114 protein-coding genes and 1 tRNA gene (2 of these 115 cut by a window edge) are annotated in these 115,343 nt (G+C 49.0%); 87 read left to right on the top strand and 28 right to left on the bottom strand.

The window, feature by feature from the left end:
* From A10D4_RS04535 to A10D4_RS04520, 4 genes are all read left to right on the top strand, one after another.
* On the top strand, nt 1-585 hold the 3' portion of the coding sequence (locus A10D4_RS04535; protein WP_008488027.1) for a SecY-interacting protein Syd. It extends 36 nt beyond the left edge of the window; only the last 585 of its 621 coding nucleotides appear in the window; its start codon lies off the left edge, out of view; it ends in the stop codon at nt 583-585.
* Between the two features lie 188 nt (nt 586-773).
* Nucleotides 774-1,145 (top strand): DUF3192 domain-containing protein, encoded by a 372-nt coding sequence (locus tag A10D4_RS04530; protein WP_008488026.1) that lies wholly within the window; start codon nt 774-776, stop codon nt 1,143-1,145.
* 140 nt (nt 1,146-1,285) lie between these two features.
* Nucleotides 1,286-1,936, top strand: coding sequence for a GNAT family N-acetyltransferase (locus A10D4_RS04525; RefSeq protein ID WP_008488025.1), 651 nt, complete (start codon nt 1,286-1,288; stop codon nt 1,934-1,936).
* Nucleotides 1,933-2,271 (top strand): Mpo1-like protein, encoded by a 339-nt coding sequence (locus A10D4_RS04520; protein ID WP_008488024.1) that lies wholly within the window; start codon nt 1,933-1,935, stop codon nt 2,269-2,271. The genes A10D4_RS04525 and A10D4_RS04520 overlap by 4 nt, the downstream gene beginning before the upstream one ends.
* 276 nt (nt 2,272-2,547) lie before the next feature.
* On the opposite strand, the gene A10D4_RS04515 is transcribed toward A10D4_RS04520, so the two are convergent.
* Nucleotides 2,548-2,856: a DUF3301 domain-containing protein gene (locus A10D4_RS04515; RefSeq protein ID WP_008488023.1), complete on the bottom strand. Its 309-nt coding sequence runs from the start codon at nt 2,854-2,856 to the stop codon at nt 2,548-2,550.
* On the bottom strand, nt 2,853-3,905 hold the full coding sequence (locus A10D4_RS04510) for a DUF3549 family protein (protein WP_008488022.1): 1,053 nt from the start codon (nt 3,903-3,905) through the stop codon (nt 2,853-2,855). Before A10D4_RS04510 ends, A10D4_RS04515 begins: the two co-directional genes overlap by 4 nt.
* 204 nt (nt 3,906-4,109) lie before the next feature.
* On the opposite strand from A10D4_RS04510, the gene A10D4_RS04505 reads away from it, so the two are divergent.
* Nucleotides 4,110-4,478 (top strand): YqcC family protein, encoded by a 369-nt coding sequence (locus A10D4_RS04505; protein ID WP_008488021.1) that lies wholly within the window; start codon nt 4,110-4,112, stop codon nt 4,476-4,478.
* Between the two features lie 6 nt (nt 4,479-4,484).
* Nucleotides 4,485-5,240 (top strand): tRNA pseudouridine(65) synthase TruC, encoded by a 756-nt coding sequence (gene truC, locus A10D4_RS04500; protein WP_008488020.1) that lies wholly within the window; start codon nt 4,485-4,487, stop codon nt 5,238-5,240.
* Nucleotides 5,241-5,258: 18 nt separating this feature from the next.
* On the opposite strand, the gene dapD is transcribed toward truC, so the two are convergent.
* From dapD to map, 3 genes are read right to left on the bottom strand one after another with little or no spacing between them, the layout of a single operon-like run.
* Nucleotides 5,259-6,083, bottom strand: coding sequence for a 2,3,4,5-tetrahydropyridine-2,6-dicarboxylate N-succinyltransferase (dapD, locus tag A10D4_RS04495; RefSeq protein ID WP_008488018.1), 825 nt, complete (start codon nt 6,081-6,083; stop codon nt 5,259-5,261).
* Nucleotides 6,084-6,125: 42 nt separating this feature from the next.
* Nucleotides 6,126-8,759: a [protein-PII] uridylyltransferase gene (gene glnD / locus A10D4_RS04490; protein WP_008488017.1), complete on the bottom strand. Its 2,634-nt coding sequence runs from the start codon at nt 8,757-8,759 to the stop codon at nt 6,126-6,128.
* A gap of 27 nt (nt 8,760-8,786) precedes the next feature.
* Nucleotides 8,787-9,569, bottom strand: coding sequence for a type I methionyl aminopeptidase (gene map, locus A10D4_RS04485; protein ID WP_008488016.1), 783 nt, complete (start codon nt 9,567-9,569; stop codon nt 8,787-8,789).
* Nucleotides 9,570-9,951: 382 nt separating this feature from the next.
* Here map and rpsB point away from each other — a divergent pair, with 382 nt between their 5' ends.
* The 14 genes from rpsB (at nt 9,952) to lpxB (ending at nt 23,799) form a co-directional block, all read left to right on the top strand.
* A complete protein-coding gene (gene rpsB / locus A10D4_RS04475; RefSeq protein WP_008488014.1) occupies nt 9,952-10,680 on the top strand; it encodes a 30S ribosomal protein S2 in 729 nt (242 codons plus the stop codon).
* Between the two features lie 13 nt (nt 10,681-10,693).
* Complete coding sequence (gene tsf / locus A10D4_RS04470) at nt 10,694-11,572, top strand: translation elongation factor Ts (RefSeq protein WP_008488013.1); 879 nt, start codon at nt 10,694-10,696, stop codon at nt 11,570-11,572.
* A 101-nt stretch (nt 11,573-11,673) separates the two neighbouring features.
* Nucleotides 11,674-12,414 carry a UMP kinase gene (gene pyrH, locus A10D4_RS04465; RefSeq protein ID WP_008488012.1) on the top strand — a complete coding sequence of 247 codons (741 nt, stop codon included), beginning with the start codon at nt 11,674-11,676 and terminating at the stop codon, nt 12,412-12,414.
* Nucleotides 12,415-12,474: 60 nt separating this feature from the next.
* Nucleotides 12,475-12,996: a ribosome recycling factor gene (gene frr / locus A10D4_RS04460; protein ID WP_420196181.1), complete on the top strand. Its 522-nt coding sequence runs from the start codon at nt 12,475-12,477 to the stop codon at nt 12,994-12,996.
* Nucleotides 12,997-13,060: 64 nt separating this feature from the next.
* Nucleotides 13,061-13,849 (top strand): polyprenyl diphosphate synthase, encoded by a 789-nt coding sequence (gene uppS / locus A10D4_RS04455; RefSeq protein ID WP_202801431.1) that lies wholly within the window; start codon nt 13,061-13,063, stop codon nt 13,847-13,849.
* Between the two features lie 4 nt (nt 13,850-13,853).
* On the top strand, nt 13,854-14,717 hold the full coding sequence (locus A10D4_RS04450) for a phosphatidate cytidylyltransferase (protein ID WP_008488008.1): 864 nt from the start codon (nt 13,854-13,856) through the stop codon (nt 14,715-14,717).
* Nucleotides 14,718-14,719: 2 nt separating this feature from the next.
* Nucleotides 14,720-15,937: a 1-deoxy-D-xylulose-5-phosphate reductoisomerase gene (gene ispC / locus A10D4_RS04445; RefSeq protein WP_008488007.1), complete on the top strand. Its 1,218-nt coding sequence runs from the start codon at nt 14,720-14,722 to the stop codon at nt 15,935-15,937.
* Entirely contained in the window at nt 15,934-17,277 is a 1,344-nt protein-coding gene (rseP, locus tag A10D4_RS04440) for a sigma E protease regulator RseP (RefSeq protein WP_008488006.1), read from the top strand. Before ispC ends, rseP begins: the two co-directional genes overlap by 4 nt.
* A gap of 31 nt (nt 17,278-17,308) precedes the next feature.
* Complete coding sequence (gene bamA / locus A10D4_RS04435) at nt 17,309-19,798, top strand: outer membrane protein assembly factor BamA (protein ID WP_008488005.1); 2,490 nt, start codon at nt 17,309-17,311, stop codon at nt 19,796-19,798.
* 34 nt (nt 19,799-19,832) lie between these two features.
* Entirely contained in the window at nt 19,833-20,348 is a 516-nt protein-coding gene (locus tag A10D4_RS04430; protein WP_051002086.1) for an OmpH/Skp family outer membrane protein, read from the top strand.
* A 3-nt stretch (nt 20,349-20,351) separates the two neighbouring features.
* Entirely contained in the window at nt 20,352-21,371 is a 1,020-nt protein-coding gene (lpxD, locus tag A10D4_RS04425; RefSeq protein WP_008488003.1) for a UDP-3-O-(3-hydroxymyristoyl)glucosamine N-acyltransferase, read from the top strand.
* 25 nt (nt 21,372-21,396) lie between these two features.
* Nucleotides 21,397-21,852 (top strand): 3-hydroxyacyl-ACP dehydratase FabZ, encoded by a 456-nt coding sequence (gene fabZ, locus A10D4_RS04420; RefSeq protein WP_008488002.1) that lies wholly within the window; start codon nt 21,397-21,399, stop codon nt 21,850-21,852.
* Nucleotides 21,853-22,617 carry an acyl-ACP--UDP-N-acetylglucosamine O-acyltransferase gene (gene lpxA, locus A10D4_RS04415; protein ID WP_008488001.1) on the top strand — a complete coding sequence of 255 codons (765 nt, stop codon included), beginning with the start codon at nt 21,853-21,855 and terminating at the stop codon, nt 22,615-22,617.
* Between the two features lie 21 nt (nt 22,618-22,638).
* Entirely contained in the window at nt 22,639-23,799 is a 1,161-nt protein-coding gene (lpxB, locus tag A10D4_RS04410; RefSeq protein ID WP_008487999.1) for a lipid-A-disaccharide synthase, read from the top strand.
* Between the two features lie 5 nt (nt 23,800-23,804).
* Here the strand turns inward: lpxB and A10D4_RS04405 are convergent, their stop codons facing one another.
* Nucleotides 23,805-24,332 carry a GNAT family N-acetyltransferase gene (locus A10D4_RS04405; protein WP_008487998.1) on the bottom strand — a complete coding sequence of 176 codons (528 nt, stop codon included), beginning with the start codon at nt 24,330-24,332 and terminating at the stop codon, nt 23,805-23,807.
* Between the two features lie 169 nt (nt 24,333-24,501).
* On the opposite strand from A10D4_RS04405, the gene A10D4_RS04400 reads away from it, so the two are divergent.
* Together A10D4_RS04400 and A10D4_RS04395 are read left to right on the top strand one after the other, a co-directional pair.
* Nucleotides 24,502-25,452 carry a glutathione S-transferase family protein gene (locus A10D4_RS04400; protein ID WP_008487997.1) on the top strand — a complete coding sequence of 317 codons (951 nt, stop codon included), beginning with the start codon at nt 24,502-24,504 and terminating at the stop codon, nt 25,450-25,452.
* The gene (locus A10D4_RS04395) at nt 25,449-26,285 is read left to right on the top strand and encodes a pirin family protein (RefSeq protein ID WP_008487996.1); all 837 of its coding nucleotides are present in this window, start codon (nt 25,449-25,451) and stop codon (nt 26,283-26,285) included. Before A10D4_RS04400 ends, A10D4_RS04395 begins: the two co-directional genes overlap by 4 nt.
* A gap of 7 nt (nt 26,286-26,292) precedes the next feature.
* Here the strand turns inward: A10D4_RS04395 and A10D4_RS04390 are convergent, their stop codons facing one another.
* The gene (locus A10D4_RS04390; RefSeq protein ID WP_008487995.1) at nt 26,293-27,930 is read right to left on the bottom strand and encodes a tetratricopeptide repeat-containing response regulator; all 1,638 of its coding nucleotides are present in this window, start codon (nt 27,928-27,930) and stop codon (nt 26,293-26,295) included.
* Between the two features lie 263 nt (nt 27,931-28,193).
* Between A10D4_RS04390 and A10D4_RS04385 the strand changes: the two genes are divergently transcribed.
* From A10D4_RS04385 to A10D4_RS14355, 3 genes are read left to right on the top strand one after another with little or no spacing between them, the layout of a single operon-like run.
* Nucleotides 28,194-28,673, top strand: coding sequence for a GNAT family N-acetyltransferase (locus tag A10D4_RS04385; protein WP_008487994.1), 480 nt, complete (start codon nt 28,194-28,196; stop codon nt 28,671-28,673).
* Nucleotides 28,674-28,725: 52 nt separating this feature from the next.
* Nucleotides 28,726-29,193: an alcohol dehydrogenase catalytic domain-containing protein gene (locus A10D4_RS14360; RefSeq protein WP_237738526.1), complete on the top strand. Its 468-nt coding sequence runs from the start codon at nt 28,726-28,728 to the stop codon at nt 29,191-29,193.
* Nucleotides 29,126-29,683: a zinc-binding dehydrogenase gene (locus A10D4_RS14355; RefSeq protein WP_237738525.1), complete on the top strand. Its 558-nt coding sequence runs from the start codon at nt 29,126-29,128 to the stop codon at nt 29,681-29,683. The genes A10D4_RS14360 and A10D4_RS14355 overlap by 68 nt, the downstream gene beginning before the upstream one ends.
* A gap of 26 nt (nt 29,684-29,709) precedes the next feature.
* Here the strand turns inward: A10D4_RS14355 and A10D4_RS04375 are convergent.
* A tRNA-Tyr gene (locus tag A10D4_RS04375) sits at nt 29,710-29,794 on the bottom strand.
* Nucleotides 29,795-29,914: 120 nt separating this feature from the next.
* Between A10D4_RS04375 and A10D4_RS04370 the strand changes: the two genes are divergently transcribed.
* The 9 genes from A10D4_RS04370 (at nt 29,915) to A10D4_RS04330 (ending at nt 40,719) form a co-directional block, all read left to right on the top strand.
* Nucleotides 29,915-30,460, top strand: a complete 546-nt coding sequence (locus tag A10D4_RS04370; protein ID WP_008487993.1) for a VC2046/SO_2500 family protein — start codon at nt 29,915-29,917, stop codon at nt 30,458-30,460.
* A 49-nt stretch (nt 30,461-30,509) separates the two neighbouring features.
* Nucleotides 30,510-31,442, top strand: a complete 933-nt coding sequence (gene xerD / locus A10D4_RS04365; protein ID WP_008487991.1) for a site-specific tyrosine recombinase XerD — start codon at nt 30,510-30,512, stop codon at nt 31,440-31,442.
* Nucleotides 31,443-31,509: 67 nt separating this feature from the next.
* Nucleotides 31,510-32,277: a bifunctional protein-disulfide isomerase/oxidoreductase DsbC gene (gene dsbC, locus A10D4_RS04360; RefSeq protein ID WP_008487990.1), complete on the top strand. Its 768-nt coding sequence runs from the start codon at nt 31,510-31,512 to the stop codon at nt 32,275-32,277.
* A gap of 14 nt (nt 32,278-32,291) precedes the next feature.
* Nucleotides 32,292-33,998, top strand: a complete 1,707-nt coding sequence (gene recJ / locus A10D4_RS04355) for a single-stranded-DNA-specific exonuclease RecJ (RefSeq protein WP_040502518.1) — start codon at nt 32,292-32,294, stop codon at nt 33,996-33,998.
* Nucleotides 33,999-34,040: 42 nt separating this feature from the next.
* A protein-coding gene (prfB, locus tag A10D4_RS04350; RefSeq protein ID WP_156812075.1) for a peptide chain release factor 2 occupies nt 34,041-35,139 on the top strand; the annotation gives its coding sequence in 2 pieces (ribosomal slippage) (nt 34,041-34,115 and nt 34,117-35,139; 1,098 coding nt in all).
* Nucleotides 35,140-35,203: 64 nt separating this feature from the next.
* A complete protein-coding gene (gene lysS, locus A10D4_RS04345; RefSeq protein WP_008487987.1) occupies nt 35,204-36,712 on the top strand; it encodes a lysine--tRNA ligase in 1,509 nt (502 codons plus the stop codon).
* Nucleotides 36,713-36,767: 55 nt separating this feature from the next.
* A complete protein-coding gene (locus tag A10D4_RS04340; RefSeq protein WP_008487986.1) occupies nt 36,768-38,474 on the top strand; it encodes an NAD-dependent malic enzyme in 1,707 nt (568 codons plus the stop codon).
* A 228-nt stretch (nt 38,475-38,702) separates the two neighbouring features.
* Entirely contained in the window at nt 38,703-40,181 is a 1,479-nt protein-coding gene (locus A10D4_RS04335) for a S10 family peptidase (RefSeq protein ID WP_237738529.1), read from the top strand.
* 217 nt (nt 40,182-40,398) lie between these two features.
* The gene (locus A10D4_RS04330; RefSeq protein WP_008487984.1) at nt 40,399-40,719 is read left to right on the top strand and encodes a ribonuclease E inhibitor RraB; all 321 of its coding nucleotides are present in this window, start codon (nt 40,399-40,401) and stop codon (nt 40,717-40,719) included.
* Nucleotides 40,720-40,737: 18 nt separating this feature from the next.
* Here the strand turns inward: A10D4_RS04330 and A10D4_RS04325 are convergent, their stop codons facing one another.
* Nucleotides 40,738-42,987 (bottom strand): glycosyltransferase, encoded by a 2,250-nt coding sequence (locus A10D4_RS04325; protein ID WP_008487983.1) that lies wholly within the window; start codon nt 42,985-42,987, stop codon nt 40,738-40,740.
* Nucleotides 42,984-44,051 carry a lysylphosphatidylglycerol synthase transmembrane domain-containing protein gene (locus A10D4_RS04320; RefSeq protein WP_008487981.1) on the bottom strand — a complete coding sequence of 356 codons (1,068 nt, stop codon included), beginning with the start codon at nt 44,049-44,051 and terminating at the stop codon, nt 42,984-42,986. Before A10D4_RS04320 ends, A10D4_RS04325 begins: the two co-directional genes overlap by 4 nt.
* Before the next feature lie 64 nt (nt 44,052-44,115).
* On the opposite strand from A10D4_RS04320, the gene A10D4_RS04315 reads away from it, so the two are divergent.
* The 5 genes from A10D4_RS04315 (at nt 44,116) to A10D4_RS04295 (ending at nt 47,151) form a co-directional block, all read left to right on the top strand.
* Complete coding sequence (locus tag A10D4_RS04315; RefSeq protein ID WP_008487980.1) at nt 44,116-44,406, top strand: hypothetical protein; 291 nt, start codon at nt 44,116-44,118, stop codon at nt 44,404-44,406.
* Between the two features lie 11 nt (nt 44,407-44,417).
* Nucleotides 44,418-44,801: a hypothetical protein gene (locus A10D4_RS04310; protein ID WP_008487978.1), complete on the top strand. Its 384-nt coding sequence runs from the start codon at nt 44,418-44,420 to the stop codon at nt 44,799-44,801.
* Between the two features lie 79 nt (nt 44,802-44,880).
* Nucleotides 44,881-46,167 (top strand): NRAMP family divalent metal transporter, encoded by a 1,287-nt coding sequence (locus tag A10D4_RS04305; RefSeq protein ID WP_008487977.1) that lies wholly within the window; start codon nt 44,881-44,883, stop codon nt 46,165-46,167.
* A gap of 54 nt (nt 46,168-46,221) precedes the next feature.
* Nucleotides 46,222-46,572 (top strand): tRNA-binding protein, encoded by a 351-nt coding sequence (locus A10D4_RS04300; protein WP_008487976.1) that lies wholly within the window; start codon nt 46,222-46,224, stop codon nt 46,570-46,572.
* A 6-nt stretch (nt 46,573-46,578) separates the two neighbouring features.
* On the top strand, nt 46,579-47,151 hold the full coding sequence (locus tag A10D4_RS04295; protein ID WP_008487975.1) for a hypothetical protein: 573 nt from the start codon (nt 46,579-46,581) through the stop codon (nt 47,149-47,151).
* 53 nt (nt 47,152-47,204) lie between these two features.
* On the opposite strand, the gene A10D4_RS04290 is transcribed toward A10D4_RS04295, so the two are convergent.
* Together A10D4_RS04290 and ygfZ are read right to left on the bottom strand one after the other, a co-directional pair.
* On the bottom strand, nt 47,205-47,696 hold the full coding sequence (locus A10D4_RS04290) for an FKBP-type peptidyl-prolyl cis-trans isomerase (RefSeq protein WP_008487974.1): 492 nt from the start codon (nt 47,694-47,696) through the stop codon (nt 47,205-47,207).
* A 3-nt stretch (nt 47,697-47,699) separates the two neighbouring features.
* Nucleotides 47,700-48,638 (bottom strand): CAF17-like 4Fe-4S cluster assembly/insertion protein YgfZ, encoded by a 939-nt coding sequence (gene ygfZ / locus A10D4_RS04285; RefSeq protein ID WP_008487973.1) that lies wholly within the window; start codon nt 48,636-48,638, stop codon nt 47,700-47,702.
* A gap of 88 nt (nt 48,639-48,726) precedes the next feature.
* Here ygfZ and A10D4_RS04280 point away from each other — a divergent pair, with 88 nt between their 5' ends.
* Complete coding sequence (locus A10D4_RS04280) at nt 48,727-49,002, top strand: FAD assembly factor SdhE (protein WP_008487972.1); 276 nt, start codon at nt 48,727-48,729, stop codon at nt 49,000-49,002.
* 249 nt (nt 49,003-49,251) lie between these two features.
* Here A10D4_RS04280 and nadB read toward each other — a convergent pair whose 3' ends face one another.
* Entirely contained in the window at nt 49,252-50,907 is a 1,656-nt protein-coding gene (gene nadB / locus A10D4_RS04275; RefSeq protein ID WP_008487970.1) for an L-aspartate oxidase, read from the bottom strand.
* A gap of 146 nt (nt 50,908-51,053) precedes the next feature.
* Here nadB and rpoE point away from each other — a divergent pair, with 146 nt between their 5' ends.
* The 16 genes from rpoE to A10D4_RS04195 all read left to right on the top strand — a co-directional run bounded on the left by rpoE (nt 51,054) and on the right by A10D4_RS04195 (nt 68,130).
* Nucleotides 51,054-51,632 carry an RNA polymerase sigma factor RpoE gene (gene rpoE / locus A10D4_RS04270; RefSeq protein ID WP_008487969.1) on the top strand — a complete coding sequence of 193 codons (579 nt, stop codon included), beginning with the start codon at nt 51,054-51,056 and terminating at the stop codon, nt 51,630-51,632.
* A 17-nt stretch (nt 51,633-51,649) separates the two neighbouring features.
* On the top strand, nt 51,650-52,273 hold the full coding sequence (locus tag A10D4_RS04265) for a sigma-E factor negative regulatory protein (protein WP_008487968.1): 624 nt from the start codon (nt 51,650-51,652) through the stop codon (nt 52,271-52,273).
* The gene (locus A10D4_RS04260) at nt 52,270-53,295 is read left to right on the top strand and encodes a MucB/RseB C-terminal domain-containing protein (RefSeq protein ID WP_008487967.1); all 1,026 of its coding nucleotides are present in this window, start codon (nt 52,270-52,272) and stop codon (nt 53,293-53,295) included. The genes A10D4_RS04265 and A10D4_RS04260 overlap by 4 nt, the downstream gene beginning before the upstream one ends.
* Nucleotides 53,295-53,723 (top strand): SoxR reducing system RseC family protein, encoded by a 429-nt coding sequence (locus tag A10D4_RS04255; RefSeq protein WP_008487966.1) that lies wholly within the window; start codon nt 53,295-53,297, stop codon nt 53,721-53,723. The genes A10D4_RS04260 and A10D4_RS04255 overlap by 1 nt, the downstream gene beginning before the upstream one ends.
* Nucleotides 53,724-53,889: 166 nt before the next feature.
* On the top strand, nt 53,890-55,701 hold the full coding sequence (lepA, locus tag A10D4_RS04250; protein WP_008487965.1) for a translation elongation factor 4: 1,812 nt from the start codon (nt 53,890-53,892) through the stop codon (nt 55,699-55,701).
* Nucleotides 55,702-55,759: 58 nt separating this feature from the next.
* Nucleotides 55,760-56,719 carry a signal peptidase I gene (lepB, locus tag A10D4_RS04245; protein WP_008487963.1) on the top strand — a complete coding sequence of 320 codons (960 nt, stop codon included), beginning with the start codon at nt 55,760-55,762 and terminating at the stop codon, nt 56,717-56,719.
* Nucleotides 56,719-57,411: a ribonuclease III gene (gene rnc, locus A10D4_RS04240; RefSeq protein ID WP_008487962.1), complete on the top strand. Its 693-nt coding sequence runs from the start codon at nt 56,719-56,721 to the stop codon at nt 57,409-57,411. The genes lepB and rnc overlap by 1 nt, the downstream gene beginning before the upstream one ends.
* The gene (gene era, locus A10D4_RS04235) at nt 57,408-58,331 is read left to right on the top strand and encodes a GTPase Era (protein WP_008487961.1); all 924 of its coding nucleotides are present in this window, start codon (nt 57,408-57,410) and stop codon (nt 58,329-58,331) included. Before rnc ends, era begins: the two co-directional genes overlap by 4 nt.
* A 5-nt stretch (nt 58,332-58,336) precedes the next feature.
* The gene (gene recO / locus A10D4_RS04230; RefSeq protein WP_008487960.1) at nt 58,337-59,101 is read left to right on the top strand and encodes a DNA repair protein RecO; all 765 of its coding nucleotides are present in this window, start codon (nt 58,337-58,339) and stop codon (nt 59,099-59,101) included.
* A 1-nt stretch (nt 59,102) separates the two neighbouring features.
* Nucleotides 59,103-59,849, top strand: coding sequence for a pyridoxine 5'-phosphate synthase (pdxJ, locus tag A10D4_RS04225; protein ID WP_008487959.1), 747 nt, complete (start codon nt 59,103-59,105; stop codon nt 59,847-59,849).
* Nucleotides 59,850-59,863: 14 nt separating this feature from the next.
* Nucleotides 59,864-61,189 carry a 23S rRNA (uracil(1939)-C(5))-methyltransferase RlmD gene (rlmD, locus tag A10D4_RS04220; RefSeq protein WP_008487958.1) on the top strand — a complete coding sequence of 442 codons (1,326 nt, stop codon included), beginning with the start codon at nt 59,864-59,866 and terminating at the stop codon, nt 61,187-61,189.
* Between the two features lie 6 nt (nt 61,190-61,195).
* Complete coding sequence (gene relA / locus A10D4_RS04215) at nt 61,196-63,379, top strand: GTP diphosphokinase (RefSeq protein ID WP_008487956.1); 2,184 nt, start codon at nt 61,196-61,198, stop codon at nt 63,377-63,379.
* 42 nt (nt 63,380-63,421) lie between these two features.
* Nucleotides 63,422-64,255 (top strand): nucleoside triphosphate pyrophosphohydrolase, encoded by an 834-nt coding sequence (gene mazG / locus A10D4_RS04210; RefSeq protein WP_008487955.1) that lies wholly within the window; start codon nt 63,422-63,424, stop codon nt 64,253-64,255.
* A 134-nt stretch (nt 64,256-64,389) separates the two neighbouring features.
* A complete protein-coding gene (locus A10D4_RS04205) occupies nt 64,390-66,027 on the top strand; it encodes a CTP synthase (RefSeq protein WP_008487954.1) in 1,638 nt (545 codons plus the stop codon).
* 94 nt (nt 66,028-66,121) lie between these two features.
* Nucleotides 66,122-67,417, top strand: a complete 1,296-nt coding sequence (eno, locus tag A10D4_RS04200; protein WP_008487953.1) for a phosphopyruvate hydratase — start codon at nt 66,122-66,124, stop codon at nt 67,415-67,417.
* Nucleotides 67,418-67,449: 32 nt separating this feature from the next.
* Nucleotides 67,450-68,130: a hypothetical protein gene (locus A10D4_RS04195; protein WP_008487952.1), complete on the top strand. Its 681-nt coding sequence runs from the start codon at nt 67,450-67,452 to the stop codon at nt 68,128-68,130.
* Between the two features lie 16 nt (nt 68,131-68,146).
* Here the strand turns inward: A10D4_RS04195 and A10D4_RS04190 are convergent, their stop codons facing one another.
* Entirely contained in the window at nt 68,147-68,866 is a 720-nt protein-coding gene (locus A10D4_RS04190; protein WP_008487951.1) for a sulfite exporter TauE/SafE family protein, read from the bottom strand.
* 201 nt (nt 68,867-69,067) lie between these two features.
* Between A10D4_RS04190 and ftsB the strand changes: the two genes are divergently transcribed.
* From ftsB to rpoS, 9 genes are all read left to right on the top strand, one after another.
* Nucleotides 69,068-69,439 (top strand): cell division protein FtsB, encoded by a 372-nt coding sequence (gene ftsB / locus A10D4_RS04185; protein WP_008487950.1) that lies wholly within the window; start codon nt 69,068-69,070, stop codon nt 69,437-69,439.
* 7 nt (nt 69,440-69,446) lie between these two features.
* The gene (ispD, locus tag A10D4_RS04180) at nt 69,447-70,163 is read left to right on the top strand and encodes a 2-C-methyl-D-erythritol 4-phosphate cytidylyltransferase (protein WP_156812074.1); all 717 of its coding nucleotides are present in this window, start codon (nt 69,447-69,449) and stop codon (nt 70,161-70,163) included.
* 27 nt (nt 70,164-70,190) lie between these two features.
* Nucleotides 70,191-70,667 carry a 2-C-methyl-D-erythritol 2,4-cyclodiphosphate synthase gene (ispF, locus tag A10D4_RS04175; RefSeq protein ID WP_008487946.1) on the top strand — a complete coding sequence of 159 codons (477 nt, stop codon included), beginning with the start codon at nt 70,191-70,193 and terminating at the stop codon, nt 70,665-70,667.
* Nucleotides 70,664-71,785, top strand: a complete 1,122-nt coding sequence (gene truD / locus A10D4_RS04170) for a tRNA pseudouridine(13) synthase TruD (protein WP_008487945.1) — start codon at nt 70,664-70,666, stop codon at nt 71,783-71,785. Before ispF ends, truD begins: the two co-directional genes overlap by 4 nt.
* Complete coding sequence (surE, locus tag A10D4_RS04165) at nt 71,766-72,509, top strand: 5'/3'-nucleotidase SurE (RefSeq protein WP_008487944.1); 744 nt, start codon at nt 71,766-71,768, stop codon at nt 72,507-72,509. The genes truD and surE overlap by 20 nt, the downstream gene beginning before the upstream one ends.
* 4 nt (nt 72,510-72,513) lie before the next feature.
* Complete coding sequence (locus A10D4_RS04160; protein ID WP_008487943.1) at nt 72,514-73,149, top strand: protein-L-isoaspartate(D-aspartate) O-methyltransferase; 636 nt, start codon at nt 72,514-72,516, stop codon at nt 73,147-73,149.
* Nucleotides 73,146-73,724 carry a YqaA family protein gene (locus tag A10D4_RS04155; RefSeq protein ID WP_008487942.1) on the top strand — a complete coding sequence of 193 codons (579 nt, stop codon included), beginning with the start codon at nt 73,146-73,148 and terminating at the stop codon, nt 73,722-73,724. The genes A10D4_RS04160 and A10D4_RS04155 overlap by 4 nt, the downstream gene beginning before the upstream one ends.
* Before the next feature lie 53 nt (nt 73,725-73,777).
* Nucleotides 73,778-74,662 carry a peptidoglycan DD-metalloendopeptidase family protein gene (locus A10D4_RS04150; protein WP_008487941.1) on the top strand — a complete coding sequence of 295 codons (885 nt, stop codon included), beginning with the start codon at nt 73,778-73,780 and terminating at the stop codon, nt 74,660-74,662.
* A gap of 72 nt (nt 74,663-74,734) precedes the next feature.
* The gene (rpoS, locus tag A10D4_RS04145; protein ID WP_008487940.1) at nt 74,735-75,763 is read left to right on the top strand and encodes an RNA polymerase sigma factor RpoS; all 1,029 of its coding nucleotides are present in this window, start codon (nt 74,735-74,737) and stop codon (nt 75,761-75,763) included.
* A gap of 12 nt (nt 75,764-75,775) precedes the next feature.
* Here the strand turns inward: rpoS and mutS are convergent, their stop codons facing one another.
* Complete coding sequence (gene mutS, locus A10D4_RS04140) at nt 75,776-78,409, bottom strand: DNA mismatch repair protein MutS (RefSeq protein WP_040502490.1); 2,634 nt, start codon at nt 78,407-78,409, stop codon at nt 75,776-75,778.
* 30 nt (nt 78,410-78,439) lie between these two features.
* Between mutS and A10D4_RS04135 the strand changes: the two genes are divergently transcribed.
* From A10D4_RS04135 to A10D4_RS04125, 3 genes are all read left to right on the top strand, one after another.
* Nucleotides 78,440-78,934: a CinA family protein gene (locus tag A10D4_RS04135; RefSeq protein WP_008487937.1), complete on the top strand. Its 495-nt coding sequence runs from the start codon at nt 78,440-78,442 to the stop codon at nt 78,932-78,934.
* A 180-nt stretch (nt 78,935-79,114) separates the two neighbouring features.
* Entirely contained in the window at nt 79,115-80,185 is a 1,071-nt protein-coding gene (gene recA, locus A10D4_RS04130) for a recombinase RecA (RefSeq protein WP_008487936.1), read from the top strand.
* A gap of 241 nt (nt 80,186-80,426) precedes the next feature.
* Nucleotides 80,427-82,256: a DUF885 domain-containing protein gene (locus tag A10D4_RS04125; RefSeq protein ID WP_008487935.1), complete on the top strand. Its 1,830-nt coding sequence runs from the start codon at nt 80,427-80,429 to the stop codon at nt 82,254-82,256.
* A 92-nt stretch (nt 82,257-82,348) separates the two neighbouring features.
* Here the strand turns inward: A10D4_RS04125 and A10D4_RS04120 are convergent, their stop codons facing one another.
* The gene (locus A10D4_RS04120; RefSeq protein ID WP_008487934.1) at nt 82,349-83,248 is read right to left on the bottom strand and encodes a LysR family transcriptional regulator; all 900 of its coding nucleotides are present in this window, start codon (nt 83,246-83,248) and stop codon (nt 82,349-82,351) included.
* A 113-nt stretch (nt 83,249-83,361) separates the two neighbouring features.
* Here A10D4_RS04120 and A10D4_RS04115 point away from each other — a divergent pair, with 113 nt between their 5' ends.
* Complete coding sequence (locus A10D4_RS04115; protein ID WP_008487932.1) at nt 83,362-84,468, top strand: NADH:flavin oxidoreductase/NADH oxidase; 1,107 nt, start codon at nt 83,362-83,364, stop codon at nt 84,466-84,468.
* Between the two features lie 42 nt (nt 84,469-84,510).
* On the opposite strand, the gene A10D4_RS04110 is transcribed toward A10D4_RS04115, so the two are convergent.
* On the bottom strand, nt 84,511-85,842 hold the full coding sequence (locus A10D4_RS04110) for an anti-phage deoxyguanosine triphosphatase (RefSeq protein ID WP_008487931.1): 1,332 nt from the start codon (nt 85,840-85,842) through the stop codon (nt 84,511-84,513).
* Nucleotides 85,843-86,075: 233 nt separating this feature from the next.
* Here A10D4_RS04110 and A10D4_RS04105 point away from each other — a divergent pair, with 233 nt between their 5' ends.
* Nucleotides 86,076-86,828 (top strand): metallophosphoesterase, encoded by a 753-nt coding sequence (locus A10D4_RS04105; protein WP_008487930.1) that lies wholly within the window; start codon nt 86,076-86,078, stop codon nt 86,826-86,828.
* Here A10D4_RS04105 and A10D4_RS04100 read toward each other — a convergent pair.
* Nucleotides 86,825-88,069 carry an EAL and HDOD domain-containing protein gene (locus A10D4_RS04100; protein WP_008487929.1) on the bottom strand — a complete coding sequence of 415 codons (1,245 nt, stop codon included), beginning with the start codon at nt 88,067-88,069 and terminating at the stop codon, nt 86,825-86,827. The two genes, A10D4_RS04105 and A10D4_RS04100, sit on opposite strands and share 4 nt — an antisense overlap.
* A gap of 77 nt (nt 88,070-88,146) precedes the next feature.
* Here A10D4_RS04100 and rssA point away from each other — a divergent pair, with 77 nt between their 5' ends.
* Nucleotides 88,147-89,127, top strand: coding sequence for a patatin-like phospholipase RssA (rssA, locus tag A10D4_RS04095; protein ID WP_008487928.1), 981 nt, complete (start codon nt 88,147-88,149; stop codon nt 89,125-89,127).
* A gap of 148 nt (nt 89,128-89,275) precedes the next feature.
* Entirely contained in the window at nt 89,276-89,821 is a 546-nt protein-coding gene (locus A10D4_RS04090) for a DUF7010 family protein (protein WP_040502439.1), read from the top strand.
* 10 nt (nt 89,822-89,831) lie between these two features.
* Here A10D4_RS04090 and A10D4_RS14055 read toward each other — a convergent pair whose 3' ends face one another.
* The 9 genes from A10D4_RS14055 to pspF all read right to left on the bottom strand — a co-directional run bounded on the left by A10D4_RS14055 (nt 89,832) and on the right by pspF (nt 98,740).
* Nucleotides 89,832-90,233 carry a hypothetical protein gene (locus A10D4_RS14055; protein ID WP_008487926.1) on the bottom strand — a complete coding sequence of 134 codons (402 nt, stop codon included), beginning with the start codon at nt 90,231-90,233 and terminating at the stop codon, nt 89,832-89,834.
* Entirely contained in the window at nt 90,178-90,477 is a 300-nt protein-coding gene (locus A10D4_RS04085; protein ID WP_008487925.1) for a hypothetical protein, read from the bottom strand. The genes A10D4_RS14055 and A10D4_RS04085 overlap by 56 nt, the downstream gene beginning before the upstream one ends.
* Nucleotides 90,478-90,697: 220 nt before the next feature.
* A complete protein-coding gene (gene putP / locus A10D4_RS04080; protein WP_008487923.1) occupies nt 90,698-92,221 on the bottom strand; it encodes a sodium/proline symporter PutP in 1,524 nt (507 codons plus the stop codon).
* Between the two features lie 67 nt (nt 92,222-92,288).
* Nucleotides 92,289-93,065 (bottom strand): peptide ABC transporter ATP-binding protein, encoded by a 777-nt coding sequence (locus A10D4_RS04075; RefSeq protein WP_008487922.1) that lies wholly within the window; start codon nt 93,063-93,065, stop codon nt 92,289-92,291.
* Nucleotides 93,062-94,069 (bottom strand): oligopeptide/dipeptide ABC transporter ATP-binding protein, encoded by a 1,008-nt coding sequence (locus tag A10D4_RS04070; RefSeq protein WP_008487921.1) that lies wholly within the window; start codon nt 94,067-94,069, stop codon nt 93,062-93,064. Before A10D4_RS04070 ends, A10D4_RS04075 begins: the two co-directional genes overlap by 4 nt.
* On the bottom strand, nt 94,066-94,962 hold the full coding sequence (locus tag A10D4_RS04065) for an ABC transporter permease subunit (RefSeq protein WP_008487920.1): 897 nt from the start codon (nt 94,960-94,962) through the stop codon (nt 94,066-94,068). Before A10D4_RS04065 ends, A10D4_RS04070 begins: the two co-directional genes overlap by 4 nt.
* Nucleotides 94,949-95,980: an ABC transporter permease gene (locus tag A10D4_RS04060; RefSeq protein ID WP_008487919.1), complete on the bottom strand. Its 1,032-nt coding sequence runs from the start codon at nt 95,978-95,980 to the stop codon at nt 94,949-94,951. Before A10D4_RS04060 ends, A10D4_RS04065 begins: the two co-directional genes overlap by 14 nt.
* 2 nt (nt 95,981-95,982) lie before the next feature.
* Nucleotides 95,983-97,623, bottom strand: coding sequence for an ABC transporter substrate-binding protein SapA (gene sapA, locus A10D4_RS04055; protein ID WP_008487917.1), 1,641 nt, complete (start codon nt 97,621-97,623; stop codon nt 95,983-95,985).
* Nucleotide 97,624: 1 nt separating this feature from the next.
* The gene (gene pspF, locus A10D4_RS04050) at nt 97,625-98,740 is read right to left on the bottom strand and encodes a phage shock protein operon transcriptional activator (RefSeq protein ID WP_008487916.1); all 1,116 of its coding nucleotides are present in this window, start codon (nt 98,738-98,740) and stop codon (nt 97,625-97,627) included.
* A 228-nt stretch (nt 98,741-98,968) separates the two neighbouring features.
* On the opposite strand from pspF, the gene pspA reads away from it, so the two are divergent.
* The 14 genes from pspA (at nt 98,969) to A10D4_RS03980 (ending at nt 114,040) form a co-directional block, all read left to right on the top strand.
* Nucleotides 98,969-99,640, top strand: a complete 672-nt coding sequence (gene pspA, locus A10D4_RS04045; protein ID WP_008487915.1) for a phage shock protein PspA — start codon at nt 98,969-98,971, stop codon at nt 99,638-99,640.
* An 85-nt stretch (nt 99,641-99,725) separates the two neighbouring features.
* Entirely contained in the window at nt 99,726-99,965 is a 240-nt protein-coding gene (gene pspB / locus A10D4_RS04040; RefSeq protein WP_008487914.1) for an envelope stress response membrane protein PspB, read from the top strand.
* A complete protein-coding gene (pspC, locus tag A10D4_RS04035) occupies nt 99,965-100,366 on the top strand; it encodes an envelope stress response membrane protein PspC (RefSeq protein ID WP_008487913.1) in 402 nt (133 codons plus the stop codon). The genes pspB and pspC overlap by 1 nt, the downstream gene beginning before the upstream one ends.
* A complete protein-coding gene (locus tag A10D4_RS04030; protein WP_008487912.1) occupies nt 100,363-101,784 on the top strand; it encodes a YcjX family GTP-binding protein in 1,422 nt (473 codons plus the stop codon). The genes pspC and A10D4_RS04030 overlap by 4 nt, the downstream gene beginning before the upstream one ends.
* Entirely contained in the window at nt 101,781-102,770 is a 990-nt protein-coding gene (locus A10D4_RS04025; protein WP_008487911.1) for a YcjF family protein, read from the top strand. Before A10D4_RS04030 ends, A10D4_RS04025 begins: the two co-directional genes overlap by 4 nt.
* 162 nt (nt 102,771-102,932) lie before the next feature.
* Nucleotides 102,933-104,186, top strand: a complete 1,254-nt coding sequence (locus A10D4_RS04020; protein WP_008487910.1) for a trans-sulfuration enzyme family protein — start codon at nt 102,933-102,935, stop codon at nt 104,184-104,186.
* Nucleotides 104,187-104,271: 85 nt separating this feature from the next.
* The gene (gene phhA / locus A10D4_RS04015; RefSeq protein ID WP_008487908.1) at nt 104,272-105,066 is read left to right on the top strand and encodes a phenylalanine 4-monooxygenase; all 795 of its coding nucleotides are present in this window, start codon (nt 104,272-104,274) and stop codon (nt 105,064-105,066) included.
* Nucleotides 105,067-105,123: 57 nt separating this feature from the next.
* The gene (locus A10D4_RS04010; RefSeq protein ID WP_008487907.1) at nt 105,124-105,459 is read left to right on the top strand and encodes a 4a-hydroxytetrahydrobiopterin dehydratase; all 336 of its coding nucleotides are present in this window, start codon (nt 105,124-105,126) and stop codon (nt 105,457-105,459) included.
* A gap of 179 nt (nt 105,460-105,638) precedes the next feature.
* Nucleotides 105,639-107,210, top strand: coding sequence for a transcriptional regulator TyrR (gene tyrR / locus A10D4_RS04005; RefSeq protein WP_008487905.1), 1,572 nt, complete (start codon nt 105,639-105,641; stop codon nt 107,208-107,210).
* 213 nt (nt 107,211-107,423) lie between these two features.
* Entirely contained in the window at nt 107,424-108,500 is a 1,077-nt protein-coding gene (gene hppD, locus A10D4_RS04000; RefSeq protein ID WP_008487904.1) for a 4-hydroxyphenylpyruvate dioxygenase, read from the top strand.
* Nucleotides 108,493-109,626 (top strand): homogentisate 1,2-dioxygenase, encoded by a 1,134-nt coding sequence (locus A10D4_RS03995; RefSeq protein WP_008487903.1) that lies wholly within the window; start codon nt 108,493-108,495, stop codon nt 109,624-109,626. Before hppD ends, A10D4_RS03995 begins: the two co-directional genes overlap by 8 nt.
* A 3-nt stretch (nt 109,627-109,629) precedes the next feature.
* Nucleotides 109,630-110,655 (top strand): fumarylacetoacetate hydrolase family protein, encoded by a 1,026-nt coding sequence (locus tag A10D4_RS03990; protein ID WP_008487902.1) that lies wholly within the window; start codon nt 109,630-109,632, stop codon nt 110,653-110,655.
* Entirely contained in the window at nt 110,652-111,296 is a 645-nt protein-coding gene (gene maiA / locus A10D4_RS03985) for a maleylacetoacetate isomerase (protein ID WP_008487901.1), read from the top strand. Before A10D4_RS03990 ends, maiA begins: the two co-directional genes overlap by 4 nt.
* A 245-nt stretch (nt 111,297-111,541) precedes the next feature.
* Complete coding sequence (locus A10D4_RS03980) at nt 111,542-114,040, top strand: S9 family peptidase (RefSeq protein ID WP_008487898.1); 2,499 nt, start codon at nt 111,542-111,544, stop codon at nt 114,038-114,040.
* Between the two features lie 40 nt (nt 114,041-114,080).
* On the opposite strand, the gene rrtA is transcribed toward A10D4_RS03980, so the two are convergent.
* Nucleotides 114,081-114,668, bottom strand: coding sequence for a rhombosortase (gene rrtA, locus A10D4_RS13585; protein WP_008487897.1), 588 nt, complete (start codon nt 114,666-114,668; stop codon nt 114,081-114,083).
* Between the two features lie 57 nt (nt 114,669-114,725).
* On the opposite strand from rrtA, the gene ggt reads away from it, so the two are divergent.
* On the top strand, nt 114,726-115,343 hold the 5' portion of the coding sequence (ggt, locus tag A10D4_RS03970) for a gamma-glutamyltransferase (protein WP_008487895.1). It continues 1,140 nt past the right edge of the window; the window shows 618 of its 1,758 coding nt (coding positions 1-618); its start codon is at nt 114,726-114,728; its stop codon lies off the right edge, out of view.

Below are 115,343 nucleotides of genomic sequence, written 5' to 3'. Positions count from 1 at the left end.
CAATCCGCATCAGACTCCGCGGTGCAACGCGCGTTAGCGAACTTTTATCAACGCTATCAGGCCGCTTACCACGAGGCCGGCCAGCCGCTGCTTACCGAACTGATTGATGATTGGCCCGAGGCGCCGATTTATACCCAGCGACGCGCTGATGGTTGGGTTGAATGGGCGCCGCAGCGGCGTCAACAAGCGCTAGACTTTAGTGACCTCGAACATGCCTTAGAGCAGCCGTTTCCCGATAGTTTTCGTGATTATTTTAATTTTGGTTATAGCGCCGACGTCGAGGTCAGTTGGCAGCAACAACCGCTGCTTTTATTGCATATGCAGTGCGACCAGGATAGCCAACGATTTTTGCAGAATTTAGCCGGGCATGTGTTGATGAAGCGTCGCTTAAAACAACCGATCACGTTGTTTCTTGGGTTAGCAGCTGACGCCGACGATTTGTTGCTGACGCAAGACTGTGTCAGCGGCGCCATGGGATTGGAATGGGTAGGTAAACCGCAACATCAAATGCTCACCGAGGATTTGGCTAGCTTTATTGAGCAACTGACACCGCGAGTCATTGAAATGCCTGAGGATATTCGCTAATCATTAGCGAATTTGACGATTATTGCTGAGTATTTATTCGTGGTGGATTTATCTGTTCTATAAAAATCAATAGGTTACAAGTGGCACGCGGGTTGCTTATCTGTTGGGGAAAGACTGGGGAAACATCGATAGGGCAATTGCCTACTCAGTAATTACCTAATAAGTGATCACCTAATAAGGATAACCTGATGAATAAAAAACTCGCTGTAATTTGTTTAACGGCACCGTTGGTACTGACCTTACCCGGCTGTTTAATTGTCACCGAAAAGCACGCTAGCGACAGTAACCAACATAGCGAATCGGAGCGCGAACAGCGCAATCGTGCGATGATCGCTAGTTTGACCATGAGTACATCGCTGCCGTTGGTGCGCGAACAATTAGGCGTCCCCGATTTTAGCGAGTCGGTGCGTATCGATGGCGACGATTATCAAGTGTTGTACTATCGTACACAGCGCGTGAAAGGCGACGGTTTAACCACCAAAGACGAATGCACGCCACTGGTTTTTGAAGACCAGCAGTTGATCGGTAGTGGTCAATTGGCGCTCGACAGGCTGCATTAATCAGGCTACCTTGGATGACAACAGCGCGTAGCACAGGTTTAGCGGCTAAAACGCCAGCACTGCATATTTTTTATTAAATAGCTGTTACTAAATCCGTGCTACTAAATACATGATACTGAACGACAGCAACGGGGGCGCCGATGTCCGAACAAGCTACTGCAACTCGCTTAAGCGGTGAACTGGTGTATTTGACTGCCGAAGATCTCAAGCTGGCAGCCTCGTTGTTGTATCAGGCTTATCATGACGATGAGTTGTTTTTACAGCTTTTTCAGGGCCACAAAGCCGACTACGAAAAGCGTTTAAGAGCTGCCATTCGTGAGGATTTAGCCGCGTTTTGGGAAAGCGGACAACCGATTGTCGGTATCCGCGACGGCGATACCCTCATGGGTGTTGCTTGCTTAACCCGCCCGGGCGCTAGTTTTGGGCCGGGGCGTTATTGGCACTGGCGTTTAAAAATGTTGTTAACCGCGGGCTATCTAAGCACCCGTCAAGTGATTGAGAAAGAGCGCCTGATCCAGCAAGCAATGCCAGTTGAGCAATTTCATATGTTGGCTTTTATTGCGGTACATCCGCGTTACCAACAGCAAGGGTTGTCACATTTATTGGTCAGTGCGGCGGCAACCGTGCTCAATGAAGACAGCGAGTCGCAAGGTGTGGCGGTGTTGGTCACACAACCTCATTTGATGCCGTTGTTTCAACGTCATCATTATCGTTCAATCACACAGTTGTCGGTACAGGGTGTGAGCGGGGATCTAATGTTTTATGCGCGCGCCGCGGGTAGCTCGTGGTGAGCAGTGACAACGCCCCAAAAACGGCCCAGTTTTCGAGTTTTGCCGAATTTTATCCCTACTATCTGCGCGAGCATAGCGACCCGCGTTGCCGCTACATGCACTATATCGGTAGCAGTTTAGTATTACTGATCATTGCGTCAGCCATCTACCAAGGTAATGCGTGGTTATTGCTATGGGTGCCGTTGGCAGGTTATGGCTTTGCCTGGCTCGGTCATGGCTTGTTTGAACGCAATAAGCCGGCGACTTTTAGCCTCCCTTGGTACAGCCTGTTAGGCGATTGGGTGATGTATAAAGACGCTTGGTTGCACTTGTTGGGTGTCAAACCACGTCGTTAAACCCGCCATTTAACCATTCCGATGTAGCGGTTGAGTTGTCAGTCTTTAGTGGCTGATGTTGTCTGCTTTCTCGTATTCCTCCGATACTACACTGGCAGTTAGTTATACTGCTTCATGCCTATCCTTGCTGCGGTTGCCAAGGCGGCTTTTGGCTCAAGGAAGGGCCCCAGCATTGTCCTCTTAGGGTTGGCGCAACGCTTCGTCACGGCACTTCATCCATGGTTCCGTGGCGGAGCGTTTTTCAATACCATTTTTGCGAGTGCGTTACAGCACGTCTCAGTTCGGTAAGCGGTAGGCAGGCGTTTCGATGCTGGTTAATTTACCGTTGAACATCCATAAATCGCCTTGGTAGCGGCTTTCGCCGTCGCTACTGAAGTCGAATTGAAAGTGACTGAGCCAACCCAAGCGGCCCTGATGACGACAAAATCGACCTTTACCCCGGTAAACTTCCAGCAATTGTAATTGTTGTTGCTGACAATAGCGTTGTGCTTGTTGGCGAGCGCGTTCGGACTGCTGGCGCCACAGCCAAAACAGCCAACCCAGTAGGCCAATTGCTATCAGCAACCAGGCGTCAAATAGCGTCATGACGAACGCATCCTTTGCAGTGCTTGCTGCAATGCGTCGGGCAAGTTGGTTTGTTGTAATAGCGCCAATAGTTGCGGTCGTAACGCTGGCAAACTGACCAGTTCGGCAAACAACGCGGTAAAAGTGCTATGGGGTTGCTGACTAAGCAACAACAAATACTGTTGAAGCGCCTTGGCATCGTCTAGCAGTGGCCATAACCGCGCCGCGATGACGATCAGTTCGTCTAGCTCATAGTTGGCATCGTGGGCGGCGGCTAATGGTTGGCGTAAACATTGGCTGACCATTGGCTGTTCGGCACAACCGGCTAATGCACGCAGGCATAAACTACGACGCTCACCGGCGTTGAGCTGGGTGAAGTAGCGCAGCAATGCGTCACGTAGGGCTGGCGGAGGTTGAGTATTTTCTAAGGCAACGGTTAATGGCCGCAACACGGCTAGCGGTAATTGCGTATAACAAGCACTCAGTTGCGTGGTCAAATTGGCGTCTTGCATTAACCGGGCGGCGACATCGTGCAGGCCTTGTAAGCCGATATCTTGCCAGCGTTGTGCTGGAGCGCTATCGCTATTGTTGGCCTGTGCGGCAAAGTACTGTTGTACTGCCTCAAAATGAATCGATGGCGGTTGTTGCCGACGAACTTGCAGCTGCGCATGCAAGGCCGCGCGCTTGTCTTCGCTTGGGGTGAATAAAAACGGGTTTTGTTGCAGTTGCTGCTGCTGTGCTTCGCTGATCTCGGCGGTAACCTGCGCGCCCAACGCTTCCATAACCTGTAGTAAAAATTGATTACGCGCGGCGCTGTTGAGCAAACCACGTTCATCCAGTGGTAGCTTTAAGAACCACAAATAGGGTTGTTGAGGGCGTTGCCGGTGCCAAAAACAGACCGCCAGCCAGGCGTGGCGCTGTAACGGATAAGGATACGCCTGCCGCTGTTGCTCGATGGCAGCAAATTGCTCGTGGTCGAGGGTTTGCAAACGGCGGCCAATATCAAATACCCAGTAATCGGCATCGGCGTTTTGTAAAAACTCACCTAAGCTGTTAATCACCTCAGTCATTGTCTACCCATGGTTTATCTTTCGCGTTGCTATTGGCTTGCATTTAAACGGCAATCCTTTACCCTTGTGAGCGCCTATTATAGGGGCTTGCGCATTGGCTTTCGAGTCGTTTTTATGAAACCGGTGCAGGCCGTTGCGCAGTAAGTCGATGGTATCTAAGCACATCGATAATAGCGAGTGAATGACAACTAAACAGTGGGGATCATGGCAAAATATCAGCAAACTCAGGCGTTACTGGACGCCATTGAAGCTCAATTACAACAGCTTGAGCTATGGCAAAGTCAACCGCCGTCGGCAGCCGCACTAGCTAGCGAACAACCCTTCGCAGTTGATACCTTGCATTTTCATCAGTGGTTACAGTTCATTTTATTGCCGCGCATGCGCGCTTTGATCGACGGACGCTTAATGCTGCCCGAAAATATTGCCATTAGTCCAATGGCTGCGCAGGTGTATCAGGCGCACATCCAGCAAGACAACGGCTATCTGATATTGGTTGAACACATTCGCCAACTTGATGTGTTATTGAGCGGACAGGATCCACTGCAAGACGATGACGCCGCTGAACATGAGTAATTGCCGATGAATGAGTTAAGTATTCGTTATGCCGATAACGATATCGTGGTGATTGATAAGCCCGCGGGCTTGTTGGTGCATCGTAGTCGCATTGCTAGCGACGCCAAACAGTTTGCCATGCAACTATTACGCGACCAGTTAGGCCAGTACGTGTATCCCGTGCATCGCTTGGATCGGCCAACCTCAGGGCTATTGATGTTCGCGCTATCAAGTGAGGTAGCGCGGCAGATGAGTGAGGCGTTTGCCAATCGCCAAGTCGACAAAACTTATCACGCGGTGGTGCGTGGTTATGTCGCCGAGCAGGGTGTCATCGATTATGCCTTGAAAGAAGAGCTGGACGCTTATGCCGATGAACTGGCTGACCCAGACAAAGCGGCGCAACCGGCATTGACCGAATACCGGCGGTTGGCGCAAATTGAACTGCCATTTGCGGTGAGCAAAAAGCATGCGACTAGTCGTTACTCGTTAGTTGAATTAACGCCAAAAACCGGTCGTAAGCACCAGCTAAGACGGCATATGTCGCATATACGACATCCGATTGTTGGCGATACCAATCATGGCGACGGTCGTCATAACCGTTTTTTCCGTGAGCATTTTAATATTCAGCGGCTGTTGCTGAATGCCAGCCGCTTGAGTTTTAGCCATCCACTGACCGGCCAACGTTTGCAGGTAACCACAGCGTTGCCGCCAGCGCTGTTGGAGCCGTTCAAAACGGTCATGCCAGCAACGCTACAGCAGCAACTGATGGCTTTAAACGCTTAGCCGTAGCAGCGGCTAAGCTTATTCGGCACCGCGTAATAGGGCGTTAATACCGACCTTTTCACGTGTTTGCGCATCGACGCGCTTGACGATAATGGCGGCATATAAGCTATGGCTTCCGTCTTTTGCCGGCAGTGAACCCGGCACTACAACGGCACCTGCTGGCACACGGCCATACATGACCTTGTCGTTTTCACGGTCATAAATACGGGTGCTTTGACCGATATAAACCCCCATTGATATCACTGCGCCTTGTTCGACAATCACGCCCTCGACGATCTCTGAGCGAGCACCGATAAAACAGTTGTCTTCGATGATGGTTGGGTTGGCTTGCAGTGGCTCTAACACGCCGCCAATGCCAACGCCGCCGGACAGGTGAACGTTGCTACCGATTTGCGCGCATGAACCGACGGTCGCCCAGGTGTCGACCATGGTGCCGTCGCCAACGTATGCACCAATATTGACGTACGATGGCATGACCACCACATTGCGGCCGATATAAGCGCCTTTACGCACCATCGCTGGCGGCACCACGCGCATACCCTCGGCACGGAAGCGAGCGCTGTCATAATCGGCAAATTTAGCCGGTACTTTGTCCCAAAAGCGGGTCTCGCCGCCATCGGTTAAGTAGTTGTCGTTTAAACGAAACGACAACAGCACGGCTTTCTTCAGCCATTGGTGCACCACCCATTCGCCAGCAATCTTCTCGGCCACGCGCAGTTCGCCGCGGTCGATTTGATCGATAACGTAGCGCACACCCTCGCGCAATTCGTCGTTATCGGTTTTAGGGCCTAAATGGTTGCGTTGCTCAAAGGCATCGTTAATTAACTGCTTTAAATCGTTCATTGCGATTACGCCACTTCCTAAAAGGTAAAATTAACTGAAAACTTAATGATCTAAGGCGGCAATAATTTGCGCCTGTAAATGCTGTTGCTGCTCGTCGGTTAACGCCCGTTGCTGCGCCGAGGTAACAATAAATAAATCTTCCGCTTGCTCACCGATGGTGGTGATTTTGGCTGCCAATAGGGTAACGTCCGATTGTTGCAAAACCGCGGCTAGTTTAGCAACCAGTCCAGGCCGATCGAGCGTCACTAATTCAAACGCGGTACGGCCTTGATGTCGGCTGGTTAAAAACTTAACCCGCGTCTTGACGCTGAAATTACGCATGCGACGCGATAACCGGCGCTGATTTACCGGTACATTGCGACGTTTCAGCAACACATCAAATAAGTGTTGTTTTAGCTCTTCGATACGTTGGCTATCGGTTAACGGCTTGCCGTCATGCTGTAATACCACAAAGGTATCCATTACATAGCCATCTCGAGTGGCCAAAATTTGCGCGTCGTGAATGCTCAACCGTTGACTATCGAGTACCGCTGCTACCGCCGCAAATAAATGGCTTTCTTCGTGATGATAAATGAATAACTCGGTGGTGCCTTGTTTATTTTCGTCACCGATTAAGATTAACGGTAAGTGCTCGCCCGAGATATTTAAAATATGCTGCGAATGCCAAGCCACTTGTTCGGCACTATGACGATAAAAGTAATCGGCGGTAAAGCGGCCCCAAAGCGCGTTAACCTGCTGCTGTTCAAAGCCAGCGCTAAGTAACAGCGCCATGGCGGTGGCTTTATGCTCGTTAATGCGAGTACGCACATCGTAAGTGGGTTGCTCGTCGCCGTCGCTGGATTGGCTAAGCAGAGTAGAGGTAGCGTGATACAGTTCCTCTAACAGCGTTGCCTTCCAGTTATTCCAAAGCGTGCTGTTGGTGGCACGAATATCGGCTACCGTTAAACAATACAAATAATCTAAGCGTTGCTGTGAACCCATTTTACGGGCGAATTCACGAATAACGTCGGGGTCATGTATATCGCGTTTTTGTGCAGTCACCGACATTAATAAATGCTGACGCACCAAAAACGCCACCAGTTCGGTATCGCCGTCGCTGTAATCGTGTTGATAACAGAAATTACGAACGTCCATTTCGCCTAATTCTGAGTGGTCACCACCGCGGCCTTTAGCGATATCATGGAAAATACCCGCAATGTACAGCAATTCTGGTTTAGCCATGCGATGCAACAGTTCGGCGCAGAGTGGAAACTCCGCGGCGTATTTGGCTTCGCTGTAACGGTAGAGATTACGCACTAAACGGAAAGTATGTTCATCAACGGTGTAAGCGTGAAACAAATCAAACTGCATTTGCCCGACTATTTGTCGCCATTGTGGTAAATAGTGCGCCAAAATACTGTGATGGTGCATTAACGCAAAGGGTAAACCGCAGCCGCGCGGATGACGCAGTAATTGCTTAAATAACTGTCGGCACTCGCTATCATGACTGAGTGGATCGTTAAGCTCGGCACGTGCATTACGGAGTAAGCGAATGGTGTGCGAGTGAATACCTTTAATTTGCCGATGCTCGGCAATCAGCAAAAAGAAGCGTAGTAAGTTTTGCGGTTGGGCAAAAACTTGGTCATGGCGAGCCATGATCTGTTCGCTTAAAATGGCAAAATCGGCGTCGATTTCTTCGGCGTCGGCTAAGTCATGACCACCCAAAATCGCTTGCTCGAAAAACTGCAGCAACATGCGGTTCAGCTCGCTGACTTGCAACACCGTTTTGAAGTAATCCTTCATCATCAGCTCGACCGAATGCTTACCCTCATTACCATAACCTAAACGTGAGGCAACGCCGGGTTGAAAGTCGAACAGTAAGCGGTCTTCACATTTGCCAACTTCTAGGTGCAGGGCATAACGAATGCGCCATAAAAAGTTCTGGCAATCGCGTAGTTCTAAGAACTCTTCGGCGCTGATGTAGCGATACTCGACTAAGCTTTCGTCGGTTTTAGTTTTAAAGTGCTGCTTAGCAATCCAGCCAATGGTCTGCACATCGCGCAAGCCGCCGGGGCTAGACTTGATATTGGGCTCAAGATTGTAAGAGGTGCCGTGGTATTGCTGATGACGCTGTTGTTGTTCTTCGCACTTAGCTTGATAAAAATCGCGACTTTGCCACGGAAAATCATAGTTAATACGCTGTTGCAGCGTTTCCGCTAGCTGCTGTTCGCCGCAAATCAGACGATTTTCGATCAGGTTGGTGGCAATCGTAATATCCGCCGCCGCTTGCAACATACAGTCGTCTATTGAGCGCACCGCGTGACCAATGTCGATGCGTAAATCCCAAAGCAGAGTAATAAAACGACTGATTTGCTGCTCTAATACTGGCGTTGGCCGCTGCTGATAGGTGACTAATAGGTCGATATCAGAACCCGGGTGCAGCGTTTGCCGACCAAAACCGCCTACGGCAAGCAGTGCTAACGGTGCTTGATCCAGTTTGAACTGCTGCCAAAGGTGGCACAACAACTGGTCGAAAAAGGCCGCGCGGTGGTGTACCAAATGGTCGATGTCGTCGGTAACAAACTGTGCTTCGGCCCAGTCGTTATACGCCTGAATCTGCTCGCGATAGGCATTCACGGCGTGTTCATCCAGCGCTGCTGGCCAGCGCGGTTGAAACAGTGAAGAGTCTGCAAGCATGAAGTTACCGCCGACGCTGGTTGCTGCTTAGCCGCTAATCACGCGAGCTAAATCTTCGTCATTACGCAGGGTGAGTACTTCCACACCGTCATCGGTAACCAATAAGGTGTGTTCCCATTGCGCGCTCAGACTGCGGTCTTTCGTTAACACCGTCCAGCCGTCTTTCATTAACTTGGTTTGTCGTTTACCGGCATTGACCATCGGCTCAATGGTCAGGCACATGCCAGCTTGCAGGGTTTCACCGGTGCCCGCTTGGCCATAGTGCAGTACTTGCGGATCTTCGTGAAAACCGGCGCCAATGCCGTGCCCGCAATACTCACGTACAATGGAATAACCGTGACTTTCCGCATGCTGTTGAATGACTGCTGCAAAATCGCCAAGTTGCACACCCGGTTTGACCATTTTGATCGCTTTATATAAGGATTCTTGAGTAACCCGAATTAAACGCTCGGCTAGAATTGACGGTTTACCCACCACAAACATTTTTGAAGTATCGCCATGATAGCCGTCTAGTTTCACGGTTACGTCAATATTCATGATGTCGCCGTCTTTTAACGGTTTATCGTTTGGAATACCGTGACAAACGCAATGATTTAATGAGGTGCAAATCGATTTTGGAAAACCGTGATAATTGAGCGGAGCAGGGGTAGCGCCGTGCTCAATAATATAGTCGTGACAAATTTTATCCAGTTCGGCGGTGGTGACGCCTGCTTTGACATGCTCGCCGATCATTTCTAGTACTGACGCGGCCAAACGGCCCGCTGCGCGCATTTTTTCGATTTCTTCTGGCGTTTTTATGGTGATTGCCATGCTTATCCTCGTCACTCATCAAGGCTTACTTCAAGGTCTGCGTATGCTAGCAGGAAAGCGGCTTTGGTGCTAGCGCTAGCATGCGGCTGGGCGTTAGCTTGGTGGTAACGCTAAGCGTTAATTTATGGCTTAAACAGGAACCGATAAAAACTGTTTTTGGCTTGCTCAAACAGCGCAAAATATGGTATAAAGCGCCTCGCAAATCACCGTCAATGTAATTTGCGATAGTCGTCGACGATAAATCGTTGGCGTTAATTAAACAATTAAAACCACACATACATCGACACATAGTCCGGGGTGCCTAGTGTTAAACACAGGGTGTTGAACACGGGTCGGGTTATGGGATGTATGGAGGCCTAACCCCCTAAAAAGGAAAAAGATTATGGCAAACGTGTCAATGCGTGACATGCTTAAAGCGGGTGTCCACTTCGGTCACCAAACCCGTTTCTGGAACCCGAAAATGAAGCCTTTCATCTTCGGTGCTCGCAACCGCATTCATATTATCAACCTTGAAAAAACCGTACCTATGTTTAACAGCGCGCTGAACTATATGCAGCACGTTTCTTCAAACAAAGGTAAGATTTTATTCGTTGGTACTAAGCGCGCTGCTGCAGAGTCAGTCAAAGAAGCAGCAAACAACTGTAACCAGTTTTACGTTAACCATCGCTGGTTGGGCGGTATGTTGACTAACTGGAAAACCGTGCGTCAGTCAATCAAGCGTCTGAAAGACTTAGAAACTATGAGTCAAGACGGTACGTTCGATAAGCTGACTAAGAAAGAAGCGTTGATGAACACCCGCGAAATGGAAAAGCTTGAGAAAAGCTTGGGTGGTATCAAAAACATGGGCGGTTTGCCTGACGTGATTTTTGTTATCGACGCTGACCACGAGCACATCGCGATTAAAGAAGCTAACAACCTGGGTATCCCTGTTGTAGCGGTGGTTGATACTAACTCTAACCCTGATGGCGTTGACTACGTTATCCCTGGTAACGACGATGCTATCCGTGCGGTGAACTTGTACTTAGGTTCAGCAGCTAACGCAATCAATGAAGCTCGCAATGCCGCTCCAGAAGCAGCAGAAGCAGACGGCTTCATCGAAGAAACTGAATAAGAGGACTTCATTCATGGCTATTACAGCAGCTCTGGTAAAAGAACTGCGCGAGCGCACAGGCGCTGGCATGATGGACTGTAAAAAAGCGTTGCAAGAAACCAATGGCGATATCGAAGCTGCCATTGAAGAAATGCGCAAAAACGGTCAAGCGAAAGCGGCTAAAAAAGCAGGCCGTATCGCTGCTGAAGGTATCATCTTAACCAAAGCTGAGGGTAACGTAGGTACCTTGGTTGAGTTAAACAGCGAAACTGACTTTGTTGCTCGTGACAGCAGCTTCTTGGCCTTTGGCGATAAGCTTATTAATGTTGCATTCAACAACAAAGAAAACAACGTTGAGTCATTAAAGCAAGCTGATTTTGACGGTGTTAGCGTTGAAGAAGCGCGTTCTACGCTGGTTGCTAAAATTGGTGAGAACATCAACGTGCGTCGTGTTGCGACGGTTGAAGCTGGTGATCTGGTTGAGACTTATGTACACGGTAACCGCATTGGTGTTGCTGTCGCTATTACCGGCGGTGACGCTGACTTAGCGCGCGACCTGTGCATGCACGTTGCGGCAAGCGCACCTCAGTTCGTTAAGCCTGAAGACGTAAGCGCCGAAGTAGTTGCTAAAGAGCGTGAAATTCAGGTTGATATCGCCATGCAAAGCGGTAAGCCTAAAGAGATCGCTGAGAAGATGGTTGAAGGCCGTATGCGTAAGTTTACTGGCGAAATCAGCCTGACTGGTCAACCTTTCGTTAAAGACCCATCGATCACCGTGGCTGAATTGCTGAAGAAAGCGGGTGCTGACGTTGTCACATTCGTACGCTTTGAAGTCGGCGAGGGTATTGAGCGTAAAGAAGAAGATTTTGCTTCTGAAGTTCAAGCTCAAGTAGCGGCGGCGAACAAGGGCTAAGCCCGTGTCGTTTTTGCTACGACTTACACGCTAATAAAAGTGACCGCGTTCTGGTTATTCAGGACGCGGTTTTTTTTGACAAAAAAACGGAAACTGTAGCTATGAGCACCCATCCAAAACCTCAATATCGACGCATTTTATTGAAACTTAGCGGTGAAGCCCTGATGGGTGATGAACCTTTTGGCATTGATGCCAAAGTGCTAGACCGCATGGCGCAAGAAATCAAAGAGCTGGTCGAGCTCGGGGTTCAGGTCGGGTTAGTTATCGGTGGTGGTAATTTGTTCCGCGGTGAAGGCCTAGCCAAAGCGGGTATGAACCGGGTTGTGGGCGACCACATGGGCATGCTAGCAACGGTAATGAATGGCTTAGCGATGCGCGATGCCTTGCACCGGGCGTTTGTTAATGCACGACTGATGTCGGCCATTGAACTGACCGGGGTCTGTGATAGCTACAATTGGGCAGAGGCGATCAGCCTACTGAAATCGGGCCGCGTCGTGATATTTTCTGCCGGAACCGGCAACCCATTTTTTACCACCGATTCAGCGGCTTGCTTACGTGGTATCGAAATTGAGGCCGACGTAGTACTTAAAGGAACCAAGGTAGATGGGGTATACTCTGCCGATCCGAATAAAGATCCGAATGCCGAGTTGTATAAACACATCACCTATCAGGATGTTTTACAACAACAACTAAAAGTTATGGATTTAGCAGCGTTTACGCTGGCGCGCGACTATAGTTTGCCTATTCGTGTATTTAACATGAACAAACCAGGAGCGCTGCGTTCGGTATTGATGGGTGAGCCGGAAGGTACCTTGATTAGTAACTCGGCTGATAACGATTAAATTCACACTAAAAAGGGTTTAACTGTGATTAACGACATTATTAAAGACGCCAAATCGCGTATGGAAAAAAGTGTGGAAGCACTGCGTGGTCAAATGGCGAAAGTTCGCACCGGACGTGCGCATCCTAGCTTACTAGACGGTATTACGGTCAATTATTACGGCACCGAAACACCATTACGCCAATTGGCGAACATTACCACCGAAGACTCGCGCACGTTAGCTTTGACGGTATTTGATAAATCCTCGAGTGGTGCGGTAGAAAAGGCTATTATGCAGTCTGACCTAGGCTTGAACCCAGCTGCCGCGGGTGCTGTTATTCGAGTACCTTTGCCGCCATTAACCGAAGAGCGTCGTCGCGATTTGGTTAAAGTTGTTCGTGCTGAAGCCGAGCAGGGGCGGGTAGCGGTACGTAACATTCGTCGCGATGCTAACAGCGATTTAAAAGAATTGCTGAAAGAAAAAGAAATCACCGAAGATGAGGAACGTAAAGCGACAGATGAAATCCAAAAGTTAACCGACAAATATATTGCGGCTATCGATGATCATCTGAAGGCGAAAGAAGACGACTTGATGGAAGTTTAAGCAGTCGTCACCAAGACGATTGGTGTCTAGCGCCGCGTCGGTTATACTCGCGCGGCGTTTTTCTATGACCAGGCTGACTATGAATGCAGTGTCGAATACTCAACAATTGATGCCAAAGCACGTTGCCATCATCATGGATGGTAATGGTCGCTGGGCGCAACAGCGTGGCAAACGCCGTACTTACGGCCACAAAGTTGGTGCCGAAGCGGTGCGCCGCGCGGTGGCTTTTGCGCGTCGACAAGGTTTAACATCACTGACACTGTTTGCTTTTAGTAGTGAAAACTGGAATCGTCCAGCACAAGAAGTCAGCGTGTTGATGGAATTATTTGTCACTGTGTTGCAACGTGAAGTGAAAAAACTGCATAAGCACGGTGTACGGCTACGTGTAATAGGCGATTTATCGCAGTTTTCACAACGATTACAGGAAAAAATTGCGGCTGCAGAAGCAAAAACACGTGATAATCACGAGTTAAATTTAAATATCGCCGCCAATTATGGTGGTCGTTGGGATATTGCGCAGGCCTGTCGCCGTTTAACTGAACAAGTCACTGATGGCCGCTTAGCCATAGCGGATATTGATGAGCAACGTCTTAGCGACGAGCTACAACTTGCGGACCAGCCAGCACCGGATTTGCTTATCCGTACCGGCGGTGAACATCGCATTAGTAATTTCCTGCTGTGGCAATTAGCCTATGCTGAGCTTTATTTTACCCCAGTATTGTGGCCTGATTTTGATGATCATACATTTGCTGCCGCGATAGCCGATTTTGCCGCAAGAGAGCGTCGCTTTGGCTTAACCAGCGAGCAAATACACAGTATGATTATGGCTGACAAAGCCCCGATAGAGGACTGATTTTTTGTTAAAACAACGAATTTTGACAGCCCTCGTGCTGATTCCATTAGCACTGTATTGTGTATTTGCCTTGCCGTTGTGGGGCTTCTCGATTTTTGCGCAAGTGGTATTGATGCTAGGCGCTTGGGAATGGTCGCCGTTAATGGGGGTGCGTCGCCTCAGTGGCCGTATCGCTTATACGCTGTTAATTGGTGTCATTATTAGCGTGCTTAGCTGGTTGACGCCGCTGGCGACCGTTTGGCAAGACGGCCAACTCGCTAGACCACTATATTGGAGTATTCTGGCCGGTGGTGTGTGGTGGGTCATTGCATTTGCGCTAATTGTTAATTATCCGACTAGCCGCCGGTTATGGTCACGTACGCGCGCCATTGTCGGTTTATTCGGTGTGTTAACGTTAGTACCTGCCTGGGCGGCGTTACTTAGCGTACGCGCCATTCGTATTGATAGTGAACCCTATTACGGTGGCTTCGTGGCGTTATTTATTCTGTTACTGGTCTGGGCCGCCGACGTCGGCGCATACTTTGCCGGTGTGCGCTACGGTCGTAATAAAATGATGCCAGCGGTGAGTCCGGGGAAAACCATGGAAGGCCTGTGTGGCGGTATTACGCTGGCTTTCGTGGTGATGATGGTGGTTTCGCATTGGGCTAAAGTGCCCGCAACGCAATTTACCGGATTTTACTTAACCGGTTTATTTACTGTTGTTGCATCGGTTTTTGGCGATCTTAATGAAAGTATGTTTAAGCGTTGTGCCGGGGTTAAAGACAGCGGTGCTATTTTGCCCGGCCATGGCGGTATTTTGGATCGTATCGACAGCTTAACCGCTGCTTTGCCGGTGTTCACCTTAGCGTACTTATGGTTAATGGTGTAACCATGACGACTCATGTTTTGCCACAGCGCGTCACTATTCTAGGAGCTAGCGGCTCTATTGGACAAAATACCCTAGACGTTATTGAGCGTCATCCGCAGCAATTTCAATTGCATGCGATTAGCGCTTATAACAACGTCGATGCGATGCTGGAAAGCTGCCGTCAATACCAGCCACAGCGAGTGGTGATGGTTGATACTGATGCGGCTCAGCGCTTGCACCAGTTGTTGCAGCAACATCAATTATCCGACATTCAGGTTGATAGTGGCGCCGCCGCCTTGTTAGATATTGCCGGCAATAGTGATAGCGACATTGTCATGGCCGCGATTGTCGGGGCGGCTGGCTTGTTACCCACACTGGCAGCAATTAAGGCTAATAAACGCGTGTTATTGGCGAATAAAGAAGCGTTAGTGATGAGTGGCCAGTTGTTTATCGATGCACTGGCCCAATCGAATGCCATGTTGCTGCCGGTAGATAGCGAGCATAACGCCATTTTTCAATGCTTACCCAGCGCGGCGCAACAACAGATTGGGCAACAGCAGCTGGCCGAACACGGTATTAGCCAAATTTTATTGACCGGCTCGGGCGGACCATTTCGTCAGACGCCACTGGCGCAGTTGGCAAAACAGTCACCGGCTGCGGCATGTGCGCATCCTAATTGGTCAATGGGGCAAAAGATATCGGTCGACTCAGCAACCATGCTGAACAAAGGCTTGGAATATATCGAAGCGCGTTGGTTATTTAATTGCCAGCGACACGAATTAGCGGTGTTATTGCATCCGCAAAGTGTGATTCATTCGATGGTGCAATATCAGGACGGCTCGGTGATTGCGCAATTAGGACAACCCGATATGCGTACACCGATAGCGTACAGTTTGAGTTATCCAGAGCGTATCGATAGCGGCGTCGCCGCACTTGATTTCACGCAATTGAGTCAATTGACGTTTGCCCAAGCTTGTCCGCAACGCTATCCCTGTTTGCAGCTTGCTATTGATGCATGTTGGGCGGGGCAAGCGGCAACGACCTGCTTAAATGCCGCGAATGAATTGGCTGTTGAAGCATTTTTGCAAGAACGCATTGGTTTTACTCAAATTGCCGAAGTTTGTGCGCAGGCGTTAGCTGTACTAAACGTTGCCGAACCACGGCAGTTAGATGATATTTTGGCTATTGATGAACAGACTCGATGCTTCGTGCGCGAGCATTTACGGAGTGTCGCGGCATGATGGATGTGTTGTGGACTATCGCGGCTTTTGTCGTCACCTTAGGTATTTTGGTGAGCTTTCACGAGTTTGGTCATTTTTGGGTGGCGCGCCGCGCTGGGGTTAAAGTGTTGACCTTTTCGGTGGGCTTTGGTCGTCCATTGTGGCGTCGTGAAGCGAAAGACGGCACCGTCTATCAACTGGGTATGATCCCGTTGGGCGGCTATGTACGCATGCTCGATAGTCGTGTTGATGAGGTGCCAGCCGAACAACGTCATTTAGCCTTTAACCACAAATCGGTGGCTAAACGTTTTGCGGTGGTGGCGGCCGGGCCGTTGGCTAATTTTGTCTTAGCGGTAGCGGTATTGTGGTTAATGTTTGTCATTGGCGTACCGTCGGTTAAGCCGATTATTGGTGAACTGCAAGCGAATTCGATTGCCGCCGAAAGTGGCTTACCGGCACGCGCAGAAATCACCTCTATTGCTGGTCAAGACACCCATAACTGGGAACAGGTGCATATGGCCTTGGCATCGGCGATTGGCGATGCGTCAACCGATGTTACCGTGCGTATGGCTAACGGTGAGGAACGATTATACCGCTTAGATTTGACAAACTGGCAGTATGACCCGCAAACTCAAGCCGCGTTTCAAAGCGTTGGTATCGAAGTTTATCGCCCTCAGGTGTATACCGACATTGTCGAGATTGCAGCCGATTCACCAGCCGCTAAAGCGGGTTTTCAGGCAGGCGATAAAATTGTCGCCATCGACGGAACTCTTATTAGCGAATGGAGCCAAATAAGGGAACTCATCGCCGACTCGGCTGGACAAGTACGCCAGTTTAGCGTGCAGCGTGATGGGCAACGTCAACAAATCGACGTGATGATAGGCTCGCGTAATGAACGCGGCTTTTTAGGTGTGGTACCACGTGCCGATGCCTATCCTGAGGCCTATTTGTTTACCCAGCAGTATGGTCCGTTTACGGCCATTGCCGAGGGGGCAAAACGTACTTGGGATCTCATTGTTTTGAGCTTTAAAATGATCGGCAAGTTACTGACCGGCGATGTTTCCGTGAAGAATTTGGCCGGTCCTATTAGTATTGCCGAGGGTGCCGGGGCTCAGGCCGCGACAGGGTTTGTTTATTTCTTGGGTTTCCTGGCGCTGTTAAGTGTCAATCTGGGCATCATTAACCTGCTACCATTGCCGGTTCTTGATGGTGGACATTTACTCTTTTTTGTCATTGAGTGGGTTCGGGGTAAGCCGTTATCGGAAAAGGTACAGGACATTTGCTATCGGATTGGCGGTGCCTTAGTGTTTTTGCTGATGGCTATAGCAATAACCAACGATATTACCCGTCTCGCACTTTAACTCACTATTAATAAAGATAAGTAGCAACAGAATGACGTTGAGAAAGCTGTTATTAGGAAGTTTGGTTGCTGGTGCGGTGTTACCTGCGTATGCAGCCGATCAGTTCGTTGTTGAAGATATCAAGGTTCGAGGGTTACAACGGGTCGCTTTGGGCGCGGCGTTAACCTATATCCCGGTGCGTATCGGTGATGAAATTGATGAATTTCAACTACGCCAATCGATTAAGTCGCTGTATTCATCGACACACTTTGATAACGTCAAAGTGTTGCGCGATGGCAACACACTGATTTTCGATGTCAGTGAACGTCCCACCATCAGTAACGTCACCTTTGATGGTAATAAAGACATTCAAGACGAGCAGTTACAACAAAGCTTGGAAGAAAATGGCATTGTTGTCGGTGAGCCGATGGATATGACTACCATTAGCGAAATCGAGAAAGGGCTTGAAGACTTTTACCACAGTGTCGGTAAATATAACGCTAAAGTAACCATTACTGTGGTCGATTTGCCGCGCAATCGGGTTGAGTTAAAAATCAACTTTGAAGAGGGCGATGCGGCTGAAATTGCGCAAATAAACATCGTTGGTAATAAAGCGTTTAGCGATGAAGAATTACTCGCTGAGTTTGAATTGCGGGACGAATTGCCGTGGTGGAATATTATTGGCGAAAAACGTTACCAGAAGCAGCAACTTGGCGGCGATTTAGAAACGCTTGAGTCTTATTATAAAGACCGTGGTTATTTAACCTTCCAAGTCGAATCAGTACAAGTCGCAATGACGCCTGAACGTGACGGTATTTATGTCACTATCAATATTAAAGAAGGGCACAAGTTTAAAGTGACCGGTACCTCAGTCATTGGTGACTTGCGTGGCCATGATGAAGTTGTCGGTAAGCTTGCAACGATCCAGCCGGGTACCACCTATAGTGCGGCACAAGTGACTTATATTGAAGATATTATCGGTCGTTTCTATGGTCGCTTTGGTTATGCTTATCCGGAAGTTCGGGCGATACCGGAAATCGACGAAGATAATAACGAAGTTAGCCTGACTTTCTCAGTCAACCCAGGTAAACGCGTGTATGTTCGACGTATTAACTTTACCGGTAATAACGTCACTCAAGACCGTGTGTTACGGCGTGAGATGCGTCAATTAGAAGGCGCTTGGTTGTCCGATTCCAACGTGCAACAAGGTAAAGTTAGGTTAGAACGTTTGGGCTTCTTCGAAACCGTAGAAACTACCACCACGCCAGTGGGTGGCAGCAGCGACGAAGTTGATGTCAACTATACGGTGAAGGAACAGCAATCGGGCCAGTTTAACGTCGGTATCGGTTACGGTGATTATTCCGGCTTACAATTAAACGCCGGAGTCACGCAAAATAATTTCTTGGGGACAGGTAACCGAGCCTCAATAAATGCATCGACGAACCGTTTTAATAAGAGCTTGAGCTTATCTTATACCGACCCTTATTGGACCATCAACGGCGTCAGCTTGTCTGGTCAGGTGTTTTATTCTGAGTTTGATGCCGGACGTGCCGAAAACTTGATCCGTTATAATCAGCGCACTTACGGTGTCGGCAGCTCGTTAGGTTTCCCAATTAACGAGTATAACCGCTTAAATTTTGGTATTAACTATAAAAACCAGCAAGTTACTAACGTTGATGGCTACGAGCAGGTGCGTAATTTTTACCGTCCCTATATCGATACCAACAACCCGAATGTCGGTGTTAAATTTAACATCTACGAGCTGTCAGCCGGTTGGTCACGAGTCACCTTGAACCGTGGTACTTTCCCAACTAGCGGTTCGTCGCAGTCGGCGTCGTTAAATATTGCGACTCCGAACAGCGATATTAACTATTTTATTTTGCGCTATGACTTCCGTAATTATTGGGCGCTTAATGATGCGCAAACTTGGTCATTCTTAACCCGACTGAACTTGGGTTATGGTAATGGTTACGGTCAAGACAGTAACGGCAATGATTACTTGTTCCCGTTTTGGGAATACTTCCGTATCGGTGGCGCCGACTCATTACGCGGATTTGAGTCGAATACGGTCGGTCCTCGTGCTGTTTATCGTAGTCCGTCACAAATTGATGGTCCGCCAAGCTTAGATGGTAGCTTAAACGGTATCCCTGCTGGTCCGGGTGCGGATAGTCTGTACGTTACTGAATATTCGGTAGGTGGTAACGCAAAAATCTCTGGTGGCGTCGAATTGATTTTCCCAACACCATTTTTAAGTGAAGAATATAAAAACAGTGTGCGTACGTCGTTATTTGTCGATGTTGGCACAGTGTGGGATACTGAGTTCGACTATGATGCCTATAAAGATCTGGAAGTGGTGTACAACAGTAATTCACCACCGCTTAGCGATTACAGCTCGCCAAGCGACTTCCGCGCGTCTTATGGTATTGCGGTGCAATGGCTATCACCAATGGGGCCATTGACCTTTGCTTTGGGTAGACCATTAAAAGAAGTTGAAGGCGACGAGACTAAGGTCTTTACTTTCAATATTGGTACAACATTCTAATAATAAAACGTATTTTGACATCAAGGAGATTGCTTTGAAAAAGCTAATGAAGACTACCGTGACAGCCGTTGCTGCAGCAACCGCACTGATGGCCGGTGCCGCACAAGCTCAGCAGAAGATCGGTGTCGTTGATATGATGCAGATTTTTCAAGAATTGCCACAGCGTGAGCAAATTTCTCAGAAGCTGCAGGATGAGTTTGAACCGCGTTTCCAAGAAATGCGTCAGTTAGAGCAAAAAGTGCAGGAATTGCGTCAAAAGCAAGAGCGTGATCAGTCGATCATGTCTGAGCAAGAAAAGACCCAGCTGAATCGTCAACTTGAGCAAGTCGTTGCCGAAGCACAATTGAAGAATAAGGCGTTGCAAGAAGATACTCGTCGTCGCCAAGCCGAAGAGCGCAACAAATTGTTGGGTGATGTACAGCAGGCGATTAATGCGATTGCCGACGCTGAAGGCTATGACATCGTTTTACAAAGCAATGCTGTCGCCTTTATCAAAAAAGATGCTGATTTAAGTGATGAAGTTGTTGAACGCATGAAGGGCGGTCAGTAATTCATGACAGAATTTTCACTTGCTCAACTTGCTGAACATGTGGGCGGCGACGTTCGTGGTGATGACAGCATACTGATCAAGGCGGTAGCGACTTTGGCGTCGGCGCAAGCCGGCGACATCGCCTTTTTAGCGAACAGTCGTTATAAGTCACAGTTGCAATCAACCCATGCCAGCGCAGTGCTGTTAGCGGCGCAAGACGACAGCGATGACATCGCTGCAGCGATTATCTGTAAAAACCCTTACGCGGCTTTTGCTAAAATCGCACAATTGCTGGATACCACGCCGGCGCCTGCGCAGGGTATCGATGTCAGCGCCAAAATTGCGGATAGCGCACGTATAGGCAATAACGTTGCGATAGGGCCGAATACGGTGATTGCTGACCATGTGGTGATTGCCGATGACGTTACCATCGGTGCTAATTGCTATATCGGTCAGGGCACTGAAATTGGTGCACGAACGCGTATTTGGCAAGGTGTGAACATCTATCATCAGATCGTTATTGGTGAAGACTGTTTATTCCACAGCGGCGCGGTGGTCGGTGCCGATGGCTTTGGTTGGGCCAGTGAAAATGGAAAATGGGTTAAAATCCCTCAGCTAGGTCGGGTGGTGATCGGTAATCGTGTTGATATTGGCGCGAGTACTACCATCGATCGCGGCGCGTTAGATGATACCATCATATGTGACGGCGTGATTATCGACAACCAATGTCAAATCGCGCATAACGCTTATGTCGGTGAGGATACGGCGATTGCGGGTTGTACCGTATTGGCTGGTAGTTGTCGTATTGGTAAACGCTGTTTAATCGGTGGTGCGAGTGCCATTAACGGGCATATTGAAATTTGCGATGATGTACAAATTATGGGTTTTGGGATGGTGATCAAAGAAATCACCGAGCCCGGTGTTTATGCATCAGGTATTCCAGCCAGTGCACATCGTGAATGGCGAAGAAATGGCGCACGTTTCCGTCAATTGGACGACCTATTTAAACGTGTGAAAGCGCTAGAAAAGCGTGTAGAAGATTAATATCGATCTGTTGGGGGATGGATTTTTGACTGATCAGAAGCAAGGTTTTGATGTACGTGAAGTGTTGGAATTACTGCCACATCGTTATCCGTTTTTATTGATTGACCGGGTTATCGATTGCGACAGCAAAGCCTCGATTCATGCCATAAAGAATGTCAGTGTTAATGAACCTATTTTCACTGGTCACTTTCCTGGAAATCCTATTTTCCCGGGCGTTTTATTGTTAGAAGCTATGGCTCAAGCAGCTGGTTTATTAGGCTTTAAAATGAGCAAGAGTAAAGCCACCGCGAACGAACTGTATTTGTTTGCTGGTGTTGATAATGCTCGCTTTAAGCGTCAGGTAACGCCGGGCGATACCATTCATTTTCACGTTAAGTTTGAAAAAGAACGCCGTGGTATTTGGAAATTTTCCGGCCGCGCCGAAGTGGACGGTGAACTAGCTTGTTGTGCCGATTTGATCTGTGCTAGAAGAGATTACTAAGTGATTCACGAAACCGCGATTATTCATCCCTCGGCGAAATTAGGACGCAACGTTAGCGTCGGCCCTTGGACCATTATCGGTGAACACGTTGAGATCGGCGACGATTGCGATATTCGCTCGCATGTTGTCATTAAAGGACCGACACGCATCGGTAATGGCAATCGTATTTACCAGTTTTGCTCAATTGGCGAAGATTGTCAGGATAAAAAATATGCCGGTGAGCCAACGCAATTAGTGGTTGGCGATAACAATATTTTTCGTGAATCGGTGACGGTGCACCGTGGTACCGTGCAAGATGAGGGTATCACCCGCATCGGTAGCGATAATCTGTTTATGGCCTATGTACACGTGGCGCACGATTGCGTCATCGGCGATCACAACATTTTTGCTAATGTGGTTACCTTAGCCGGTCATGTGCACATCGGAGACTGGGTTATCTTGGGTGGTTTGACCGGGGTGCATCAATTTTGTCGCGTGGGTTCGCATGCCTTCGCCGCGGTTAATTCGGTTGTGGTGCAGGACATCCCCCCTTATATTATGGCGCAAGGTCACAACGCCGTACCGCGTACCATTAATAGCGAAGGATTGAAACGACGCGGCTTTAGCGCTGAACAAATCAGTAATTTACGCCGTGCCTATAAAACCCTCTACCGGCAAGGCAATAGCTTGAATGAAGCCGTGGCGCAACTCAGCGCTAATGGCGCCGAGGAGTTACAACCGCTGGTCGACTTTATTCAAAGTAGTCAGCGTGGCATCATTCGATAACGGCTGAGTAAACGGAATACCATGGTGTCTGAACATCAGTATCGTTTTGCTATCATCGCCGGAGAACATTCCGGCGATTTATTAGGTGCAGGCCTAATTCGTGCTCTAAAACAGCGTCATCCCAATGCTCAGTTTGTTGGTGTTGGTGGTCCGCTGATGATGGCCGAGGGGCTAACGTCTTTGGTACCGATGGAAGATCTAGCTGTCATGGGCTTGGTGGAAGTACTAAAACATCTACCCACCTTGCTGCGCCACCGCCGCCAAATCCTACATACCTTATCGGCCATGCAACCCGATGTATTTATTGGCATCGATGCGCCTGATTTTAACTTGCCGATTGCTAAGCGTCTAAAAGCGCAGGGTATTAACACGGTGCAGTATGTTAGCCCATCGGTTTGGGCTTGGCGGCAAGGGCGCATCACTGGCATTAAGGCCGCCGTTGATCACGTGTTGTGTTTATTGCCGTTCGAAAAGGCATTTTACGACCAGCACCAACTAGCGGCGACCTTTGTTGGCCATCCGCTAGCCGATGAAATTCCTATGCGTAGCGACCAAGCGACGGCTAGAGCATCGTTAGGGTTAACCACCGATGGTCCTCTGTTAGCTTTATTACCTGGCAGCCGGCAGGGTGAGATTGCACGTATGGCGCCGGTATTTTTGCAAGCGGTTGCGCGTTTGCAACAGCAATTACCGCGATTGCAGGTTGTTGCGCCGATGGTGAGCGGGGCACGCAAAACACAATTTCAGCAGTTGTTGAAAAGTTACCCTCAACTTAATATCGCCTTGGTCGATGGCCAGTCACGTACGGTGATGGCCGCCGCCGACGCGGTGTTGATGACCTCAGGAACGGTGACTTTAGAAGCTATGTTGATCAAACGTCCAATGGTGGTCGCTTATCGTTTCAGTTGGCTCAGTTATCATTTGATTAAACGCTTATTTAAAGCCGAATTTTTCTCGTTACCGAATCTATTAGCCGGACGACAATTGGTGCCTGAACTTGTCCAGCATCAAGTCTCGCCGGCATCGCTTGTCGATGAGCTGTTACCGTTATTGCAGCAACCACAAAGCGAGTTGTTGGCGACCTTTGCGCAACTACATCAGCAGTTACAGGGTAATGCTAACGAGGTGGCCGCTACCGTGGTGGAAGAACTTTGTCAGTCAGCACCATCGACGCGGCCGTAAGCTAGTTAGCTGTAGGTCGTGCTATCTCCGCTGCTATCATCTAAACGTTTTTCATAGAGTCCAACAGAAAAATACTGGCCAAATTTAAACCCGACTTCATGCCAAAAGCCACACGCTTTAAAGCCCAACTTCTCATGCAGCGCGATCGAGCTTGGGTTCGGTAGTGTAATGACCGCATAGGCACGATGAATATCGCTGTCGGCAACTGCTGCCAATAAGGTCTGTAGCAGCTGCTTACCAAGGCCTTTGCCTTGTTGACCATCGGCCAAGTATATCGATACTTCGCTGGCGGCATCGTAGGCTGCTTTGTCGCGGAACGGTCCGTTGGCGGCAAAGCCGACCACCTGATCAGCGTCTTCGGCCACAAAAATATGATAACGCGGATTATCGAGTAATCGCTTTAGCCATTGTTGACGTTTATCTAAAGACCAAGGCTCAACATCAAAAGTGACCGACGTACGTAAAATGTAATCGTTATAAATCGCATTAATTGCAGTCGCATCGGTGGCGTTAGCTGGACGGATCGCGAGCATGAAAAATCTCCCTAATTTGGCTCGCTCAGTTTACTGCTTGCAACGCGCCACGCAAGCGAATAATGATTCGATTAAATGGTTTGTTTTGTCCGTTTTTTAGCGCTAATCATACTAAAAAATTAGGTTTATACTTGAGTCATCTATCGCATTCACGTTTAAGGAGTCGATAATGGGTTTACTCGTCGATGGTCAATGGCAGGATAAGTGGTACGACACCGAATCTACCGGTGGTCGTTTCAAACGCAGCGAGTCGCAATTTCGAAACTGGCTCGGTGATGATGGCTTTGCCGCCGAATCAGGTCGTTATCACCTGTATGTGTCGTATGCTTGCCCTTGGGCGCACCGTACACTGATTTTCCGGCAACTGAAGCAACTGCAAGATCACATTGATGTGTCGGTGGTGACGCCGCTAATGCTTGAGCATGGTTGGGAGTTTGCCGACGGCGAGCGCCAGGATAAGCTCTATCAACATGATTTTCTTTATCAACTGTATCTGCAAGCTGACAGCAATTATAGCGGTCGTGTGACCGTACCGGTATTATGGGATAAAAAGCGACAAACTATCGTCAGTAATGAGTCTGCTGATATTATTCGTATGTTTAATAGCGCTTTTAACACGATCACGGGTAATCATGATGATTATTATCCTGAACCGTTACAGAACGATATTAACGAGTTGAACGAGTGGATTTATAGCACCGTTAACAATGGTGTTTATAAGTGTGGCTTTGCCACCCAACAAGACGCTTATGAAGAGGCTTATGCAGCCTTGTTTAAAACCTTGTCGGCATTAGAACAACGTTTACAAGGGCAGCGTTATTTATTGGGTGATCGTTTAACAGAGGCTGATTGGCGCCTGTTTACCACGCTGGTGCGGTTTGATGCCGTTTATTTTGGTCACTTTAAAACCAACCATAAGCGTATTGTCGATTATCCTAATCTATGGGGCTATGTGCGTGACTTGTATCAGCATCCGGGGGTGCGCGATACCGTGGTGATGAGTGATATTAAACAGCATTACTACGGCAGTCACAAAACCATTAATCCGACCGGCATTATTCCTGTAGGTCCTCAATTAGACTTTTTACAGCCGCCACAACGTCAGGAGTTAAGTCAATGAGCGCTATTTTACAGCGGGCAAGGGGCATACCAGCGCAAGACGGTGCTGGTGTCAAATTAACCCGTATCATCAATCAACCTAATTTACGTTACCAAGACCCATTTTTAATGCTGGATGAGTTTCGTTCTGACGATCCGAATGACTATATCGCTGGCTTTCCGGCGCATCCTCATCGTGGTTTTTCCACCTTAACCTATATGTTGGCAGGACAAATGGGACATCAGGATTCGGTTGGCAACGAAGGTGTTGTCGGTGCGGGTGGGGCGCAGTGGATGAAAGCAGCGCGTGGTATTATTCATTCAGAAATGCCTAAGCAAGAAGACGGTTTAATGTGGGGCTTTCAGCTGTGGATAAACTTACCCGCTAAAGATAAGTTGAGCGACCCGGATTGGGCCGACCATCCTGCCGAAAGCATTCCTGAGCGGCAGCAGCATGGCCATACTATTCGTTTAATTGCAGGCGAATATGAGGGTATGCAGGGGCCGGTGCAGCAACCGGAACAGGCTATTTTAGTCATGGATGTGCAGCTTCAGGCGGGCAGTGAATTGGAGTTACCGGCGCTTGGGCAAGCCACCCGTCTGGCTTATATCTATCAGGGCGAGCTTACTATTGATGGCGAACCGGTGAAACGTGGTGAATTGGTGCGTCTAAGTGCTGAACGTGACTTACAGTTAAGCGCCGATAACGACGCCGCACTGTTCTACTTAGCCGGTAAGCCTATCGCGGAGCCAATAGCTCAGTATGGGCCTTTCGTGATGAACAGTTCTGCCGAAGTAGAGCAGGCCATTCGCGATTATCAGGCAGGTAATTTAGCCGCCAATGAGAAGCGCTAAATCAGGGTTAAACACCAAAGCGCCGACATTCGGCTAATAAACGATCATAACGCTGCTGATGCGCTTGATTAAGAGCAATGCCCTCAAGTACGCGGAAGCAGCGTTTACATTCACGTAATAAATCGGGGTTGGGGCTATCGGTTGCACCGAAGATTTTTGCCGCAGCTTGAATATAATTTAATGCCGCACCGCTATTCATCGGCGCTAACTTTAAGGCTTGCGTGAATTGCTCAACAGCTTCACCATAATCGCGTTGCTTGTAAGCGTTAATACCCTCTTGGTTGTAATTAAAAAAGCTCTTCTGACGATTTTCAGCACGTTCAAAGCGCTCATTTAATAATTTGCGACTGTAATGATCGAGGTTGTGCTGCTGTTCGCTGCGTTTTGCTAATTCGTTGGCTTTTTCATATTCGCCGACATCTAATAGCACGGCAAGCACATCGGGCATTAGCTCCGCCGCAATATCCTGATCTTCGGCCAAGTTTTCGCCGACCACCGTATTGAGGTGACGCTGCGCCTCGCGGTAGCGGCCATTAAAGGCTTCGATACGCGCCATTACCACATCTTCAAGTTGTTCGTAGGACAGTTCAGAATAAACTAAGTTATCGTCAAAGCGTGCGCGTTGCAGTGCGAGCGTCGCTTCGGTTTGATATTTACTGACTTGAGACCGATCTTCGCCATGTTCGGCGGCATCTAAAATACTGCGAATATAAGCACAAAGATGGCGAGCATCGCGATAAACCGACTTACGGCTGATTTCAAGCACATGATGCATGGCTTGTTTGGCTAATTCAAACTCGCCGTTTTCACGCGCGATTTGTGCCAGTGTGCTTTGCCGTTCAATCGAAAATGGCGCCAAGTTTATCGCTTTACGGGCTGATTCAAGCGCCTCTAACGGCGTGTCCGCGTGTAAGTAACATTGGGTAATTAAGTCCTGCGCTTCAACCGAATGTGGACTTTTTTTCAATACTTCGCTAGCCAGCTCGATGGCTTCGTTGTAGCGCTGCTGCGCAAAGCGAGTTCGCGCTAGTGCCATCAATCCCCAGCTAAAGCGCTGCTCTTCTAACAGTTTTTCTAAGATCCGCTCAGCATCGTCATATTGACCGATATTGTTGTACAGCTCGGCCTGTAATTTAATGCAAAAATTGGTGTAGTGTCCTTGGCTTTCAATATGGCTTTGACACGCGGCGATGCAATCGGTGTACTCTTGTCGCAATAAATGGCGATAGAGTTGCCGCAGTTGTTTACGCTTGGCAAAGGCACGCAATAAGCGAGTGCGTAAGACTCGATGAGAAAACGGTTTCATCAAGTAATCGTCGGGTTGTAGTTCGACGGCACTGAGCACCATTGGACGACTATTGTCGCCGGTGATGAGAAAGAATACGGTGTCTTCACGAAGTAAATTGCGTACGCGTAATTCTTCTAAAACTTGGCGACCATTTTTTCCGCTGCCCAGATTGTAGTCCACCAATAAAATATCGAATGGCTGATTTTGGTGCGCAGCAATACCCGATTCGCCGGTGTTTTTAGCAACTACATCCTTAGCACCTAAGTTCAACAGTAACCCCTTTAACATCACTTGAAAGGGTTTCTGATCGTCGATAATCAGGACTCGTTTGTCGCTTAGTTCGAGAGATTGGCTCATGGATTAGACGTTAACTCAATCGGTAATGGTGATTGCAGGCTTTAACCCTAGCATAAAGCAGGCTTTTCACCTTGCAAAGCATTTCGCACTAGCAAGCGCTTATTCGTTGTTTTTTTGTTCGCTTGCTCCGCCAATAGCTGCAGCTTAGACAAGCTTAAGCTATGCTGTCTAACCTGTATTGAGCGCACCCCACTGGGTGTCAGAACAGTGTTATTAAAAACAGTGTTATTAAAACAGTGGCGTCAGAAAAGGAGTAATTAGCCATGTTTGCGGTGACTATTCGAGCTGCAAAAAGTACCGATTTTAATGCGGTAGCGGCGTTAGAGAAGCAAGTCTTCAAGGAGCCGGTCTACCCCGACTTTTTCTTCCGCCAAGCGGGTGATTTATGGTCGCACTTGTTTATTGTCGCCGAGTTGGCGCCCGGACAGCTGTTAGGCTACGCCTTAGCAGCACCAGCGTTAGCGCCCAAACAGCGTGAGCTATGGTTGCTATCTATGGCCGTCAGCCCTGCGGCCCAAGGGCGTGGCGTTGGCAAGCAGTTACTTGCCGCTGTCATTGAACGCGCCCGCGAGCAACACTTTAAGCAATTGTTGTTAACGGTTCATCCGGATAACCCCGCGGTTAACTTGTATCAAGCTTTCGGTTTTCATTCTTTGGCACACGAGGCCGAGTATTTTGGTCAAAATGAGCCGCGTTACCGTATGCAACTATCGTTAGCGCCGAGTTTAATTGCTGATCCGTAAATGGCAATTGAATGCTCGCAAGTAACCTTTATAAACCGGCAAGGAGAAGCCTATGCAAGCCGTTACCATTGACGACAAACAACTTTATTGGAAACCGCGTGAGCGCCCTGCGATAGCGGCTAACGAAGTTTTAATTAAAGTCGCTTATGCAGGTATTAATCGCGCCGATTTGATGCAGGCGGCGGGACAATATCCGCCACCGTCAGGGGTTACCGATATTCCAGGATTAGAGGTCAGCGGAGAAATTGTCGAGTGTGGTGCCGAGGTGAATGGTTGGCAGGCTGGCGAGAAAGTTTGTGCCTTGCTAGCGGGGGGCGGCTACGCCGATTACGTCGCCGTGCCAGCTTGTCAGGTGGCACCGATTCCCACCGGGTTGAGTGTGCAACAAGCCGCCGCTATATGCGAGGTTTATGCTACCGCCTGGATGAACGGCGGCGCAACCCGGGGAGCGGGTGTTAGTGCATGCAGGCGCCAGTGGCGTTGGTTCGGCAGCGATTCAGTTATGCCGTCGTCAAGGTAATCCGTGTTTTGTTACCGTGGGTAGCGACGAGAAGCTCGATTACTGTCTGGCGCTCGGCGCCGAGGCTGGCTGGAATCGTCGTCAAGGTGAGTTCGTCGAGGCGGTTAAACAATGGGGTGGTGTCGACGTCATCTTAGATCCGGTGGCGGGTGCTTATTTATACCAAGACCAACAAGTCTTAAATCAAGATGGTCGTATCGTCGTTATTGGTTTAATGGCTGGTCGCGATAGCCAGCTTGATGCTGGGCGCTTATTAATGAAACGGCAGCATTTGCTGGGCTCAACGTTACGTAGCCAACCGAGCCAGCGTAAAGGTGCGGTGATACAACAGTTGATTAACGAGGTATGGCCGGGCTTTAGCGACTCGCAACAATCGTTATCGGCGCAAGTTGACCAAGTGTTCGAACGCGATCAAGTGCGTGATGCGCATGCTTATTTAGCGGCGAATCGCAATCACGGTAAAGTATTATTAGCGGTTAATCCTGACTAAGGTAAGCGACAAACCGGGAGAGAAAATGGTGGAGGGGGCAGGATTCGAACCTGCGAAGGCTGAGCCGTCAGATTTACAGTCTGATCCCTTTGGCCGCTCGGGAACCCCTCCACGTGAAGAGCGCGTATAATACCAGCTCAGAGGCTTCTGTAAAGGCAAAAACCGCTAAATTTTTGCTATTTGCTGCCGATAGCTTAGTTATTCACCAATTTTGTTGTTGGAAGCTTAGCGATGGCGCTGGCGTCGAATTCGCCTTACTTAGATAATGTGGCTGCTAGTCCGCGCGTTCAGCAACGCGTGGCGCAGGCGTTGGCACGCGGTGATCAAGCCGAGTTTGCCATGTGGTTGGCAATGTTTTCGCCGCATACTGACGAACAACCGCAACATCAACCGTTACCGCCGACTAACGAACCTGACTGGCGGCGCTTATTGGGCGCAGCTGAGGCGCGTCCGTTAGATCTGCAACATCAGCGTCAGACTGTGCCAGGCGTCTATACGCAGCGCGCCGAACTGGCCGCGTTTCAGTTGGCTGACGCGCTAACGCCACAAGCATTAGTCGTAGACGCGAGTCCGCAGCGCTTACCCGCCGAGCTCGTCGATAATTTAGATTGGCATACCCGTCAGCGTCGTCAGCAGCAGTTGGCTAGCGCGACAGTGCAAGGGCCGGGCAACGAGCGTCCACGTCGTTATCGCGAGGCTGATCTGTACGACATGTTGCAACAGTTAGGTATTGACGCTATCTCAAGCAACAACAACGCTGGCGAGTCTGTCGCTTAAATCGTATAGTGATAACAGCCCAAGTTGCCGATGGTAGTTATGCTGTTATATGTCACAAGCGAAAGTCTCAAATAAACCCCACGATGAACACATCGAGCAATTTCTTGATCGACTATGGTTGCAGCAGGGTGTTAGCCAGCATACGCTCAGCGCTTACCGCAGTGACTTACAGCAATTGCTCAAATTCTTGTTGCATCATACCGCTTGTCAACGTCTGTTAGACGCCGAAACACAACATTTACAGGATTATTTATTGTGGCGACGCCAACAAGGGCTGTCGCCGCGCAGTACTGCGCGTTTATTAAGCGCGAGTAAAAAATTTTACCGCTTTGCATTACAGCAGTTAGGTTTACAGCATGATCCTTGCGCGCAATTACAGCGCCCAAAACAAGCCGCCAGTATTCCGCATTCGCTGACAGAGAGCGAAGTGGAAGCATTGTTACAGGCGCCAGACGTTGACACGGCTATAGGTTTACGCGACCGGGCTATGTTAGAAGTGCTCTATGCCAGTGGGTTACGGGTTAGTGAACTGGTCCAGCTATCGCTATCACAACTGAGCTTGCAGCAAGGTTTAGTGCGTGTCATCGGTAAAGGTAATAAAGAACGGCTAGTACCGCTGGGTGAGGAGTCGTTAGATTGGCTTGAACGTTACCTCAAGCATGGTCGCGCTGCGCTACACGACGGCGCTGGCGATTGGGTGTTTGTCAGTGGCCGCGCAAAGCAACGACAAAGTGCCGGCATGACACGGCAAGCGTTTTGGTATCGTATCAAAGCCTATGCGCAGCAAGCTGATATTCGAAGCCACTTGTCGCCACACACATTACGGCACGCGTTCGCTACGCATCTGCTGAATCACGGCGCAGATTTACGCGTATTACAGATGCTATTGGGCCACAGCGACTTGTCAACAACGCAAATTTATACTCACGTCGCGCGTGAGCGATTGCAGCAACTGCATAGCCAACACCACCCCCGCGCGTGACCCTGTATTGCATTTTTTGTGGGCTCGGGGTAGGGTGCCTGCAAACTATTTTTAGAAGGTTGTCAGTATGACGTTATTCGCTGGTATACGCCGCGTTTTGTTCGCCTCTGGGCTGGTCTCATCGCTACTTTTTGCGACCCCGCTTGTTGCGGCGTCGCTTGCTGCTGCCGATGAAGTTAACACCGAAGCCTTAACACGGTTGGGGATGCAGGTAGAGGCGGTGGCCGAATCGCGCATCGCTGGATTGTTTCAGATCACCACCGATAAAGGCATGTTCTACTTATCTAAGGACGGTAAAACACTGGTCAACGGTCGGCTTTATGACGTCTCGGGACAGCAGCCGGTGGATCTTACCGACATGGCGATGGGTGCAATGCGGGTGCGTGAATTAGCACCGTTAGAAGATGAAATGATCGTTTATAAAGCCGCTGACGAACGTCATGTGATCACCGTATTTACCGATACCACTTGTGGCTATTGTCGCCGTATGCATCAGCAGTTGGACGATTATTTAGCTTTAGGTATTAGCGTACGTTATATGGCTTATCCACGTGGTGGTATGGGCTCGGAGGGAGCCCGCACGTTAGCGCAGGTGTGGTGTAGCGAGGATCGAAAAGCGGCGTTGACGCAAGCTAAACACGATCAGCACCTGGCTGCTGGTCGTTGCGATGATCCGGTCGCCAAGCATTACCAACTGGGGCAAAAGTTCGGTATTCAAGGTACCCCGGCCGTGGTATTAGAAAACGGCATGATCATTCCTGGCTATCAACCGCCTAAAACATTGCTGACGACCATTAATGATGCCCTGAGTGCAAGCCAAAGCGAAGGACGCTAAGCGTGACCGAACAGATTGTCATTAAGCGTTTTGCTGATGTTGATGACAGCCATTTACCGGCGTCTTTACCGCCCCTATTAAGGCAGATATATGCGCGTCGAGGTGTCAGTGATGCACAGCAGTTACAACTACGAGCGCAACACCTATTACACTTTTCTGGACTGCGCGGCATCGACGCTGCGGTTGCAATATTAAGCCAAGCACTGACTCAGCAACAGCGTATTTGTGTTTGCGGCGATTTTGACGCCGACGGCGCGACTAGCACGGCGTTAATGATTAGCGCGTTGCAGGCTTTTGGTGCGCAGCAGGTCGACTATTTGGTGCCTAATCGCTTTGCCGACGGCTACGGTTTGTCGCCATCGGTGGTGGCACAGGCCGTCGCGCTCAAGGCCGATGTGATTGTCACCGTCGATAACGGTATTGCTTGTTTTGACGGTGTTGCCGCGGCCAAAGCTGCTGGCTTAACGGTGATTATTACCGATCACCATTTAGCCGCTGCTGAGCTACCTGCGGCGGATGCTATTGTTAACCCAAATCAGCCTGGTTGTGCCTTTGTTAGTAAACATTTGGCTGGCGTCGGGGTCGCCTTTTACTTATTGCTGGCGCTACGCGCCGAGCTACGAGAACAAGGCTGGCAATCATTACCGCAGTTAGCTGATTGGCTCGATTTAGTTGCGCTCGGTACGGTGGCTGATGTGGTACCTTTAGACGCGAATAACCGTATTTTGGTGCAACAAGGATTACAGCGTATTCGAGCGGGGCGCTGTAGACCCGGTATCCGTGCGTTATTGGATGTCGCCGGCCGTGACAATACTCGGCTGCAAGCTAGCGATTTAGGCTTTGCGGTAGCGCCCCGTATTAACGCAGCCGGGCGCTTGGACGATATGGCACTGGGTATCGAGTGCTTATTGGCTAACAGCGACAGCCGCGCCTACGCCATGGCCAATCAACTCGATAAATTGAATCGCGAACGCCGTGATATTGAACAGCAGATGCGCGACCAAGCTGAGCAAATCGTGGCGCAATTGTCACTGAATGAAAAAACATTACCGCCGTTGATTTGCTTATATCAAGCCGGTTGGCACCAAGGCGTCATTGGTATTGTCGCGGGGCGAGTAAAAGAACGTTTTCATCGTCCGGTTATCGTCTTTGCCGATGATGACGACGGCCAGTTGAAAGGCTCTTGCCGTTCCATTGATGGTGTGCATATTCGTGATTTGCTAGAGCGAGTTCATAACCTGAACCCGGGCTTAATCAGCCGTTTTGGTGGTCACGCGATGGCCGCCGGTTTGACCCTGGCGCAACAGGATCTACAACGTTTTAGCGAACAAGCGCAAGCAGTAGCATCAGCGTGGCTGGATAAAGATCAGCTTAATCAGACCTTATGGTCCGATGGTGAATTGGATAGCGCACAGTTAACACAGGCAATGGTTGAACAACTAGAGCAAGCGGGTCCTTGGGGACAGGGGTTCGCTGAACCTCGGTTTGATGGCGAATTTAGTATCGTCAGCCAGCGCATGGTCGCCGACAAGCATCTTAAGTTAGTGTTACAAAGCGATAGTGGTACTTTGGTCGATGCGATTGCCTTTAATGTCGATACTGGCCGTTGGCCGAATACGCAGGTTACTCGCTTGCAACTTTATTATCGCGCGCAAATTAATGAATTTAGAGGCCGCCGAAGTGTACAACTGCTGGTGGAGCATTTGTCACCTTTAGGCTAGAATATCAGGCTATTTTTCAGCTAGACAACCGCAGAGAATTGCATGTTTGAAACAAATGCGACTTATAACGCCATAAAATCAATGCGTGAGCGCAGTGACGCGCTTCGGGGGTATCTTTGACTACCCTGATAAAGTCGAACGTTTAGAAGAGGTTACGCGTGAACTTGAAGACCCCGCGGTGTGGGAGCAACCCGACAAAGCGCAGGCTTTGGGTAAAGAGCGTGCCTCGCTAGCATTGGTCGTAGAAACATTAGATCGCCTCCACCAAGGTCTCGACGATATTGAAGGTTTGGTTGATTTGGCTGTAGAAGCCGACGACGAGGATACCTTTAATGAGGCGACAGTTGAACTAGATGACTTAGAAAAGCAACTGGCCAGTCTAGAATTTCAACGTATGTTTGCCGGGCAAAATGATGGCAGTGATTGCTATCTGGATATTCAAGCGGGTTCCGGTGGTACCGAGGCCCAAGATTGGGCGAATATGCTGCTGCGCATGTATTTGCGTTGGGCAGAGGCGCATGATTTCAAAGTTGAAATTACCGAATTATCCGAAGGCGAAGTGGCTGGGATTAAATCGGCTACGGTACACATACAGGGCGATTACGCCTTTGGTTGGTTGCGTACCGAAAGCGGTGTTCATCGTTTAGTTCGCAAGTCGCCATTTGATTCTGGTAATCGTCGCCATACCTCGTTCGCATCGGTGTTCGTCTATCCCGAAGTTGATGACGATATTGATATCGAAATCAATCCGGCTGATTTACGGATTGATACCTACCGTGCCTCTGGGGCAGGTGGACAACACGTTAACCGCACCGATTCGGCAGTACGTATTACGCACGAACCCACGGGTATTGTGGTGCAGTGTCAAAGCGACCGTTCACAGCATAAAAACCGCGACGTGGCGATGAAGCAGCTACGGGCGAAGTTGTACGAGTTGGAATTGCAAAAGCAAAATGAACAGAAGCAAGCGATGGAAGATAGTAAGGCTGACATCGGTTGGGGCAGTCAAATTCGCTCGTATGTGTTGGATGACGCGCGCATTAAAGACTTGCGTACTGGCGTAGAAAATCGTAATACCCAAGCCGTATTAGACGGCGCGTTAGATCCGTTTATCGAAGCCAGCCTGAAATCGGGGCTATAAACGTTTTATTGAGACTATCAACGATCACTGTAAGCACTATCGTAAAATACAAGAGGAAGTAGTAATGACAGATAAATCGCAACCCGCAGAAGTCGATATTAACGAACAGATCGCTCAGCGAAAGAGCAAACTGGCTGCGTTGCGAAAACAGGGCGTTGCTTTTCCCAATGACTTTCGTCGCGATAGTGTCGCTGAACAGTTGCACCAAGCCTATGGTGAATTAAGCAAAGACGAGTTGGCGCAACGCGAAATTCGCGTCAGTGTGGCCGGTCGAATGATGACACGACGCATCATGGGTAAGGCTAGTTTTGCGACATTGCAAGACATGAGTGGTCGTATTCAAGTTTATGTCGCGCGTGACAACTTGGCCGAGGGTTTTTATAACGAGCAATTCAAAAAATGGGACTTGGGCGATATTATCGGCGCCAGCGGTGTGTTGTTTAAAACCAACACCGGTGAGTTGAGTGTACAAGTGGATGATATTCGTTTGCTGACTAAAGCACTGCGACCGCTGCCGGATAAGTTTCACGGTTTGGCCGATCAAGAAACACGTTATCGTCAGCGTTATCTTGACCTGATCACCAATGAAGAATCACGCAACACCTTCGTGGTGCGTTCTAAAGTGGTCGACTATATTCGCCGCTTTTTAAGCGCTCAGGATTTTCTAGAAGTCGAAACGCCGATGATGCAAACCATTCCAGGTGGTGCCTCGGCCCGACCTTTTGTGACTCATCACAACGCACTCGATATGCAGTTGTTTTTACGCATCGCACCGGAACTCTACCTGAAACGCTTGGTAGTCGGTGGTTTTGAGAAAGTGTTTGAGATCAATCGTAACTTCCGTAACGAAGGTTTATCTACTCGGCATAACCCAGAATTTACCATGCTGGAATTCTATTGGGGCTACGCCGATTACCATGACTTGATGAATCTAACCGAATCGATGTTGCGCGGTATGACGCAGGAAATTTTGGGTAGCACGACCTTTAGCAGTCAGGGCGTCGACTATGATTTCGGTCAGCCGTTTACGCGTATGACGGTGCTAGAGGCTATCTTAGCGCACCTACCTGATAGCGATGAAGCGCAGCTAAAAGACTTACAAAGTGCCAAAGCTTTGGCTGAAAAGCTGGGTATTAAGGTTCAAGCTAGCTGGGGCTTAGGTAAGATTCAAATCGAGATTTTTGAAGAAGTTGCCGAGCATAAATTAATTCAGCCGACCTTTATTACCGCTTACCCAGCCGAGGTTTCACCGTTGGCGCGCCGTAATGACGACGACCCTTTTGTTACTGACCGCTTCGAGTTTTTTGCCGGTGGTCGTGAGCTGGCCAATGGCTTCTCAGAATTAAATGATGCTGAAGATCAGGCCGAACGCTTTCAACATCAAGTGCAACAAAAAGAAGCCGGTGACGACGAGGCGATGTTTTATGACGATGACTACATCACTGCATTAGAGCATGGCATGCCGCCAACTGCGGGTGAGGGCATCGGTATCGATCGCCTAGTGATGTTGTTGACCGATTCGCCGTCGATTCGCGATGTCTTGTTGTTCCCGCATATGCGGCCACGTGCTTAAGCGTTAAGTCGCTTAAGCGGACATCTGGATGACCGAATAAGGAGCTGTTGTTGTCATGAAAGAATCTGTCACCAAGCAAAATAAAAAGCGTCCTTTGTATATTCCTCACGCTGGACCATCGTTATTAGAAACGCCGCTACTGAATAAAGGTAGCGCGTTCTCGCGTGAGGAGCGTACTGCCTTTAATTTGATGGGACTATTACCGCCACGTTACGAAACTATCGAAGAGCAAGTAACGCGCGCGTATATGCAGTATAAGAGCTTTGACACGCCGATGAATAAGCACATTTATTTGCGGGCGATCCAAGATAATAACGAAACCTTATTTTATCGTTTATTACGTGATCACTTGGCTGAAATGATGCCGATCATATACACGCCAACGGTGGGCGATGCTTGTGAGCAATTCTCTGATATTTATCGCAGTTCTCGTGGATTATTTATCTCCTACAAAGAACGTGATCAAATGGACGATATACTGCATAACGCCACTAAGCGTAACGTAAAAGTTATCGTCGTCACCGATGGTGAACGCATCTTAGGTTTAGGCGATCAAGGTATTGGCGGTATGGGTATTCCTATCGGCAAGCTGTCGTTGTATACCGCCTGTGGTGGTATTAGCCCTGCTTATACGTTACCGGTAATGCTTGATGTCGGTACCAATAATGAGAAACTGCTTAATGATCCCATGTATATGGGGTCACGACATAAACGTATTGACCAAGATCAGTACGATGCTTTTATTGAGCAATTCATTACCGCTGTGAAACGTCGCTGGCCGCAAGCCATGATCCAATTTGAAGATTTTGCGCAACCCAATGCGATGCCGATTCTAACTCGCTATCGTGAACAAGTGTGCTGCTTTAATGACGATATTCAGGGGACTGCCGCGGTCACGGTGGGTACCTTATTGGCTGCCTGTAAAGTCAAAGGCGATAGGCTCAGTGAACAGCGTGTGGTCTTTGTCGGTGCCGGCTCGGCTGGTTGCGGCATCGCCGAGCAAGTGATCGGGCAAATGGTGTCGGAAGGCATTAGTGAAGAGCAAGCGCGCAGTCAAATCTATATGGTTGATCGGTTTGGCTTACTGACCGAGGGGATGGCCGACCTGCGTGACTTTCAGCAGCGCTTGGTGCAATCGCAGCAAGCCTTGGCCGATTGGTCGTATAGCGGTGATTATGCGTCATTATTAGACGTCATGCATTGTGCGCAACCGACAGTTCTCATCGGCGTTTCCGGTCAGCCTGGCTTATTTACCGAACAGGTCATTCGGGCGATGCACAAAGGTTGTGCGCAACCTATCATTTTTCCACTCAGTAATCCGTCACGACATATTGAAGCGCATCCGCAAGATGTCATCAATTGGACTGAAGGCAAGGCTATTGTGGCAACTGGCAGCCCTTACGCACCGGTTGAATATGACGGTCAGCATTATCCTATTGCGCAATGTAATAACAGTTACATTTTTCCGGGCATCGGCTTAGGTGTGCTGGCGGTGAAAGCTCGTTTGATCAACGATGATATGCTCAATGCTGCCAGCGTAACCTTAGCTGAACAGTCACCATTGGCAAGCCAGGGCGAAGGTAAGTTACTGCCTGATTTTGACGCCCTAGATGAACTCAGCAAAAAAATCGCATTCGCCGTGGCAAAAGTCGCTATCGCTGCCGATTTAGCTTTGGAAATCGATGACGACACCTTGCGCCAGCGTATCGAGGCTAACTTTTGGAAGCCCGAATATCGTGATTACCGTCGCGTGAGTATCTAAACCCGCCAACATTGACCGTTAGTCTTAGCTAACGGTCAATTATCTCATTGTGCTTGAGTCTCTAGCTGGCTTTTCAGTAATGTATTGACCGCTATGGCAAGATGTTCTCGCAACATATCGTTGTTGCTGGTATATCGTTAACGATCTTTGGAACATTGCAAAAAGGCTAAGCCAATGATGATAAAAATGAATAAACGTCGCTTAGCGGCGGGTTTGCTGGCGCTGAGTATGAGCTTACCAGCGTTTGCTGCAGATACCGATACGCACAGCCGACAAATCGATATTGATAGCAGCGTGGTGACCGAGCATGAAGTTCGGATCAAAGGCGAAACCATCGAATACACCGCCACTACGGGTACGCAACCGGTGTGGAATGACGACGGTGATGCCATCGCTACGTTGTTTTATACGTACTACAAGCGCAGTGATGTCGACGACGACAGCAAGCGTCCGCTGTTGATTTCGTTCAACGGTGGTCCCGGCTCAGCGTCGGTGTGGATGCATATCGCTTATACTGGCCCTCGAGTGTTAAAGATCGACGACGAGGGTTATCCAGTGCAACCTTATGGTATCAAAAACAACCCCGATTCGGTGTTAGACGTTGCTGATATTGTGTACGTAAACCCAGTTAATACCGGCTACTCCAGAGTACTGCCTAATGCTGACGGTGAACTACCGTCACGCGAACAACAAAAGTCGATGTTTTTTGGTGTAAAAGCCGACATTAAATATCTGGCTGATTGGGTCAATACCTTTGTTACTCGCAATAATCGTTGGCGCTCGCCGAAGTTTTTGATCGGTGAAAGTTATGGTACGACTCGCGTTTCCGGTTTGGCAGGAGAGTTGCAAGATCGGCAGTGGATGTATCTCAATGGTGTTGTTTTAGTGTCGCCAACCGACCTCGGTATCGATCGTGACGGTCCGGTAAAAGCTGCTAACCGATTACCTTACTTTGCTGCAGCAGCGTGGTATCACAACGCGCTAGACAGTGAGTTGCAAGGGTTAGACTTAGATGAGCTGCTGCCGCAGGTTGAAGCCTTTACCGTCAATGAGTACTTACCGGCGTTAGCCAAAGGTAGCTTTATTGACGAACAAGAAAAACAACGAGTGGCACAGCAAGTGGCACGTTATTCTGGTTTAACCAGCGATACCGTGTTGGCGGCTAATTTAGATGTTAGTACGTGGTTTTATTGGAAAGAACTGCTGCGTGATCGCCAGCAAACCATTGGTCGTTTAGATTCGCGTTATTTAGGTATTGATCGCGATGGTGTCGGCTCTCGTCCCGATTACAACGCCGAGCTGACATCATGGCTACATTCGTTTACGCCAGCGATTAATTACTATATTCGCGAAGAGCTAGATTATAAAACCGACGTGAAATATGCCATGTTTGGTGATGTACATCCTTGGGATCGTACTGGCAATGATACCGGTGAACGCTTACGCCAAGCCATGGCTCAAAATCCTTATTTGAATGTAATGATTCAGTCGGGTTATTTTGACGGCGCAACGAATTACTTTGATGCTAAATACAGCATGTGGCAAATGGACCCTAGCGGTTTAATGAAAGACCGTCTGCGTTTTAAAGGTTATCGTAGTGGCCATATGATGTACTTGCGCGCCGATGACTTAAAGTCGGCTAACGACGACCTGCGCGAGTTCATTTTGCAATCGTTACCGGCTAACGGCGAAGCGGCAAAATACTAACAAGAAGTTTTAAGCGCGATACCCTCGCGACGAAAAAAGCCTGCATTATGCAGGCTTTTTTTATGGCTATTTGTATCACTGACCAGGTCCAGCATCGGTCGAAGAGTACGCATAATGTTAAAGTTGCGTAAAAAATGAGCAGAGGCTGCATTGAACGTAGTAGCGTATAGCCTACGGAGCAGCACCGACAGGGACGTTATTTAGCGAGACAAGTTATATGCACATACAACAGAACAATGATAGTCGAGTCTTAGCCCAATTAGCCGCCGAAGGTTTTGACTTTGATAAGTCCAGTATTATCGAGTTTACCGTCGAATTTGAGCGTTGGCCGCCACAAAATGAGGCGATGCGGTTATTGCAACAGGATTATCCGGATGTGCAATTATATCCGCCCTGTGATGACGACGCTGGCTACGTTGTTGTACGCATTCAACAGCCGTTAAGCTATGCGCTAGTCAGCGACACTCAGCGCCAATTAACGCGGTTAATGGCACCTTACGGTGGCTTATGCGATGCCTGGGGTGTGGTGCTGTCTTAGCGCGCTTAAATGAAATACTCAGTGCTTTGCCTTAGCTTGTTTTTTAGCGGCGATGACATGAGCATAAATGTGTTTGATGTCTTCGGCGAAATGTTCAATCGCATAATCTTTAGCAAATTGTTGTGCTTGGTTGGCTAGCCGTTGGCGTAGTTCATCCTGTTGACTCAGACGCTCTACTTGGCGCAACCAAACCTCAATATTCTCCGGCGTTTTATAGCCATTCGATTTATGTTGCACAACGTCATCGATGCCGCTTGACCGCACAGCAACCACCGGTAATCCTGCTGCCATCGCCTCCAAAATCACCATGCCTTGGGTTTCAGATTTTGACGCAAATAAGAAGATATCGCCAAGCTGATAATAGTTAACCATTTGCTCGGGTGGGATGGCTCCGGTAAGTATGACCACATCGCTCAAACCCAGTGTGTTGATACGCGATTCGATACGTGAACGCTCGTCACCATCACCAATAATGATGAATCTAAACGGTCGATGTTCGCGTTGCTTGAGTTCGGCAATCGCATCCAGCATAAAATCAATATTCTTCTCTTGGCTAAGGCGAGACACGGTCACGTAAACCAACTCATCGTCGGCTAACTTGAGCTGTCGACGCAAGCGTTGTAACGCCGCCTCATCGCGTTGCTGGAATTTGTCATAGTCGATACCGGTAGGCTGCACAAAAATGGGCTTTTTAACGCCAATCATGCGCAAATATTCTTCTGCCGAATAGGTGGGAACGATAATACCGTCACAACGCTCAGCAAAGTGTTTGATCAGCAAATGCGAAATAAAGTTACGGAACAAACGTGTCGGTAGCGGCACGAAATGGGCGTAATGTTCGAGTCGAGTGTGATAAGTGTAAACCACCGGCACAGCCAAACTACGAGCACAAAGCATACCGCTGTAGCTGAGCCAAAATGGATGATGAAGGTGCACCACATCGGGTTTAAATTGACGCAATTCTCGATGAATTCTGGGGCTGAAAGCGTTTGCCACTTGCAAGTCTTTATTCTCGCCGAAAGACAGCGCAACCGGGATCCGTCGTACTGGTTGCTGTTGGTCTATTTGTTGCTGTTGCTCTGCTTGAAACGGATAATCAGGAGCAATGATCAAAACCGCGTTGCCCGCGGCACTTAAACCGCGCTGTAAACGTTCGATTGAAATAGGGACGCCACCAATAAAGGGTAAGTAGTTATTGGTCACCATGGCCACGCGTAGTGGCTGTTTTTCGTAAGGGCTTGGGTCAATATCAAAATTAGGATAGTAGTCGCGGTCGCGGAACACCTTGGAATAAAGTTTGATAGCGATGACGATAAACGCGCTTAGCAATAGAATAAAATTCAAATAGCCGACGTAAAACAGCGAATGAATAAAAAACCATAAACTCTCTAAGGTGCGCCAAAACTGATTTTGGCCAACGTCTAATGGTTGTTCTGCAATGCTAATTTGGTCACCATCGACGGTTACTTCAACGTAATGATAAAAACTGACATCGTTATTGAGCATCAAGCCACCGGCGCCGCCTGTGATAATGTACTCGGTATCGCCGTGACGCTGCCGGTCATAGACGGCTAAGTTGGATGAAAATACCGCGTCTACTTTGTACTGACTGAATAACGTCAGCAATGGAATTGTGAAGTCGGTATCTCGCAAATAGTTATCGGCAGAATCAAAAATGGCTTCTTTGCTAGCGGTTAACAGCGGTTTGCCCATAAATACAAACTTATGCGCGGCGGTCGAGCTTTTTAAGACATCTTCCAACCAGCGTAGCTGCCAATCAAAGGACATCGGGGTGGTAACGTCAAGAAAAATGAATTGGCTGTTGGCGGCGCTAAATTCATAAAAATAAGGACCAAAGTGTTGGTAAAAGCGAAAGTCACCGAGGTTACTGGCTTCATTCTCGCCAAAGGTCAACAAATAGGGAATTTCCAGATGACTCAGGGTACCGTACAGCGCGCGATATTTATCCTCTCCGCCACCGCTGGTGGCATTGCCTGCGGAGACCAAGAAATCAACGCCCGACTGGTTTAAGCGTGGCACAATTTTACGTTCAAAAACGCCGACAGAATTATTAATGTTACCGACGACCGCAAAGCTAAATTTGTCTTGCGCTTGTAACTGTTGCTCGATGCGGTCTAACTGCACCGTGTGCATGGTGATGTAGTCTTTCTCAAAGAAGTTCAGATAAATTTGGTAACCGATGAGCCCCGCAACGATAACGATGTTTAGATAAAACATCGCCTTTAAACCGAATACTTTACGCATCATGAGCGCTCACCTAAGGACTGTTTCTTACCCACAGTGAGTTCTTGTTGGGTCACGAAAATGCCGATGATCATGCCTAAATAGATGGTGATAAAACGCCAGCATAGCGTCACCAATAATAGGTGTGCAGAACCCGTGATTGGGGCGAAAATATGACCGAAAACTCCTTCGGCAAAGCCTGAGGCACCGGGAGTCGGTGAAAAATACATGACAAACGTGGTGACTGTCAGTAAGCCCAAGACCACGCCGTAGTTCACCGCATAATCTAGCGCCCATAACAAAATGGCCGGAAATGAGAAAAGACTCACTAAGAATATCAGCGTAAATAACATTGAGGCGAAGATAAAACGCTTATCGCCGCGCCAGTAGTCGCGAAATCCGCGCGCGAAACGCAGGGTTTCGCGTTTACAGGCAAAGTGCCAGCGACGGTGACGCTTAATACCGAGTAAGCCGACCCGTCGCATGCCGCCAATGCACCAATGTAACGGGCTGATGAGCCAGTGCGTGCGTAATAAAACAATGGCAAAAAAGAGTAAGTAAATGGCGCTAAATATCGCTACATACAAGCCAATTTTGCTGGCGATGTCGAGTTCCTGCAGAGCGCTCATATTAAACAGCAAAAGGGGGGTGGCGGTAAAAATAGCGATAACGGCGAGCACCGTACGTACAGTAGTTGCAGTGGTCGCGGTACCAATCGCTACGCCTTTACGTTGTAAATACCAAACCTGTGCGAAACCTCCGCCGGTCGCCATGGGGGTGACATTGGAAAAGAACAGGTTAATAAATACCAACTTGGCGATATCGGTTAACGGCAGGTTATAGCCGAGTGCCCGCAAGGTATAATGCAGGCGTAGCGCATCACTTAAATAATAAACCACCAGTAAAGCCAATAAGCTCAGCAGCACCCAGGGCTGTAATAAGCGCGAGTCAAAACTTAAGGGCTGTTCAGCAAACTGCTGATAAACGACGTAAAAACCAAGACTACTTAAGCCAATGAATAGGCCAGTAAAAAGTAGTAATCGTTTAATATTAACTGGATTTTCTGATGTTGCGCTAACTTCCTTCACGGCGCAGGATTCCTTTTTTACGAGCAATTTATGAATGATTGTTGGCTATTATGGGTGATGTCCAGTGGACATCATCATAGCGCGTATGCGCGTTATTTGTCTGCTTGTTATGGCGTCTAGTTCCATCAATATTGATGAGCACGTTAATGTCGCCAAGCATAATGCTACGAACCAAACCGTTAATTCGTTTTCTGTACCAGATAGTAGTGTCGATGACGGTCACTTTTTTGATCAGCAACATCAGTCCTTTATGCGCGTTCGGCCATTAAACATTTGCTATATGGATGCAATCAACTATAGTTTATTAGAACGTTTAGCGACTTTAACCGTCGAATCTTTTCATTTTTTTCACTAATCGAGTGTCCCATGCATCACTTAGCTTTTTCTACGCCACAGGGCAGCATGGTGGCGCTAGCCAATGAGCAATACTTAACCGGACTGTGTTATGAGCTTGCGAATTCGGCTGGAAATCAACAACTGCTCAATCAACATCGACCAGCGTCGGTAAGCGCTTGGTCGTCGGCACAGCAAGTACAGCGTGCCAAACACACCATTGTTGTGCGCAGTTCGCGCTTGCAGCAAGGTGTTTGGCGGATGCTGCAACAACTTGAACCCGGCATCACACTGGCTGCCGCCAATAGTACATCGGCGTCGGCAATTGATATTGCTAACGTCATTGCCGATCATCCTTTTATTCGTGTGATCCCCTGGCGCTCGGGCCAAGCCTACACCGCTCTGGAGTTGGCGTAGGCGTGTAAAACTGCAGCCCGACGCAGCGATGACGATGCTTCACTATGATGACGTCATCGCCAGCGGGTGTATTTAAAACATGGATGTAGAGCCTTCAGAAGCGACCACTCAAGCAACCGCTCAGCGTCAACCGCTGGGCTCATCAATACCATCTAACCGGCGTTGGCGATTAGGTCCGGGCATGATCACTGCGGCAGCAGCGGTCGGCGCTTCGCATATTGTCGCGTCGACTCAGGCTGGTGCGCTTTTCGGTTGGCAATTATGGTGGCTTCTGATCGCCGTTAACACACTTAAATATCCTTTTTTTCGTTTTGCCACTTGGTATAGCAATCAAACTGGTCAGGATTTAATGCAAGGCTATGCCCAGCAAGGGCGTGGGTTCTTATTGCTGTTTTTCTATTTAAATAGTTTAGCGGCGGTAGTGAATACCGCTGGTGTACTCATTTTAACGGCTTCGCTACTACGCTACTTCTTGCCTTTTGAAGTTTCATTATCCGTCTTATGTTGTGGTTTATTACTGGTTTGCTTACTGCTGTTGTTGATAGGGCGGTATGCGCTATTAGATAACTTATCAAAATGGCTGATGGTGATTCTGACCCTGATCACCTTAACCGCTTTAGTGATTGCTATCGGTAATGCGGGTACCGCTCCGCTTGCCGAAACCGCCGAAGCCACCTCATTATCACCATGGGCGTTGGGGAGTTTAGCGTTTCTGGTGGCGTTAATGGGATGGATGCCGGTGCCGATTGAGCTGGCGGCGATAAGCTCGTTATGGTTAACTGCCAAACGTAAGTTAACCGCTTTTAGCGCCCGCCAAGCGCTGTTCGATTTCAATTTAGGCTATATATTGACCGCGTTTTTGGCACTGGTGTTTATGGCAATGGGCGCCTTGATTCAATACGGTCAAGGGCAAAGCGTTGCTTTAGCCAGTCGCGCTTTTGTCGACCAATTTGTGTCGATGTACGCCAGTACTATCGGCGCTTGGTCGTCTTGGTTGGTCGCGGGCATCGCATTTTTATGTATGTTTGGTACCACCTTAGCCGTGCTGGATGGTTATTCTCGAAGCTTGCAACGCAGTACCGAATTACTACGCTGGCGTATACAACGTCTGTCTATCGGCTATTGGTTATTGCTGCAGGCTGCTTTGGGGTTGTCTATTGTCATCTTGATGCAGGCGGCGTTAGGGCCGATGTTAGCGTTGGCGATGACCTTATCGTTTATCACCACGCCGTTGTTTGCTTGGTTAAATTATCGCCTGGTCAGGCAATGGACTATGCCTGCCTGGTTGCGCTGGTTAGCGCGAATAGGTTTAATTTATCTTAGCGTTTTTGCCGTAGCCTATGCCGCTTGGTGGTTGTTGCAGTAAACGCTATCGACTTAGACAAAGATTAAATGCCTTTCAATCGTTGGACGACCTATAATGAGCAGTGATAATCAGCAACAAATCAGTTGGCAAGACTTTGAAAAAATACAGTTGTGCGTTGGCACCATTTGCGATGCGCAACCATTTGCCGAAGCTCGTCAGCCCGCCTATAAACTTTGGGTCGATTTCGGCGAAACCATCGGCGTACGAAAATCCAGCGCTCAAATTACCGATTTATACCAACTTGATGAGCTAATAGGTAAACAAGTCTTAGCGGTGGTTAATTTTCCGCCAAAACAAATTGGACCGATGCGTTCAGAGTGTTTGGTCACCGGCTTTTACAGTGAACAGGGGGTGGTGCTAGCAGTACCAGATAAACCCTGCGTTAACGGTTTAAAATTAGGATAACCGCGTATGAATAATAAGAAATCTGGCTGGCGTTGGTTAACGGGCGCTTGCTTGCTACTCACCCTAGTGGCTTGTACCTCGGTACCGATGAGCACCTTATGGCGTATGAGTCGATTTGATAAGGCTGACTTTCTCGCTATTGAAGCCGAAGCTTTACGCGTACGCTTGACCGCTGATGCCCATTTAGCGGTGGATGTGGAACGTTCTTCATTATTATTAGAGTTGCGAGATAGCGACGGGCTAACCACCGTTTACGACTTAAAAATAACCGAATTAAGTAGTCGGCAACATAGTGAGAGCCGCTGGTGGCAAGCTGATCGGCAGCTGTCGACCCAGCTATTTGCGTTAACCGATGAAGGGGTTGAACGCTTACAAGCTTTTCAACAGCGTCTGGCTGAGATGGGGCCGGGTAGTGCAGGTTTATCGGTTGATATTGAATTTAAATCAGATAAGCAACAGCAGCAACAATCCGGTGAGTTTGACGTCGCCATTCGATTGGCCGAGGATGACGATTATATTGTGCTGTTTGAGGGGGCTGATTACGACCCTAAAGCTTGGGCAGAATCGCAACAAGATTAACGTCGAGCGATACGATTAAGTTAAAACTGGCGGAGACACCATTAAGGGATTGATTAATGGTCGTGATGTTCGCCGTCTGGGCCATGCACATGACCATGATCCAGCTCAGAAGCTGACGCTTCGCGTACTTCAACAACTTCCACGTCAAACGCCAAATCGACGCCTGCTAATGGGTGGTTACCATCGACGGTGACTTCTTCGTCGCTGACATCAACGATAACAACTGACTGCTCACCTTGGTCGGTGCTAGCACGGAATTGCATGCCGGGAGCCACTTCGTTATCGCCAAACATTTGCCGCGGAACGGTTTGAATTAAACCGTCATGGCGCTCGCCGTAAGCGTCTTGTGACGCGATTTCAGCGCTGAACTTATCGCCAACTGTTTTGCCCTCTAACGCTTTCTCTAAGCCGGGAATTAACATGCCGCGACCAAAAATAAAGCTTAACGGCGCGCCTTCTTTAGACTCGTCCAGCAGCTGTCCTTCACCAGTTTTAACGCTGTAATTGATGGCGACAACTTTGTCTTGCGCAATAACTTCGCTCATAAATTAATCCAATTGATAAGGCAGTGGGTGTATTTCCAGAAGACTCTCGTCCTGACCTTGCACGCGTAAATTGTTGCCGACTTCGCTATCGCTCGGTAGCACCAATAGTACGTCTACTTGATCATCGGCGCGGTTCACTGCATTAATTACCACGCCGGCTCGACGCCAATTATCAGCAACAGCACGCTCAAGCGTATCGCCATTGCTAACATTATGCGCTTTCCCGGTAGCTCGGAAGAGCGCACGCTTTTGTTTGCCCAAATATTTCATACGGGCAACGGTCTCCTGGCCGATATAACATCCTTTGGTAAAGCTAATGGCCTGCAACGCCTGCAAATTGAGCATTTGCGGCACATACTCGCCAACGCTTATCGGATCTAGTCTGGCACGAACGCGTTCATTTTCCAATGCGTGCCAATAAATAGCCGGGTACTCGTGCGGTAAGGCAGCTTCGCTTAACAGCAATAATTGACAAGGGCTGTCGCCGATAGTCAACACTAAATGCTGGTCGTTAGCGGCTTGTGCACCGGGTTTATCGCTAATCGCTAGCCCCGTGCGATCGGCTAGCAATTGGCAAACGGTGCTACCAAACGCCCCTGAGAAATGCCAGCGGTCAGTAGCATCGCTGATTTCAACTCGACTGAAAACGCCGAACTTTTTCAGCTGCGCCAAGGATTCTGCTAAACTACTACGCGGCTGAATAAGCAACCATTGCTGTTGCCACCGTGTCAGCCAAAAAGCACTCAGGGTTTTACCTTTGTTATCGCAATGCGCACCATAAACCCAGCCTTGTTCGCTTAGTTGCTCAACATCGCAGGTTAATTGGCCTTGCAAAAACATTTTCGCGTCATCACCAGAAACGCTGATAACGCCGTAATCGTCTAACGAAACCGTTACGATTTCGGGCGACGCTTTGGTAAACTCTTGAGTTAGCTCAACCACGACAGTACCTCGGTTTAGGATGTTACCCATCAGTATTGGGGCTAAATCACGGATTACAAGTGTCGTTTGTTAAACTTGGGGATGAAAGATGTTCGAATTAAAGCAGTCAGCCGATTCTTTAAAAGGTAACAAGGGCCGCTTGCGTTGGGCTTGCCGACGCGGCATGTTGGAGCTTGATGTGTTGTTTTTGCCATTTGTGGAAGAAGCTTACGACGAACTCGATCTAAAACAGCAGGATATATTTCGACGTTTGTTAACCTGCGATGACCCCGATTTATTCGCTTGGTTTATGGGTCACCAACAATGCCCAGATGCCGAGTTAAATAGCATGGTACAACTGATTTTATCACGCGTTAAAGTCTAACCAGTTGCCGCTTACGGCTAAACGTGATATGCAGCGTTATACCATAGCGTTCAACAAGCCTTGTCGCTGGCGCGCGATCATGTTCGATGATTGCGCGAGCTACATTCACTTGCCTGACTGTCGACAGCATGCTGCGGCTACCTACGTGTTAATGCAGCCACCGCTTATCTGTGACTTTTTGCTTATACTGAAGCTGATTAAATCCGTTGGCGTTAAATCCGCTTCGAACGGTTGCTGGCTATGGCTCGGCTATTGGCAATTTAGCCATGACGATTGGCGCTGCATCAGGCGCTGTTTGCTAAATTGGCGGCGCGGGACCAGAGTGGTGGGTTCGGCTTGTGGCAATAGGTCAGGATAATCCAGCGTATAATGTAAACCGCGGCTCTCTTTACGCTGCATCGCACTGCGTACGATTAGCTCTGCTACTTGTACTAAGTTGCGCAGCTCAAGCAAGTTATTACTAACGCGGAAATTGGCGTAATACTCGTGGATTTCTTGCTGTAATAACTGAATACGATGTAAGGCACGCTCTAATCGTTTAGTGGTTCGCACAATACCGACGTAATCCCACATAAATAAGCGTAGTTCGTGCCAATTGTGCTGAATGACAACTTCCTCGTCAGAGTTGCCGACCAAGCTTTCGTCCCATGCCGGCAAATGAGTCAAGCGAGGTTTATCGGCGAGACGTTCGCGCATATCGGCAGCGGCGGCGCGGGCAAAGACTAAACATTCCAGTAACGAATTACTGGCCATGCGATTGGCGCCATGTAAGCCGGTGTAAGCCACTTCGCCAATCGCGTATAGGCCTGGCAAATCGGTGTGCGCGTTTAAGTCTGTACGTACGCCACCACAGGTATAATGCGCTGCTGGCACCACCGGTAACGGTTGCTGCGTCATATCAATGCCAAGACTTAAGCATTTTTGATAAATGGTGGGGAAGTGCTCTTTAATAAAATCAGCGGGTTTATGCGATATATCTAAATACATGCAATCTGCCCCCAAACGTTTCATTTCATAGTCGATGGCGCGCGCCACCACATCTCGTGGTGCAAGCTCGGCCAACTCATGAAACTGCGGCATAAAACGGCTACCATCAGGGCGTTTAAGGATAGCGCCTTCACCACGCAAGGCCTCGGTTAGCAAAAATGTTTGAGCGCTAGGATGATACAAGCAGGTTGGATGAAACTGATTAAACTCCATGTTGCTGACTCGACAGCCAGCACGCCAGGCCATGGCGATGCCATCACCGCTAGCGACATCGGGGTTGCTGGTGTATTGATACACTTTGCTGGCGCCGCCGGTGGCCAATGCAACAAAACGCGCCGCGACGGTTTCTACCTGTTCGCGTTTGCGGTTCCAAATGTAGGCGCCATAACAGCCTGCTTCTCGCCCTAACTGGCGCCCGGTGATCAAGTCGACTGCGTTATAACTCTCGAGTAACTCGATGTTCGGATGTTGCCGTACTTGCTCAAGTAGGGTGGTTTGCACGGCGCGGCCGGTGGCATCGGCGGCATGTAGAATGCGGCGATGACTATGACCGCCTTCGCGGTTCAAGTGATAACGCGGCTCACCGTTAACGCTGTCGAGCTGATCAAAACCAACACCGATGTCGATTAGCCATTGCAGGCTTTCTTTTGCGTGCTGTGTGGTATACTCCACCGCAGCGCGGTCACAAAGGCCTGCTCCAGCGACTAGGGTGTCTTCGATATGACTCTCGATGCTGTCACCCTCGTCGAACACGGCAGCTATGCCGCCTTGTGCGTAAAAGGTCGAGCCTTCCGTGAGCGGTCCTTTACTAAGCACCATGACATGGGCGTCGTCTGCCAGTTGTAACGCTAAGGTTAAGCCGGCGGCGCCGCTACCAATAATGAGTACGTCGCATTGATAATTGGCTGCTTGTTCCATTACAGTACCGATTATGAATTTTTAACGATTTTACTCTTTTGATTATTGATTGCGAAACTTTTTCAAAATGTGTCGGTCTATGCCTGTAACAACGCTTCGGGCCGCCACCTATAAAAATAATCGGGAGTCGAGGAGAACGGGCTCGGATGAGCGAACAAGAGACTGATAAGCTGCTGGTTGAGCGTGTCCAGCGCGGTGAACAAGCAGCATTTGACTTGCTCGTAAAGAAGTACCAGCACAAAGTGATGAGCCTGATTTCCCGTTATGTTAAGCAGCCGGGAGATGTTGCCGATGTGGCACAGGAAGCTTTTATCAAAGCTTATCGGGCGTTGCCCCGGTTTCGCGGCGATAGCGCTTTTTACACATGGTTGTATCGCATTGCTGTGAATACGGCAAAAAATCATTTAGTTGCGCAGGGACGTAAGCCTCCAGCGTCGGATATTGATGCTGATGAGGCTGAATTTTACGAGGGTAGTGGTGCGTTAAAAGATAACTCATCACCAGAAAGTATGTTGTTAACCGATGAGATTCGTGACGTGGTTATGCGAACCATCGATGAATTGCCAGAAGATTTACGTCGTGCCATTACATTGCGTGAAATCGAAGGCATGGGCTATGAAGAGATTGCTATCGAAATGGATTGCCCAATCGGCACCGTTCGTTCGCGAATCTTCCGCGCCCGCGAAGCAATTGATAACCAACTACGGCCGCTGTTACAGCGGTAGTTAGCCGAGGAAATAGTATGTCTGATAAAGGCTTACAATATGTGTCAGCGTTGCTCGATAACGACGTTGAAGACTCACAAGCGTTAGCGCAGCTGTTAGCCGATGAGGCCGCACAACAGCAATGGCAACGTTATAGCCTGATAGGCAGCGTCATGCGTGGCGAAAGTCAGCCGTCGCAAACGCTTGATATCAGTGCGCAAGTGAGTCAAGCCATTGCCGCCGGTGTCGGTGCTGACGACCAGCCCCTACCGGGTCAGGACGATGGTGAGGCGTTGCAACCGGATTTACGTGCGCGTAGCGGTGCGTTACGGCGTGCGGCGATGCGCTGGATGCAACCGGCGGCGAAATTGGCGGTAGCAGCTAGTGTCGCTGCAGTAGCGGTGGTTTCGGTACAGCAGTTACAAACGCCAGAAGCCGGTACTGCTGAAGAAGCCATGCAACCGGCTTGGGTAACTAATCCCATCGGTGGACGTGCGCCGGTTAGTTGGAACACTGTCACCACTAATCAGGCTACCGACGCCAATCAACAGCGGCGTCAGGTGCAATCGTTCATTCTCGATCATCAGCAGCAATTGCAGTTGCGTCAACAACAAGCCGCTGACGAACAGGAACAGCAGCAACAGCAACCACCACAGCGATGAAAAAAACCGGGTTATGGGGGCTGGTGCTGAGTACCAGCCTACTCGCTTTTAGCTTACAAGCTCAGCAAACACCCAGCGCTGCCGAAAGCACTCAGCATCAGCAGGAAGAGCAAGCTGGTGCGGCTTGGTTTGACAAAATGGCGAGCGCGTTAAGGCAGCAAAATTTCGATGCCTCGCTGGTTCATGTGCAAGGCGAGCGGGTTGAACCCTTCCGTTGGCTACATGGCCGCTTAGCCGACGATAACGCCGAAATTGAATTGTTGATGCGCTTGAACGGCCCTGATTATCGGGTTTTGCGTATCAATCAACGTACTGCCTATTACAATCGCTCAAGTAGTGCTTATAGCCTTCACGCTGATACCGTCTATGGTTTAATTCCGACGGCGTTTTACCAACCATTTCAACAACTCGCTGCTGACTATCGTGCGGTGCCTTTGGGGGGAGCACGTGTGATTGACCGCAATGCGCAACATATTAGATTAGTGAGTCGTGATGAACAGCGCTTTGGTTATGCCATTTGGATAGACAAAGAAACCGGCATGTTGTTGAAAAGTGCGATGATGAGTCCACAGGGTGAAGTGGTTGAGCAAATTCAGCTGACCAGTTTGCGTTTAGACGAACAACCGGCATCGGTATTAACCGAGCTACACGATATTGATTTGCCACCCCTGTTAAGTATTAACGACCAACGTGCTGAACCACGCTATCCCGCAGAAGCGGCTTGGCTGCCAAGTGGTTTTGATCTAGTACGCGGCAATCATCATGCGCTGGCCGTCAGTGGGGTACCCGCTGATCATTATTTATATAGCGACGGGTTAGCATCGTTCTCGATTTACGTGACGCCAGCTAGTGAAGAAGAGGTCGCCTCGCCCTTAGCATTATCGGGTGCCGATTCACTCTATATCCGCCGCCAGGGCGCTTTTACCATTGCTGTGGTTGGTAAACTGCCACTGGAAACGGTGGTTAAAATTGCCGATAATATGCGTATTCAACGACATAGTAATCAGTCGGTGGGGCAATAATGATTCGTGAATTGGCCGAAGTTGTAGCGATAAAACCCGGCATTGTGGTGGTAAGCACGCAGCTCAAAAGTGGCTGTAGTGGTTGTGAACAGCAACGCCAATGCGGGGCTGGCTTATTATCGCAGGTATTTAGTGATCGTCGCGCGCAGTTTGAAGTTCCAACGCAGGGAGCCTTTAGCGTTGGTGACCAAGTCGAGCTCAGTATTCCAGAACAGCATGTGACACGTTATTCGTTGCTGGTTTATAGCTTACCGATATTAGCCTTGTTATTAACCGCTTTATTGACCGGCCCGGCGTTAAACTTCGCCGAAGGCGCCAGTATTCTATGCTCGTTCGCTGCCATGGCGCTAACTTTTTACGGCTTGCGCTGCTGGTTACGTTATCGCGATCTACAAGTACAACAGTTGCTCAGCCTAAAAGCACTGTGATGATAATGGCTGAATTTTCATTTTTATAGGCGATGTTGTCTATTAAATGATTAACTTTCAGTGAAATGTCACGAAAACGCCGAAATGACTTGGTAGTTAAGCCCAACATCAGTATGATCGACGACCATTAATTCCTTAATTGTTTGCGTTTTTTGAGGTGTCGTTAATGCCAGATAAGGCGTTTAAGCAAAGTAATATTCGAAATTTCTCTATCATCGCTCACATCGATCACGGTAAATCGACTCTATCCGATCGCTTGATAGCTCATTGCGGTGGTTTAACCGACCGCGAAATGGCTGAGCAAGTGCTTGATTCTATGGATATCGAGCGTGAACGTGGTATCACCATTAAAGCACAGAGCGTGACCTTGCATTACACCGCAAGAGATGGCGAAACTTACCAATTGAATTTCATCGATACGCCCGGTCACGTCGACTTTTCTTATGAAGTGTCACGCAGTTTGGCTGGCTGTGAGGGGGCGTTGTTGGTGGTTGATGCGGCGCAAGGGGTCGAAGCGCAAACATTGGCTAACTGCTATACCGCCATCGAGATGGATCTGGAAGTGGTGCCGGTACTGAATAAAATTGATTTGCCGCAGGCTGACCCGATGGCAGTGGCGCAAGAAATCGAAGATATCGTGGGTATCGAAGCGGTTGATGCAGTGCAGTGCTCGGCAAAAACCGGCATCGGTATCGAAGAGGTGTTGGAGCGTATTGTACAAACCATTCCTGCGCCAGACGGTGATGTTGATGCGCCGGTACAAGCACTGATCATTGATTCTTGGTTTGATAATTACCAAGGCGTGGTGTCGTTGGTGCGTGTTAAAAACGGTACCTTACGTGCTGGCGATAAGATGAAAGTGATGTCGACGGGGCAGTCTTATCAAATCGATAAGGTCGGCTTTTTCTCACCTAAGCCAACCGAAACCGGCATTTTGCGTACCGGCGAGGTGGGCTTTGTTATTGCCGGTATTAAAGAAATCCAAGGCGCGCCGGTAGGCGATACGTTAACCCTAACTAAGCAGCCCGCAGAAAAGCCGTTGCCGGGTTTCCAAAAGGTTAAGCCGCAAGTTTATGCGGGTATGTTCCCGATTAGTTCGGACGATTACGAAAACTTCCGCGACGCGCTGGGCAAATTATCGTTAAATGACGCGTCGTTGTTCTATGAGCCGGAAAATTCGGCGGCGTTGGGCTTTGGTTTCCGTTGTGGCTTCCTAGGTATGCTGCATATGGAGATCATTCAGGAACGCTTAGAGCGCGAATACGATATCGATTTGATCACCACCGCGCCAACGGTGGTTTATGAGGTCGAGAAAACCGACGGTAGTCTGGTTAAGGTGGATAACCCTGTCAATTTGCCCGCGGTCAATGATATTGAGACCATTTACGAACCCATTGTTGAAGCCAATATTCTGGTGCCACAAGAATTTCTCGGTAACGTCATAAATTTATGTGTCGAGAAGCGTGGTGTGCAAACCAAAATGGCCTATCACGGCAAACAAGTGGCGGTAACTTATGAGTTGCCGATGGCCGAGGTGGTCATGGATTTCTTTGACCGCTTAAAATCGACTAGTCGTGGTTACGCATCATTGGACTATCAATTTAAGCGTTTTCAGGCAGCCGACATGGTGCGCGTCGATATATTGATTAACGGCGACCGAGTCGATGCCTTGGCCATGATCACGCACCGTGAACATTCACAAAGTCGGGGTCGTTTGTTGGTTGATAAAATGCGTGAGCTGATTCCGCGGCAAATGTTTGATATCGCGATTCAAGCAACTATCGGCAACCACGTCATTGCACGTTCAACGGTTAAACAATTACGTAAGAACGTCACGGCTAAATGCTACGGCGGCGATGTCAGCCGTAAGAAAAAGCTATTGCAACGGCAAAAAGAGGGTAAAAAGCGGATGAAGCAATTGGGTAACGTCGAAGTGCCGCAAGAAGCCTTCTTGGCGGTACTTAAAGTGGGTAAGTAAGTGGCCAACTGAGAACGTTGCGGCATAACCACAATAAATACATTAACAGAGTAGGCTGATGGCAAATTATTTTTCGGTGATTTTAACCTTGGTAACCATTTTGACCGGTGTCATGTGGTTATACGATGCCCGTGTATTAAAGCCAAAGCGGCAGGCGCGTATTGCCAGTGTAGAGGAAAAAAGTGGTAGCACCTTATCCGAAGAACAACGCCAGCAAGTGGCGCCTCAGCCTACCGCTTTTGAGTATGCGCAGTCGATATTTCCGGTCATTGCGGCGGTACTGATTTTCCGTTCTTTTTTGTACGAGCCATTTCAAATTCCATCGGGTTCGATGATGCCGACGCTGTTGCGTGGTGACTTTATTCTGGTGGAAAAGTTTTCTTATGATATTAAAGATCCGTTATTCCGCTCGACTTTGGTTAACACCGAGGGGCCGCAGCGTGGTGACATTGCGGTCTTTAAATATCCGCCTAATCCTCAGTTAGATTACATTAAACGAGTCGTTGGTTTACCCGGTGACCGCATCATTTATCGCAATAAAAACTTATACATTACCCCGGCTTGCGATAAAGCGGATAGCACGCGTTGTCCACCAATGCAGGTGATGGCGATGGAGTTTGAACAAGAAAGCCCTTATTTTGACGGCCCTCAGCCTTATCAGGCATACCGCGAAAAACTCGGTGAGGTGAGTCACCAAGTGTTGATTAATCCGCGACGGCCATCGGATTATGCGCGTTACTTTCGTCAGCCGGGTACTCAGAACGACGAATTTATCGTTCCCGAAGGCCATTATTTTATGATGGGCGATAACCGTGATAACTCTCAGGATAGCCGTTATTGGGGCTTTGTGCCGGAAGAAAACTTGGTGGGACGGGCAGTATTCATTTGGATGAGTTTTGATATGGATCGCAGTGCCGATAGCTGGTTACCGCAATGGCTGCCGACTGGTGTACGGTGGTCGCGCTTGGGCACTATCGGTGACGACGGTGCGCACAGTGAGTCAGGAGCAAACCGATAATGAGCTTACCCCGACCACCCTTAGCCCAATTAGAAAAAGTCATCGGTTATCGTTTTCAGCGCGATGATCTGGTCGAACAAGCGCTGACCCATCGTAGTGCCTCGGCTAAACATTACGAGCGGTTAGAATTTTTGGGCGACTCTATTTTAAGTGTCGTCATTGCCGATGAGCTTTATCATCGCTTTCCTGAAGCCGCTGAAGGCGATTTGAGTCGTATGCGCGCTACCTTGGTGTGCGGCCGGGCGTTGGCTAAATTAGCTAAACAGTTTGGTCTTGGCGAATTTTTAGTGCTAGGCCCGGGCGAATTAAAAAGCGGCGGTTATCGGCGTGAATCGATTCTCGCTGACACTATGGAAGCGTTAATCGGTGCGGTCTATTTGGAAAGTGGCATGGACGCTTGTCGACCGATGATTTTGAGCTGGTATGCCGAAAGTTTAGCTAAAATTAAGCCAGGTATTAGTCAAAAAGATGCAAAGACACAGCTGCAAGAGTGGTTGCAGGCGCGTCAATTGGCGTTACCCGAATACAACGTGGTGGAAACCCGGGGTAAGGCGCATAATCAGCAATTTACCGTGAGCTGTGAGGTAGCACCGATCAGCGAAACCGTGGTTGGACGCGGCACCAGCCGACGCAAAGCCGAACAAGATGCGGCGACTAAAGCATTAGCCATTATTCAAGGTGAAACAGATTGAGTCAGCATTCGTCAGACCAACAAAATACACAGAAATACTCTGGGTTCGTGGCCATTGTTGGTCGTCCCAATGTGGGTAAATCGACCTTACTGAACCGCATTCTGGGGCAGAAGATCAGTATTACCTCAAAAAAACCGCAAACCACCCGTCACCGTATTCTCGGTATTGACACCGATGGCGATTATCAGACCGTCTATGTTGATACGCCGGGTCTGCATCAAGAAGAAAAGCGCGCCATTAACCGACTGATGAATCAAACCGCCAGCAGCGCGATTAACGATGTTGACTTAATTTTGTTTGTGGTAGAAAACACCCGCTGGTTGAGTGACGATGAGTTAGTGTTAGAAAAGCTGAAAAAAGCGCGCGTACCGGCGGTGTTGTTGGTCAATAAAGTCGACCAGATTAAGCACAAAGATCAGCTTTTACCTCATCTGCAAAAACTTAATGAGCATATGCAGTTTGCCGATATTATTCCGATTTCGGCAACCCAGGGTGATAACCTTGAGCGTCTACAGCAGGTTATTCGTGGTCACCTTAAACAGAGCATTCATTATTTTCCCGATGATTACGTCACCGATCGTTCAATACGCTTTATGACTGCTGAAATTATTCGCGAAAAGCTAATGCGCTATACCGGTGAAGAGTTGCCATACGAAACCACGGTTGAAATTGAACAGTATCAAGTGTCTGACGTCGGTACAACGCATATTCACGCATTGATTTTGGTCGAGCGTGATGGCCAAAAGCGGATGGTGATTGGTCAACAGGGCAGCCGTTTAAAAACTATCGGCTCTGATGCACGACGTGATCTTGAGCGTTTAACCGGCACTAAAGTTAATTTAAAACTTTGGGTCAAGGTTAAGTCGGGTTGGTCTGACGACGAACGCGCCTTACGTAGCTTGGGCTATCAAGAGGACTAAGCGCCGTGCAACAGGCGTTCGTGCTGCAACGCTGGGATTATCAAGAGTCCAGTTTATTACTGGAACTCTTTACTCAGCAACAGGGCCGGATACGGGTTATTGCAAAAGGCGCGAAGCGACCCAAAAATCCATGGCGAGCGCTATTGCAGCCATTTCAGTTGTTAGAGGTCGAACTGCGAGGGCGCCACGATCTGAAAACCCTAAGTAACGCCGAAGCCGCTGCGAAGCCTTTATCGTTGCGCGGCGAGCGTTTGTTTAGCGCCTTTTATCTGACCGAGTTATTGCAACGCTTGTTACCCATGCAGGCTGCTGCCGAAGAGCTTTTTGTTGAATATCAGCAGGCTTTACAACTGCTACAGTCATCGGCTGACAATAATAGCCAGTATGAATTGGTCTTACGTCGTTTTGAGTGGCAGTTACTATCGCTATCGGGACTCGCTTTCGATTGGCAAACCGATATCAATAGTGGTGCCAATTTAAGCGGCGATGGCTACTATTTGTTTGTGCCGGGGCAGGGCTTTTGTCAGGCCAATGTCGATGTACACAATGTCGATGTACACAGTGACTTATCGACACAGCATTTCTTAGCCACTGATATTCAAGCCATCGCCGTTTTTAATATTAATACACCAGCACGTTTACAGGTATTCAAGCGCTTAATGCGGTTAGCCTTAAGCCCCTATTTAGGCAGCCAACCGTTACGTAGCCGCGCACTCTTCAGACAACGTAAGCCGCACTCACAAACCGGGACCGAGACGGGAGAAAGTTGAAATGCAACCGATTCTTTTAGGCGTTAATATTGACCATGTGGCGACATTGCGAAACGCACGCGGGGTGAGTTATCCGTCGCCGGTTACTGCCGCTGCATTAGCTGAGCAAGCCGGTGCCGATGGGATCACTATCCATTTGCGTGAAGATCGCCGGCATATTAAAGATGCCGACGTGATGTTATTGGCGGAAACGCTAGCAACGCGAATGAATTTAGAAATGGCAGTTACCGAGGAAATGCTGGCAATTGCCGAACGCGTGAAGCCGGCTTATTGCTGTCTGGTGCCCGAAAAGCGTGAGGAATTAACCACCGAAGGTGGCTTAGACGTTGCTGGACAAAAAAGCCGTATTGCCGATGCGGTCGAGCGTTTAGCGGCGGCAGGCATACAAACCTCATTATTCATCGATGCCGATTTACGTCAAATCGACGCCGCGCATCAAGTGGGCGCGCCGATCATCGAGTTGCATACCGGTCATTACGCCGAACAGCGCGATGAGCGCCACGCCCATCAAGCGCTGGAAATTATTGCCGACGCTGCGCGCTATGCTCATCGTATTGGTTTGCAAGTGAATGCTGGACACGGTCTGCACTATCATAATACCGCGCCAGTGGCTGCTATTCCGGAATTGGTGGAACTGAATATTGGCCACGCGATCATTGCACGCGCCTTGATGACCGGCCTGGACCAAGCGGTTCGCGACATGAAGCAACTGATGCAACAGGCGCGTTCTGATGCCTGGCAAGCTTAACCGCGGAGTCTGTTTTGGCACAGTTTTTTAACCCCAATCGGGGCAAGTCGCGCGCCAACACCAGCAAACGACAACAATACTTGCTTGGTGAAGTTAGCAAGCTTGACCATCAGGGCCGCGGTATTTTACGTCAGCAGGGCACCTACTTTGTCGCCGGGGCATTGCCGGGCGAGCGCATTCGCGTGCAAACACAAGCTAAACATCAAGCGCGGTTAGTCGAGGTAGTTGAAGCTAGCGACGAGCGCGTGACACCACCTTGCCCTTATTATCAACGCTGTGGTGGCTGTGACTTACAACACCTATCGCTGGCGCAGCAGCGTCAACATAAACAACAAACGTTAGCTGAATTGCTAAGCAAGTTTGCGGCCATCGAAGTGACTGACTGGGCGCCCATGCTAACTGGTGAGGGCTGGCATTACCGGCAGCGTGCACGTTTGGCGTCCTCTTATGCACGAGGCCAACGGTTTCAACTCGGTTTTCGTCAGCGCGCTAGTCAACAGGTGGTCGCGATTGAGCATTGTCAGGTACTCGCGCCACCATTAGCGGCATTGTTGGTGCCGTTACAACAGTGGCTGGGCGAGCATTATCAGCGCATTGGTTTGGGTCATGTTGAACTGATTGCTCAGCCGACGCCGTTGGTATTATTACGCGTTACGCGTGCATTAGATGACGAGTTTGTGCAGCAAGCCGAACAGTTTGCTGCGCAACATGGCTGTCAGCTTTGGTCGGATGATGGCCAACAAACGCGCGCTATCACTGCCGCCGATGAAGTGCGCCTAACTCATCACCCGTTGCCGCTGAATTTTACTCCAGGCGATTTTATTCAAGTTAATCAGGCGTTAAATCCCGCTATGGTGGCACAAGCATTAAGCTGGCTAGAGGCAACCGCCGACGACCAGGTGGTGGAGTTGTTTGCCGGAATGGGTAACTTTAGCCTGCCATTGGCGCAACAGGTCAAACAGTTACACTGCTTTGAGGTCTCCGCGCGGATGATACAGCAGTTGCAAGATAATGCTGCAGCCGCCGGCTTATCTCACGTTCGTGGGCATGCTGTTGACCTTAATCATGACTGGCTCAGTCGTTTGAATAGCATGCGCATCGATAAGCTGCTGCTGGACCCAGCTCGTAGCGGTGCCCAAGCCGCACTGGCACAATTACAGCAGCTACCCGCCGCGCAACGACCAACACGGATCGTCTATATATCTTGTGCCGCTGACACCTTAGCTCGCGATAGCGCCTTATTAAAACAGCTCGGCTATGGTATAAGCAAGGCAGGGGTCATTGACATGTTTCCGCAGACCCATCACATTGAGGCTATGGTCGCGTTTGCAAAGGAGTAACAAACGATGGTGTATGTGCGTAGTACCCACGTGGACAAACCACAACAGCAGGGGAATTGGCTGGCGCTGTTAAGCTCGTCAGACAAAGCCGAACTGCTGCAGCAACACGCACAACAATTGACATCATTGTGTCAACAACAGCCACAGTTGTTGTTAAAAGGCCAGGAAATGGTCGAAATCTTGGCGGCGTTAAACCTCGATAAAGACTCATTACTATGCGCGCTTTACACACCGGCTTTTAGCGCCGGTTTGATCACCGCAGAGCAATTGCAAGAACAAGGACAGAGCAATCTGGCCGCCTTGTTACAAGCTGTTGAGCAAATGAAAGCCATCAGCGAGTTGCAATATTTTCAGCGCAGTAAACCCAACCATGCGCAAATTGATAATGTCCGCCGCATGTTGCTGGCCATGGTCGAAGATGTGCGAGCGGTGCTGATCAAACTGGCGGAGCGCATCTGTTTTTTACGTGAAGTGAAAGATGCCGATGAAGAAAGTCGGGTCTTAGTGGCTAAAGAATGCAGCGAAATATATGCGCCATTGGCAAACCGTTTGGGTATTGGCCAACTCAAATGGGAACTGGAAGATCTGGCGTTTCGTTATTTGCATCCCAGTACCTATAAAAGCATCGCTAAACAGCTTGATGAGCGTCGCATTGACCGTGAAAACTACATCCAGACATTCGTCGACGATTTACGTCAGCAGTTGCGTTTACAGGGCGTCGAAGCCGACGTTTATGGACGACCTAAACACATTTATTCGATTTGGCGAAAAATGCAGAAAAAGCATTTGGATTTCGAGCAACTGTTCGATATCCGTGCGGTACGAATCATCACGCAATCACTTAAAGATTGCTATGCCGCGTTAGGCTTGGTGCATACCCGCTGGCGCCATATTGCTTCGGAGTTTGACGATTATGTGGCGACCCCGAAAGCGAACGGTTACCAGTCGATTCATACCGTGGTGATCGGTCCACAGCAAAAACATGTCGAAATTCAGATCCGTAGTCACGATATGCACGAGGATGCCGAGCTTGGGGTGGCGGCGCATTGGATGTACAAAGAAGGCGCTTCTGGGCCGACCCGTAGTCATGGTTTTGAAGATAAAATTGCTTGGCTACGTAAGCTATTGGCGTGGCACGAGGACATGGCCGAGAACGACGAGCTAGTCGATGAAATTCGTTCTCAGGTTTTTGAAGATCGGGTTTATGTATTTACCCCTAAGGGCGAAGTTATCGATATGCCTCAGGGTTCGACACCGCTAGACTTTGCTTATTATATTCATAGTCAGGTGGGGCACCGTTGTATTGGTGCCAAAGTCGATGGGCGCATCGTGCCCTTTACCTATCAACTGCAAAACGGTGATCGGGTAGAAATACTCACCAAAAAAAATGCCCAACCACGGCGTGACTGGTTGAATCCGCAATTGGGTTATCTCAATTCGCAGCGCGCTCGTGCCAAGGTGCATACCTACTTTAAAAAGCAAGACCGCGATAAGAATATGGCGGCTGGCAAAGAGTTGCTGGAACAAGAATTACATAAGCACCAGTTGCACTTAAGCCAAGCTGAGAGCGCGATAGAGCGTTTTAATGTGAGTTCGCTGGACGATCTATTAGCGGCCATCGGCGCTGGCGACGTGCGTTTGCATCAAGTGGTTAATTTCTTAAAACCCGAGCCTAGCGAACAAGATAAAGTTGAGCGCATCACCAGTAAACATAAGCCTAAGCGCAGCGGTAAGGCGCGTAGCAGCGATGTCACGGTCGAGGGTATTGGTCATTTGTTGGTGCAGTTTGCCGGTTGTTGTCAGCCGTTACCCGGCGATCCGATCATGGGGTTTATCACACAAGGGCGCGGTGTATCGGTGCACCATAGCGATTGCGATCAGTTGCAACACTTATTACAAGTGCACCCTGAACGTGGCATTGATGTGTCATGGAGCCAACGTGAGGAAGCACAATTTAAAGCCAAGATTCGGATCAGCGCCATCGATCGCAATGGCTTGCTGCATGATATCACCAGCGTTTTGGCGAACGAAAAAGCCAGTGTGGTGCAACTCGACAGCCAAAGCGATGACGCTCAACAATTAGCTACCATTACCGTGGCGGTAATGGTCAAAGATAGTCAGGTTTTACATCGTATAGTTAATCGCTTACGGCAGCTGGCGTCGGTTCAGCAGGCACAACGGGTGACGTGAACCGCAGTTGCGGTGAGTAAAACGACGTTAAAGAGGTTAAGGGTGAAACAACAGCAGACTCGACTAGAGGGTATTAATCAGCTGCAGCAGGTTATGCGACGTTTGCGCGACCCTGACGGCGGTTGCCCTTGGGATTTAAAGCAAACCATGCAGAGCTTAACCCCTTATACCATTGAGGAGGCGTATGAGGTAGCGGCTGCCATTAATGATGGTGACCATCATGATATTGAAGACGAGCTAGGCGACTTGCTGTTTCAAGTGGTGTTTTACGCGCAGTTGGGGAGCGAGCAGCAGTTATTTGATTTAAATAGTATTGCTAGCCACACCAGCGACAAGTTGATACGCCGTCATCCGCACGTATTTGGTGATAGCGAAAGCCAAACTGACGCCGAAATCAAGGCGCAGTGGGAGCAAATTAAACAACAAGAACGGCAGCAGCAAGGTAAAGACGACAGCGTGTTTGACGGTATTCCGCGTAACTTACCCAGTCTGTTAATGGCACAAAAGCTACAAAAACGTGCTGCTAACGTTGGCTTTGATTGGCTCGATAGCCAACCGGTGCTAGCTAAAGTGTTGGAAGAAGTCGAGGAAGTCCGCGCTGAGATTGATGCCGAAGCGGTCGATCAACAAGCGCTTGCTGAAGAAATCGGCGACTTACTGTTCGCGGTCGTCAATCTTGCTCGCCATGCGCAGGTAAACCCCGACCATGCTTTACAACAAGCGAATCAAAAATTTAAGCGCCGCTTTCAAACACTTGAAGCGCATGTGAAAGTCTCCGGGAAAAGCTTTGAAAGCCATGATTTAATGCAACTGGAAGAGTATTGGCAAGCGGCTAAGCGAGCCGAAAAGTCAGCGCACGACGACAACACAGATTAACCCTGAGTATATCGATGTAACGACTCGCGAAGGTAAATTGCGTATCGCAATGATTGTCGCCGCGGGTCGCTTGTCGTATACTACTATCCCGTCTTGATTCAATCCCTTAAATTTCCTGACGACTTAGGTTTCGCATGGCAACTAATTATATTTTCGTCACCGGCGGTGTTGTATCTTCGCTGGGCAAGGGCATTGCTGCAGCTTCACTGGCGGCTATCTTGGAAGCACGTGGTCTGAATGTAACGATCCTAAAACTGGATCCTTATATTAACGTTGACCCGGGCACCATGAGTCCCATTCAACACGGTGAAGTGTTTGTAACTGTAGACGGTGCTGAAACTGACCTGGATTTAGGTCATTACGAGCGATTCATTCGCACTCGCATGACCAGCCGCAATAACTTTACCGCCGGTCGCGTTTATGAAGACATCATTAAACGCGAGCGTAAAGGTGAGTTCCTGGGCGCGACTATTCAGGTCATTCCCCATATTACTAATGAAATCAAACGTCGCATCATCGCCGGTGCCGAGGGTTATGATATTGCTATCATCGAAATTGGTGGCACCGTCGGCGACATCGAGTCACAACCCTTCTTGGAAGCTATTCGCCAATTGGCCACCGAGGTAGGACGTGACCGCACCCTATTTATGCACCTGACATTGGTGCCGTTTTTAGGAGCCGCGGGCGAGGTCAAAACTAAACCCACCCAACATTCGGTAAAAGAATTACGCTCTATCGGTATCCAGCCCGATATCTTAGTTTGTCGCTCTGATCGAGCTTTACCGGCCAATGAGCGTGCCAAGATTGCGCTCTTTACCAATGTTGAAGAACGTGCCGTTATTGGTTTGCGTGACGTCGATAGTATTTACAAAATTCCTGCCATGTTAAAAGCGCAGGGCTTAGACGAGTTAGTTGTTCACCGTTTCCGTCTGTCATGCCCGGAAGCGGATTTGACCGAATGGGAGCAGGTGCTTTACCAAGAGTCGAATCCGAATGGTGAAGTGACCGTCGGTTTTGTCGGTAAATACGTAGAATTACCCGATGCTTATAAATCGGTGAACGAAGCGTTAGCCCATGCAGGTTTAAAAAATCGCTTAACGGTTAGCATCCGCTATATTGATGCGCAGGACATCGAAAGCAAAGGTACTGCTAAGCTGGACGACGTCGATGCGATATTAGTGCCGGGTGGTTTTGGTGAGCGCGGTATTAAGGGTAAATTAATGGCCGCGCAATACGCGCGTGAAAAGCAGGTGCCTTATTTGGGTATTTGTTTAGGTATGCAAATTGCCGTTATTGAATACGCGCGCAATGTCGCTAAGTTAAGCGACGCCGATAGTACCGAGTTTAATCCTGAGAGTAAGAATCCGGTGGTGGGTTTGATCACCGAATGGATGGATGCCTCAGGTCAAAAAGAAATTCGCGACGAGTTATCCGATTTGGGCGGTACGATGCGCTTAGGCGCGCAAGAGTGCTTCTTAGTGGAAGATTCAAAAGCGCGCCAACTGTATGGCAATGAAGTTATCGAGGAACGCCATCGGCATCGTTACGAAGTCAATAATAATTTGTTACCCGCGTTAGAAAAGGCCGGTTTAAAAGTAACCGGTTATTCACACGATAAACGCTTGGTAGAAATTATTGAAATTCCAAAGCATCCGTGGTTTGTTGCGGCTCAGTTTCATCCTGAGTTTACCTCGACACCGCGCGATGGGCACCCGTTGTTCCAAGGGTTTATTGCCGCCGCCGCCGAGCATCAGAAAAAGCGCCGCGGCTAATGAATAGGTAGAAGCCTGAAGTCGCTTTGATTTCAGGCTTTTTCGTTTTTACACGATCAGCACGAAAGATTATTAACCTAGGATAATCACTACTATGTCATTTATTGCACAAATTATTGCCCGCGAAATCATGGATTCTCGCGGTAATCCAACTGTTGAAGCCGACGTTATTTTGGATAACGGTATCATGGGTCGTGCGGCAGCTCCTAGCGGTGCTTCAACCGGCTCTCGTGAAGCGCTTGAACTGCGCGATGGCGATGCCAAACGCTACTTAGGTAAAGGCGTATTAAAGGCGGTTAGTAATATTAACGACCGCATCAGTGATGCCCTAAAAGGCCACGACGTGACTCAGCAGCGTGAAATTGATGAATTGATGCTGACCTTGGATGGCACCGACAATAAAGCGGAGTTGGGTGCTAACGCTATTCTGGCGGTCTCATTAGCGGTGGCTAAGGCGGCCGCGTTAACGCAGGGCGTGGCGTTGTATGAATACATTGCTAGCTTGTATGGTCAAGACGGCCGTTTTAGTATGCCGTTGCCGATGATGAACATTCTTAACGGCGGTGAACACGCCGATAATAACGTCGATATCCAAGAGTTTATGATTCAGCCAGTGGGCGCTGCTAGCTTTAAAGAAGGCTTGCGTATGGGCGCGGAAGTGTTCCATGCACTGAAAAAGGTCTTGCAAAGCCGTGGTCTCAGCACGGCGGTTGGTGACGAGGGTGGTTTTGCGCCCAATTTAGCCTCTAACGAAGAAGCGCTGTCAGTTATCGTCGAAGCGGTCGAGAAAGCCGGTTACCGTATGGGTGACGATATTACGCTGGCGCTTGATTGTGCCGCTTCTGAATTTTATCGTGACGGAAAATATCACCTGTCGGGTGAGGGCAAGTCGTTTACCGCAGCCGAGTTCGCTGACTATTTAGCGCAGTTATGCGATAAGTATCCTATTATCTCTATTGAAGACGGTTTAGATGAAAGCGACTGGCAAGGTTGGGCTATTTTAACCGAACGCTTGGGCGACCGCGTGCAATTGGTTGGTGATGATTTGTTTGTCACCAATACACAAATACTGCAACGCGGAATTGATGAAAAAATCGGCAACTCAATTTTGATCAAATTTAATCAAATTGGTAGTTTAAGCGAAACATTGGCGGCGATTAAAATGGCCGAAGACGCTGGTTATACCGCGGTGATTTCACACCGTTCGGGTGAAACCGAAGACGCCACCATTGCCGATTTAGCCGTGGGTACTGCCGCCGGTCAGATAAAAACCGGTTCGCTGTGCCGTTCAGATCGGGTGGCTAAATATAATCAACTGCTACGCATCGAACAGGCGCTTGGTGCCAGTGCCAAGTATGCCGGTCGTGCAGCGGTGAAAGCCGCCCAATAGTTAGACAGCGTTGAGCCTATGGTGATAGCAACGTGGTAGAGCAAACCAACATCTTTCAAGCGCGTCACCCGGCAGAGCAACAGCCGGGTGACTATAACGAGCTATGTACGGCGCTGTACGAGCGTGAGTTACAGCAGTTGGCGCATTTAGCGATGGATGATGTGCGCTTTTTACAGGTTCGTTTGGCTAACCTGCCGGCTCATATTAAACGCGCGGCTCGTGGCATGCTTAATAGTCAGTCACCATTAGCGCTAGATGCGCAAAATGCCAGTTGGCAAAGCCATCAAGCGAGTAAACCACCGCTAAGCAGCAGCGGCCAGCGTTGCGCTGACTGGTTCCGTCGCCACGCGGCATTAGGTTTACCGGTGGCGGTGTTTGTTGATAACGGTGACTTTCAATGTTTACGCTTGGATTCGATTGACCGTATACAACGCGCTGCTGCGGATGATAAAAACAGTCCTATCGTGGCCCTGCATTGCAATCAATTTGGTTGGTTTGATGTGAGTGGTGATGTGCTCACCGAGGTTGCTGAAGCGACTGAACATTGGCAACTATTAAAACCGGAAAAACGCATTATGGCAGCGGCTTGCGCTGGCCATCGTTGGGCGCCAAAGAAGCGTTTATCACCGCGCACATTAAGTTTGCGTGAGCTGCTGTTAGCGGCAACCATTTATTGGCCTAATTTTCGCCGCGCACAGCGCATCCCCGATTAAACCGAGCCAGTGGCATTTATCCGCTGCTGAGCAAAACCAGTAAACCACTGCCAACCACCACCGCCAAGGTCAGCCGTTTAAACGCTAATTCTGGGATCATCGCTGCTATACGATGACCAATGAAAACACCACCGATAACGCCAATTAACATCGCCAACAGTACCGGCGACATGCTTAGCTGATACTGGTCTTGCAGCGCAAAGGAGACACTGTTGGTGAGTGCAATGATAAAAAAGAATGCACTTAAGGTGGCTCGAAAGTTTTGTTTGTCGATGTTTTGTTGATTTAAAAACAGCACCACAGGCGGGCCACCTAGCGTCAATGCACCATTACAAAAGCCTGCCAATAAACCAACACCAAATTTACTGGTGGCGGTCGCTGGCAAGGGCAGCCGCCAACCACTGAGTAGGCACACAGCAGTGACGATCACCAGTATCGCTAAGCCACGCTGTAACGTTAGCGTATCGCCACTGAGTAAATACTGGTTGCCTAATAAAGAACCCACTACGCCGGCAACGATCAACGCTGACCATTGTCGTAAATCGCAATAATGTCGAGTTTGATACAGTAAAAAACCGGTGAGACAACAGTTGACTAATGATAGTGTGGGAGTGATGTTGCTCAAGGGGAGCAACAGGCTAAGCAACGGCACTGCTAATAAACCCGAGCCAAAGCCGGTAATGCCTTGTAACAAGGCTCCAGAAAATAGAATTAGGGTAATAAAAAAGTAGTCCATGGACACCTTAGGTCGATCCCGACTTAAATCGTTTAACTGCGGCGTGAGGTGCTAATGTTAACACCGTTGATAAGCTCGCAGTGAAAAAGCAGTTGCAGAAGATGCCGATGATCCTGCGCTAAGCCAAGGGAATTTCGGTAAAGCGCTTTTCAGGCGCGTTGTAAAACTTCATAATAGCCGTAATAACAGGAGAGGGATCGCATGCGTTTAGTCATGCTGGTATTACTGGGTTTATTATTAGCGCTGCAGTATCGTTTGTGGTTTGGTAAGAACAGCTTACCGGATTATTGGCGTGTGCAACAAGAAATCCATCATCAGCAGCAGGCGAACCAAAAGCTGCAACAGCGTAACGACCTATTGTTTGCCGATATCCGTGATTTAAGAGATGGCGAAGAAGCCATCGAGGAACGGGCGCGCAACGAACTCGGTATGATAAAAGCGCACGAAACTTTCTTTCGCCTAGTTCCTGTGCAAAGTGTACCTGTGCAGAGTGTTCCCGTACAAAGTGTGCCTGCGCAAAGTGCCTCGGTTAAACGTGCAGTAGATACCGCTCAGACCAATAATGACTTATGAAAAAAACATGAATAAACCCGCAATTGCTGCTGTGGTGCCTGCTGCTGGTATTGGCTCACGCATGCAAGCCAGTTGTCCAAAACAGTATTTGACCTTACTAGAACGTCCGGTGTTATCTCACACCTTAGCGACGTTATTGGCTTGCCAAGCGATTAGCCACGTCTATGTCGCGTTGGCTGCGCATGACCGACGCTTCGAACAACTGGCCGAAGCGCAGCATCCGCAGTTGTCAACGGTTGCTGGTGGTGACACTCGCGGTGCATCGGTGCTTGCGGGTGTTCAGGCCGCACAGCAAGCAGGCTATGATTTTGTTGCCGTACATGATGCTGCGCGCCCCTGTTTGTCGCAACAAGATCTAGCACAAGTGATTGCTGCCGGTGTGAGCCATAGCGACGGAGCAATTTTAGCGACGCCAGTACGCGATTCGATGAAGCATGCCGACGCGCAGCAACAAATTATCGCCAATGTCGACCGTAATGATGTTTGGCAGGCGCTAACCCCACAGGTATTCAGAACCGATTTATTGTTGGCGGCGTTACAGCAAATGGGTGTCAACCATCCACAAATGACCGACGAAGCGTCGGCGGTGCAATATTTTGGTCGCACCCCCATGCTGGTTACCGGTAGCGTGAAGAATTTAAAAATTACTCATCCCGAAGATTTAGCTATCGCAGCGGCTTATTTATCGATGCCGAGCTCGGCATCAGTCAGCACGGCTGAATAAGCCTCATTAATGATTGCAGGAACAAGTATGCGTATTGGACATGGATTTGACGTACATAAATTTGGCGGCGACGGCCCCATTCGACTGGCGGGTGTCGATATTGACTACGCCCAAGGGTTGCTTGCCCACTCCGATGGTGATGTCGCCTTACATGCGTTAGCGGATGCACTGCTCGGAGCGCTGGCGTTAGGCGATATCGGTCATCACTTTCCCGACAGCGATGCGCAGTACCAAGGAGCCGATAGTCGTCAACTGCTGGGACACGTTTATCAACAAGTTCTCGCACAAGGTTATTGGTTAGTCAACGCCGACCTCACCATCATGGCGCAAGCGCCTAAAATTGCGCCGCATATTGCGGCTATGCGCGAGGCTATCGCGACGGTACTGTCTTGTGAAGTCTCGCAAATTAACGTCAAAGCCACCACTACCGAGCAGCTTGGTTTTGTTGGTCGCAAAGAGGGCATTGCCTGTGCCGCTGTGGTGCTGTTGGATAAACAAATATGAGTGAGTCAGTCACGATATCGACCGAGCAGTTACTCTCGGCTCAACAACAAATTCCTCGTTGGCAGGACATGCAAACTGAGCTTGCTGAGCCGCCTAGCGCCGGCTTTAAATGTCAAGCGGAAGACTTTCAAGTGACAGAGTTGCTAGATGTTGACGATGATGGTGAGGGCGAACATCAGTGGTTGTGGGTAAAAAAACGTGGGGCTAATACCCGTTTTGTTGCCGAACAATTGGCCAAGTTCGCTGGAGTCAGTGCCCGTGAGGTGAGCCACTCCGGTATGAAAGATCGACAAGCCGTTACTTGGCAATGGTTTTCTATTCAACTACCGGGTCAACCCTTGTTAGACTGGCAAGCGCTTGAGCATCCAGAGTTTGTGGTGGAAAAGGCGTTGTTGCGGCAACGTAAATTGCGTATTGGTACGCACAAGGCTAATCGTTTTCAGATCCGTCTTCGTGACGTCAGCGATCGCGCCGCGTTGCAGCAACGCTGGCAGTTTGCCGTAGCGCATGGGGTGCCTAATTATTTTGGTGAGCAGCGTTTTGGCCGACAAGGCAGTAACTTAACCGCTATGCACCAGTGGTTACTTGCCGGCGGTAAGTCGAAACGACTAAAAAAATCGCAGAAAAGCCTGTTATTGTCGAGCGCACGGTCATTCTTATTTAATCAAGTGTTGGCTTATCGGCTACAGCAACAGCAGCTGCAGACTTTATTCGATGGCGATGTGGTCAATTTAGCCGGAAGTCGCTCGTGGTTTGTGGTGGAGCAGGTCGACGATAGTTTACGCGAACGCTTACAACAACAGGATATTTTGCTGACCGGACCATTGTCTGGGCGCGTCGCTGGACGCGATGCGGAACAGCCGCGTAGCGGTGCCGGTTATGAGCTTGAACAAGCCGCGCTTGCTGACTGGCAGCCGCTGGTACAAGCGCTAATTGATAAAGGTGTGCAAAGCGATCGGCGGCCGCTGCTACTTTACTTGCAGCAGCCGCAGTTAAGCTGGCAGGATAATGACTGTCTATTGAGCTTTGATTTGAGCGCTGGCAGCTTTGCCAGCAGTGTAATTCGCGAACTGATAGTGACGGAACATGTCGGAATCCATGAAGATATTACTGAGTAACGATGATGGCGTACACGCACCGGGCATCGCCGCGCTGTACGACGCGTTATCGGCGGTGGCCTCGGTCAAGGTGATTGCACCGGACCGCAATTGTAGCGGCGCCAGTAACTCATTAACACTACACAACCCGCTGCGCTTGCAGCGCTTAGATAATGGTTTTTATTCGCTCAATGGCACGCCCACCGATTGCGTGCATTTGGGTACCAACTCGCCGATTGCCGAAGATGTCGATATTGTCGTCTCGGGTATCAACGACGGTCCCAATATGGGCGATGATGTGTTGTACTCGGGTACGGTAGCGGCGGCGATGGAAGGCCGTTTTATGGGGTTGCCAGCAATCGCGGTATCGATGGGCGCGCGCGGTCACGATCATTATGAAACCGCTGCGCGAGTTGTGGCCGAATTGATTCAGCAGATGCAACAACAACCCTTACGCTTAGATACCATTTTAAATATCAATGTGCCTTATTGCCCATACCAGCAACTAAAAGGTACGCGAGTAACGCGCTTGGGACGCCGTCACCGCGCCGACGTCATGGTGCGTGACCGCGATCCATTCGGACGTGAGATTTTTTGGTATGGCCCGGTGGGTAACCATCAGGATGAGCACCCCGATACCGATTTTCAGGCTATCCGTGACGGCTTTGTCTCGATCACGCCACTGAGTCTGGATATGACCGCGCAGCGGCATCAACAAGGGTTACAGGACTGGCTGGACGAGTAGCACCATGATCAATAATTATTGGGGGATGGCTAAGCGCCTGGTCCAGTTATTGGTCGCGCAAGGGATCAGCAACCAGCGTGTACTCGATATTATCGAGAGTACGCCGAGACATCAGTTTATGCCCGAATCGTTGGCTCACCAAGCGTACGAAAATACCGCGCTACCGATCGGCAAAGGGCAAACCATTTCACAACCACTGATGGTGGCAACCATGACGCAACTTTTGTTGCAGCATGATTGTCAGAAAGTGTTAGAAATCGGTACCGGCTCGGGTTATCAAACGGCGGTATTAGCGCAACTGGTGGAACGGGTATTTTCCGTCGAACGAATTGCCGCATTGCAGTATCAAGCTAAGCGGCGTTTAAAGCAGCTTGATTTACACAATGTCGCTATGCGGCACGGCGATGGCTGGGAAGGCTGGTCAAGCAAAGCGCCGTTCGACGGTATCATTGTTACCGCTGCGGCTGCTCGGGTGCCGGAAGCACTACTGCAGCAGTTGGCTGATGGTGGCGTGATGATTTTGCCGGTTGGCGAACAGCAGCAAAGTTTATATGTCGTACGCCGTTTCGGCGATAACTTTGAACAACAACGGATCGGTGACGTGAAGTTTGTTCCATTAGTAAAAGGCACGTTACTGTGAAGTGGTTTTCACCCTTGTATGATCGCGTATTGCTCTGGTCACAACATCCCCGCGCAGTGCGTATTTTAGCGATGCTGAGCTTTGCTGAGTCGGTGATCTTTCCGATTCCACCAGACGTCATGTTAGCGCCGATGTCGATGACGCAGCCCCAGCGAGCTTGGCGGTTTGCCTTATTAACGACATTAATGTCGGTATTAGGTGGTATTGCTGGCTATTTGCTGGGATATTGGGCTTATGATTCGCTGGTGCTGCCGTTAGTCGAATGGGCGGGATACACGCATAAACTGCAGCAGGTTGAAGCATGGTTTGCTGAATGGGGCTTGTTAGTGGTATTCATTGCGGGCTTTTCGCCGATTCCGTACAAGCTGTTTACCGTCACTGCTGGGGTGATGCAATTGGCGTTATTGCCATTTATTGCGGCGTCGCTGCTCAGCCGCGGCCTGCGTTTCTTTTTGGTCGCCTGGTTAATGCGCACTGGTGGTCCGGCAATGGCTGCTAAGTTACGCGATTACGTTGATTGGTTAGGCTGGTTGACCATTATCGCTGGTGTTTTATTGTATGTGTTACTGCGCTAACTGGAGGCTTGCATAATGTGGCAGCAGTGGCGCGATCGAATAGGGAAGCACGCATGCTAACACAACGGCAACTGGGTCATTGGTTTTTCATCGCTGCAATGGCAATGAACCTGGTCGCCTGTAGTAGTCGCCAACAGCCAGCGCCGGTAAGCTCTGTTTATACTGGTAAAACGGTTTATGATTTTACTCCCAGTAGTCTTAACCAGCAGCAAGCGTACCAAGTGCAACGAGGTGAGACGCTCTATTCTATCGCGTTTCGAGCGGATTTAGACGTCAATGAACTCGCAAGACTGAACGGCTTATCTGCTCCCTACACCATATACCCGGGACAAACTATCAAGTTAAAGCCCACGAAAGTGGCGTCTAGAGGTACTAATAACACATCATCTAGAAGTAACGGTAATAAAGAATCGCCCAAAATATCAACAAATGGTCTAACTAAGCCCGTTGCCAAGCCCCCAGCGAAACGGTATGTTGATGCCAAGGCTCAACAAAAACAGCAGAAAAAACAGCCGCCTAAACCGGCTAGTTGGTCCAGCTCAGAAGCGCAAGTTGCCAGCGCCGATATTCGTTGGCAATGGCCGTCGACGGCGAACGTTAGCAGTGAGTTCTCGCTACAAGAGTTAGGCAATAAGGGCTTAGATTTTTCTGGCCAGCGCGGCGACCCGATAGTGGCTGCTGCAGCGGGCAAAGTGGTGTATGTAGGTAACGCGTTACGGGGTTATGGTCAGTTAATCATTTTGAAACATAATGATGACTACATTACCGCGTATGCGCACAACGACAAATTGTTGGTAAAAGAGCAGCAGTGGGTAGATGCTGGTCAAGTTATCGCGCAAATGGGCGATACTGGCAGCGATACTGTGAAGTTGCACTTTGAATTGCGGTTTCGTGGAAAGTCCGTTAACCCCAGACATTATCTGCCGAAATCGCGTTAGCCAATAAATTTGTGATCTAACCGACATAGGATGTCGGTAACAGTTGCAAGGGGTTGATGTGAGGAAGCAGCTATGGGCCGTAAAAAGGACAAGCACCTAAAGCAATCGTCGTCAGAACAATTGTCGGCAGAGTTAGACGAAGAAACCGTTGTCAGCGATGACGAGGAAGAGGTTAACGAGCCAGATGTGGCTAGCTTAACCGATACCTTTGAAGATAACGAGTTAGAAGAAGCACTGGCAAACAGCACGCAATATAAACGGCGTATGGATGCCACGCAAATCTATCTGAGCGAGATTGGTTTTTCACCGTTGTTAACCGCCGAAGAAGAAGTGTTTTACGCTCGTAAAGCGCTGAAAGGCGACGCTGCATCACGGCAGCGTATGATCGAAAGCAATTTACGCTTAGTGGTAAAAATTGCCCGCCGATACAGCAATCGTGGATTAGCGTTGCTCGACTTGATCGAGGAAGGTAATTTAGGCCTGATCCGAGCGGTGGAAAAGTTTGACCCCGAACGCGGCTTTCGATTTTCGACCTATGCCACGTGGTGGATCCGACAAACCATTGAGCGTGCGTTAATGAATCAAACTCGCACCATTCGCTTGCCCATTCATGTCGTCAAAGAACTGAATGTTTATCTACGTGCGGCGCGAGAGCTGGCGCACAAGCTCGACCACGAACCCACCGCCGAGGATATCGCTCAAAGCCTAGACAGGCCGATTCAGGACGTCACTCGCATGTTACGTTTGAATGAACGTATTTCTTCGGTTGATACCCCGATTGGTGGCGATAACGACAAAGCATTATTAGACATTATCGCTGACGAGAATGAGGGTGGCCCCGAAGGCGTATTACAGGACGATGATATACGCGAACACATTAGCGACTGGCTGTTAGCATTAAATCCGAAGCAGCGCGAGGTATTAGCACGGCGCTTCGGACTGATGGGGTACGAGCCATCTACGTTAGAAGATGTTGGGCATGAAATCGGTCTGACCCGTGAGCGGGTCAGACAAATTCAAGTCGAAGCGTTGCGTAAGTTGCGTGACATTTTACGGCAACAGGGGTTATCGATAGACGCGCTATTCTCTGTCGACCGATAGTCTGTTCTGGCGTCAGTTTTGCTGGTTGATATATTGTTGTTGCCAGCGATAGAGTAAATCTAAAGCCTGCTTAGCACTTAACTCGTCGCTTTGCAGGCTTTTTAGTTGCTGGTACAGCGCCGTTGCGCGTGTTTGCTCAGTATCATCTGGCACTTGCTTTGGCGTTGCTAGCGATAATGATTGTTGTCGCTCTGGCGCCGCTACTGAAGTTGTTGCGCGGTGTGGTTGTTGAGGCAATTGATGCTGTTGCTCTAGCTGTTCTAATTTTTGTTTTGCTAACGCTAATACATCGGCCGGCAGACCCGCCAGCTGAGCCACTTGAATACCAAAACTGCGGCTCGCCGCACCCTCGCTAACGCGGTGCAAAAAGGCGATAGTGTCGCCATGTTCCATCGCTTCAACATGGACATTAACCGTCGCGGGTAGTTGCTCGGCTAATTCGGTTAATTCAAAGTAATGCGTAGCAAATAGGGTAAAGCAGCTAATGTCAGCCGCTAGCTTTTGGGCGCAGGCCCAAGCCAGCGATAAACCGTCGTAGGTCGACGTGCCACGACCTATCTCATCCATCAGCACTAAGCTTTGTGCGCTAGCATTGTGCAAAATTGTTGCCGTCTCGGTCATTTCCACCATAAAGGTCGAGCGTCCTGAAGCAAGGTCGTCTGCGGCACCGATGCGAGTGAAAATACGGTCGATAGGGCCAATAACTGCTTCATCGGCGGGAACGTAGCTACCGATATGAGCGAGTATGACGGCTAACGCGGTTTGGCGCATGTAGGTCGACTTACCGCCCATATTGGGTCCGGTGATCATTAACACCCGACGCTTCTCGTCTAAGATGACATCATTAGCGATAAAAGGCTCTTGACTCAGACGCTCGATGACCGGATGGCGTGCTTGTTTTAGCTGTAGCGCAGGTTGTTGAGTTAGACTGGGTTTAACGAAGCCGTAATCGCTAGCACAGCGAGCAAAACTGCAGTAAACGTCCAGTTCGGCTAATGCCGAAGCCATGCGCTGAAATGCATTGAGTTGCGGCAATAGCAGCTCAAATAATTGCTCATACAGCCATTTTTCTCGAGCTAAGGCGCGCGCCTGACTATTCAGTACCTTGTCTTCGTGGGCCTTGAGTTCGGGGATGATATAACGCTCGGCATTCTTTAAGGTTTGTCGACGCTGATACTCTAACGGGATCTTATCGGCCGCCAGCTTACTGGTCTCGATATAATAACCATGCACCCGGTTATAACCGACTTTTAAGGTGCTGATGCCGGTGCGTTCACGCTCGCGTTGTTCTAATTGCTGTAAATAGTCGGTGGCGCCCTCAGCTAAGCGCCGATATTCATCCAACTCATCATCGTAACCCTCGGCGATAACCCCGCCATCACGAATGAGTTGTGGTGGGCTGTCAATGATGGCGCGCTGGAGCAGTTCGGCTTGTTGGTTAAACTCGGCAATTTGCGTCACTAAGGGCTGTAACGCTTGCGCACGCAATAACTGCTTTAGCGATGGTAAAATAGATAACGTATCACGCAATCGTGCGAAATCACGCGGGCGTGCGCTACGCAAGCTCAGTCGAGCGACGATACGTTCGACGTCGCCGATACCTTTCAATTGTTGCTGTACGTCGTTAAAAAACAAGCTTTCAGTCAGTGCCGCAACGGCTTGATAGCGTTGTTTTAACTGTTCTTGATTGCGCAAAGGGCGGTGCAACCAACGCTTAAATAAACGACTACCCATAGCGCTGACGGTGTGATCAAGTACCGCAGCTAAATGCGTCGCTGCGCCGCTAAAGCTTTCTGTCAGTTCCAAATTACGACGAGTGGCAGCATCTAAGATAATGGCGTCATCGGGCTGCTCTTTATGAATATTGCGTATATGCGGTAGCGCAGTGCGTTGGGTATCCTTGACATATTGCAACAGGCAACCGGCGGCACAGAGTCCTAACGGCAACGATTCCACTTCAAAACTGTCAAGATGCTGAACTTGAAACTGTTGTCGTAACTGCTGGCGCGCGCTATCGAGCTCGAAATCCCAATCGGGACGACGGCGTAAACCACGTGCGGGTTTTAATAGCGAGACCTGATTAAAGCTTTCAGGGTATAATAGCTCAGCAGCCTGTAAGCGTTGTAGTTCCGCTTGTAAAGCGGCGTCGTCACTGACTTCACTAAGCCAAAAGCGACCACTGCTAATATCTAGCGCGGCTAAGCCGTAACCTTGCTTGTCCTGGCTAACGGCGACCAACAGATTATCTTGACGCTCTTGTAACAACGATTCATCGGTAACCGTGCCTGGCGTCACAATGCGTACGACTTTGCGCTCTACCGGCCCTTTGCTGGTGGCTGGATCGCCTATTTGCTCACAAATAGCGACCGATTCACCTTGTTGAATCAAGCGCGCTAAATAGTTTTCTACGGCATGATAAGGCACACCTGCCATGGGGATGGGGGCACCGCCGCTTTGTCCGCGTTTGGTCAACGAAATATCTAATAATTGTGCTGCACGTTTGGCATCATCAAAAAATAACTCGTAAAAATCACCCATTCGATAGAATAATAAGATGTGCGGATGCTCTGCTTTTATACGCAGATATTGCTGCATCATCGGCGTGTGTGACTTTATCTGTTGTTCTGATAGGTTAGACGCAGACATCATAAAATTCTGATTCCTTGGAGCCTGAACGTGACTATTGAAATAAATAAAGAAATTAATCAGTTAGCACAGTCGTTAGGGCAGTTACTGCAACGCCATCATTATCAAATCGTAACGGCAGAATCCTGTACTGCTGGAGGTATAGGATACGCGATCAGCAGCATAGCGGGAAGTTCTGCGTGGTTATCTGGTGGTTTAATCACCTACAGCAATGCGTTGAAGCAACGTTGGCTATCGGTTAGCTCGTCTATACTGGAGCAACAAGGCGCGGTGTCGGCCGAGTGTGCGCAGGCCATGGCGCAAGGTGCACTGCAACAGGCCGATGCCAATATTGCTGTAGCGGTGACAGGTATTGCTGGGCCCGATGGCGGTTCGGAAGATAAACCCGTTGGTCTAGTGTGGTTTGCTATTGCCTGCGGGGACGACTGTTTTAGTTGGTCGTCGATTTTTAGCGGCGATCGCGCGGCGGTGCGTCAACAAACGATTAAAGAGGCGCTGACTGAGCTTGTTGAGTATTTAAAATGATTTTTATATCAATTACTTAGGCAATTGCATGTGGTTTTTTTTGATTCTCAGTTGATACTGTATATTTTTACAGTATACTGATGGATATCATCTTTGAGCAGTTAATCAAGTCTATCGTGAATTTGAGCACGATGGTCAATACGATTAAGCTGATTTAGGCAAGTATACGCGGAGCAAGACATGGCAGCAAACGATAAACAACGGGCACTCGATGCCGCGCTGGGACAAATTGAAAGACAGTTTGGTAAAGGTTCAATCATGCGTTTGGGCGATAACCAGGCGTTAGATATTGCCTCAGTATCAACTGGCTCACTCAGTCTTGATATTGCGTTGGGTATCGGTGGTTTACCCTTTGGTCGTGTCGTCGAAATTTATGGGCCAGAGTCGAGTGGTAAAACGACTTTAACTTTACAAGTTATCGCCGAAGCACAAAAGCAAGGTAAAACGTGCGCATTCGTTGATGCCGAGCACGCATTAGATCCGGTGTATGCGCGTAAACTCAATGTGAATGTCGACGAACTGTTAGTGTCACAGCCCGACACCGGTGAACAAGCGCTTGAGATTTGCGACATGTTAGTGCGCTCTGGTGCTGTCGATGTGGTCGTTGTCGACTCGGTGGCGGCGTTGACACCGAAAGCTGAAATTGAAGGTGAAATGGGTGATAGCCATGTTGGCTTGCAAGCCCGTTTGATGTCGCAAGCACTGCGTAAGTTAACGGCAAATATTAAAAAGTCGAACAGCTTATGTATCTTCATTAACCAAATTCGTATGAAAATTGGTGTCATGTTTGGTAACCCAGAAACCACCACCGGTGGTAATGCGCTGAAATTCTACTCGTCGGTACGTCTAGATATTCGCCGTACCGGTGCGCTGAAAGAGGGCGACGAGGTGGTTGGTAACGAGACGCGCGTTAAAGTCGTTAAAAATAAAGTGGCTCCGCCGTTTAAGCAGGCCGAATTCCAAATCATGTACGGCGCTGGTATCTCGAAAGAGGGCGAATTGATTGATTTGGGTGTCAAACATAAAATTGTTGATAAGGCGGGCGCTTGGTATAGCTACAACGGTGATAAGATCGGTCAGGGTAAAGCCAACGCAATGAAGTTTTTAAGCGAGAATACTGCCATTGCTGAAGAGATCGAGAAAACCTTACGTGATATGTTGTTAGCTAAGGCTGTTCCTGATGCAGAGAAAGCCGATACGACAAACACCAAGGGTGGTAGTAGCGAGCAAGAAGACGATATATTGGCATAAGCAGGTCACTCGACTTAGCGGATAAACGAATACTGAAAAGCCGTGATGTTGTGAGCATCACGGCTTTTTTGTGTGTTAAGGGGCTGTTTTTCGACGATTTGAGGTTAAATGCGGTAAAACGGGGGCGCGACAAGATGAGCGGCGGCATTAAAGGCCCTAGTTGCCTTGGTGTTTATATGCTTGCTGGTTAGACTGAAAGCATACTACTGACAACCAGATGCTATCAGCAAGGATAATACTAATGAAAAAAGGTCTGATTGCGCTGACTATCGGCGCTGTTTTACTGAACGGCTGTGGTACGCCAAACGCTAGCAATGACAACGTTACTGCGCAGAATAGCTCGTCACAGCAAGCGACCAGTACTAGCGAACAACATCTACAACAGTTGTTCGCTGATTATTTTGAAGAATCGTTGCTGTTAAACCCACTGATGGCAACCTATATCGGTGATAATCGTTTTAATGATCGTCTACCTAACTTTTTGTCAGAGCAATACCGCAATCGCTCGCTTGCCTTAGATAAGCGCTATTTGCAGCGTCTTGAGCAGATTGATCGACAGCAGCTTAGCGGCCAAGCTGCGGTTAGCTACGATATCTTTAAACGCGAGCGCGAAATGGCCATTGAGGGTGCGCAATATCCCGATTATTTGATCCCGATTAACCAGTTTTATAACCTGACCAGCCGCTTAGCGATACTGGGGTCGGGTCAGTCGGCGCAGCCGTTCCGTAGCGTTGATGATTATGATGACTGGGCACAGCGTATGCAACAGATCCCAACGCTGTTAGATCAGGCTATCAGCAATATGAAAATGGGGGTTCAGCAGGGCGTTGTGCAACCGCGTATTTTGATCGAAAAAGCGATTCCGCAAATCGAGGCGCATCTCGTTGATGATATCAATCAAAGCATCTTCTGGAAGCCAATTAAGGCGCTGCCAGAGAGCTTCAGTGATGCCGATAAGCAGCGTCTAACAGCGCAATATCAGACTGTTATTGAGCAACAGGTACTGCCGGCTTATCAACGCCTGCGTGACTATCTGGTCAACGATTATTTGGCTGAAACTCGCGACACGGTTGGCCTAGGCGCCATACAAACCGATACCGTCGATGGGCAAGCTTGGTACGCCTATAATGCCAAAAATCGTACCACTACCGATTTGACGCCCGAGCAGATCCACCAAATAGGTTTGAATGAGGTTGAGCGCATTCATCGTCAAATGCGTGAGGTGATGCAGGAAGTTGATTTTCAAGGTGATTTGGCTGACTTTTTTGAGTTTACTAAAGACGATCCACAGTTTCATTATGACTCCCGTGAGGCCATGCTAAGCGATTATCGAGCATTACGAGATACCGTTGATGAGCTGACTCCACAGTTGTTTGATATCTTTCCGAAAGCCGAATATGAAGTACGTGCGGTCGAATCTTTTCGCGAAAAATCAGCCAGTTCAGGATCGTATCAAACTGCGCCGATTGATAATTCGCGACCGGCTATTTTTTATCTAAACACTTATGATTTGAGTTCACGTCCGACTTGGGCAAAAACCGCATTGTTCTTACATGAAGCCGCGCCAGGTCACCACTTTCAATTATCTATCCAACAGGAGTTGGGTGGTTTACCGGCGTTTCGTAAATTTGGTGGCGAAACCGCCTATATTGAGGGCTGGGGTCTATATGCCGAGTCGCTGGGCTACGATATGGGGCTTTATGAGCAGCCTTACCAGCGTTTTGGTGCGTTAGCGGCGGAACTATGGCGAGCTATTCGTTTAGTGGTTGATACGGGGATTCACGCCAAGGGCTGGAGCCGTCAGCAAGTACTCGACTATATGTATGCTAACGCCCCGGTTGCCGAAGCACGAGCGGTTTCTGAAGCGGAGCGGTTTATGGCCTTACCGGGACAAGCGTTGGCCTATAAAATCGGTCAGCTTAAAATTCAAGAGTTACGTGATAAGGCGCAAACAGCGTTAGGTGATGACTTTGATATCAAAGCCTTCCATCGCCAAGTGTTAGAAGACGGCGCACTGCCTTTAGCCATTCTGGAAAACAAAATCGACCGTTGGATAGCAGCGCAACAATAATCGCTGAGTCAGTTGAAAAGCCCTGCACAGTGTTAGCCTCTGCAGGGCTTTTTGGTATCGATTACAAAGGTAGTTGGAGAATTTTCATCGATTCAGTCGGTGCAGGCATAAGCTTCACATTGGCTAAATCTCAGCAAGGCTTCCTCGACAATGGTGTGAATGCGTTTAGGTCGAGGCTTATCGCGCAGTTCGACAATATGAATCGGTTCGCTGACCGCAATCGGTAAATGATGTACGGCAATTTTTTCTGGTTTAGCGAAGGCTTGCACAGCGTGAGCCGGCAATACAGTAAAGCCAAGGCCTAGGCTAACGGGTTCAAGTAGTAGGCTGACCTGATTAGAGAAGCCCCGCTTCGGCAGTTTGTTAACGTGCTGAAATTGTGGATAGTTGGCACTAAGTAATTGCTGCGCCTGATAAGCGCCGTCCGGGTGATCAATAAACCCTAATTTTTGCAGGCTTAACCAATCGGGTTGGCTCAGCTCGGCGGGGGTGACTAACAGTAGTGCCTCTTCGGCAATTTTAACATTGCTTAGTTCAGTCATCGCATCGGGACAGGTTTTAAAACCGATATCGATTTGGTTATTCAACAGCGCTTGGTCGATGCTATCGTTCGGCGCGAAACGGTAATCGATGACCAATTGCGGATATTGTGCCTGCAATGCTAAGAAATGAGGGTAGAGCTTTAATCCTATACTACCCGGAGACATCACCCGCACTTCACCCTCATAGGGACAATCTAGACTGACATTGACGGCTAAAGATTGTAGTTGAGCGATCAAGTCAGTTGACTGCTGCCGCAAGCGTTCACCGATGTCGGTCAGAATAAAACGTTTTCCTTGCCGTATTAACAACGCTTGGCCGATAGCTTGCTCTAATTTATTGATGTGTTGGCTGACACCCGATTGCGTCATATGCAGTTGTTTGGCGGTGTCAGTGAAGCTACCAATATCGGCTAGGGTGCAAAAGGTCTGTAACCATTTTGTATTTATCATTACGTTCACTAATAAATTTCATAATAATTAATAATTTTACGTGATTAATTGGTCTGTGTAACCTACTTCTAAAGTTAATTTTCACTAGATGATTTCAGCGGAGATAGCGCAGTATGAGTGAGTTGTTTTCTGAATTTTCGTTAAAGAATGTCACCCTACGTAATCGCGTAGCAGTCCCACCGATGTGTCAGTATAGCGCTGTTGATGGCTTTATTAATGACTGGCATATCAGTCATTATGCGAGTTTAGCGCGTGGTGGTGCAGGGTTAGTGATTGTCGAGGCTACTGCGGTCTCGCCCGAGGGGCGTATTACGCCAGCATGTACGGGGTTGTGGCAGGATGAACAAATTGCCGGTATGGCCAAGGTTGCAGAACAAATCAAAGCCGCCGGGGCGGTAGCGGGTATTCAAATCGGACATGCTGGGCGCAAAGCCAGCGCCAATCGCCCATGGCAGGGTGATGACCATATTGACGCCGATGATGAACGCGCTTGGCAAACCATAGCCCCCTCAGCACTAGCTTTTGGTGCTAACTTACCACGCGTACCTAAGGCGATGACGTTAGATGACATTGAGCGGGTTAAACAAGACTTTGTGGCGGCAGCCGTGCGCGCAAAACAGGCCGGTTTTGAATGGTTAGAGTTACACTTTGCGCATGGCTATTTAGCACAAAACTTTTATTCACCGTACTCGAATCAACGTGACGACAACTATGGCGGTGATTTAGCTGGACGTAGCCGCTTTTTGTTAGAAACTTTAGCGGCGGTGCGTGCAGTTTGGCCGCAACAGTTACCGCTAACGGTACGTTTTGGCGTGATCGAATACGACGGCGATGACGAGCGCATGCTGGCGGAGTCGGTGCAAACGGTAAAACAGTTCAAAGCGTTAGGCGCCGACTTTGTCAGTGTCAGCATTGGCTTTAACACGCCGACGGCAAATATCCCTTGGGGACCGGCGTTTTTAGCGCCCGTTGCCGAACGTATTAGAAACGAAGCAGAATTGCCAGTAGCCACGGCATGGGGCGTAGATACCCCGCGTTTGGCTAACGACTGTGTGGTCAATCAGCAACTTGATTTGGTCATGATTGGTCGCGCCCACTTGAGCAATCCACATTGGAGCTACCGCGCTGCACAAGAACTCGGCATAGAGGACCCGGCGTGGGTATTGCCGGCGCCGTACGCACACTGGCTGAGTCGCTATAAACCGGCTACCGACGCCTAATGTTAACAGTCAAACAGGCCAGCCATGACTGGCCTGTTTAGCTTAGCGATAGAATGATCCCAACCCGGGTGAAAACAGATCTTGATGTAAGCGAGCCGCATAAGCGTCGGTCATACCGGCCAGATAATCGGCGATGATACGCTGCGGTTGACTGCCATCGGCTTCAGCCTGACGGTAGCGGGCGGCGGTATTATGCGGTAATAGCCGCAGCGGATCGACACTTAGCACCTCAAATAATGCCATGACAATTTGTTGGCCTTTGAACTCTTGTACTTGCATATCAGGGCGGCGGATAACGTTATAAAACACAAACTGTTTGAAGGTGTGTAATAGACGTTGCTCTAACACCCCCAAACTGGCTGTCCAAGCCAGTAATGGTTCGTCAAAAACGACCGTGTTGGGGATCAAGTCGACGGCATTGACTAAGTGATTAACTAATGCGCCAATCGCGTTTTTTCTGGCAAAATGTTGGCCCGAAAATAGCTGTGTCGTGAGTTCATGCAGCGGCAGCGTTAAGCCGTCCACCATGAGTTGCTCTAACTCCGGTAACACCAGCTGTTGCCACTGTTCGCGCTGAATCAAGCCGACCACAATGGCATCCTCTAAGTCGTGCACAGCATAGGCGATATCATCGGCGATTTCCATAATGCTGGCATCGACCGATTTATGTCGGCTGCGACCCGCCTGATGCTCGCTAGGTTGTTGCGAAAGCTGTTGAAATTGCTGTCGATCGCTATCGCTAAGCGGCGCCAATACCCAATCTAAATAATCGCTATCATCGTCGAACAACGCCTTGGGCGGATGCCAAAGCCGTGTATCTAACTGCTGATGCTGACTAATTGCTGCCGGTTGCCGAGTCTGCACCAGTTGAGACTGCAGTACCGGATATTTTAATAAGCCTAATAGCGTGCGGCGGCACAGATTCATGCCATTATGTTGAGTGTAGGGCTCAAGTTGCGTGACAATGCGAAAGGTCTGCCCATTACCCTCAAAACCACCGCTGTTTCGCATCATGTAGTGTAGTGCGATTTCGCCGCCATGGCCGTATGGCGGATGGCCGATGTCATGTGCTAAACAAAGCGATTCAATCAAGCTTTTTGATAAACCGAGTTGTTCACTAACCGCAGCTTGCTGCTGGCGTAAGCGCGATACTAGACCAGTACCGATTTGGGCGGCTTCAAGCGAGTGCGTCAATCGCGTTCTCGGGAAATCGTGCATGCCGATATACATGACTTGGGTTTTCGCTTGCAAGCGACGAAAAGCTGCTGAATGCAAAACGCGAGCTTTATCACGTTGATAAGGATGGCGCAGATCGTTATCGCGTCCTTCACGGCTATTGTCCTGGCGCTGTAACCAAGCACTAGCGACGGTCATGCTACATCTCCTTAAGCATTTTTTATGAACCGATAATTTATCACAGTTGTCGAAAACTTACGCTGCTCTGTTGCTGACGCGCAGCCGTCGCTGGCTAAAAAACCGGTGACACGCTGAAAAAACACATTTATGCGGTGCGTTACGTACAATATTTAGATATGGTTAAGTAGTTGTAAACAATATTAACAATATCGCGTGAAGCTACCCAATAGCGCTTAAAGGAAATCGTAATTATGAAGGCAAATGTGCTACGGCTGGCACAGAATCAACAAGGACGAGACTTTGTGGTGGGCGATATTCACGGTGAATGGCAACAGTTAACGACATTGTTAACTCGCGTCAATTTTAATACCGACAACGATCGACTGTTGGCGGTTGGTGATATTATTGATCGCGGTCCGGATTCGCTTAAGTTAGTGGAATTACTTAAGCAGCCCTGGTTTTATTGTTGTCGTGGTAACCATGAAGATGTGCTATTGCGTTACTGTCGGCAGCAAGATCAGCAGCTCGCGCGCAATTGGCAGGGCTTCGGTGGTGAATGGTTTTTTCAACTTAACCACGAGCAACAAGACGACGTCTATGCGGCGGTTAACGAACATACGGTATTAGCCATCGAGGTCGAGACCCTGATGGGGTTGATCGGCGTCGTGCATGCCGATGTACCTGTCAGTTTGAGTTGGCCTGAGATCACGCAAGCGTTGCAGCAAGCTGATGCGGATATGCAAGAGTGGGTGATGTGGTCACGGGCACGAATAAAGGCCGAGAAAAGCTTTGTCGTGCATGGCATTGAGCGACTGTTTGTCGGCCACACCATTGTTAAACAATCACGTCATTTAGCCAATGTGCATTATATCGATACCGGTGCCTTTACCCGCTCGCAACGCTCACCCAAAGGCCTGCAAAATCAACAGCGTAAAGAAGCGTCTAGTGCCGGGCACCTAACACTCATCGAGTTAGCACCTGATTATCCTGAGCGGCGTTCTTAATCGACCGATTTTAGCTGTGCACTCCAGTGCAGGGCTCGATGGTAGAGTGCGGAGAGTTCAGCTTCATCAAGCTGCCACGCTGCCGCCTGCTGATGGATAGCAGACCAGTCGGCTTGCTCATACGCTTGCACCAGAGTTAGCAAGTTAGCTAACTCGCCTTGCTGGTTCACGAGAGCTCGATATACATCGGCATTGACGGCAATACGGGTCAATAAGTTTTCTAAACTGTCGTCCATCATCGCATCTAACAACGAAAATAAACCGCACAGAAAAGCGCTTGCGGCATCAATAGTGGCAGCTCGTTGTTGCGTCGCTGCTTGCTGTTGATTTAAGGTTTGTGCAAGGATTTCACAAAAGCGTGCGCGTACAATGGCGCTATGCATCAACGCTGAGGGCTTATCGTCATTAATTTGCGCAGTTGCGACAATAGCGACGAATTTTTGTAGTTCTTGCTGACCTAAAAAAACGACCGCTTTGCGAATACTGTCGATACTGGTGTTGCGCTTAAAGACTGCTGAGTTCACAAAGCGTAGCAGCTTATAAGTCAGGGCTGCGTCATGTTGTACGATATTGCTGACTTCGTCGATACTAAAGTTGTCATCGTTAATGGCTTTAAGTAAATCTAAGAGTGCCATCTGCGAAGCGCTTAACTGGCGTTTTTGCATCAGTTCAGGGCGGGCGAAGAAATAGCCCTGAAAATAACTAAAGCCGAGTTCATAGGCCTGTTTAAACTCGGCCTGTGTTTCGATTTTTTCTGCCAGAAATTTAAGCGAGAAGGCCGACATTTGCTTTAAGTGTTGTTGAATTTTAGCAATCGGCAAAGCCCGAAAATCGATTTTGACGAGGTCGATGTAGGGTAGCAGGGCGTTCCAGCTGTCATTATATTCAAAGTCATCGAGCGCTAAGCGGTAGCCTTTTTTACGCAATCTTTTAACCGCTTCGATAATCTCATTACTGGGCTTTACCGTTTCTAGTATTTCGACTACCAGGTGCTGATTGGGTAGTACCAATGGCAGCTGATTGAGCAGGGCGCTTTCGGTAAAATTAATGAAAGCCGGATGGCCATCGGTTAAGCTCTCGATACCACCATTAAACTCGCTGGTTTCGACTAGGCGTGCCGTGGCTTCTTCGGGTGAAATATCCGGAAACGCGTTGTTTGGGCCGTCGCGAAACAGCAACTCATAAGCAAACAACTGTTGTTGTCGATTAAAAATTGGCTGTCTGGCCAGATAAAAGAACATAAACGTTGTGGTAAGTGTCGGTGTTATGCTGATAATGATTCATCATAAGCGCAATAATTAACAATGGAAAGGAATTGATGTCGAATATCAAAGTGGCGTTAGCGCTAGGCTCTGGAGCCGCCCGTGGTTGGGCGCACATTGGCGTATTGAATGCGTTACGAGAAATGGGTGTTGAAGTGGATATTGTTGCTGGGACCTCTATCGGCTCGTTAGTGGGTGGTGCTTTTGCCGCAGGCCGTGTGCAAGAACTGGAAGACTGGGTACGCGGCATGAATCGTTGGGAAGTTTTTAACCTACTCGATATTGGTTTTAATAGCGGCGGCATTATCGGCGGCGAAAAAGTGTTTAACTATGCGCGCGAAAACTTTGGCGCTAAAGGCATCGAGTCATTGCCGATCCCTTTTGGCGCAGTGGCGACCGACTTATATAGTGGTCGAGAAATCTGGTTACGTGAGGGTGACCTGTTTCACGCGGCACGCGCCTCGTGTGCGATGCCAGGTTTATTAGCTCCGACCGCTTATGACGGCCGTTGGTTGGTTGACGGTGGTTTGGTCAACCCGGTGCCGGTGTCATTGTGCCGGGCGATGGGTGCCGATTTTGTCATTGCCGTGCATTTAAACTCGCAGATCAATAATAAGGCACTGGAACAACGGGCGCGTAGCATGCCACCGCAAACCGCCGCCGATCAAGCAGAGCAAGAAAAAGCGCCAGATCACGGCGAACATCACGATGAGGAAGCAGGGTTATTTGGTAACTTTTTGGCGCACGGTCAACACTACTTTGAGAACATTAAAAAGCGTTTTTCGGGTAACGATTATAAAGCTCCGGGTATGTTTAGCGTCATGGCTGGTGCTATCGATATCATGCAGGAACGTATTACTAAAGCCAGAATGGCCGGCGACCCACCCGATATTTTAATTCAACCACGCTTAGGCCACATCGGCATATTAGAGTTTGAGCGCGGCGAAGAGGCCATCGACATAGGCTACGAGGCAACTCAACGGTTAGCTGACTTGATCGCTGACGAGTTAGAACTTTATCAAGAACGTAAAGGCTGATCGCGTCGGTTTTTCAGTGACTAAAGAGCAGCGGCTAAAGGTCCGTGACTAAAGATCAGTGACAATTGTCACTGGTTTAAAGGCGCTTGATGGGGCAGCATAATCCTCTTCTCTTGCAGTATATAAACAATAAAAATAGGGGATGGCTATGGACGTGCGAGATTGCCAACAGGACATGCGCCGGGCATACATGAATGGCGCTGCCGGAGTGCTAGTGTCGGGGTTAGTGTGGGCGGTGGCGGCGTTGTTAGCGGCGACAAGCAGCTTATTTCATGGTCAAGTGGCACTGTTGATCGGCGGCATGTTTATTTTTCCGCTGAGTATTGTGCTTTGCAAACTATGTAAGCATAGCGGCCAGCACGCAAAAACTAACGGTTTAGCCGCTTTGGCTATCGAGAGTACGATTATCATGTTGATAGGTATCGTGCTGGCTATCGCTGTGGGTTGGTATCGTGCCGACTGGTTTTTTCCAGCGATGTTAGTCGTGATTGGGTCGCGCTATTTACTCTTCCAAAGTTTGTATGGGTTGCGCCGCTATTGGCTACTAGGTGGTTTACTCTGTGGCTTGGGGATTGCTGCGGGAGCACTGGTGTTGCTGTCTGCTAATCTATTTCCGCCGAGTTTAGTCGCCGCACTAGGCGCACTGGCGGAAATCTTATTTGCTCTATTAACATTTCGCTCAAGTGAATATTAGTTATATTTTTCTATTTATCTAATTCTGGCTTTTCTCGAAGTGACATTTGCTCACCATCATTAACAACTTCTTGAATAGACTTATTAGATTTTTTAGCGATGATTCCATATATATTCCATAGGTTTTCTGAATTTTTTGTGGAGGATATATAGCGATGGCACCAAAGCATAACTCTCTCGATAGAATCCATTCTATAGGGTGAGGGAGTTGCTTTCTTTAGATACTCCTCTAAATAGTGTATTGTGCTAATACAGTCTTGCTGATGATAAGCCTGTTTAGCAAGTTTGTAATGGTAATCTGGGTCTACCGAACTGTTTTCGGCTATAATTGAAGTACTGAACAAGAGAATGAAAGCGCTAATCGGTAAGTGTTGGCTTTTCGTGATGAATTTCATTATTTGGAATTTTCTCATAGTTCATTCCCTTTATAATGGTTAATCCAATAACTATTGTTCCTAACAAGACAAAAAAAGTTCCTGGTGCTGCTTTTTTCAAGACTAATCGATTATTCCCAAATGCCCCTTCTGCATCTCCAGCATTACCCCATATTCCTATTGCGAATAGCTTATAACCCATGAAACATAAAAAAACTCCAACTATAAGACTCACAATTTTATATAAAGTTAAGGCCAAAACTTGAGTAAACTGTATATCCATAGGCTTTCTGTGCTCTTTAGCTTTTGATTAATGCTTAATTAAAATTTATATATGTGATTTTAGGCCTGATTAATTGTGGAACATATAATTTCTTATGAACGGTTGCTTGAAAATTATAGATGGAAGCTAACGGAATTCAAACTGAATGCATTATCTAGTTAATGCAGGATAAAAAAAACCGCCACACGGGCGGGTTTTTGGGGTGCGCTAAAGAGCCGCTTTAAGCGTGTTCATCAATAACCTTTTCCATTTCTTCAAAAGTATCTTGAATCTCTTTTGATGGATCGGCTGTGACTATGCTCACGACAACAGCAGCGATAGTACAGAATACGAAACCAGGAATGATTTCATAAATGTACGCGCTTAAATGCTGACCGTCGACGGTGGGTCCATAAATCCACAGCAGCACGGTGATGGCACCGACCAGCATACCGGCCAGCGCGCCATTACGATTCATACGCTTCCAGAACAAACTCAGAATGACGATAGGTCCAAACGCTGCACCAAAGCCAGCCCAAGCGTTAGCGACTAAGTCCAGAATGGTATTCTCTGGGTCCCAAGCGAGATAGATAGCCACTAAGGCGACCACTAATACCGATAGCCGACCGACTAAGACCAATTCTTTATCGGTCGCATCACGATGCACAAAGGCTTTATAGAAATCCTCGGTTAACGAGCTTGAGGTGACTAATAGCTGCGATGAAATGGTACTCATGATGGCCGCTAATATCGCTGCTAACAAAAAGCCACTGATCAACGGATGGAACAGCACTTCGGAGAATTCGATAAAGATAGTCTCAGGATCGGCTAAGGTCATTTGCGTTTCGTTGACATAAGCAATGCCGACAAAGCCGGTTGCCATCGCACCGATAATCGATACGAACATCCAGCTGATACCGATACGGCGTGCTGTCTTCACGTCTTTGACCGAGCGAATAGCCATAAAGCGAACGATAATGTGTGGTTGACCAAAGTAACCCAAGCCCCAAGCCAGTAATGAAATCACACCAACAAAGGAGATATCGCGCAACATCGCATCTTCAAATTTGGCATTTTTGAAAAAGTCCAAATAGTCTTTATCGATGCTGCTGACTTGACCAATCACGCTATCCATACCACCTAAGTGGTTGAACGCAACTATCGGTACCAGCACCAGCGCAACGAACATAATGCAGCCTTGCACAAAGTCGGTCATGCTGACCGCCAAAAAGCCACCGAATAAGGTGTAAGCGGTGACCACACCGGCGGTAACCCACAAGCCAGTGGTGTAATCCATACCAAACGAGGTATCGAATAGCTTACCACCGGCGACTAAGCTGGCCGAGGTATACAGAGTGAAGAAGATGATAATGACCAACGAGGAAAAAATTCGCAAACGACGGCCTTTATCGTCAAAGCGGTTTGCGAAATAATCCGGGATGGTGATGGAGTCATTGGCGACTTCGGTATAAGTACGTAAGCGCGGTGCTACGATGACATAGTTGAGATAAGCACCGACAACTAAGCCCACGGCTATCCACAGTTGTGATACGCCCGAGGCATAAATAGCGCCGGGTAAGCCCATCAACATCCAGCCACTCATATCTGAAGCGCCGGCTGATAATGCCGTTACACCGGGGCCAAGAGCACGGCCACCGAGCATATAGCCGGATACGTCATCGGTTGATTTTTTATAGGCGTAAAGACCGATGCCCAGCATGGCAAGAAAATACAGCGCTAGAGAAATAATTGTGCCAGTTTCCACTATAAACTCCTGTTGTCTGCAGATAGAGGTAATATCGCCATAGCGCTTTTTGCGATCACCTCAATTTTTAGTTATTTGCAGCCGCCGGAACTTGCAACAGCAACTTAGTGTACTGCTGTTGCGGTTGTTCAAATAGCGTCTGCGTCGCTCCGAACTCAATCATTTTACCACGATGTAAAATTAATATCTTGTCTGCCACGTGTTTCACGATCTCCGGCGAATGTGATACGAAAATATAAGAAATACCCATATCTTTCTGGAGATCCATTAGCAAGTTAATGATTTGACTTCTAACTGATGGATCCAACGCGGCCAGTGCCTCATCAGCCACGATTATTTGCGGATCGAGCATCACGGCACGCGCGATAGAGACCCGCTGTTGCTGTCCGGTAGCCAACATATGCGGATAGAATGACGCATGTTCTGGTAATAAACCGACCTTTTTGAGTACCTGTGCGATGGCCTCACGACGTTGCTCGGTATTCATATCGGTATTGAAGAGCAAAGGTTCAGCGAGTTGTTGACCAATCGTCAATTGCGGATTTAAAGACGCATCGCTGTCTTGAAATACCATCCGAATATGCTGACAACGTTGACGAAAGTTGCCACGTTGGAGTGGCTGTCCATTCAAAAACAACTGTCCACTACTGGGGTTCTCGGCACCGGCAATTAATTTCGCCAAGGTCGATTTGCCGGAACTGGTTTCCCCCATAATTGCCAAGGTTTCACCGCGCTCTAGGGTGAATGATACGGGTGCCAAAGCGGTAACTTTGCGCTGCCGCCGCCAGATACTTTTGTGGGTGTAGTACTTACATAGCGCTTGGACATCCAGTAATGCGGTCATGATGCAGACTTCCTACGTTTGTTCGGCGCTAACGGGTGATGGCAGTGATAACTCTGTTGTTTTAAGCGGGTGACTTTAGGCACCATGACGCAGTCTTTTTGTGCATTCGGGCACCGGGGGCCTAGCCGACAGCCTATGGGTAAATGTTGTAACGTCGGTATTGCCCCGGGTAGGGTCGGTAAATGTGTTTTCGGTTCGACCGCGTCGGTATCTCGCAGTGACATGCGCAACATGGCTTCGGTATACGGATGTTGGGGTTGATCGAATACCGCCTGTTTATTACCCGCTTCCATTAACTGCCCGCAATAGAGCAGGGTCACGTTATCGCTGTCTGGCATCACCGAGGCAACGTCTTGCGTGATCATTAACATCGACATGCCTTGGGTAATGCTCAAGCGGGTCAGTAGCCGATAAATCTGCTGTCGAGTTGATGGCTCCATCGCCGTGGTCGGTTCGTCCGCTATCAGCAATTTCGGACGGTGAGCAATCGCCATAGCAATACTGACTTTTTGCGCGACGCCGACCGAAAGTTCAAATGGATAACTATCGATGACTTGATCGTGGTCTTTCACCCCGACACGATGTAGCAAACGTACCACCCGGGTACGCTTATCCACCATTTTACGAATGAAGGTACCGCGCAAATCACCTTTCGGAATGGCTTCACGAAGTTGCTCACCGACGGTGCTATTAGGGTCTAAATAGCTATTGGGGTTTTGAAAAATCATCGCCATATCACGTCCAGTGATTTGCCGACGAAGGGCCGCATCCATGTTTAGTAAGTCGCGATTATTCCACCATAATCGGTCTGCGGTGACGCGCCATCGTGGATTAATAAACCCCAAAATGGCTTTTGCCAATAAGCTTTTGCCGGAGCCTGACTCGCCGACTAAGGTATGTATTTCACCCTCGCCAACCTGCAAGTTCACTTTATCTAGAATTTTCACCGGGCCATTGCTGGTATCCATCTCGATGGTGAGGTTACGAATATCAAGCATGTTCATGATTCTTCTGCCCTCGCTTTAATGGCGGCACGCAGGCTATCACCCACCACGTTAATACTGAGGATAGTCAGGAATAAGGCTAAGCCGGGTAGGGCCATAGTCCATGGCGACACGTACACCTGATCGAGGCTACGCGCTAACATGGTGCCCCATTCTGGCGCCGGTGCTTGTGCGCCCAAGCCTAAAAAACCAAGCAGCGCGATATCCAGTATCGCGGTCGAAATACCCAGAGTAATGTGCATCACCAGCACCGGTGTGATATTCGGCAGGATCACACGCCACAGCAAATAACGCGGTGGTACGCCGTTTAATCGTGAGGCGATGACATAGTCGCGTTTAAGCTCATCACGTACGGCGTTGCGGGTCGCGTGCAGAAACTGTGGGATCAGCACTAACACGATAGCAATCACTGCATTTTCTAAACTCGGCCCTAAAATAGCGATAACCACTAAAGCTAACAGCAACGACGGGATCGATAGCAGCACATCCAGTAAATGATTCAGGCTCGACGATTTCAACCCGCGACTCATACCCGCTAAGGCGCCTAAGCTGATACCAATGAATCCGGCAACCAGTACAATCAATAACGGATAACCGAAGCTATAAATGCTGCCGATAATAATGCGTGACAACATGTCTCGGCCTAAATCATCGGTACCAAACAAATAGCGCATGTCACCGGCGTCGGTCCATGAGGGCGCAACCGATAAACTCTCTGCAAATTGCTGATTGGCGTCATAGGGTGCTAACGCGTGTGACGCCAACATGGTTATTAATAATAGCCCTAAACAGTAAAGCGCGGCCATGGCTAAGCGGTTACGACTGAAGTTTTGCCAGATCAGCGTGAGCGGCGAGGGCACCCGATCTTGATAATAGAGGTTAGCTTTCGGCATACAGTTCCTGCCTGACTTGCGGGTAGCGCCATGCGTGATAGAGCTCTACCAGTGTATTAACGACTAAAACAAATAACGCTAAGCTGATCAGGCAGCCTTGAATGACGGGGTAGTCGCGTTCAAAAATTCCCTTCACTAACCAGCTACCCATACCCGGCCAGTTAAAAATCACTTCGGTAACAATAGCGTTGGTAAGCAACAGGCTGAATTGAAAGCCCAATTGCCGTACCAGAGGCTGCATGGCATTGGGTAGTGCATGCTTCCAAAGTAGTCTACTCTCGCTTAATCCGCGCGCTCGCGCGGCTTTAATATAATTACGTTTAAGTACATCAAGCATGGCGTTGCGCATGATGCGAATCAACATGGTCATCGGCATCATTGCTAGCACCACAACGGGTAACAATAAATGTTGTAGGGCATCTAGCAAGGCTGACCAACGATAGGGTTGTTCAGACAACATGACGTCGATGAGCACCGAGCCAGTATTAACCGAAATATCGTATAACGGATTGAGTTGGCCGGTTATCGGTAACCAATTCAGTTGTACTGCAAACAATAGGATCAGCAATTGTGCTAGCCAGAAGACGGGAATTGAATAGCCGGTTAAACTCTTCATTACGATCAGTTTATCCAACCAGCTACCGCGTTTAACCGCCGCCAGTACGCCTAACGGGATACCTAATACCATCGCCACTAACATCGCCAGTAAACACAGTTCAATCGTTGCCATTAAAATTGGCAGCGCGCTATTGGCAACTGCTTGGTTAGTCACCAACGACTGTCCCCAGTCGCCTTGTAATAGATGCGTCAGGTAATTGACGTATTGTACGAGGAGATTTTCATCGAGTTGCCGTTGCTGAACCAACTGCTCATAAAACAGTGGATCAGTCGTACGAATACCGGTCATATTGACAATGGTATCACCTGGGTATAAATGCATCAGGGTGAAGCTCACTAGGGTCAAGATAAGTAGCGTGATCAGTAGCAACAGCAAGCGCCGCAAGGTAAAAAATAACATGCCTATTGCTCCTCCGTCGCAGCCCGGTCAATGCGCGCTTGACGAAAACTAATACCACCGTATGCCGGTGGTTTAATGCCGCTGATCGATGCTTGGCTAGCTTGATAGCGCAACGAGTGCGCTATCGGCACTAACGGCATTTGTTCGGCAACTAAACGTTGCGCCCGGTCATATAAACGTTGTCGTTGTTCACGATCACTGCTGCTAATGGCATCAAAGATGATGTTATCAAAGGCGGCGTTGCACCAATTGGCGCGGTTATTACCAGTAGCCACCGCGGCGCAACTTAGTAATGGCCGAAAAAAGTTATCGGGGTCGGCGTTGTCAGCAGACCAACCGATCAGTACCGAGTCATGCTCGCCCCGAGCTAAACGGCGTCTAAAGGTATTCCATTCATAACTAATGATATGAGCATCGACGCCGATACGAGCTAAATCAGCTTGAATCAACTCGGCCATACGGTAGGCATTCGGGTTATAGGCGCGCTGTACCGGCATCGCCCAGATGTCGATGCTGAGGCGCCCGTAACCCGCTTCGTCTAGCAGTTGGCGAGCGCGCGCAGGGTTGTACTCGTAAGCTTCACTGACATTGGCGAACGCCCACGATGTCTGTGGCAATAACGAGTCGGCTTGTTTGGCATTACCGTAGTAGATGGCCTGAATGATGGCGGCTTGATTAATGGCATAACTCAAAGCTCGTCGCACTCGCGCATCATCAAAGGGAGGGCGCTCGGTGTTAAACGCCCAAAATGCGACATTGGGGCTGATTTCGCTGCTAACATCAATGCTACGGTTGTCCACCAAGGTATCGATTTCGCTGATCAATGGATAGGGAATGACGTCACATTCGCCGGTCAGTAGTTTCAGCATACGCTTATTAGCGTTTGGGGTAATGGAATACACTAATTGCTCTATATAGGGCCCTTCGCGCCAGTAATCGGGATTACGCTGATACCGAATCAGTACATCTTTGCGGAACTGTTCAAAGACAAAAGGCCCAGTACCAATCGGCAGCCGATCAATTCGCTCTGGATAACCGTTAGCTTGCAATTGCTGTGCGTACTCAGCGGAGAGAATAATGGCAAAGTCAGACGCCAAATTCGCCAAAAAAGAGCTATCAGAATACTGTAATTCGATATCGACGGTGTAGTCATCGACTTTGGTGACCGCAGTGATGAGCTGATCTAACCCCGTTGCGGTAAAAAACGGGTAGCTACCACCGTTAACGCGATGGTAGGCCGAGTTTTTATCGAGCCAGCGGCGAAAACTGAATAATACGTCATCGGCGTTAAAAGTTCGACTGGGGCTGAAATAGTCGGTGTGGTGAAACTGCACATCGTGGCGTAAATGAAACCGATAACGATGGCCGTCATCTAACACTTGCCAATCGGTTGCCAGCGCCGGTAAAAATCGTTTCTCATCGGCATCGTAGTCAAGCAAACGGTCATAGAGCTGGGCGGCGGTCGCATCAATGGTGGTGCCCGAGGTGCCGAGCTGCGGGTTAAAGCTTTCAGGGTTGCCCTCGGAACAATAAATTAAGCCCTGCTGTAACGGCTCAGGTCGTTGTTGGGGCTGACAGCCGGCTAATAAGACGCCGACTAACGATAGCCAGCCAGTGGATAGCAATGTGGAGCGAATCTTCATATTAATTGGCTTGCCCTTCAAGCAATTGATACTTCTTCAAATAACCACGTAACTGGTGATAGGTTAAGCCAAGCCAACTTGCGGTTTTCTTTTGATTAAATTGGCAGTGACTAAGAGCATGTTGTAGCAGTTGTACTTCATAATCCTGCGATAATTGCTTAAAGTCGACGGGCTGTTGTGGCAGGTTGCTAAGCAGTGATGCCGCTTTACTGTCGTCGTTGTTGGCACTCGCCGCTGCATCGCTGCTCGCTGCGCTTGCTGGCGTGTGCGCGTTGCTGTCGCTGTGGCTCTGACTGCTATGGTTAGCAAGGCGATGGGCGGCGGCTTGCGGACGATACGGGCTATGAAAAGGGTCGATAACAATGTCGCTGACCGGTAGCTGACCGCTACCGACTCGGTAGACGCTACGCTCAATCACATTTTTCAACTCGCGTACGTTGCCAGGCCAATGATAGTCCAGTAATCGCTGCCGAGCTTTATCGGTAAAGCCGCTGAATAACTCATAATCCAGTTCGCGCGCCATGTTCACCGCAAAATGTTCGGCTAATAGCAGAATATCTTCGCGTCGTTCGCGCAATGGTGGCAGGGTGATCACGTCAAACGCCAGTCGATCGAGTAAGTCGGCACGGAACTCTCCGGCTTCGGCCAACTGCGGTAAGTCTTCGTTGGTTGCGGCGATCAAGCGGACATCGACTTTCACTGGACGCGAGCCGCCGACGCGCTCAAACTCTCCGTATTCGATAACGCGCAACAGTTTTTCTTGTACTAAGGCTGGCGTGGTCGCCAACTCGTCAAGGAACAATGAGCCGCCGTCGGCGCGTTCAAAACGACCCTCATGACGTTTGCTGGCGCCGGTAAAGGCACCCGATTCGTGCCCAAAGAGTTCGCTTTCCAACAAGTTGTCGTTCAGCGCGGCACAGTTCAGCTTGAGATAATTTTGTTCCCAGCGTTTTGACAAATAATGCAGGCGCGCCGCGATCAGTTCCTTGCCGGTACCACGCTCACCGATAATTAATACCGGTTTATCCAGCGGAGCCACTTGCGAGACGTGCTCAAGCACCTCTAAAAAACTGTTGGACTGACCAATCAGATTATCGGCTTGGCGAAAACGACTCATGTTTTGACCTAATTATTAGTATGTTTAGCTAACTGTTAGTGTATTTGATAACTTTGGCGAAATAAAGAAATTCATCATTTCGATAAAAAATATTGCTAATCAGTAACTTAATAGAGTTTGCCAAGTTGGCCTGATTCCTGAATGTCATTGATACGAGAGACAAGATTGATAAACCCGATATCGATGACTTTTCGATGTCGACCTTAACACAAAAGCGAGGAAGCAGTTATGGGTATCTTTTCACGTTTTACAGATATCGTTAACTCGAACATTAATGCGTTACTCGATAAGGCGGAAGACCCAGCCAAAATGGTGCGTCTGATCATTCAAGAGATGGAAGACACGCTGGTGGAAGTCCGTTCAACGTCGGCGCGTTTATTGGCTGAGAAAAAAGATGTGCAACGTCAAATTAGTCGTGCTGAGAGCGATCAAGCCGATTGGCAGGCTAAAGCGGAGTTAGCATTATCAAAAGAACGCGAAGATTTAGCTCGCGCAGCATTATTAGAAAAGCAGCGTGCGCAAGAACGCGTGGAGTCGCTGCAAAGTGAAGAAGGACGCATCAACGAGCAATTGGATAAGCTCAGTGAGGAAGTCACCCAATTACAAGAAAAATTGGCTGATGCTAAAGCACGGCAGAAGTCGATCGTCATGCGTCAGCGTGCAGTGAGTTCGCGGCTGGAAGTGAAAAAGCAAGTAGACAGCGGCAAAATTGATGACGCGATGCACCGCTTTGAGCGTTATGAATCACGCATTGACGATTTAGAAGCGCAGGTTGATGCTTATGATTTAGGTAAAAAAACCTTACGTGACGAATTTGCCGAGTTAGAAAATGATGGCAAAGTCGATGCTGAACTGGCGGCGTTAAAAGCGCGCATGAGCGATAAAAAAGACGCCGAATGAGTATGGGCGTCGGTGCGACGCCCAGTATAACATAGCAATCACGTACTGCAGCAATAACGACATTATAAAGTAAGGAAGACTGACTATGGATCACACCGCGCTGGCAGGCATATTGGTTACCCCGATCATTTTATTCATGATCTTTGTAGCGCCGTTCTGGGTCATCATGCATTACCGCAGTAAGCGCCAGATTAGTCAGGGGTTAACCGACGAAGAACGCGAACAGTTACAACAGCTGGTCGCCAAGGCTGAGAAAATGCGTGAACGGATACAAACGTTAGAGCATATTCTTGATGACGAAGCACCACAGTGGAGGAATCGCTAATGGATAGACACACTACGGCCAGAGGCAAACTCTATCGTAATAGTGCCGAAGGCAAAGTCGCAGGCGTTTGTGCTGGTATTGCCGACTACTTTTGCATCGAAACTTGGATTGTCCGTGTCATCGTATTAACCGGTGTATTTTTTACCAACGGCTTTGTTTTTATCGGCTATATCGCCTTGTGGTTTATTTTGGATAGCAAACCGCCGGTAAAGTTGGGTGAGCTGGAAAGCGTACGTGGTCACGGTGTAAAAACCCGTATTTGGGAAGCCGGTGACCCGCCAAGTAAAGCTTTTCAGCATATTCAGCAAGACATGGATGAGCTAGAGCAACAGTTACAACGTATGGAAACCTATGTAACCTCGCCGCAGTTTAGCTTAAATAAGGAATTGAAGAAGCTGTGACATTGAAGTCTCGTGTACGCCGTCAAAGTCAACAACTTAGCCAACAAGCCCGCGACCTCGTTGCTCGCGGGCTTGACCATCATGTCAGACTCGCCGTTACGGGCTTAAGTGGCGCTGGCAAAACCGCTTTTAATACTGCTTTAATTGACCAACTGTTACACGCCGCCGATAGCCATCATTTACCGTTCTGGCAAGCTTGGCAGAGTGGGCGTTACTTGGGCGCTAAATTAGTTGCACAGCCCGATTGGTCGATACCGCGTTTTGATTATGAGGCGGCCTTGCAAAGGCTAACGGCGACGCCCTCGAGTTGGCCACAATCGACCCGGGGCTTAAGTGAGATTCGTCTGCAATTGCGTAGCACACCCAAGCGACGTGGCTTGGGGCGACTACTAAATCAATTACAAGAGGTGCGCAACACCACCCTCGATATCTTAGATTACCCAGGTGAGTGGCTGCTTGATTTACCCTTATTACAGCAGAGTTATGCGCAGTGGAGCGAGCAACAGCGGCAATTATTACAAACAGCGCCACGGCAAGCGTTAGCAAAACCTTGGTTAAGCGCAGCACAGCAGTGGTTGACCACTGATAGCGACAGCGCGTTGCCGCACAGCGATCAACATATACGTTCGCTGGCTCAACAATTTCAGCAGTTTTTACAGGAGTGTCGTGAACAAGCGGGTTTGTATTGGTTGCAACCTGGGCGTTTATTGTTGCCTGGTGAGCTTGCTGGCGCGCCGGCTTTAGCATTTTTTCCTTGGCCATTAGCCGCCGCACCGCAGAACTCCGTGCAGCAGACACTATTTGAACAATTAGAAAAGCGTTATAACTATTACTGCGAGCAAGTCGTTAAGCCTTTTTATGAACAGCATTTTTTGCGGTTTAACCGACAAATCGTATTGGTTGATGTATTGGGTGCGCTGCGTCGTGGTGAAGCCGCTTTTGACGACTTACGATTTGCCTTGACGCAATTAATGAGTAGCTTTGCCTATGGTCATAATAGTCTATTTAAGCGTTTATTTTCACCGACCATTGAACGCGTGTTGTTTGTCGCATCGCAAGCCGATCAGGTAACCCCGGATCAACACCCGGCGTTGGCCGAACTGTTAGAGCAGCTAATACAACCGGCGCGCCAACGTTTACGTTATGACCGCATTGACCACCGCGTGTTGAGTGTGGCGGCGCTACGAACCACACAAGCGGGAAAAGTTAACCAGCAACAGGTATTGCAAGGTGTGCAACAAGGGCAGTCGGTGACGGTTGATCCGGGCTGGGTACCCAATCAGTTACCGCAAAGTAAAGACTGGCAGCAAGCATTTAACTATCCGTGCTTCGACCCCGTATTTAGCGGAGCCAGCTCACCATTACCCCATATTCGGCTGGATCAGGTCATCGATTATTTGCTAGGAGACAAACTGTGAGTGATAACCCGCAAGCGCGTCGCCAGCCTCGGTACTTTGATGCCGAGCAGCCACTCGAACAGTTGGCAGAAAGCGAACAGCAGGAATTGTTGCATGAGCCACCGCTGCAAACCGATCAGCCTAAATCCGCTCGCCTGTGGCGCTGGTTAAGCGCGGGCTTTGTGCTGTTGTTGCTGGCGGCGGCGGTGGAGACGGTACTGTTTATTCAAAGTAGTTGGCAGCAACATGCGTGGTTGGGCACGCTGTGGACCATCGCCATTGGTTTATTGTTGCTTGCGGTATTAGCGTTGTCGTTGCGCGAGTGGTGGCGAATGGTAAAATTGAAGCGCCGTTGGCGGCGCCAACAAGCCATGCAAGATGCGCAGCAGCCTTTTTCTGCGGAGTCACTGCTGGCTGAGCTGCAACGTGACGATTTGACCCAATTGTGGCAGCAACAGGATAGCGACCATTGGCATCCAGCCGAGTTACGTCAACGCTTCGAACTCGATATTCTGCAAAAAGTTGATAGCGCGGCCGAACGTGAGGTCAGTCGTTGGTCGATGGAAGCTGCCATTTTAGTCGCTGCCAGTCCCAGCGCGATATTGGATATGCTATTGGTGCTTTGGCGTAATCAACGCATGATCAATCGTATCGCTGGGCTTTATGGGGTTGAGTTAGGCTATTGGAGCCGAATACGTTTATGGCGCAAGATATTTACCAATATTGCTTATGCTGGATTCAGTGAAATCGTGACCGATGTGGGCGGTAGCATGCTCGGTGCCGAGCTTGCTGGTAAGCTGTCGTTGCGTGCTGGACAAGGATTGGGCGCAGGGTTACTCACCGCACGCTTGGGTTATCATTGCATGGCATTATGCCGTCCGATGCCGTTTCAGCATGTTAAAAGGCCGCGTTTAGCGGGTATTTATAAACCGCTATTACGGCAGCTAGGCGAGAAATTACCGCGGCTGTTTCGTGCTGCTGATACGGTAAAATCAGGACAGCGTTAGTCGCTAAAAATGGTATTTTGGATACTTATCTTTACGTTTTTGGTGTTTTTGTAATTATAGGTTTACAGCTTGGTCGTTGTTTGTCGCCACCAAGGCTTGCCTTTACACCCTAAGCCAAGCACTCTGTTGCTCGACACGATTTTGTAACAACAGAGATGAATCATGGCAACCGACAATAACAATAATGCCCCACCTCAGCACTCATCATGGCGTTTAGCGACACAAACCATTCACGCGGGTCGTGCGCATGATGATCCGCATGGCGCTTTAGTCGCGCCGCTATACCAATCGGCAACCTTTACCTTCGCTAATAGCCAGCAAGGCAGCGAGCGCTTTGCCGGTGATGCGCAGGGTTATATTTATTCTCGCTTAGGTAATCCAACGGTGACCGAGCTTGAGCAAAAAATGGCGGTGCTGGAGGCAGCTGCCACCGCTACTGGCATGGGTGCGGTATCGGCGGCAATGTTAGCTTTTTTAAAGCAGGGCGATCATATTTTGGTGGCAAAAGCCATTTATGGCTGCAGCTTCGCGTTATTTTCCGAGCTATTTACACGTTTTGGTATCAGCGTCGATTTTGTCGACATGACCACCCCGCAAAGCGTTGCTAAAGCCATGCGCGACAACACTCGTCTGTTGTTTTTAGAAACGCCGGCAAATCCTCATTTGCAGGTGATTGATATTGCCGCTATCGCCGATATCGGTCATCAATATGGTGCCCGCGTGGTGGTTGATAACACCTTCATGACACCGCTATTTCAGCGTCCGCGTGAGCAGGGTGCCGATATTGTCATTCATAGTGCCACGAAGTACCTCAATGGTCATGGCGATGTTGTTGCTGGTGTGATTTGCGGCAATGAGGATGACATCGCACTGATCAAGTCTACCACCTTAAAAGATATGGGCGCGACCATCAGCCCGCATGATGCTTGGTTAATTTTACGCGGTTTAAAAACGCTGGACGTACGCATGCAACGGCACATGCAAAACGCTCAACAAGTTGCTGACTTCTTGCAGCAGCATAAAGCCGTCGCCACACTGTACTTTCCTGGTTGCGCTGACCATCCGGCACAAGCCTTAATGGGTACTCAAATGCATGCTGCTGGTGCTGTCATTGCGTTTGAGTTAGAGGGGGATGAAGCGCAAGCACGACGCTTTTTAGATGCGTTGCAATTGATCACGTTAGCGGTCAGTTTAGGCGATGCCGAAAGCCTTATTCAGCACCCCGCATCAATGACACATTCGCCGTTTACCCCGGAGGCACGTCAAGCCGCTGGCATTAGCGATACTTTGGTACGTTTGTCGGTGGGGCTCGAGGCGATTGAAGATATTCTTGCCGATTTAGCGCAGGCGCTAGCGGTAGCCACTGCGCAACCAGCAACGACATCGCGGTCTACAACAATAAAGCATGCCGGTTAAAACGGCGTCGATAAACGATTGTCTATAATGAATGATCAGTAACCACTTTGATGATCACAAGAGGAAAATAACAGGGTAACTATTTATGGGTAAACAGAGTCAATACGTGTCAAGAGAACCGGATAGCGACGGCATTATTCATTGGAGTGACGAGGAAAACGCGGTATGGCGTGACCTTGTCGAGCGCCAATTAACCTATATTCCCGGTAAAGCTTGCGACGAGTATATGCAGGGGCTCGACTTGTTAAATTTGCCGCAAGATCGCATTCCGCAATTACACGAGTTAAATACGGTATTAGAGAAGGCGACGGGGTGGCAGGTAGCGCCGGTACCGGCGTTGATTCCGTTTGACGAGTTCTTTCGTTTATTAGCCAATAAGCAGTTTCCGGTAGCCACCTTTATCCGTACCCGAGAAGAGTTTGATTATTTGCAAGAGCCCGATATTTTTCACGAAATATTTGGACACTGTCCACTATTGACCAATCCGGCATTCGCACACTTTACTCATCAGTACGGTAAGTTAGGTTATGCTGCAACGCCGAAGCAACGGGTTTATTTGGCGCGCTTGTATTGGTTTACAGTTGAATTCGGTTTGTTAAAAACGGCAGATGGTTTGCGTATTTATGGCGGCGGCATCTTGTCGTCACCCGGCGAAACCCTATATGCGGTCAATAGTGACAAACCTGAGCGCAAGCCCCTACAACCGTTAGATGCGTTACGTACGCCGTATCGAATCGATATCATGCAACCGATTTATTACACCATCGACAGTGTCGACCGGCTGTTTGAAATTGCCGATTTAGATATTATGGCGCTAGTTGATGAAGCCATGGAGCTGGGATTGTTCGAGCCCAAGTTTCCGCCCAAAGATGCCGCTTGATTTGGCATGGCGAATAACCAACAGTATTAACGATTAAAAATTAACAAGGAGTAAAGCATGGCAGAATTGCAAGCAATGAAGTGTGAAGCATGTCGCGGCGACGTACCTAAAGTATCGGATGACGAATTAGCTAGTCTATTACGTGAAATTCCGGACTGGACGCCGGTTACTCGCGACGGCGTTATGCAGTTAGAACGTGAATTCAAATTTAAAAACTTCAAACAGGCGTTGGCGTTTACCAACCGTATTGGTGATATTGCCGAAGATGAAATGCATCATCCTACCTTGGTTACCGAATGGGGCAAGGTTACGGTCACGTGGTGGACTCACGCGATTAATGGCTTGCATAAAAATGACTTTATCATGGCCGCCAAAACTGACGCTGCGCTGTAAACTGATAGGCATCGAAGTAATGATAAAAACCCCAGTTAATCTGGGGTTTTTTGTGGGTATTCAAACACTATCGAGTTAACAACATTAGCTTACAATTTGCCTGCTAAGTATCTATCATTTGCCGAACAAGGTATGTATAATTTGCTTTACATTTTATCTGCCGGTTTCAGTGGAACGGTATGCGCTTAGAGATCACGTGTGAAGACCGCCTGGGGTTATGCCAGGATGTGTTGCAGATCCTTCGTGACCATGAAATTGATTTACGTGGTATAGAAGTCGATCCGCGCGGAAAAATTTTCCTCAACTTTCCTGAATTAGCGTTCGAAGATTTCAGTCATTTGATGCCTGAAATTCGACGTATTCCTAACGTCCAGGATGTAAAGACCGTTCCTTATATGCCTTCGGAACGCGAACATTTTGAGTTTTCCTTATTGCTGAGTACCTTACCCGACCCGGTGCTGTCGGTAGATAGCCGTGGCCGCATCGACATTATTAATGATGCGGCTCGAGAACTGTTAGCTGACAACGAACAAACACTCAGTGGTACGTTGCTAAGCCAATGGATGAGTGGTTTTAACATTGGCCGATGGCTAGAAAAAGTACCGAAACAGCCGAGTGTTGAGCAAATTAGCGTTGGTGGTGCTAAGTTTCTTGCTGATTTATTACCGATTTGGGTAACTGGCGACGACGGTGAGGATGCCTTTGCCGGAGCGGTGGTGACCTGTAAGGCTCGGCCTGTCACCGAAAGTTGGCGTCGCGGCGGTAACGACAATGCCTTCCGCCGGGTTATCGGTGAACACGCCAGTATTCGGCGTGTCATTCGCGATGCGCTGCGTATGGCCGAATTACAAGCACCGTTATTAATTGAGGGTGAAACCGGAGTCGGTAAAGAGCTGTTAGCCCGAGCATGTCATGAAGCCAGTCAACGTGCTGAAAAGCCATTACTGGCGGTCAATTGTGCCGCCTTACCCGATAATGTCGCGGAGAGCGAACTATTTGGTCATGGCGCAGGTGTGTTGAGTAGTCAAAGCGAAGCCAAGAAAGGTATTTTAGAACAAGCCGATGGCGGCACCGTGCTCTTGGATTCGGTCGGTGAAATGTCTGCGGAATTGCAAACCAAGCTGTTACGTTTTGTCCAAGATGGTGTATTTCGACGTGTCGGTGAAGAGCAAGAAGTGCGTGTCGATGTGCGCTTGATTTGCACCGCGCAAGGCGACTTATATGAACGTGTTGAACAAGGCCTATTTCGCGAAGATTTATATTATCGTTTGAACGTACTAACGTTGAAAGTACCGACTTTGCGTGAACGAAAAAGCGATATTTTATTGTTGGCCGAGCATGTGATTGCGCGAGCCTGCCAACAATTAGGGCGTAGTTTAGTGAGTATGAGCCGCAGTTGTCGAGACTACTTAAGTCGTTACCAGTGGCCGGGTAACGTGCGGCAATTAGAGAACACCCTGTTCCGTAGTATTTCGATGCTCGAGGGCGATAAGTTAGATCCGGATGATATTAAGTTGCCGGAGCTAACGGCGGTAGACGAATCGTTGGCTATCGATTTAGAGGATGGCAGCCTAGAGGATGCGGTGAAGAAATTTGAAAGCACCATTTTGAAGCGCCTATATCCCAGTTACCCCAGTACCCGGCAATTGGCGCGTAAATTAGGGCTTTCGCATACCGCAGTAGCGAACAAATTGCGTGATTACGGCATCGGCAAGCAACGCCGTAAAAATACCAGTCGTAAAGAAAACTAGACAGCTTAGCGGCTGTTAGTCAACAAAAGCGTACAGAACAATAAGGCGCAGACGCGAGTCTGCGCCTTTTGTATTTTTTGCTTTACAAAATGCTATTTTCACACGCCGATAGAAAAGCGTACTGGGGACTAGGCAAATGCCTTCAGCTCACGCTAAATAGCGGGTGTTTGACTACAATAACGAGATAACTCGAATAACGAAGGAAGTATCATTATGACAGACAACACCGTAAATCCATTGCAAACCGACGGCTTTGAATTCGTCGAGTATACCGCTCCCGATCAAGCGGGTATTGATGCGCTGAAAGACCTGTTCAGTAAGTTAGGTTTTACCGAAGTGGCTAAACATCGTCATAAAGACGTTTGGTTGTATAAGCAAAATGACATTAACTTTGTCATCAATGCTAACCCCGGTGGTCAGGCTGAGCAATTTGCACGTGAGCACGGCCCTAGCGTTTGCGCGATGGCTTGGCGCGTGAAGGACGCTAAGCACGCGTTTGAATATGCGGTTAAAAATGGTGCCAAGCCTGTTAAGCGTGAAGTCGGCATCATGGAACTCAATATTCCGGCGGTTTATGGCATTGGTGAGAGCTTATTGTACTTTGTTGATCGCTACCAAGGTCAGAGTATCTACGACGTCGATTTCGACTTTTATGATAACTGGCAAGACAAAATGAACGACCACGCCGCTGGCTTGTTTGAAATTGACCACCTCACGCACAACGTGTTCCGTGGCAACATGGATACCTGGGCGGGTTTCTACGAGCGTATCGCTAACTTCCGTGAGATCCGTTACTTCGATATTGAAGGTAAATTAACCGGCTTGTTAAGCCGCGCTATGACTGCACCTTGTGGCAAAATTCGTATTCCAATTAATGAGTCTCACGACGATAAATCGCAAATTGAAGAGTATCTGCGTGAATACAAAGGCGAGGGTATTCAGCATATCGCGCTGACCAGCGACGATATTTATAAGACGGTACGTGATTTACGTAGCATCGGTATGGAGTTCATGGATACGCCAGATACTTATTACGAGAAAATTGACGAACGCGTAGAGGGTCACCAAGAAGACGTCGATGCACTGCGTAAGCAACGCATTCTAATCGATGGTGCACCGATGAAAGACGGCATTTTATTGCAAATTTTCACGCAAACCGTGATTGGCCCGGTATTCTTCGAGATCATTCAGCGCAAGGGTAACGAAGGCTTCGGCGAGGGTAACTTTAAAGCCCTATTTGAATCAATTGAAGAAGATCAGATTCGCCGTGGAGTATTGAGCGATGCGTAAATGGATTAGCTTTCCGAAACAGGTTGGCGAAGCCTCTAAACAGGCGCACGCTGACTTTCCGGAGCAGGCCATTTATGAACGTGAAGCGGGTCGAAGTGGTTTCTTCGGCCCAGCCGCGCACTTTCATCATCAACATGCACCAACCGGGTGGCAAACGTGGGAAGGGCCGTTACGGCCTCGCGCCTTTAACTTTAACGAGTTAGCTGAGCCTGCGCCCGAATCGCCTTGGTCGGCGGCAACCTTGTTGCATAATGCTTCGTGTCAGATGCGTATTTGGCATTGTCAGCAAGCGATGCCGTTTTTGGTGCGCAATGCCGATGGTGATGATTTGCTGTTTGTTCATGAAGGGCGTGCTGATTTATTTTGTGACTACGGCCACATTACCTTAGAAAAGGGTGACTACTTTGTTATTCCTCGTTCTACCATGTGGCGTATCGAGCCCTTGGAGCCGGTGCAGTTACTGATGATAGAGGCTACTAATGGCGCTTATCAGTTGCCGGAAAAAGGCTTGGTCGGTAATCATGCGATTTTTGACCCAGCGTGTTTAGATGTGCCAGACATCGATGCAGCTTTCAAAGCGCAATACAGCGAAGAAGCGTGGCAGGTGCAGGTCAAACGGCACGGTCAGGTGTCGGTTATCAGCTATCCGTATAACCCGCTAGATGCTATCGGCTGGCACGGCGATTTAGCCCCAGTACGTTTGAATTGGCGTGATATTCGACCACTCATGAGTCACCGTTATCATTTACCGCCATCGGCGCATACAACCTTCGTCGCCGAACGTTTCGTGGTCTGCACTTTTGTACCTCGGCCAATTGAATCTGATCCAGGTGCACTGAAAGTGCCGTTTTATCACAATAACGACGATTACGATGAAGTGTTATTTTACCATGAAGGCGACTTCTTTAGTCGCGATAACATTGAACGTGGTATGGTGACCTTCCATCCGGCGGGCTTTACTCACGGGCCACACCCGAAAGCGTTTAAAGCCGGTCGCGAACACAAGAAGACATTCACTGACGAAGTGGCGGTGATGCTGGACACCCGCGATGCGCTACAGGTTGGCGAGGCGGCAACAGCGGTTGAGAACCGCGACTACGTCAATAGTTGGCAGGAGGCAAAATAACGCATGAAATTTGCGACATATCGAAATGGTACGCGTGACGGACAGCTGATGGTTGTCAGTCGAGATTTACGCAAAGCAGTGGCAGTACCTGCCATTGCCGCGACATTGCAAGAAGTGTTAGATGACTGGGACGACGTAAGCGCGCAGTTGCAAGCGGTTTATGACCAGCTAAACAGTGGTCAGGCGGTAGATGCCGAAGATTTTAATGAGCAACTCTGTGAATCACCGTTACCCCGTGCCTATCAATGGGCCGACGGTAGTGCTTACGTCAATCACGTCGAATTAGTGCGAAAAGCGCGTAATGCTGAAATGCCACCCAGCTTTTGGGAAGATCCGCTTATGTATCAGGGCGGCTCTGACGATTTCTTGGGACCCAAGGACGATATCGAAATGGCGTCGACCGAATGGGGCATTGATTTTGAGGGTGAAATTGCGGTCATCACCGATGACGTACCGATGGGCGTTAGCGAGGCCGAAGCGGGTGACCATATTCGCCTGTTAATGCTGGTAAACGATGTGTCGTTACGCGGCTTGATCCCTAACGAATTGGGTAAAGGCTTCGGCTTTTTCCAATCTAAACCGTCGTCAGCGTTCTCGCCTGTGGCGGTAACACCGGACGAGTTAGGCGACAAATGGCGTGAACATAAAGTGCATCTGCCGCTGCTATCGACCTACAATCAAAAGCCGTTTGGTAAACCCAATGCCGGTGAAGATATGACCTTTAGCTTTGCGCGTTTAGTCGCGCACGCGGCTAAAACTCGTCATTTAGGCGCTGGCGCTATTATCGGCTCAGGCACGGTATCAAACAAGCAAGGCACCGATCACGGCACCTCGATCGACGAGGGTGGCGTTGGCTATAGTTGTATTGCCGAGATCCGGATGATCGAAACCATTCGTGATGGAAAACCGACTACCGCGTTTATGAATTTCGACGATACCATCAAATTAGAGATGCTGGACGAAAACGGTGAGAGTATCTTTGGTAGCATCGATCAGCGCGTAGTGAAGTACGCGGGTTATCAATCATGAGCCTTAAACTCTATGGATACTGGCGCTCCGGCGCCACCTATCGAGTGCGCTTAGCGTTGCATTTAAAAGGTCTGAAGTTTGATTATCAGCCAGTGCATTTAGTTAAAGATGGTGGCGAGCAGCATCAGCAGGCTTACCAACAAATGACTCCAACCGAGCTGGTGCCGACCTTGGTCGATGGCGATATGACGTTGCATCAGTCGCCTGCGATTCTTGAGTATCTGGAAGAACGATATCCACAGCCAGCTTTATTGCCAGAGCAAGAGCCGCAGCGCTCGTTAGCGCGAGCCTTAGCACTGGACATGGCTTGCGATTTACAGCCGCTGAATAATTTGCGCGTACTTCAATATTTAACGAATGATTTAGCACTTAACGACGAGCAAAAGCAGGCGTGGATTGCGCATTGGACTAAGCGTGCCTTCACCGCTCTTGAACAAAGCTTGAGCCGCAGCGCGGGTCGTTATTGTGTGGGTGATCAAGTGACATTCGCAGACGTATGTTTGCTGCCACAGGTCTATCATGCGCAACGCTTTAAGGTGGCGCTAGACGATTTTCCCACCCTGATGCAGGTGCATCATAACTTGCAACAGTTACCTGCAGTTATCGCTTCGCGTCCGGAAAATCAGCCAGATGCTCAGTAGCTTTGGTATCGACCCATACCGATAGACCCATACCGATACTGAATCATAAATCGTTTTAACGCATTGGCGTAGCGGCTGTAACGGCGGCTACGCCTTTTTATCGCTGCGTATTATGCTGACGCCACATCGCAATCTGCCGCGCATTGGTCGCATGAATTGTGCTGTAGACTCGCCAGCGCGGTGACAATCTGGTTAAATGCGGTGGGTAAAGTAGGCACTCGATTCAAATAAAAAGGACAAGCTCCATGCAAAAGAAATTGGTCGTGGCTATTGCAGCAGCCTTGCTGACCGCCTCCTGTGCGTCGACTACGCCAGGGCAGTCGACAGCAGCGACATCACCATTAAACACGCAAACGCAGCAAGCCGACAGCTTAGCAACCGCTCAAGGGACTGCCGAGCTGACCATGGAACAGATTATGGCCGATCCGGATTGGCTAGGTCGCGCCCCCGAAAATGCGTACTGGTCGCTCGATAGTGAAGCGGTGTTTTATCAGCAAAAGCGTGCCGCGAGTGTCGTCAAAGACTTGTATCGTCAACCGTTAAACGGCGCTGCAGCTAGCGCTGTCAACTTAGCCGATTTACATCGCGTGGCTTATGATGGCGGGCTGCGCTCACACGATGGACGATTTGTTGCTTATACTTTTGAAGGCAACGTTTTTGTCTACGACAACATGCAGCAACAAACACGTCAGTTGACCCGCGATGCAGCGCGGCAGTCTGAACTACAGTTTCTTAATGATGGCCGTATTGCTTACCAGCAAGGCGACGGTATTTTCGCCGTTGATGTCACTAGCGGTGCCATCGAACAGTTAGCTGCATGGCAATTTGCTGAGCAACAGCCGGCTGTTGCAGAAGCGAAAGATTTCGTCGCGCGTGAGGCGATTCAACTCAGTAAATTCTTACAAAGCGAACGTCATAACCGTCAAGCACGAGCTGACCAGCAGCAAGCATTGGCGCAGGCAAATCGTTCGTTAATGAGCAATGAGTTTTACCTAGGCAACGATCAGCAATTGGTGCAGGCTAGCATTTCGCCAAATGCCGACCGTTTGATCATCGTTACTCGCGACAAACAAAGTTGGCGTGATGATGGCGATATCATGCCGAATTATATCAACGAAGATGGCCGTATCAGCGCAGAGAAGGTTCGTCGCCGTGTGGCCGATGCCAAGCCTGAAAACCACCGGGTGATACTGATTAATCTCGAAGACGGTAGTCAAAGCACACTGACATACAATAGCTTGCCAGGTTGGAACGACGATGTGTTAGCCGACGTTAAACGCGAGAACTACAAAGCCCAAGGCAAGACCTATCAATCAGAAAAAGCACCGCGCGCCATTACTCTGATGCAAGATTGGGGCTGGGAGAAAGGCCCAATCCGCTGGAATCAGCGTGGTTCAGAAGTGGCCATGATGTTGGAAGCGTGGGACAACAAAGATCGTTGGATTGTGACCGTTGATTTTGATGCTAAGCAATTTCGGGTACAGGACCGCCTGCATGACGATGCCTGGATCAACTACACCCACAACGACTTTGGCTGGTTAAACAGCGACGATGCGCTGTGGTATCAATCTGAGCAAAGTGGTTATTCGCAATTATACGTGAAACCGTTGGCGGGCAGTGAACGGGCCTTAACACAAGGCCGTTTTGTGGTCGAATCACCGACGCTTAGTCCCGATGGCGAATATCTTTATTTCCAAGCCAATAAGAAGCATCCGGGCGTTTATGAAGTTTATCGTGTTGCGGTAGATGGCGGTGAGGTGGAGCAGTTAACTAACTTAGGCGGCATCAACGATTATCGCTTAAGTCCTAATGGTAAACAGCTGTTGCTCACGCACTCCTCGGCGTTACAGCCGCCAGAGCTGATGGTACAAGCGGTTGCCGCTAATGCCCAAGCTCAGCAGTTAACCCATACCACTTCCGAAAAATTTGAAAGTATCGATTGGACTGCACCGAGCGTAGTGGCAATTCCGTCCAGCCATGGCGAACACCCGATTTATTCACGCCTGTACTTGCCTGATGACTTTGATCCAAACCGTGCTGAACAATACCCAGCGGTGGTGTTTATCCATGGCGCCGGTTATTTGCAAAATGCGCACATGGGGTGGTCAGGCTACTTCCGTGAATTCATGTTTCATAGCTTGCTGAATAAACACGGCTACGTGGTGTTGGACGTCGATTATCGCGGTTCAAAAGGCTACGGCCGTGACTGGCGTACTGCTATTTATCGCCAAATGGGTACGCCAGAAGTGGAAGACTTGGTCGACGCGGTCAACTGGTTGGGTAACAATAGCCACGTAGATACTCAGCGCGTTGGTACCTATGGCGGCTCTTATGGCGGCTTCCTGACCTTTATGGCGCTGTTTAAAGAGCCGGGTCTGTTTCAGGCTGGTGCCGCGTTGCGACCCGTGTCGGATTGGGCTCATTACAATACCGGCTATACCGCCAATATTCTTAACTTGCCCGATGACGACGCCATCGCTTATCGCCGTAGCTCGCCGATTTATTTTGCCGATGGCCTTGAGGATGCATTGCTAATCAACTCACCAATGGTGGATGATAATGTGTTCTTCCAAGATTCGGTGCGGGTGGTACAACGTTTGATCGAATTGCAAAAAGAAGATTGGGAAACCGCTATTTATCCAGTAGAGCCGCACGGTTTCCGTCAGCCAAGCAGTTGGTTGAACGAATATCGCCGTATCTTTAAATTATTTGAAGAGAACCTAAAGTCTGATACGACTCAATAAAAGCGTGGCTTGCCACTCGCCCTGCGAGTCGCTTTTTTATTTATGCGGAGTGAGCTAACGGCTGCCGCGCCGTGTAGCTAGCAACGATACCGCCGATCACGCCACTGGCGTGGATCACCCAAACTGCTTGGCCCATATTGGGCAATGCCAGAGGGCTGTTGCCGGTGACCGAAAAGCCGCAGGCTTCGGCGATAATTTTGGCAACGATGATGATTAGCACCACAACGCTTAACTTATCACCCTGACGGGTATCTCCTAATAAACAGAAAATGATCAAGCCGTGTAAAATCCCCGACAAGCCGACAAACCGTTGTGGTTGTCCGACTAACCATACCAATAGACAACACACCACACTGCAAATTAATAGCACATTCAGTAAGCGCCGAGCGCTGAGCTGACGTTGCCAAATTAACACGATCATGATTAAGGCTAACCAATTGAGTAAGCCGTGCTGATAGTTTAAATGGAGCAAGTGAGCACTAAAAAAACGCCACGGTTGTGACCATAATTGCGCGTGGTCATAGTCCAACAGCGCAAACCATTGCGCTTGAGTTTGCAAGCACAGGCTTATAACGACCAGTATTAATGTCGCTAACAGTAATTGGAAAAATGGGGATTTAATTTGCACGCTAACTGTCGCCCTCGTATGATAGATGCACTTGATTTTAGCCTGTGTAGAGGGTGTATGTACAAGAATCTAATTGCCTTATCGCTAACTTTGACCGCCACGCTAACGCTAACGGCTTGTGGTGGTGCGCCGCAACAGCGTGAAGCGCGCGAACCCGAAGCCGCCACCGGCGTAGTCGACAAACAGTTGGTTGAGGGGCAGCATTTTATGGTCGCCGCAGCCACACCATTGGCCGCTAATGCTGGATATCACATGCTAGAACAAGGCGGTAGTGCCATTGATGCGGCTATTGCTGTACAAGCCATGTTAACCTTAACCGAGCCACAGTCGTCAGGTATTGGTGGTGGTGCGTTTATTTTGTATTGGGATAATAACGAGAAGAAGCTCTATAGCATTGATGCTCGTGAACGCGCGCCATTGGCGGCAACGCCATCGCTGTTTTTAGACTCGCAGGGCAATGCGCCGCGTTGGATTGATGCGGTGGTCGGTGGCCGCTCGGTGGGTGTGCCTGGTGTACTGCGTGGTTTGGAATTAGCGCATCAACGCTGGGGCAAACTGGATTGGCAACCGCTGTTTGCGGAAACCATCGATAAAGCCGAACAGGGCTTTAAGGTATCTCCCCGACTGGCCAAGCTGGTTGAGCTAGAGATTAATCCCGGATTGCGCAAAATGCCA

It is taken from the genome of Idiomarina xiamenensis 10-D-4 (assembly GCF_000299895.1).
In the GTDB taxonomy this organism is placed as follows: domain Bacteria; phylum Pseudomonadota; class Gammaproteobacteria; order Enterobacterales; family Alteromonadaceae; genus Idiomarina; species Idiomarina xiamenensis.
Note: the sequence above shows the minus strand (reverse complement) of the source record. Positions and strands in the feature narration are given on the sequence as shown.

Coding starts and splice junctions, on each gene's coding strand:
- A10D4_RS04530 (WP_008488026.1), top strand. CDS start 774: ATGAATAAAAAACTCGCTGTAATTTGTTTAACGGCACCGTTGGTACTG.
- A10D4_RS04525 (WP_008488025.1), top strand. CDS start 1,286: ATGTCCGAACAAGCTACTGCAACTCGCTTAAGCGGTGAACTGGTGTAT.
- A10D4_RS04515 (WP_008488023.1), bottom strand. CDS start 2,856: ATGACGCTATTTGACGCCTGGTTGCTGATAGCAATTGGCCTACTGGGT.
- A10D4_RS04510 (WP_008488022.1), bottom strand. CDS start 3,905: ATGACTGAGGTGATTAACAGCTTAGGTGAGTTTTTACAAAACGCCGAT.
- A10D4_RS04505 (WP_008488021.1), top strand. CDS start 4,110: ATGGCAAAATATCAGCAAACTCAGGCGTTACTGGACGCCATTGAAGCT.
- truC (WP_008488020.1), top strand. CDS start 4,485: ATGAATGAGTTAAGTATTCGTTATGCCGATAACGATATCGTGGTGATT.
- dapD (WP_008488018.1), bottom strand. CDS start 6,083: ATGAACGATTTAAAGCAGTTAATTAACGATGCCTTTGAGCAACGCAAC.
- glnD (WP_008488017.1), bottom strand. CDS start 8,759: ATGCTTGCAGACTCTTCACTGTTTCAACCGCGCTGGCCAGCAGCGCTG.
- map (WP_008488016.1), bottom strand. CDS start 9,569: ATGGCAATCACCATAAAAACGCCAGAAGAAATCGAAAAAATGCGCGCA.
- rpsB (WP_008488014.1), top strand. CDS start 9,952: ATGGCAAACGTGTCAATGCGTGACATGCTTAAAGCGGGTGTCCACTTC.
- tsf (WP_008488013.1), top strand. CDS start 10,694: ATGGCTATTACAGCAGCTCTGGTAAAAGAACTGCGCGAGCGCACAGGC.
- pyrH (WP_008488012.1), top strand. CDS start 11,674: ATGAGCACCCATCCAAAACCTCAATATCGACGCATTTTATTGAAACTT.
- frr (WP_420196181.1), top strand. CDS start 12,475: ATGGAAAAAAGTGTGGAAGCACTGCGTGGTCAAATGGCGAAAGTTCGC.
- uppS (WP_202801431.1), top strand. CDS start 13,061: ATGACCAGGCTGACTATGAATGCAGTGTCGAATACTCAACAATTGATG.
- ispC (WP_008488007.1), top strand. CDS start 14,720: ATGACGACTCATGTTTTGCCACAGCGCGTCACTATTCTAGGAGCTAGC.
- rseP (WP_008488006.1), top strand. CDS start 15,934: ATGATGGATGTGTTGTGGACTATCGCGGCTTTTGTCGTCACCTTAGGT.
- bamA (WP_008488005.1), top strand. CDS start 17,309: ATGACGTTGAGAAAGCTGTTATTAGGAAGTTTGGTTGCTGGTGCGGTG.
- lpxD (WP_008488003.1), top strand. CDS start 20,352: ATGACAGAATTTTCACTTGCTCAACTTGCTGAACATGTGGGCGGCGAC.
- lpxB (WP_008487999.1), top strand. CDS start 22,639: ATGGTGTCTGAACATCAGTATCGTTTTGCTATCATCGCCGGAGAACAT.
- A10D4_RS04405 (WP_008487998.1), bottom strand. CDS start 24,332: ATGCTCGCGATCCGTCCAGCTAACGCCACCGATGCGACTGCAATTAAT.
- A10D4_RS04400 (WP_008487997.1), top strand. CDS start 24,502: ATGGGTTTACTCGTCGATGGTCAATGGCAGGATAAGTGGTACGACACC.
- A10D4_RS04395 (WP_008487996.1), top strand. CDS start 25,449: ATGAGCGCTATTTTACAGCGGGCAAGGGGCATACCAGCGCAAGACGGT.
- A10D4_RS04390 (WP_008487995.1), bottom strand. CDS start 27,930: ATGAGCCAATCTCTCGAACTAAGCGACAAACGAGTCCTGATTATCGAC.
- A10D4_RS04385 (WP_008487994.1), top strand. CDS start 28,194: ATGTTTGCGGTGACTATTCGAGCTGCAAAAAGTACCGATTTTAATGCG.
- A10D4_RS14360 (WP_237738526.1), top strand. CDS start 28,726: ATGCAAGCCGTTACCATTGACGACAAACAACTTTATTGGAAACCGCGT.
- A10D4_RS04370 (WP_008487993.1), top strand. CDS start 29,915: ATGGCGCTGGCGTCGAATTCGCCTTACTTAGATAATGTGGCTGCTAGT.
- xerD (WP_008487991.1), top strand. CDS start 30,510: ATGTCACAAGCGAAAGTCTCAAATAAACCCCACGATGAACACATCGAG.
- dsbC (WP_008487990.1), top strand. CDS start 31,510: ATGACGTTATTCGCTGGTATACGCCGCGTTTTGTTCGCCTCTGGGCTG.
- lysS (WP_008487987.1), top strand. CDS start 35,204: ATGACAGATAAATCGCAACCCGCAGAAGTCGATATTAACGAACAGATC.
- A10D4_RS04340 (WP_008487986.1), top strand. CDS start 36,768: ATGAAAGAATCTGTCACCAAGCAAAATAAAAAGCGTCCTTTGTATATT.
- A10D4_RS04335 (WP_237738529.1), top strand. CDS start 38,703: ATGAGCTTACCAGCGTTTGCTGCAGATACCGATACGCACAGCCGACAA.
- A10D4_RS04330 (WP_008487984.1), top strand. CDS start 40,399: ATGCACATACAACAGAACAATGATAGTCGAGTCTTAGCCCAATTAGCC.
- A10D4_RS04325 (WP_008487983.1), bottom strand. CDS start 42,987: ATGATGCGTAAAGTATTCGGTTTAAAGGCGATGTTTTATCTAAACATC.
- A10D4_RS04310 (WP_008487978.1), top strand. CDS start 44,418: ATGCATCACTTAGCTTTTTCTACGCCACAGGGCAGCATGGTGGCGCTA.
- A10D4_RS04305 (WP_008487977.1), top strand. CDS start 44,881: ATGGATGTAGAGCCTTCAGAAGCGACCACTCAAGCAACCGCTCAGCGT.
- A10D4_RS04300 (WP_008487976.1), top strand. CDS start 46,222: ATGAGCAGTGATAATCAGCAACAAATCAGTTGGCAAGACTTTGAAAAA.
- A10D4_RS04295 (WP_008487975.1), top strand. CDS start 46,579: ATGAATAATAAGAAATCTGGCTGGCGTTGGTTAACGGGCGCTTGCTTG.
- A10D4_RS04290 (WP_008487974.1), bottom strand. CDS start 47,696: ATGAGCGAAGTTATTGCGCAAGACAAAGTTGTCGCCATCAATTACAGC.
- A10D4_RS04280 (WP_008487972.1), top strand. CDS start 48,727: ATGTTCGAATTAAAGCAGTCAGCCGATTCTTTAAAAGGTAACAAGGGC.
- nadB (WP_008487970.1), bottom strand. CDS start 50,907: ATGGAACAAGCAGCCAATTATCAATGCGACGTACTCATTATTGGTAGC.
- rpoE (WP_008487969.1), top strand. CDS start 51,054: ATGAGCGAACAAGAGACTGATAAGCTGCTGGTTGAGCGTGTCCAGCGC.
- A10D4_RS04265 (WP_008487968.1), top strand. CDS start 51,650: ATGTCTGATAAAGGCTTACAATATGTGTCAGCGTTGCTCGATAACGAC.
- A10D4_RS04260 (WP_008487967.1), top strand. CDS start 52,270: ATGAAAAAAACCGGGTTATGGGGGCTGGTGCTGAGTACCAGCCTACTC.
- A10D4_RS04255 (WP_008487966.1), top strand. CDS start 53,295: ATGATTCGTGAATTGGCCGAAGTTGTAGCGATAAAACCCGGCATTGTG.
- lepA (WP_008487965.1), top strand. CDS start 53,890: ATGCCAGATAAGGCGTTTAAGCAAAGTAATATTCGAAATTTCTCTATC.
- lepB (WP_008487963.1), top strand. CDS start 55,760: ATGGCAAATTATTTTTCGGTGATTTTAACCTTGGTAACCATTTTGACC.
- rnc (WP_008487962.1), top strand. CDS start 56,719: ATGAGCTTACCCCGACCACCCTTAGCCCAATTAGAAAAAGTCATCGGT.
- pdxJ (WP_008487959.1), top strand. CDS start 59,103: ATGCAACCGATTCTTTTAGGCGTTAATATTGACCATGTGGCGACATTG.
- relA (WP_008487956.1), top strand. CDS start 61,196: ATGGTGTATGTGCGTAGTACCCACGTGGACAAACCACAACAGCAGGGG.
- A10D4_RS04205 (WP_008487954.1), top strand. CDS start 64,390: ATGGCAACTAATTATATTTTCGTCACCGGCGGTGTTGTATCTTCGCTG.
- eno (WP_008487953.1), top strand. CDS start 66,122: ATGTCATTTATTGCACAAATTATTGCCCGCGAAATCATGGATTCTCGC.
- A10D4_RS04190 (WP_008487951.1), bottom strand. CDS start 68,866: ATGGACTACTTTTTTATTACCCTAATTCTATTTTCTGGAGCCTTGTTA.
- ftsB (WP_008487950.1), top strand. CDS start 69,068: ATGCGTTTAGTCATGCTGGTATTACTGGGTTTATTATTAGCGCTGCAG.
- ispD (WP_156812074.1), top strand. CDS start 69,447: ATGAATAAACCCGCAATTGCTGCTGTGGTGCCTGCTGCTGGTATTGGC.
- ispF (WP_008487946.1), top strand. CDS start 70,191: ATGCGTATTGGACATGGATTTGACGTACATAAATTTGGCGGCGACGGC.
- truD (WP_008487945.1), top strand. CDS start 70,664: ATGAGTGAGTCAGTCACGATATCGACCGAGCAGTTACTCTCGGCTCAA.
- surE (WP_008487944.1), top strand. CDS start 71,766: ATGAAGATATTACTGAGTAACGATGATGGCGTACACGCACCGGGCATC.
- A10D4_RS04160 (WP_008487943.1), top strand. CDS start 72,514: ATGATCAATAATTATTGGGGGATGGCTAAGCGCCTGGTCCAGTTATTG.
- A10D4_RS04150 (WP_008487941.1), top strand. CDS start 73,778: ATGCTAACACAACGGCAACTGGGTCATTGGTTTTTCATCGCTGCAATG.
- rpoS (WP_008487940.1), top strand. CDS start 74,735: ATGGGCCGTAAAAAGGACAAGCACCTAAAGCAATCGTCGTCAGAACAA.
- mutS (WP_040502490.1), bottom strand. CDS start 78,409: ATGTCTGCGTCTAACCTATCAGAACAACAGATAAAGTCACACACGCCG.
- recA (WP_008487936.1), top strand. CDS start 79,115: ATGGCAGCAAACGATAAACAACGGGCACTCGATGCCGCGCTGGGACAA.
- A10D4_RS04125 (WP_008487935.1), top strand. CDS start 80,427: ATGAAAAAAGGTCTGATTGCGCTGACTATCGGCGCTGTTTTACTGAAC.
- A10D4_RS04120 (WP_008487934.1), bottom strand. CDS start 83,248: ATGATAAATACAAAATGGTTACAGACCTTTTGCACCCTAGCCGATATT.
- A10D4_RS04115 (WP_008487932.1), top strand. CDS start 83,362: ATGAGTGAGTTGTTTTCTGAATTTTCGTTAAAGAATGTCACCCTACGT.
- A10D4_RS04110 (WP_008487931.1), bottom strand. CDS start 85,842: ATGACCGTCGCTAGTGCTTGGTTACAGCGCCAGGACAATAGCCGTGAA.
- A10D4_RS04105 (WP_008487930.1), top strand. CDS start 86,076: ATGAAGGCAAATGTGCTACGGCTGGCACAGAATCAACAAGGACGAGAC.
- A10D4_RS04100 (WP_008487929.1), bottom strand. CDS start 88,069: ATGTTCTTTTATCTGGCCAGACAGCCAATTTTTAATCGACAACAACAG.
- rssA (WP_008487928.1), top strand. CDS start 88,147: ATGTCGAATATCAAAGTGGCGTTAGCGCTAGGCTCTGGAGCCGCCCGT.
- A10D4_RS04090 (WP_040502439.1), top strand. CDS start 89,276: ATGGACGTGCGAGATTGCCAACAGGACATGCGCCGGGCATACATGAAT.
- A10D4_RS14055 (WP_008487926.1), bottom strand. CDS start 90,233: ATGAGAAAATTCCAAATAATGAAATTCATCACGAAAAGCCAACACTTA.
- A10D4_RS04085 (WP_008487925.1), bottom strand. CDS start 90,477: ATGGATATACAGTTTACTCAAGTTTTGGCCTTAACTTTATATAAAATT.
- A10D4_RS04075 (WP_008487922.1), bottom strand. CDS start 93,065: ATGACCGCATTACTGGATGTCCAAGCGCTATGTAAGTACTACACCCAC.
- A10D4_RS04070 (WP_008487921.1), bottom strand. CDS start 94,069: ATGAACATGCTTGATATTCGTAACCTCACCATCGAGATGGATACCAGC.
- A10D4_RS04065 (WP_008487920.1), bottom strand. CDS start 94,962: ATGCCGAAAGCTAACCTCTATTATCAAGATCGGGTGCCCTCGCCGCTC.
- A10D4_RS04060 (WP_008487919.1), bottom strand. CDS start 95,980: ATGTTATTTTTTACCTTGCGGCGCTTGCTGTTGCTACTGATCACGCTA.
- sapA (WP_008487917.1), bottom strand. CDS start 97,623: ATGAAGATTCGCTCCACATTGCTATCCACTGGCTGGCTATCGTTAGTC.
- pspF (WP_008487916.1), bottom strand. CDS start 98,740: ATGAGTCGTTTTCGCCAAGCCGATAATCTGATTGGTCAGTCCAACAGT.
- pspA (WP_008487915.1), top strand. CDS start 98,969: ATGGGTATCTTTTCACGTTTTACAGATATCGTTAACTCGAACATTAAT.
- pspB (WP_008487914.1), top strand. CDS start 99,726: ATGGATCACACCGCGCTGGCAGGCATATTGGTTACCCCGATCATTTTA.
- pspC (WP_008487913.1), top strand. CDS start 99,965: ATGGATAGACACACTACGGCCAGAGGCAAACTCTATCGTAATAGTGCC.
- A10D4_RS04020 (WP_008487910.1), top strand. CDS start 102,933: ATGGCAACCGACAATAACAATAATGCCCCACCTCAGCACTCATCATGG.
- phhA (WP_008487908.1), top strand. CDS start 104,272: ATGGGTAAACAGAGTCAATACGTGTCAAGAGAACCGGATAGCGACGGC.
- A10D4_RS04010 (WP_008487907.1), top strand. CDS start 105,124: ATGGCAGAATTGCAAGCAATGAAGTGTGAAGCATGTCGCGGCGACGTA.
- tyrR (WP_008487905.1), top strand. CDS start 105,639: ATGCGCTTAGAGATCACGTGTGAAGACCGCCTGGGGTTATGCCAGGAT.
- hppD (WP_008487904.1), top strand. CDS start 107,424: ATGACAGACAACACCGTAAATCCATTGCAAACCGACGGCTTTGAATTC.
- A10D4_RS03995 (WP_008487903.1), top strand. CDS start 108,493: ATGCGTAAATGGATTAGCTTTCCGAAACAGGTTGGCGAAGCCTCTAAA.
- A10D4_RS03990 (WP_008487902.1), top strand. CDS start 109,630: ATGAAATTTGCGACATATCGAAATGGTACGCGTGACGGACAGCTGATG.
- maiA (WP_008487901.1), top strand. CDS start 110,652: ATGAGCCTTAAACTCTATGGATACTGGCGCTCCGGCGCCACCTATCGA.
- A10D4_RS03980 (WP_008487898.1), top strand. CDS start 111,542: ATGCAAAAGAAATTGGTCGTGGCTATTGCAGCAGCCTTGCTGACCGCC.